Consider the following 115,343-nt stretch of genomic DNA (forward strand, 5'->3'; position numbering starts at 1 on the left):
CTGGGTTGCTAATACGATCTGACAGTGTGATAGGGGGAATGTGGTCTCTATCAGCATCAGTTAAAAAGTAATTACAACCACCCGCTTCTTCATAGGTGACATCTAAAACAGCATCACCGTCGGCAACCTCAACGACATTACCTATACCGTCTACATAACCACCAACACCATCAGGATAAACAACAGTTCCAGTCGATGTCAGTACATAACGGGTAAACGTTGTAAAGCTGGTATCGACAGCAGGGGTAAAATCAAGCGGGGTTAAACCTGTGTTAGTGGCATCCTCTCCCACTACGCCAATGCGGCCCATGATGTCAGAAGAGCCACCCTGGTCATACGCCCCTTCTTTCCAGAAAACCATCAACTTGGTACCACTTTGATTAATGGTTTCATCCATGCCTGCAACTTGATTGTAAAAGAAGCGTACGCGTCGAGCATTTTCTGCAGGATTACTCAGCACACATCCTATACGTGCAGGGTCTTCCCAATCGGGAGACTGATAAACATCACTGACCACGCCTTCAGTATCTGGATAGGATACTTGTACATCTTCACCATTGTAAACGGTATCATCATCGGTAAAGTTGCCTTTAGCGCCAGGTTGATTCTGATTTTTAGAATTCCCCGTTGAGCTGCCGCCTTTTTGTAAACCGGAACTGAATGCGACATTAATATAACTTGCGGGTGGCTGGTCAAAGGTAAAACGGTGATAACGCACAACCTTACCAAAATCGACACCTTCACCGCCGCCCTTGGTTTCTTCATAGGCAATAATCGTCACAGGTTTTTGTCCAGGTACTTGGATCATACCTAAATTGGCTCGTGATGCACCTTCTTTACCGGTTTCGACAAGTAATGGCTGAGTATCTAAACAATCTGATGAGGCCGCACAGATTGGGTCAAGGTAGCCGGTTAGCTCTGTAACAACGTCATCCCCTTCACGCTTTTTGAATGTTTTAAAGTTGTTGGTCACACGAGACACATTGGCCGCAAATGAAATATCAGCAAGCGCGGGCGCTTTCATGTCCTCAATATAGGTGTACCAAATATCGGTACCTTTATTGACATTTGCCCCACTGGCACCATCGCCAGGATCATCGGCATCTCCTGTTTTTAAGCCTTCAGGATCTTCTTGCCATGCAACGTTCCACGCCACTTTAGTACCGTCACTATAGCTAGTCGCTCGGGGGGTATTTTGCTTAGCATCACGCTCACCAAAACTTAACTGCTCGCGCTTCCACGTACCACCAGTAGGATTACTGTCAGCATCTACAGCACTAGGGTTTTTAGTATAAGCAATGTAAGTACAACTAAAGGGTAGCTGTCTTCCCTCACGGTCAAGGTAGGTTGCAGCTCCCTGATGATAATTATAATCAGGGATGTCATCATCAAGATTTGTTTCATCAATATCAATTGCAGGGCAATATTTATCAGCCCATGTCACAGCGACATAACCGCTCGCAGCAAAAATATTGGGTTTACCTGAGTCACCGTAAAAATCAGCGAGTGACACATCGCCATTGACATCTGTTACCCAGTAACTTTGTTTAGATGTTTTGCGTGCCGTATCAGAAATGTTGACCGCTTGCCCCCAGGTCGCACCGTCATCTTTTGATACGCGTATAAAAATATCCTGTGCAGGACGCTCTTTTTGCGCTTTCAAGTCATAAACAGTCTGGCTTTGGCTATTGCCATAAGCATAGGCACTGATTAAATCACCATTGGGCAACCGGATTATTTTACCTTTTGACGCTAAATCTTCTGTGAGTACCCCATCGTCATCATGAGGAGATATAGCGGTTACCTCACTTGCTAAGGCAATCGAACACACTGCGCTTGAAAGGTAGGCAGCGGCCATACAATAGAGTAGTTTTTTAAATTTCATAATAAAATTTCCTTATTGTCATTATTCAATGAAAAATCTTATTGTTAATTTCCTATCACCAAATTCCTATCATCAAATCCCAAATGAATTGGATAATTTATATACAGCAATGACCGCGCCATAATGATAGCCGCACAAAAAATTTTCGATAAACACTGATAAATATCAAGTTTATGTGTTTGATTGATATACATAGTTTTTGTTTTTGTTAACATAATTGTCATAAGTGACAATTTTGTTGACAAAAATGGAGTCAGTTATGCAGATTAGCCAAAACCAAGGCAATGAAGATTTTGCCATTATGCTAAATGCTTATGATTGCCCAGCAATATTGGTCACACCGCAATACCAAATATTGGCAACGAATAAACACTATCTTGAAAGTTACGGGGCAATCGATCAAAGCCAAGCAGCTTATTGTTTCAAGGTGTCTCATTCTAATGATGCCCCTTGTGAGCAAGCAGGAGAGGCCTGTCCTTTATTTGCCGCGTGTGCTTCTGGCAAAAAAGAACGTGCACTGCATATTCATCATTCTCCCCATGGCAAACAACATATCGACATTGAAATTCTGCCTATTTTAGACCACAACGGAGAGGTCAAATATTGTGTTGAGTTGTTAAAATCAGTCACCCAGACCAACCCAAAAATTGGCAATAATGAAATGGTGGGTGCCAGTCCTGCATTTAATCAATTAGTCGAAAACATTACCCGCGTGGCACCGACAGATGCATCGGTGTTATTAGTAGGAGAAACCGGAAGCGGTAAAGAAATCGCGGCTGCAGCTGTGCATCTCGCCAGTAATAGAAAAGAGCATCCTATGGTGATACTAGAATGCTCAGGGCTAACTGAACCATTATTTGAAAGTGAGTTATTTGGCCACATAAAAGGGGCTTTTACTGGCGCACTGTACAATAAACAAGGCCTAGTTGAAGTGGCACACGGCGGAACATTGTTTTTAGATGAAATTGGCGACGTGCCTTATGAATTACAAATCAAATTACTGCGTCTAATTGAAACCGGCACATATCGCCCTGTAGGTAGTAGAGAAACCAAGCGGTCAGACTTCAGACTCATTTGCGCAACAAACCAAGATATTATTAGCATGGTAGAACGGGGCGAATTTAGGCGAGACTTATACTATCGTATCAATGTGTTTCCGATTCATATCCCCTCTTTAAATGAGCGAAAACAAGATATTCCACTGTTAACAAAAACCCTTCTTCAACGAATTGATCAAAGCGGTCAATATAGCGTGACAGATTGCGCCATCAACTTGCTCAAAAAACATGATTTTATGGGTAATATTAGGGAACTACGTAATATTTTGTCACGGGCATTAGTGCTATCAAACACCCTAATAATTGATCTGCATGTGATTAAAACCTGCCTTGAGATAGATCGTGAAATTAGTGGGGATTCAGGTTCGGCAACAGACTTGAAAAACAATGAGCTTAACTACCTAAGGCGACTTATTGACAGTGTCGATGGCGATAAAGATAAAGCCGCTGCACTGGCCGGTATTAGCACTCGCTCATTATACCGGAAGTTACAATAAACTCATGCAAAAAGCACAAAACAGGCCTCTTAGGCCTGTTTTGATTAAGCATCCACTTAGTAAGCAACACTTATACGTTGGTTAATATGCTTGGCATTTTCGGCTTCATCAACCATGGCTTTAGCAAAGTCCACAACGGAAACGCGGCTTTGACCCGCGGCATCGGTAAAGAATTCATCACCGCCTAAACGATATGGAGCTTCAGACTCACCCGGGAAAATCATTGCTGCTGGGCTAACAAAGGTCCAGTTTATCGCAGACTTGGTTGCACGAAATGCTGCTAATGCTTCACCTTGCGCAATGGCTTCAGCCTTGTATTCCTCAGGAAACTCAGGTGTTGATACCAACGTCACCCCTGGTGCCACTTCTAGGCTACCTGCTCCACCAACCCACAATAAACGTGGCGAGCCTGCTTGCGGTAAATATTGCAATAACTGCGCTGCAGTTTGAGCTACAACGTCATGATTTTGCGCTGCACGGCCACTGACCGAGGCGATGACCACATCAACATCAGCAAAAGCAGTTGCAACGTTTTGTGCTGTCATTTGAGTAATATCAAGGGTTCGCACGTTAATATCTTGGGTCACTTTGCTGGCGTCACGAACAACGGCAACCACGTCATGACCACGACCAATCGCTTCTTGGGTAATAGTGCCACCAATCCAACCTGTTGCGCCTAATACTGCTAGTTTCATGTTTTGTCTCGCTCTATTAATTAACAATGGAGCCAGTTTACAAGTAAGCATTAACGAGATAAATAACACCTATTGCGCATAATTGTTTCAAATAGAGACACAAACGAAGCTATATTTTCCCCCCTAAAAAGCAATCTAAACCCCGAGTTAACACGTATCTCATTACTCATTCAGCATGAGATTTTTGCCACCATGGCCGACACGACCAAACAAGCTATTAATATCGTCTGGTTTAAACGCGACTTGCGTTTGTCTGATCATCAGCCGCTTGTCGATGCGTTTAATCATGATTTGCCCTGTTTGCTGATTTATACCTTTGAGCCATTTATGTTAGCCGACGCCCATTACAACGAACGTCATTGGCGCTTTGTGTGGCAGTCATTGCAGGATATGAATCAACAGCTAAATCGATTTAAAGGCCAGATCTACATCTTTGACCTGCCGATCATTGACCTGCTGCAAGCGTTACATCAACAGTTTGAAATAAAAAATATTTATAGTCATCAAGAGATAGGTTTGCACAACAGTTTTGAGCGCGATAAAGCCGTAGCACACTGGTGTAATCAACAACATATTCATTGGCAACAATCACCCACTGGCGCCGTGGTTCGGGGGCGTAAACATCGCATTGCCTGGGATCAACATTGGAAACAAGTCATGAACAGCCCTATTGCGATCCCTCAATGGCAGCAATGCCAGATACAAACACTCAATCACTATCAAGTTCCGACGTTTGATGATGCTATCATAACCGCCAATGACCAGTTTCAATCTGGAGGATATAAGGCGGCCAGAGCAATACTGAGTAGTTTTTTGACTCACAGAGGTAAAAACTACCAGCGCAGCATTTCTAGCCCGAGCTTAAGTCGTACTCATTGCTCACGCTTATCGCCGTATTTAGCTTGGGGAAACATCAGTTTAAAGCAGGTATATCAAGCCACATTAACACGCTACAACGAGGCTAAAAATACAAACAAGGCGTGGAGAAAACCCTTACTCGCCATGATGTCGCGCCTGCACTGGCATTGTCATTTTATGCAAAAATTTGAAAGCCAATGCAGTATGGAATTCACCCCAGTGAATCCTGGATATCTTGATTACCCCTACCGCACAGATAGCCAAGTACAACAGGATCTTCAGCGCTGGGCAGAAGGCCAAACCGACATTCCGATTATTGATGCCTGCATGCGTTGTTTACGCCAAACTGGCTACATTAACTTTAGAATGCGCGCCATGTTGGTTAGTTTTGTGACCCACCATCTTAATATTGCTTGGCAACATGCAAGCTTACCTTTAGCTAATTATTTTCTCGATTTTGAGCCAGGTATTCACTACCCACAACTGCAAATGCAGGCTTCTGTCACAGGCATTAACACCATCAGGCTGTATAACCCCATTAAACAGTCACAGGATCAGGAATCCCTAACGGTGAGTTTATTCGTCAGTGGTGCCCCGAGCTTAACAACTTACCCAATGACTATATCCACCAGCCATGGCTACAGCCGCCCATGGAGGCGATTTTTAACGACATCGTTTTAGGCCGTGACTACCCCGAACCTATGATTGATTTAACTGTGGCATCACAAGCTGCCCGCGATCGCTTATGGTCATATCGCGAACAGCCACAAGTTAAACAACATATTACGGCAGTGTTAAATCGCCATGTGCGCCCAAAAGCCAAACGTACGAGCCATCGCCATGACACATAAAAAACCTCATCTGCCACACAAAGTCTGTGTTGTGTGCCAACGACCTTTTGCCTGGCGTAAAAAATGGGCTAAAGACTGGAAAAACGTTAAATATTGTTCTGAACGCTGTCGCCGGCACCAATAATTAAAGGTAATAACTATGACGATGCTTTACACACAGGCTTCACCAACATTGCTGCCGCAAACCACCACATTAAGACTCATTTTGGGCGACCAACTTGATGCATCTCACAGTTGGTTTAAGCAAGTTAGTCCAAATACAGTGTATTTGATTGCCGAACTAGGCCAGGAAGCCACCTACACCACTCACCATGTGCAAAAAGTTTGTGCCTTTTTTAGCGCCATGGCCGAATTCGCCAACGCCCTAGCTAATTGCGGCCACCAAGTGATTTACCTTACGCTAGATGAGACACAACATTACTCAGACTTGCCCACATTGCTTGAGCACATCATTACCAGCAAACAGCTCACGGCATTTGAGTACCAACAGCCAGATGAATATCGCCTAGCACAACAGTTAGCTGAGTTGGCCTGGCCAAATGTGACCAAAAACAAGTATGACAGCGAGCATTTTTTATTGCCGTTTGACGATATCAAGGCGCAATTTGCAGCTAACAAACATGTTAAAATGGAATTTTTTTATCGGCGTATGCGCAAACGCTTTAATGTGCTGATGCAAGACGATGAGCCTTTAGGCGGACAATGGAATTTTGACTCGCAAAACCGCGAATATTTTAAACAACAAGACCTCGCCGACATTCCCTCGCCGTTATTATTTGCTAACGATGTCAGCGCTATTTTAGCCAGGCTACAACGGCACAATATCAACACGATTGGTAAAGCACAAAGCCAATTATTGTGGCCGGTTAATCGCCGTCAATCTCGGCAGTTACTTGATTATTTTTGCCAGCACTTACTCATTCGTTTTGGGCGTTTTCAAGATGCGATGACCGAAAACAGCCGTGCCGATTGGAGCCTATATCATTCACGCCTTTCATTTGCCATTAATGCAAAAATGATTTCTCCCAGTGAAGTAATCAATAAAGTGATTCAATACTGGCAAGCCAATCAACAAGAAATATCACTCACCCAAGTTGAAGGGTTTGTGAGGCAAATACTGGGCTGGCGTGAATATGTACGCGGTATTTATTGGGGCAACATGCCCAAATATGCCACTAAAAATGCCTTACAAGCCCAAAGGCCATTGCCAAATTATTTTTGGATCGCCAACACCAAAATGAATTGCATGCACCAAGCCATCAAGCAGTCACTCGACTATGCCTACGCTCACCACATTCAACGGTTAATGGTCACGGGTTGTTTTAGTTTGCTTGCGGGGCTACACCCAGATGAGGTAGACCAATGGTATCTAGGTATTTACATTGATGCCATTGAATGGGTCGAAATGCCCAACACCCGTGGTATGACTCAATTTGCCGACGGCGGTATTGTCGCCACGAAACCTTACGCCGCCAGTGGCAACTACCTGAATAAAATGAGCGACTATTGCAAAAGCTGTCATTACAATGTCAAACTCAAAACAGAAGACAACGCTTGCCCATTCAACAGTTTATATTGGCACTTTATTCAGCGTCATCAGCAACACTTTAACCGTAATCCACGCATGACGATGGTGTATAAAAACTGGCAAAAAATGGATGAACACACCCAACAAGCCATTATTAATAAAGCCAATAACCTGTTGGAAAACATAGAAAGCTTATAACCATTGGCTGTCGAGATAGGACGATGTGATGGACAAAATATCTGCAATACGCAGCTTTGTTGAAGTAGCAAGCTGTGGCAGTTTTACCCAAGCGGCGGAGCAACTGGGTTTAAGCCGATTACAGGTTTCTCGGCACATAAAAGAAGTTGAGCAATGGCTGGCATTACGCTTACTGCACCGCACTACACGCCGAGTGAGCCTTACCTTGCAAGGTGAAGAGGCGCTTAATTACTGCCAACGTATTTTAAGCGAAGTCACCGCCATGGAAGCGCGCGCCCACAGCCACAATACTGAACTGGTTGGTACAATTAGAATCGCCTCCCCTATCGGCCTTGGACAGCAAAATCTGTACGATGTAGTCGAGGCTTTTTGCCGTCTTCATCCTCAGGTCAATATTCAATTATTACTGTCAGATAATGTCTCGCAATTAGTCAACGACAGGGTTGATATCGCTCTGCGTTACACCCACCAACCAGATGAAAGCTTAATTGCTAGACGTTTAATGCACATCGACAACGTCATCTGCGCCTCGCCAGACTACTTGGCGCAACATGCCGCCATTTGGGCGCCAAATGATTTGCTACAACACAATTGCTTACGGCACTCGAGCCAGCAACGTTGGGAGGTTATTGCGGATTCGCAATCTCACAAGCTTGATGTAAAAGGCAATTTACAGGCTAACGATATGGGCGTATTAATCAATGCTGCTCTGCGTGGAAATGGCATAGTGTGCTTGCCTACCGATTTGGCAAACCATTATCTAAGCCGCGCTGAACTAATCGAAGTTCTGCCCAATACCACGGCGCCGGGTAAAACCTTATGGGCGGTATACCTGTCACGCAGTTACCAACAAACCGTTGTTAGAGCCTTTATCGACTTTACCGCCAATGCCTGGCAGCAAGATATAAAAAAATGGCAAGGCGCATCACGTTAAACAAGCGTATCAATTAACAGCTGTTGTAATTGCTGTGCTTTATCTAGGCTTGCATCATGACCACAGTCTTCCAGTTTGTGTAACTGAGTGCGATAAAACAGTGCTAATTGCTCACTGCATTTAGGATGAGCGAGTTTGTCTTGATTACTCACCACCACCACAACCCGTACCCCAGTTAATTTAGGACACTGAAAACGCGCCGAGGCATAGAGTTGGCGTAAGCCATTACCAAAAGAGGTGTGACATTGCTGGCGCAGTTTGCTCCAGGCTGTAATCACTTGAGGATGTATTGCTAACTGTTGACTGGTAAACCTTAACACTGTGGCCTCTAACCAGTGATACGGTTTTGGGGGTTGACTGCCCGATACACGGTTTTGTATCGCATTGGTCAATACCTTTACTACCGCGGCCAGTAATCCCACCACTTGAAAACGGTGATACCAAGGCGATAAGTTTGCCGCGCTACTGTTAATCAGTACAACCTGCTTAATTCGCTCAGGACATTGAGCCGCCAAGGTTAAAACTAACATGCCGCCCATCGACAACCCCACCAGTAGCAATGGCGAATGCTCTAAAGGCTTATGTTGGGCGATTAAGGCGGCGTCTATTTGTTGCCAAACTGCCGCGCAGTAATCTTGCAGCGCCATCGGGCTCTTTTGTCCGGCCAAAGTGCCATTGCCGGGTAAATCAACACATATCACATTAAACAAGGGTGGGACTGTTCGCTGGCTCAATCGCTCATCAAATCCATACCAATGGCGACTGTCACGCATAAGCCCTCTTAATAACACGATGGTAGTCATGATTTAGCCTTTTTTAGACCAAAAACGATTAGCTTGTTGCGTCAAGTGTATCAACTGTGCGGGCGTTGTCTGCTCAATAATTTGAGCGTAAGCGGCATCAATCAAAAACTGCATTAATACAACATGGCGACGTAAAATACGCTGATGGCGATGGGATTGCTGTGGATTAAAATAACCTGGAAAGTTAAACAGTTGACGCGGATTTTTACGAACCCATGCCCAAGAGCCCATTTCTAAAGTGAGCGGAATTAACGGTTTTTCACTCGAGTTAGTGGCCACTAAATAGTCCCAAATATCACCATGAGTGCGATAAAATTGGCTTTGCGGCGCTAAACGATAATGCCCATGATGAGGATAGCCTGACTCAAACAACTGCATTAATCGATATATGTAGCCCATGCCCTCAAATGGTTGGCGTGTATGCGCATGGGGAAACCACACATGGTCTAACAAGCCAAAACCAGAATGGGCATCAAGTGCAATCACGCTGCTACTTTGATGCTGTAGTTGTTTGACGTAGTTAACAAGTACTTCGGTTTCAAGTTCCATCCCTGCTTTGCCTCGATACCAGGGCAATTTTGGCGATATGCGTTGCCCACCGACTAAAAATGTCACGTCCTCGTCAGAGTCAATCGGCGCATTACGCATTAAATCAACATTATTACCGTTGCCACGGCTGCCACGTAAAAAACCCACCGGATTCGCCACTGGCACAAACGCTAAGCGCACATGTTGCAACAATTGCTGTAAATGCGTGTCCCAAGGGAGTCGATTTAATAAGCTGGTTAAAAATGCCAACACCACTTGAGCACCAATACGCTCTACACCGTGAACGCCCCCCACAAATAACACTGTAGGACACATTTGTTGTTGCTGGCCAAGCTCAATGGCTGTTACCGATAACTTTTCACCTCGATAATATAAATCGGCTAAAGATTGATGCCTAAACAGGTGCTGATGCTGGGCGATTAACCGCTTTAACGTATCTATTTCGAAACAATGTTCAAATGAAAACTGGCCCATTCACTCTCATTCGTTGGCGACATAATCTTGATAAGTTAACTCGCCAATAAGACAGCTTAATGACATTAGCATAAGCTTGTTTTGCCCCAGCTAAACAACTGAGTTACATCATTTACAAAAATAGAACAAAACAATATAGATCAAATAATTACAAAACAGCAGGTCTTTATCGATCGAGCTCACATCACTCATCACACTCACTATTTATCATATATCGAGTTCCAATCATCTACAGGATTGTTTACATGAGCACAATAGAATCGATCACCTTAATGCTGGCACTGGTTTATAGCACTAGCTTGCTTTATTGGAGCGGCAAAAAATGGGGCGCTCTGGTCAGCGGAACACTATTAGTTGGCGCTACCCTTGCGAGTTTTTTTGGCCTTTATTATTAATCTTATTAGTTTCAGTTTTGGTTGTCACCGCTGTGGGGCAATACCGACCAGCCTTTGCAACAGCCGAAGGTAGGCCCAATACTATTAGAGAGTTCAGCCAACATTTTTTTGCGCTTTCAATGTTGTTAGTGGGTGTACAGTACGCAATTAATGCCGGACTATTGTACGCAGGTGAAACACCCTGGTTAATGCGACCCGATGTGGGTGATGCCTTTTTACCTATTGCAGGCGGCATTGAACTAAAAGCCATTTTAACCTTAGGATTGTGGGATCAAAACCACCCTGCTGCCGTGGTGATGTTGTGTGTGGTATTACTTACTGGTGTGCTGTGTAAGCGTGCATTTTGCGGTTGGGCATGCCCATTAGGATTAGCAGGAGAGTATCTTTATAAACTCAGAAAACGCTTTATTAAGGCAGAGCTATTACCACCAGCATGGTTAGATTGGCCATTAAGAATGCTTAAATACCTGTTATTAGTCGCGTTGTTTGCTTTGGTTATTTCAATGCCTTCAAACAGTATTCCACATTATTTATCAGGTAATTATCACAAAGTCGCCGACCTCAAAATGGCTGCATTTTTCCTTATGCCATCAATGGTGGCATTAATCTGCTTTGGGATGATTTTTATGTTAGCCGCCTGGCGCCGTCAGGGATTTTGTCGTTATATTTGCCCATATGGTGCACTACTTGGTTTAGTGAGCTTTTTAAGCCCGTTTAAAATTCGTCGTGACAGCCAACATTGTTTAATTGAAACAAAAGGCATGAAATGCGACAAATGCACTCGAGCCTGTCCGGCTAATATTTCGGTGCATACTCAAAAAGATATTCGCTCAGATGAATGCCAGGCTTGTATGCGTTGCGTATCAGCTTGCCCTAAAAAAGAGGCATTACAACTTAGTACTCGCAACGGTATCAACCTGTCTACTAGAGGGGTATTAATTATATTACTGACGGTGATGTTTATGGTGCCGTTATTTGCTTACGTGGGTGGATACTGGCACAGCCAAACACCTGATAACATCAAAATGGAGCTTATTCAAAAACTCGACCGTATCGGGCATTAGCATCCAAGGCATTTTCAACAACGCTCACTAAAGAGACAACAAAAAGGGCTGCAAATTGCAGCCCTTTTATATCAATCGTTTAAACGATTATGCAGCGGGTGCCACTTTACGTTTGTTATGTGCAATCAACAAACCAATAAAGGCGATCACACCAACAGCGATACCAACAGGCTGACTTAACTCTTGTGGTAAGCCAAAACCAATACCGGCGGTCATAATGTACGACACGGTTACACAGGTACCAATAATCGCTGGAATACTCACAATCCAATGAATGGTGCCACGGTCAAACAGGTACTTAGTCGCTAACCACAATACGCTGGTAGACAACAACATGTTTGAGAACGCGAAGTAACGCCAGATAAGCGTAAAGTCAATTTTCGTCATAAAGTATGCAATGATCAATACTGGCACTGCCACTAATAAACGGTTAGAGATACTTTGTGGGATCTTAAACGCATCAATGATGGTAAGACGAAGCGATCTAAACGCTGTATCACCCGAGGTAATTGGGAATACGGCTACAGCAATAATCGCCATAATACCACCCGCAACACCTAAGTACGTGGTTGCCACTTGGTTTACAACCATACCAGAGCCGCCCTGCGCAAGAATTTCCTTCAGCTCAACATAACCACCAGGGAACGCAGCAATACCCGCTGTTGCCCATACACATGCCACAATACCTTCAGCAACCATTGCGCCGTAATATACAGGGCGTACGTATTTTTCGTTGGTTAAACAACGCGCCATAATCGGGGCTTGTGTTGAATGGAAACCACTAATCGCACCACAGGTAATGGTCACAAATAATAATGGCCATACTGGTAATCCATCAGGATTAGGCTCTAACAAGTCATTGTTGTAATGGCTATGGTCAAAGTAAGCAAAAATATCGCCAAATTCTGGTAACTGAGGGGCGTTAATCAATAATGCCACGGCAATTGAAGTAGTCATCACGATCATTAAAGCACCAAAGAATGGGTAAAGCTTAGTGATGATTTTGTCAATTGGCAGTAATGTCGCGAAGAAGTAATAACATAAAATCGCGACTACCCAGAAGGTGTTGTTAGCAAAAATAGTGTCTTTAAAATAATCTAGGTTACTTAAAAGGCCTGCTGGACTCATAATGAATACGACACCAACAAAAAACAGCAGCATTGCGGTAAACAACAACATGGCGGCTTTGAAGTAGATGTTAAAATAATGGCCTGCGATTTCAGGTAAGCTTTTACCGTCTTCTTTGATACTCATCACCCCAGAGAAGTAATCGTGTACCGCACCACCTAAAATGTTACCCAATACAATCCACACTAATGCGATTGGGTAGTATAATGCACCTAAAATAGGACTAAAAATGGGTCTACACCTGCCACGTTTAAAAATTGGATTAAAAACGCTTTTACAGGATGAACAGGTACATAATCCACACCGTCATCAAAACGCTTTTGTGGCGTGGGTAAGTTAGGATCAATACCAGCTTGTTTCTCAACAAACGGACTGTAGAGCTTGTATGCGAGCACTAAAAGCGCGATACAAATGAGGAAAATTAACATTATTTTGTCATCCCATTAACGATTGAATATATTCAATGCTGAGTTTGTTGCAGTTACTGGTGTAGGTCAAGCCGCAGAGCATTATACTAAAGTAGGGGTTGCTAACTAAAAAGTCTTATCATTCTTAATGCTTTTTATATTTTTATACATTTTAATTAATGACTTAGTTCGTTATTGCTAAAAAAGCCAACTCGTTGTTTACAAGTTGGCTTTTTTTCATTGGGGCGATTAATCTCGTTGATAACTCAGCTCGGTGGTCGATTCAAGCGATGCTTGAATGTCTGCTTCGGTAAACAACAATGGCCGAAGTTGTTTTTGAGTCGAGTAAAACTCACTTTGATCGTTAAAGCTTGGACTTAATGCATTACTTGATTGCGAGTAAGTCAATATGCCCTTCGCAACCGATTGCACCATCGGTAAAGCTCACCGTCATCATCCAACTTGAACCATAGCGAATTTGATAACCTTGCGCGGTTAACCCCGACGAAGCCGCCTTACCTGATAATACATCCATAACAGCGGCATAACTATGCTGAGGAATTAATGTATCGTCGCCCGACAAGCTGGTCGAAAACACATTAAAGCCGCCTTCGGCATTATGGCTGCCCGGCCAAGGTAATTTAACCCCTGATGCGCTGCCATCTGGTAGCGACTTTTCAACAAACTGAACTTCACCAAGGCTTGCATCAACACTAAAACCTGCGGTTTCTAGGTTAAGGGCTGCATGAGCTAATGCAACGAGCGCACTACCATCGCTGGCAAGTGTGTTGGGTGTAGAGGCTGCATTAGTGTAATCAAATACTTGAGTCAACATGGTGTCTTGATTAAATTGATGCGCAAACTCGCGAATTAACGCCCCGCCGACACTGTCGTTATCTTGTTTACCATTCCACGCAGTTAGCGCAGCACAAGATGCACTAAGATCTTTAGACAAGGTTGCACTTACGACCACGGGAGTATCACCTTGTTCTGCACATTGCGTCAGTAAATCAGTTAATACTAACTCGGCTAAATAGGCACGATTAGACAATAAAGCGCTCTCTAACTCGTCGACAGAAAACTTGCCGTCATCGCCTGCCGCATCTTCCATTAAGGTTAACCCCATACGAGTACGCAACGACAATTGGCCCCGTTCTGGTCCATACATGGGTGAGTAGTTCTCTAATGGCTGGGCTAAGTTAGTAGACCAAAAAGAGTTGTTGGAGTTTTGCACAAAGTCAGTTCGCTCAAGCTTTGGTGCGCGCTCGTATGGCATAGGTTCGCTAAAACTGAACGTTGAAGTGTTACCCGGCAATATAGTAAATCCAGCTTGGGCTTTCGCCGCGATAATATCTGGGGTGGTTTTAAGGATACCAATAACAAAATCAGAAAAACCCGGTACCGTTGAATCATCAATATAAAATGCATTACCTTCTTTGTCGGCATACATGGTGTTATTAAAAATCACTCCATCGTAATTTTTAAAGGCTTGCTGAAACTCATCAAGATTGCTGGCACGGTTCATGGCTAACCAATGGTCAAGCGGATCTTTATTGGCCATATTGGCATCTTGGATCATAAAGGCTTGGCCGTCATCCCAGCCAAAAGGAGCTAAGATTGGTGGCGCTTCAACCATTGAGCCTTTGGCGGTGGTGTATATGTCTTTCTCAGCAACCAGCATTCCCGCGGAGCCAGCATTCACTAATACCGAAACGGTTTCTTTAGTGATTGGCATGGCTTCGCCGTCGAACATATATTGCAATCTGTCGCCAGCCATCAGCTCAAGGTTGTACATCACAAAATGTTCAGCGGTTGAAAAGGTATGTGTCCAGGCGACATCGTTATTAAAACCAATATTGACTAGACCAGGCATACCCACTAGCGATCCGCCCATTACATCAATTTGCCCTGGGATCGTTAAGTGCGACTGCCAAAAACGTAAATTACCAGTATGCGGAAAATGTGGATTACCCAATACCATACCTTTACCATTCTCGGTTTTATCTTTGCCTAGGCCCCAGCCATTTGAACCTAAGTCACGTGGGTTGGTATCTGGTGTAGTGATATTTGCCGCTCGAGCAATGAGTTTGCGGTTCATGTCGCTAACAAAGGCCGTTTGCACCGATGAACCCGCGGTCGACAATCCGCGGTAAGTATTCTTCGCCATCGCCAGGATTTGCATAAAAGATTAAATCTAAAAAGTTAGCAGCGCCCGGTAGCAGCGCGACCGAAAATAAATAGTTAGCTACATCAACCCCAGTGATGGGTTTAACCCAAGGTTGGCCGGCGCAAAAAGGCTCAGCGGTTTGTTCGCCAGCTTCAACGTCGGCTAAAAATTGATTGTAGCCGGCACTGAAACCTTCCATTAACGCGCGTGAATTATAACTAAACTGGGTGTATTGCGTTTCAGCAAGCTCTCTGATTTTTAATGCTTTGTAGGCAAAGTCAGAAATTAAATTGCCGTTATCTTCACTGGTGGGCAACCCCGTTGAAAAGTCGATTGAGGCATGAGGTCAAAATACATTGAACGCTCTGAGTTGGCTTTGATAAAACCATCGGCTATCACACATAAGTTATCTTGCGCTTGAGCGTAACCGCTTCCAAAGCCCAGGCTTTCTAAGTTGTCCGCGGTAATATGTGGTACACCATATTCGGTGCGGCGGATCTGTGCCTTAAGCGCGCCATTTGGGGCAAAAGCTTGAAGAAGAGGTATGACTTCTGGTTCAGGTGTAGGTTGAGTGGTTTTACTAAAGTCGGTGTCATCGCCACAGCCGACAATAAAAGTCGTCGACACCACGCCCACCGCGAGCAGGAGTTTATTGAAATCCATTATTATTATCCTTGTTGTTACCCAAAATCTGGGTGAGGTATTTAATCCTTTATGCCTCAATCTATGTAATCTATACCGATAACCCCAGCCATCGCAAAATGTGTAACATAAATACAACAAAGACATAGTTGATATTTAATCAATCAATCAAATGTCTGTCTACCTTTAATCATTTTAATATGTTAGAAAGCTTTATTTAGACGTAAATAATCCCAAAAACACATTACATCTGCAGGCTCACAGGGTAGATTACTTGCTAAGTAAAAAGTATGATCAATATTGACTAAAGTTATTAACATTGCGCCACAGTTTACGCTCATCCATCCAGAGGTATTACATTGAAGATTGACACAAAGCTGCTATTAATGATGCTCGTTTCACCTATTGCAATAGCAGAAGAGCCTCTTAGCGATTTAGACCTTGATCTAGACTCACTGATGGCAATGGATGTGCAAGTCACCTCAGCAATGAAACGTGCTCAATCAGCATTTGACACCGCCTCTTCAATCTATGTGTTAACTAAAGAGCAAATTACCCGCTCTGGTGCAACCTCAATCCCTGAAGCACTCAAAATGGTGCCAGGCCTCGCGGTTAGGCAGCTTGATAACAACCAATGGTGCCATTACATCACGCGGTGTCGCCTCTCGTTTTTCTGCCAAATTATTGGTGATGATTGATGGCCAGAGCTTTTATACCCCTAAATTTGCTGCTGTATATTGGGAAACCTTAGATGTACCGCTTTACGACATTGAGCGAATTGAAGTGATACGCGGTCAAGGCGGTTTATTGTGGGGCAGCAACGCTAGCAATGGGGTAATTAACATCATCACCAAAAACAGTATCGATACCCGTGGTATCTATGCAGACTTAAGCAGTGGATCGCAAATTAATCACGATGCTAACTTACGCTATGGTGGTGATATTGGTAATCAAGGTAGCTTTCGAGTTTATGGCCATGTTAAAGATGGTGACGAGTCAGACAAAGGGATTTCGCTCGAACCCGCCGATTATACTGAACAATATTCTCTAGGGGCACGATTTGACTTTACCCCTAACGATGAATGGTCAGGGCTAATCCAAGGTAATATTACTGAGTCGACTTTAGGACAAAACTTTCGTGGCGTGATTGACGAAACCAATCGCAATGTGTCTTTTTCTGGCCATTTAGACCGCACTGACTCACGTATTATGGCGCGAATAGAAAACCGAATTTCAGACGATGCTAACCAAATGCTACAAACCTCATGGTTAAAGCAGTCTGGCAGCCAAACCTTTCTACAAGAAGATTTTTCATCATTTGATATCGATTATCAAATGAACTTTTTGTATGGCGATCTTAAATTCGATTGGGGATTAAATTACCGCTATAACGATATTTCATTTGCCGAAAGCTCCTTTGTGCGCAGCGATGGTGGTTACAACACTTTAGAGCAATACGGCGCGTTAGTGCAGGCGCAATATACTATCATTGACAATGAATTAGACATTATTCTTGGCGCCAAAGTTGAACATAACGATTTAACTGGCTGGGAAAACCAACCCCTAGCAAGGTTAGTCTGGAAGTTACAGCCAAACCACGTGCTTTGGACATCAATATCTAAAAGCGTCCGCGTGCCATCGTTAATTGAATTTAACGACGACTTTACCATTGACGGCCAACGTGTAGAAGAAGTGTCGCCCATTACCACTGGCATTAACATGATAGACACTTATTACATCAGAACATACCTAAACGGTAATAACGATGTAAAGTCTGAAGAATCAATATCATACGAACTAGGCTATCGTTTGTCTCAAGGCAACTGGGGCGTAGATTTATCGGTTTATCACACTGAGGTGAGCGATGTATTAGCGGTTGAAGTAGATGCAAACTCAGAGCAGTTTTTGCCTATTTTCGCCTTATTACAACAAGGCGAAATAGAGCTGGCGATGCAAAGCCTAACCAGCACATCAATAAACTTTGACTTAGTCTCAAGTGCCGAGTTAGACACTAATGGTGGCGATATTGTTATCTCGTGGCAGCCCACCGATACCTTTAGCGCAGAATTAGGTTATAGCTACAACACGTTCGACTATGACCTCGCCGACAACACCTTTGAAGCCATTGGGTATGATTCCACCAGCCGACAATTGTTTGCCAAGACAGATATTCAGTTATTTGAAGACCACCGTGTATTCGCCTCACTTAGAGTCGAAAACAGTGATGCATATGACACTGATAACTACACGGTATTAGACTTAACATGGCAATGGGCTTTTCACCCAAATTGGTCTGTAGCAATGATGGGGAAAAACTTATTTGCCGGTTCTCATATCGAATACCGTAATACTGGAGAAACTTTTACGATACCAAACTACATCGATGAAAGTGTAACCTTTAAATTAACAGCTAAGTTTTAATAGAGCTGATACCCATGATTAAAAAATGGCTTTTAGGTTTACTGATTTCACTTTGGCTTATTCCAAGCCAAAGCGTGCAGGCTATTGAAACCGAAAACGCATTAAAGGCAGGTTTTTTATTTAACTTTGCCCGTTATAGTGAATGGAGCCGCGCTCAAGACACCCAAACCGAGTTTGTACTTTGCAGTCCAGATAAGCATTTTATCGATGTTGCTTCAGCGGTTTTAGCCAAAAGAATGGTTAATCATTTACCTATTCACAGTATAATCGTGAGCCTAACAGAAACTGATTTAAGCCAATGCCAAGTCTTGTTTATCACCTCTGACACCCTCTCATTGTGGCAATCAGCAGAGTTAACACAACTAAACAACATCATGGTGGTAGGAGAAACAGAAGACTTTATCGAACAAGGCGGCCATATTCGGTTCTTTTTATCGAGTGGTAAAATTCGTTTTGAAGTGTCACCCACTAAACTCACTCAAGCCAACATCAATATGAGCTCAAAAGTATTACGCCTTGGTAGAGTGGTAGATAATTAATCCTATGAAAAACATATTTAGCTTAGACACCATCAGTAAAAAATTACTCTTTATTTTGATGAGTGTTGCGCTTGTTTCAACGGTGACCGTCACCTTAGTGTTTAGTGCTTATGAGCTGACCTCTGCCAAACGCGAACAAGTGCAAAGCTTGCAAAGCCTGTCAGACATGCTTTCGCCTAACATTACCGCCGCAGTGTTATTTGATGACCAAGAAACAATTAAAGAACTCATTAAACCTGTGCTGCTTCGCGCTGATATTTTATCTGTCAGTGTCACCAACATAGAAAACCAAGTTTTAGTACAATTGTTTGCCAAAAATGTCAGCCAAGACAATCTAAACAACAATACAGATCTCAATAACATATCCACCCTATTGTCTTTAGATAATCAAGGTTATGGTTACTTAACCATCATTGCCGACAACAGTTATATTGAAGATAGGATCGCGTTTTACATCAAGTTTTTGCTGTTTCTATTGCTCTCAACCTTTGCGGTCAGTTTGTTTTTATCACTATTTTTACAAAGAAAGTTTTTAAGCCCCATTTTATACCTAGCTGACACCGCAGATAAAATCACCACATCACATGATTATAGTTTACGCGCAAAGCAACACTCCAAAGATGAAATCGGCCAATTAGCAACGTGTTTTAACAGTATGTTAGACACCATCGAGCAGCGTGAAAGCGTGCTTGAAAGCCAAGTAAAATCTCGCACTGAAGCACTTGAAAATGCCAATATTCAATTACACGAGTTTGCATACCAGGACGGTTTAACCGATCTACCTAACCGGCGCTATTTTTATAAAAAGCTACAGTCTATGCTTGATGTCGACGACATGCATTTTGCGTTGATTTTTATCGATCTTGACGGTTTTAAAGAAATTAATGACACATTAGGTCACGACCACGGCGACTTATTGCTACACCAAGTAGCAAAGCGCTTACGTAATTGTGTTCGAGGTAACGATACCGTCGCGAGACTCGGCGGCGATGAGTTTACCTTAATCATTGAGGGCATTAACGATGTTGAGCGAGCCAGTGAAATCGCAGAAAAAATCAAACAAAGCCTCATGCAATGCATCAGCATCAATGGTGCACAAGTCTATGTTACTGGCAGTATTGGCTTAACATTTTACCCCGCTGACGGGCGCAGTGTTGAAGACTTAGTTAGACATGCTGACCAAGCCATGTATTTATCAAAGAGTAAAGGTCGCAATCGCTATGAGTTTTTCTCTTATATCATTGAAGAACAAGCCATTGAGAAACGCAAAATCATTGAAGAAATCCGCGTAGCACTGAGAGAAGATCAGTTTGTTTTATATTACCAACCCATTTTTGACTTAGACGGCATTAATGTCAGCAAGGCAGAAGCACTGATCCGTTGGCTGCATCCTCAACGTGGATTAATAGGCTACTAATGAGTTTATCCCCATCGCGGAACAAAACGGCCTGATTGAAGAGATTGGTAACTGGGTTAGAGAGCAAGCAATTCATGATGCTGCGCAATGGTATTATATGTCGGGTCAAATAATGCAAGTCAGTGTTAACTGTTCACCTCTGCAATTTGATCGAGTCCGGACAATGGGTAGACGATTGGATTTTAGCCTGTAATAAACAAGGTTTGCCAAGAGACACTATGGTGATTGAAGTCACTGAAAATACCTTAATGGATCCCGACTCCCCTATCCAACAACAAATGCATCGATTGAGCCATAACGGTATCGATATTGCTATTGACGATTTTGGCGTAGGTTACTCATCTTTAGCCTACTTACAAAGGCTAGACATCGATATTTTAAAAATCGATCGCTCGTTTATTCAACACATGGAAACCAATGAAAGTAGCATTGCCTTAGTCAGAGCGATTATTACGATGGCCAGTCACTTAAAAGTAAAAGTGGTTGCTGAAGGGGTTGAAACCACAGGGCAACACCAAATATTACAACAGTTGTCGTGTGACTATTTACAAGGGTATTTGTTCGCTAAAACCATGACAGCTAAAGACTTTATTAAAAACTATATAGAGCCTTTAGCTGTTCAAGTTGCACAGCAGTAATCAATTACTTATCGATTAACATCGACCACAACACGGCCACGCACTTTACCGTCCATCAAGTCACTCGCCACAGCTTGCGCTTCAGCTAAACTCACTTCTTGAACAATATCGTCAAATACTGATGGTTCAATAATGTCAGCTAAACGTTGCCATGCTTCTACTCTATCAGCAATAGGGCGCATTACGCTGTCTACACCGGCAAGAGTGATGCCACGTAAAATAAACGGTGCTACACTCGCAGGTAAATCCATGCCTTGAGCCAAACCACAAGCAGCAACTGTACCGCCATATTTGGTACTGGCACATACGTTAGCTAACGTGTGACTGCCAACCGAATCGACCGCACCAGCCCAGCGTTCTTTAGCTAAAGGACGACCTGGTTCTGATAGTGTTGATCTATCGATAATCTCGCTGGCACCCAGTTTTTTCAGATAATCGCTTTCATCTACACGACCCGTTGACGCAACAACGGTATAACCTAGTTTAGCTAAAATAGCGATGGCAAAACTACCAACCCCACCATTAGCGCCAGTCACTAAAATTTCACCTTTATCTGGCGTGACACCATTTTTTTCAAGGGCGATAACACACAGCATTGCAGTATAGCCTGCCGTACCAATAGCCATAGCCTGGCGAGGAGTGAACGCGCCTGGCAATGCAATTAACCAATCACTTTTTAAACGAGCTTTAGTGGCTAAACCACCACAATGGGTTTCGCCCACACCAAAGCCATTTAATAAAACAGTATCACCAACACTAAATTTATCGCTGTCGCTTTGTTCAACAATACCCACTAAATCGATACCAGGCACCATCGGAAAACTGCGAACCACAGGTGCTTTACCCGTAATAGCCAGTGCATCTTTGTAGTTTAATGTACTGTAAAGTACATTCACGGTCACGTCGCCTTCAGGCAATACTGACTCGTCAACATTTTTAACGGTAGTGCGATAACCTTGGTCATCTTTTTCAATTAGCATGGCGTTAAACATGATTCACTCCTAATTTAGACTGATCGTCTATTAATAGTTAAAAAATTTTACGTTTACATTTTTTTTGGTAAAGCTGCGATAAATAAATCGCAAAAATTATCCAATGGTGTGCCGCTCTCAACCAGCTTAGCTCGGCTGACAGCACCTTCCCAACCCACCCAAAAGTTCTCAGCTAATAACTGACAATCTGCATCAGCAGCGATTTGCCCCTGCGCTACGGCATCCTCAAGACATTTTGCTAAGCAATTTTGCCAGCTGGCAAATATAGCAATTAATTGCGGCCTAAAACTTTTAGGTAATACCCCAACTTCTTGCCCTAAATTACCGACTAGGCAACCACGCTTAAAATCATAGCGAGCCATACCCGCTTTTGCATCGGCCACAAAATGACAGATCCGAGTTAACGGAGGGTGAGTGTCATCGTAAAGGTGCCGGGTCAATTTAGTTAAAAAGTATTCGGCATAGTTTTTCAATACAGCCTGACCAAACGCTTCTTTGCTGGCAAAGTAATGATAGAAAGAGCCTTTAGGTACCCCAACCTTTTTTAAAATAGGCTCAATGCCTGACGAGGCAAAGCCTTGTTCGGTAAGCTGTTCAAGGCCGCTACGAATAAGCGCAGCCCGAGTATCTGGATTTTCTCGAGATACTTTTGGTGGTCGACCTCTGCGAGGTTTGGCGTTATCTACATTCATTAAACACATATTAGACCGAACGTCTATTAAATAGCAACGTTCGATATTAAAAAATCATGCAATGGTGCAATAAAATTCACGTATTCGTGATTTATCAGCAACCAAAAACATTGTCAATACTCATATCACAACCTAATTAGTTTGTACTGAAATCATTTTAGATATAATAATTCGAGGTATAACAAACACACTTATATCTGCTTAAAGTGATTAACTTAAATATCCGGTTGCACTGCTTTAAAAATGCTCAGGCACGGTGAAGGTGTCAGGCGAATCCCTTTGATAAAAAATGAATTTGATCAAACAACTTGGCCTTTAAGAGTCGGTTTTATCATCAAAAAAGCGCCAAACGTTCCAAAATATTCATAGATTAGAAAAAATCATTTATAAAAATAATGTGGCGCTTGCCCCTATAGGCTATGGGGTGTGAGCCAGTACAATGAATGTAATTTACTCAAAAACCTTTTTTTAGGGTGCATCCGATTGGAATCAGGGCGGCAAATAGTGTTAATATAATTAGACCACTAACTAATTTAGTGGTTTTTTTATTGCTATTTTTTAACTATTTATTGCTAACCCAATATTTATTCGCTCAGGAGGGCACAATGTCGACTGACATTCAGACGGAAGAAAATCTCATCACAAAACTTTGGCATAAATCAGTTTCAAAGCTCACATATGCAACACAACTATTGTGCTTATTTGCCATCTTAAGTACCTATCTCTTTGTCATGTTGAAACCTAATGGGATTCAAAATAACAAAGCGTTAGGAGGCCAGTAGTTCATGCATTATTTAACGTATGTCTCGTTAGCCATTTATTTCATCGTTATGCTTTGCATTGGTCTGTTTGCTTTTAAGAAGTCAACCAGCGACGTGTCTGGTTATATTCTTGGCGGCCGTAAAGTGAGCCCACAAGTTACTGCATTATCTGCAGGCGCATCTGACATGAGTGGTTGGATGTTAATGGGTTTACCTGGTGCGATGTTTTTAGTGGGTTTTGAAACCCTTTATATTGCGATTGGCTTATTAATTGGTGCCATGGTTAATTACCTTTTAGTTGCACCAAAACTCAGGGTATATACCGAAGTGGCGAACGACGCCCTAACGATCCCAGAGTTTTTTGCTAAACGCTTCCATGCTCCAAACAGTAATATTCGTATTATTGCAGCGGTCATCATTGTCATCTTCTTTACGCTATATACCTCTGCTGGCTTAGTGGCTGGCGGTAAATTATTTGTGTCAGCATTTGACCTCAATTATGAACTAGGCCTAATCGTAACCTTAGCCGTCGTGGTGTCATATACCTTACTCGGTGGCTTTTTAGCCGTCAGCCTCACTGACTTTGTTCAGGGCTGTATTATGTTTGTCGCTTTAGTCTTGGTGCCTGTTGTGGCATATCAAGAGTTCTCTAACGCAGACAAAATGATGAGCTTTGCTTATGAGTCAATTCCACAATTTTCTGAAGGCATGCAAAACGTCACCATGTTGGGGTTAATCTCTAGCTTGTCTTGGGGTTTAGGCTACTTTGGCCAACCACACATTATTGTGCGTTTTATGGCGATTCGATCAGTATCAGACATTAAAGCCGCTCGCCGAATTGGTATGAGTTGGATGACGGTGACTATTATCGGTGCTCTTGCTACCGGGCTTGTCGGTATTGCATACGCAAACAAATTCGACATGAAATTAACTGACCCTGAAACCATCTTCATTGTGTTCTCAGAATTGTTATTCCACCCTTTGATCAGCGGCTTTTTATTAGCAGCGATTTTAGCAGCAATCATGAGCACAATTTCATCACAACTTTTAGTGTCTTCTAGCTCTTTAACTGAAGATATCTACCGTGTTGTTTCAAAGAAAGAAGCAACCGAGCAAGAAATGGTGAAAATGGAGCCGTTTCGGTGTTGCAGGCGTTGCGATTGTGGCCAGTTTATTAGCGCTTGATCGCTCAAACAGCATTTTATCGTTAGTGAGTAATGCTTGGGCTGGTTTTGGCGCTGCATTTGGCTCTCTTGTATTGTTTAGCCTTTATAAACACAACCTAACCCACAAAGCTGCCATTGCAGGTATTGTCTCAGGTGCGGCTACCGTCCTATTTTGGATATATGCCCCTGTGCTGGCCGATGGCAAAGCGCTCTCTAGCTTAATGTACGAAATGATCCCAGGCTTCATTGTAAGCAGTGTTGTTATTTGGGTAACAAGTGCATTAGATACTGACCCTTGTAAGAAAACAGTTGATACCTTCCATGAAGCCGGCCGCGTATTAGCTGAGCAGAAATAATTAAGAGGATATGATGTCAACTTCACATTGGAAACGCATTGTCGTTAAAGTGGGCAGTGCACTTATTGCGCCTCATGAACAGGGCTGTAGTAGCCATTATTTATTAGGTATAGCCCAATTTATCGCAACGTGTCGCGCCCAGGGCTGCCAGGTAGTATTAGTATCATCGGGTTCAGTTGCTGCAGGCAAACACCGTTTTTCTGATATTGCAGAACCAAGTGTTTCACTCAAAAAAGCCATGGCTGCAGCAGGTCAGGCAGACATGATGGCCACATGGGACAAGCTATTTGATTTTGCTTCTGCACAGTTATTAGTGACTCACGGAGACTTACGTGATCGTGAGCGCTACGTCAGTATCAAAGACACCATCTTTACGCTGTTAGATCATGGTTTGTTACCCATCATCAATGAGAACGATGCCGTAACAACCGATAAGCTACGTGTTGGCGACAACGATAACTTATCGGCCATGGTCGCGGCAGCTGCAGATGCTGATGCACTGATTATTTGTTCAGACGTCAAAGGCTTGTATACCAAAAACCCTAACTTGCATGATGATGCCAAACTCATCAAACAAGTCAGTGAAATCAGCCCAGACATTTATGCTATGGCCGGCGGCGCAACTAGCAGCGTAGGTACAGGCGGAATGCGCACCAAAATCCAGGCGGCTGAAAAAGCCATTTCACACGGTATTGAAACCATGATTGTTGATGGGTTTGATGCTGATACGTTTAACCAACTTCTGAAAGGTCAAAATCCAGGGACTTTATTTACCCCGTATGATGAACCGATGCAGGAACATTTGCATTGGATGACTCATACCTCTCAAGTGCAGGGTGAATTAATTGTCGAAAATGACTTTGACAGTGACCTAGAAGAACAACATTCGCAACTGACCAGTGACGATGTAGTTGCCGTAAAAGGTAACTTTTCCGTCGGTGATACCATTTTAGTGCGTAAAGGCGATGGCACTAGATTGGCAAAAGCCAAATCAAATTACAGCAGTTGCTTACTTCATTTTATTTCTGATCAAGAAGACCAAGAGTTTGCTAATAATGCTCAGCAGAAAACCGACCTTTAATTTCAGACAAGAACATCGCCATTTTGGAGAAAACATGAGCTTAATAAAGACCTTATCTCAAAATGCCGCTATTGCAGCACAATCACTTGCCATTTTAGACGAGCAAGTAAAAAACACCATTTTACTCGACATGGCGCGTGCACTACGTGCGCACAGTGATGAAATTATTAAGGCTAACCAATTGGATTTAGCCAATGCAGAAAGCGCCAACATGGGCTCGGCAATGTTAGACCGTTTAACATTGAATAACGACCGTATTGAATCAATGGCTTCAGGGATCGAAACCGTAGCATCACTGCCCGACCCTGTCGGTATTGAACGCGATTTAGGCCAACGCCCAAACGGATTAAGCATTCGTAAAATGCGCGTACCATTAGGTGTGGTGTGTATGATTTACGAAGCACGCCCAAATGTAACAGCCGATGCCGGTGCCTTATGCTTTAAATCAGGTAATGCGGTGATTTTACGTGGAGGTAAAGAAGCACTGCACTCAAGTAAAATGATTGCTTCTATTTTGCAAAAAGTGCTCGAAGTGTATCAGTTGCCTCCAGCGCTCATTACAGTAGTGCCAGATCCTGATCGCGGCTTAATGATGGAACTGATGCAGCAACGTGATTATATTGATGTGATTATTCCACGTGGTGGTGAAGGCTTAATTAACTTTGTTACCGACAACAGTAAGGTGCCAGTTATTCAGCACTTTAAAGGTGTTTGCCATTTATATGTTGATAAGGATGCCGATCTTGAGATTGCCATGGCGTTATTACTCAATGGTAAAACCCAGCGTACCGGCGTATGTAACGCGCTAGAAGGTTTAGTGGTTCATCAAGATGTGGCTGCTGCGTTTTTACCCAAAGTGGCTCAAGCACTGGCTGAACACAAGGTAACGATTAACGCTTGTCAGCAAGCAAAGTCATACTTTGACGCTTGTAACGTCATGAATGATGATGACTTTGGTCAAGAGTACTTAGACCTTGAAATTGCCATTAAGCAAGTGGATGACTTTGACGGTGCGATTAATCATATCCGTCGTTTTGGTAGCCATCACACTGAAGTGATTTGTACTCAAAATGAATTAACTGCAGCACGCTTTCAACGCACCGTTGATGCCTCTGTAGTGATGGTGAATGCATCATCTCGCTTCTCTGATGGCAGTGAGCTGGGTCTTGGCGCAGAAATTGGTATTGCTACCAGTAAGCTTCATGCTTACGGCTCTATGGGACTAGAGTCACTCACCACTGAAAAGTACCTTGTAAGTGGTGTCGGCCAAGTGCGCGCATAATCTTATTTAGCCAATGAACAAAAGCTGATTAATGCGAGCCGGTGAAAAGGTGATAACCCTATAACAACTCTTGTTTAATCAGCTTTAATAAAAAGGTCTCTCGTTCTATCGAGAGACCTTTTTTGTTGCTATTTGCCATAGTGTCGAGGTTATGTTGAATCGCGGCATCAATATCCATCCATACCGGTGTCATTCCATTGCTAATTTCATGCGCTTCAAGCTGCGGCTCAGCGAGCTCATCAGCAATTGTGCACACATAACAGTAAGACAGCATGTTTACCGACTCAAAGCCATCTCTGCGCCATGGACGATATTCTTGATATAAGCCAAACGGAATGACATCGCCCACCACTTGCGCGCCGGTTTCTTCTTGTAACTCGCGAATTAAGCCCTGCTCAATATGCTCACCATCATCAACACCGCCACCGGGTAACGAGTAGTCATGATAGCGTTTTGTGTACAACATCAAAATCTGATTATCTCGCAGCACAATCGCGCGGGCAGCTAAACGCGTTAGCATGGTCGCTTGATTATTTTCGATAAAATCGACAGGCGTTTCTGGATGATAACTCGTGGTTAAATAGCGCATAGTATTGGAATTGGGACTTGGAGGTTAAATCAAAAAACGCATCATACGTTGCCAGGCACTGCGATTCAACAATCAGGCTCCCTCCCGAAGACGAAGCCGCCAACAATATAAACATTGGCGGCTATTTTTATGGGTTATTCAATGGCACTGTTTTGATAATGCTTGCCGTTAATCCGCTCAATAATTTGTGTTGCGGTTAAGTCATGTACCACATTTATCACTGTTGATGCGGCATCAGTAATCGCCCCAATCACCACTAAAATCGGGATCACCTCCATAGGTAGTCCTAATGTCGTCACAATAAAAATTTCACCTAAAAACGCCCCACCCGGTACGCCACCAATCACAAAGGCCGACAACACAGAAATCAAAATGGTCAGCATAAATACGTCGGTAGTAAAATCGAGTCCCAATAGCGAATAGATAAACACAATCTTTAATGCGGTAATTGCAGCGGCGCCGCCTTTGTTTAAATTAACCAGTAACGGCAAGCTGATTTCAGCAATTTGCTCATTTAAACCCATTTTAGTCGCGCTGCGGATAGTCACAGGTAAGGTGGCTAAAGATGAACTAGTACCTAAAGCGGTTACGGCAGGCTCAAGCATGTGTTGCCAAAACTGTTTAACGCCTTTTACTCCGCCGCCTATCCACGCATATAGCGTTGAACCCACAGTTAAATACAGCACCATGGCAACAAAAAATAACCCTACAGCACGAGCAAAAGTGCCCATTAACTCAGTGTCTTGGCTGGCCATGGTTGCAGCAAAGTAAGCCCCTAAGCCAATAGGTGCTACGTACATTAATATTGAAATAACTTTCATAATAACCGTATTCACACTATCCAAAATACGGTTGACCACTAGGCCATCTTCACCAGATTGGCCAATGGCAACACCGCCAATCACCGACATGATGATTAACGCTAAAATATTCGACTTAGACAATAACCCCACAAAGTCATTGGTGGTTAACAAGCTCACAAAATCCATACTGCCTGATGCGGCATCTACCGTATTAGCCAAATCTAAGGTCACGCCTTGAGCCGGATCGTAAGCGAGCGCTAATAGCACCACCCCAACGGATGGCACAATCGCCATCACAATCGACACCGCCATAATCGACACTAATATGGCTCCTAACTTTTTTAAGTCGGTCATATGAGCAATCGACGACATCACGCTCACCGCGACCAATGGCACGATGATCATAAACAGCAAATTTAAAAATATTTGCCCAATGGGTTTGAGTTTAATCGCCCACTCAGGAAACAAGCCACCAAAAAGGCCACCTATGAGTAACGCACTTAATAAAATAATGGACGAGCGGTAAGCGCGTAGGCTACTCAACATATCAATTCCTAAAAATGAAAGCTAACCCCGCTTGATAGAGAAAGCCAAAACAAAAATTAAACCCTTTAAATTACGAGAAAATATGACACAAAATAGAAATGAGACCAATCCCAAAAATTTCACCTGTAATACAAGCCATAGGTTATCAAGCTTTTACAAGCGCATCGATAACCTCATGATTATAGTTGCTCTTAATCATAGTGACATGAGGATGTAGCAATCAAACCAATAAACGCTTTCATCGCTACAGAAACACTGTATTTACGGGTCATGAATACCGTGTCGCCGGATTCAACATCTAACAAGGTTTGAGCCTGCAGGTTGTGCAATTGCTTAGCTGACATGGCAATACCACCACTGACAATGCCATAACCTAAGCCCTGCTTTATTGCACTGACGAGATGAAACAGCGAATCCGTTTCTAAGACGATATTAAAACTACCACCTGCTTTTTCCATAGCGTTATCAATATACTGCCTAAATTGCATGTTTTGACTGAGTAATATTAACGGTAATGATTGCAACTCAGAGAATCGCATAGCTTGTTGAAATACTTCGGGATTGAGCGTTAATGCTTGGGGTGACAAAACCGCCAAAGGATGGCTAGGCTGAGGATAAAAATCAAACTGTCTGCGGCTTGATTCAGTGATGTTTTCGTCAAACCCTAAGCCAATATCGACTTGATGTAATGTCAGTTGCTCAATGAGCTTTTCATTTGTGGTAACCAGTAACTTAATCGAAATATCCGGGTGCAACTCGGTAAAGTGCTTAATGATTGGCATGATATCAACACTGGATTGCGGCACAATGCCAATATTAAGCGACCCCTTTAATGGCTACCAGTAAAAGCACTGATCTCCTGTTTTAATGCCGCCTCATCTAGCAACATCTTTTCTGCATACAGCTGTACAATACTGCCCGCTTCAGTTAGCGCCACAAATTGGCTACCACGAACCACCAGCTCTGTGCCAAAGCGTTTTTCGAGCGCATTAATACTGGCTGATAATGTTGGCTGGGTAATATGACAAGCCTTAGCCGCTTTAGCAAAATGCTTATGTTTAGCCAACTCATGAAAGTAATGTAACTGCCGCAAATTCATCTAACAACGCAACCTCTAATATAAAACCAAACTATCAATTTAACCTTATTAATAGATAAAAACTATCAATCTATAAAATAGTTTGATTGGAATTGTATTTTAGCCCTCCATAAAATGTGACCCACTTCAAATTTTAAGGCTAAAAGTATGAATGCGTCATATAAATGGTCACCGTCAATTGAACATTTAGTAGAAGAAGCTGCCGCGGCAATTAATCTCAATGGCATCAATTATGCTGTCATGATGATCACCCCAGACAACATTGAAGACTTTGCCATTGGTTTCTTGTTTTCAGAAGCCATTATTCAACATGACCATGATGTTCACGACATACAAGTCAGTAAATCAGAACATGGGTTTAATATTGATGTCACCATTGCAAATCGCTGTTTATACGCATTAAACAACAAAAAGCGTCGATTAATCGAGCCACAGGTTGCGGTATTTGTGGGGTTGAAGCTATCAGCCATGCACTGCCAGAATTAACCATATTACCTGCCACTCGCCCAATTGAATTATTGGATGTCGACACCCTCAAACTGCAAATTGAAGAGCATCAACTCAAAGCTCAACAAAGTGGTGCCATTCATGCTGCTTTAGCCTTAAATGCCCAGGGCAACATCATTGCTTGCCGTGAAGACATCGGCCGTCACAATGCCTTAGATAAATTAATCGGTATGTTAGTTAGACAGCCAAGCTCATTGTCTGAGAGCAACGCATTATTAATGACCAGCCGTTGCAGCAGTGAGCTCATTCATAAAGCGGTGTTACTGGGCGTAAATAACTTAATTAGTTTAGCGTCACCCAGCCAGTTGGCGGTAAAACTGGCGTTAAAGTACAACCTCAATATTATTCATATCCCCAAGTATTCTGCGCCTATTTATTACTCTAATTTCCAACCTAACGTTAATTTAAGCAGTCTGCCTGTTAGTCCATTCGGAGCCATTAATGTCTAACCATATCGAAAAACCTAGCAAAGCCGGTGGCTTTCCCTCAATACAAGCCACATTAAGCCATGTATTACGTAGCCAACGCACCAAGCAAAATCTCAAAAATTTATTACGCGTTAATCAAACCGATGGGTTTGACTGCCCAGGATGTGCATGGGGTGACAACAAGCACGGCGCATTTCAATTTTGTGAAAATGGTGCCAAGGCCGTTGCATGGGAATCAACAGGAAAAGGGGTTGGCAGTAAGTTTTTTGCTGAGCATTCGGTACGCCAACTAGCTAAGCAAACCGATTACTGGCTAGAGTACCAAGGCCGCTTAACCGAGCCGATGCGTTACAACGCAGCAACCGATCACTATGAGCCAGTGAGTTGGAACGACGCTTTTAGCATTATTGCCGATAAGCTCAACAGCTTGTCTAACCCTAATCAAGTAGAGTTTTATACCTCTGGCCGCGCCAGTAATGAAGCGTCATACCTTTATCAATTATTTGGTCGTTTATATGGCACTAATAATTTCCCAGACTGTTCCAATATGTGTCACGAAGCCAGTGGCGTCGCACTGACAAAAGCCATAGGTATTGGTAAAGGCACTGTGGTATTAAATGACTTTGATGCCGCTGAAGCCATTTTTGTGTTTGGCCAAAATCCAGGGACAAATCACCCACGGATGATGAATGCGTTACGTAAAGCTGCTAAACATGGCTGTAAAATTGTCACCTTTAATAATCTTAAAGAAGTCGCCCTAGAAAAGTTTGCCAGTCCACAAAGCCCAATCGAACTATTAACCCCTGCTGCCACCACCATTAGCCATCAATATTTAACCCCTAAACTTGGCGGTGATATGGCCGCAGTGCGCGGTATGGCAAAGTACATTATTGAACAGCGACAGGACAAAATTGCTCATGGGTTTATTGAGCAACACAGCGCCTTTTTTAATGATTATCAGCAGAGTGTTAAACGCACCAGTTGGCAGCAGATTGAACAACAATCAGGGCTAACTAGAGCAGATATTATTAAAGCGGCAATCTTATTTAGCGGCAGTAAATCCGTGATCAGCTGTTGGGCAATGGGATTAACCCAGCACAAGCACTCTGTCGACATCATTCGTGAAGTGATTAACCTCCATTTGTTGTGCGGGCAAATAGGCAAACCAGGTGCGGGCTTATGTCCAGTCAGGGCCACAGTAATGTGCAAGGTAATCGCACCATGGGGATTAACGAAAAACCATCGAATGAGTTTATTGCTCACTTTGATAACTTTTTTGAAACTCACCTTCCACGCCAGGCTGGTCACAACGTAATAGAAGCGCTTAAAGCGCTACAAACAAAAGACAGCAAAGTGCTTATCTGCCTTGGGGGCAACCTTGCTGCAGCCGCACCCGATACCGACTTTACCTATCAAGCCATCCGCAACGCTGAGCTTAACGTGCAAATCAGCACCAAACTTAATCGCAGCCATTTACAAGTGACACAAGATGCACTTATTTTGCCTTGCTTAGGCAGAACCGAGTTAGATATTCAACGCAGTGGTATACAAAAAATTACCGTAGAAGACACCTTTAGCATGGTACATGCCTCAACGGGCATGACCGAGCCAGTGTCAGAGCTATGCTTGTCTGAAATCGACATCGTCGCCCAAATGGCCAACGCCACATTCCATCATCGTGATTTTAGTCAACGCGCTGGCAGTCACCAAATAAACAATCAAAACGCGGCCATAAAAATCGATTGGTTAGCATTACGTGATGACTACGGACTGATCCGCCAATTAATTCAAAACACCATAAATGGCTTTGAATACTACAATCAACGTATTGAACAACCAGCCGGATTCTACCTTGGCAACAGCGCCGCCAGATTTGTATGGCACACTCAAACCAAACGCGCAGAGTTTAATCCGAGCAACTTGCCAGAGTCAGTGATTGCCGACTGTTCAAGCGATGCACAATTACAGGGCTCACAAGGCACACAACAGCCCATATTATTGCTGCAAAGCTTGCGCTCACACGACCAATACAACACCACAATTTACGGCATGGACGACAGGTATCGAGGCATTAAAGGTAAACGAAATGTACTGTTTATCAACCCACAAGATGCACAAAACCTCAACTTAGTTGAAGAGCAGTTAGTCGATTTGCAATCGATTACCAATGACAATGTCGTGCGTAAAGTGCCTGGGTTTAGCGTGGTACTTTACGATATTCCACAAGGTAATATTGCCGCCTATTACCCCGAGACTAACCCTTTGGTATCAATCAACAGTGTCGGCGTTGACTCTTACACCCCGACTTCTAAATCTATCCCGGTGGTCATCACACCCTCCACCAAACCGGTGATTAATGTGGCGCAAGGATAAAATGAACCAAGTCACTTTTTATTAATAACGCGCAGCGCGGTTAGCTGTATGCGTTATCAGTTAACAGTAGCGAATAAAAATACCAATGCCATGTGCGATAACGCTGACATTGGTATTTATTCTATCTATTCACAATAATTGATGATTTGCCGGTAAGCGTTATTTCCACGCAAACGGTTTAAATACGTCATCAGTTGGAGTATGGGCAACATGGTTTGTGTAGTTACTGATCACTTTTTGTGACAAACCTAAAATGATTTCTAACACTTGTTGCTGGCCGTAACCTGCAGCATAAAAGGCTTCAAGTTCAGCCGCCGAAATATTACCGCGGTTACGCACAATGCTTAATGTGGCATCGTGTAGCGCTTGTAATTTAGCAGTAGGCATAGCGGTTTTGTTACGTAATGCTTCTGTGATCGCAGGGTCAACATTCATTGAATTGGCAATAGCAGTATGTGCAGGAACACAATAAGTACATTCATGTTCAACATTAATGGTTTGCCAAACTACAGTGAGTTCCTCTGCGTCTAATGACGAGTCTAAAAAGAACTGATGTAACTGTTGATAAGCTTTAAGTGTGTTTGGTGATTCGGCTAATACGCCAAACAAATTAGGTACCATGCCCATTTGTTTTTTAGCACCCTCTAGGATTGCTTTACTTTCTTGTGGGGCGCTTTCTGCTGTATGGATAGTAAATGAAGTCATAATGTTCTCTCGTGTCGATAAATAAATGCTAGTGCTGTTAAATACTGCTAAATGCCAGTGCAGCGTTTCAAATTGGGTTCACTATAGAACAACATGAACGATCGCTCAAGCTATTTTGAGCAATCATTCAAAATATATAACTACAATGTTAGCGAATCCAATAATTAAGCATAAAAAATTAATTAGTTAATAAAAATTGTTTGATATTTTATGTTGACCCACAAGCATAAACCTCAATGTGCCACTTAAGTTCTGTTGTCGTTTAAGCTATTTTGCTGTTATCCAGCGATCTTTACACTTCTTTAATTGAACATTTAATTGAGATTAATTATCATTGCCGTCATTTCTATTTACCACAATCACAATATAAAAACGCAATAAAATCAGCTTTTTGTAATGTAATTTGAGCAAACAACATGAATATGGTTTCGGCATTAAAATGGATACATAACTGGGTCGGCTTTACTATTAGCATCACAATGTTAATTGTACTGACAACAGGGGTTTATTTGGGCAGCGTAGATTTATTAAAACGCACTGACAGTTTAGGGCAAACCTTTGTCCCGCTAACCCTAGAGAAAAAAGCCGAGACGGTAGCAAGCGTATTTGAGCGATACCCAGAAATGAGCACGGTACGTTTTCCCACAGAGCATACCCCTTATATTCAAGCCACTGCGCGCGGTAAAGCCATCGCATTAGACAACGAGTTAAACGAGCTTGCTAGCCGCGCTTCATTCGACCTGCCTTTTTATGAAACCGCCTTTTGGTTACATCGTAATTTTTTAATCGACAACGGTGGTAAATACATCAATGCATGGGCCTCTTTGGCTGGCGCGATTGTCACATTAATTGGGATTTATTTATGGTGGCGAGTGCGTAACGGCTTTCGCTTAAAACAAACATTGCCTAAAAACACTCGCTCAAGCAGTTTGCTTAAAAGCCACATTCAATTAGGGCTGTTTATCTCAATACCGTTATTTATATTATGTGTTAGCGGCTTTTTAATTACTTACAACAGTTTATGGACTGGGGCGTTAAATCAAAAACCTGTTACTCAGTCGTTTGCGGTTAGCCAGGGCAATGATTGGTTAAGTCAGCTCACTAACGCCCAACAGGTGTGGCCAAACTCAGAATTAGTTTCAGTAAGCAAACCACGCTCAAAACGAGGTAAAAAACCAAACGCGGCCCCTCAAGGCGAAAACCAAAAACCAAAGGCACAAATGTTTACGATTCAATTTGATGAACATCCAGGCGTTTGGTTAAGAGAAGCAGACCGCATTAGCATCAACCATACTACTGGTGTTATCGAGTCGGCATTAAAACACAGCGACAGACCATTATCGGGCAGGGTTGCTAGTTTTGTACGCCCACTTCATGATGGGCTGAACATGCCAGCCAGCTATGTGGCATTGATTACATTAGTCTCATTGACTGGCACCGGCATTTTATCGTTTAGTCTGGTAACTTTTTGTCGCCGAACTTTTGGTGGTAAAACGAAGAAAGCTGCTTAACAGCAGTATCGCATCAAATATATAGTACCCAATGCAGTGTGAAATATGTCGCACTGTATTGAGTATCGCTACGGCAGATCATCTTCGTCTAGATCCCGTATAAGGTCACCACAACAGCGCCGCCCAACCCAACATTATGCTGTAATGCGAGTTTGGCGTTATTAACCTGCCTATTACCTGCCTGGCCACGCAAATGCCAGGTTAACTCAGTACATTGTGCAAGCCCCGTTGCCCCAATGGGATGGCCTTTTGACATTAACCCGCCCGATGGCTACAATCACATACCGGCCGCCATAAGTATTGTCTCCATCGGCAATAAATTGCGCTGCACCACCTTCAGGACACAGCCCTAAGGCCTCATAAGTAATCACTTCATTTGGGGTAAAGCAATCATGCAACTCAATCACATCAATATCGCGAGTACTATACCGGCATCGCAATACACTTGCTCAACCGCTTGTTGCGTCATGGCCTTACCAACTGCATTAATAGGGTCTTGCCACGATATTTCGGTGTCGGTTGCCATGGATTGTGCAAGTATTTTGACCTGAGAAGCAATACCATGCTGGCGGGCAAACTCCTCACTGCATACGATAACCGCAGCGGCGCCACAAGTTGGCGGACACGCCATTAAGCGCGTGAGGTAATTGCCGTATATCACCTTATCGTCGATCACTTGCTGGTAAGTTAATGGCCTTGAAAACATTGAGTACGGGTTATTAATGGCATGTCTACGTGACTTTTCGGCCACCTTAGCAAAAAGGTCGGCGCCCACTTGATATTTATCCATATAATGGCGCCCTGCCGCGCCAAAAGCACGTAATGCAATCTGCGCCTTGTGGTGCATTAAATTGTTGTAATACTGGATCGAGTCGCTCAAATGGACTTTCTCTGTCTTGCCAGTTTGACCCTAACGCACCGGGCTGCATTTCTTCAAAACCAAACGCTAATGCACATTCAACTTGACCCGATAACACCGCCTGACGAGCCAAAAACAATGCGGTTGAACCACTCGAACAATTATTATTAACATTAATAATTGGAATACCGCTTTGAATCACATCGTAAAATGCATGCTGGGCGCAGGTACTGTCACCATATATATAAGCGCCATATGCCTGGCCAATTGTCTTAGCATGTAAACCCGCATCAGCCAATGCCAACGTTATGGCCTCGGCTGCCATCACCCGATATGGCGGTTGCTGGCTCGGTTTACAAAATGGGATCATGCCCACCCCAGCGACTCTCACTTTGTTCATATCACTCCCGTTAAGACAGCTAGTCTTTCATGCTAAGTTCAGAATACTCGATACGCCCTCAAAAGTTAATGCAATGTTAAAATATCAACCGTATCGCACCACAATGACGCGACAGCGCACCAAAACGTAACATCAAACGCAAATTCATTAGCTTACAACCGTGTTTTTGCCGCCTGAAACGCTCATTAAACGCACTGTCATTGAGCGTTGTTACGATCGTTTCAGCAACGCATTCAGGCATTTGCACCATTCAAGGTCAACAAGCGTTCAATGTCTCCGCATTTTAGGAATGACTTTTGCTATATAAAATCATGAATTTCAACAGAGAAATGTTTTTTGGGAACTGAAATGAACAACATTAGTGATGCAATTGGGGTTATTGCACAAAGTGCGGACACGGTATTTATCTTACTTGGTGCAATCATGGTGTTAGCCATGCACGCTGGCTTTGCATTTTTAGAAGTCGGTACCGTCAGACACAAAAACCAGGTGAATGCTCTGGTTAAAATTCTTACGGACTTTGCCTTTTCAGCCATAGCTTACTTTGTCATTGGTTATCAAATCGCATACGGCAGCCACTTTTTTGTGAGTGCTGAAACATTAGGGGCTGATAATGGCTATCAGTTAGTTAAATTCTTCTTCTTACTCACTTTTGCAGCCGCTATCCCAGCCATTGTTTCAGGCGGCATTGCCGAACGTGGCAGTTTTAGGCTCTTCTTATTTGCCTCGGCTATGATAGTGGCTTTTGTTTACCCATTATTTGAAGGCATTATCTGGAATGGTAATTATGGCTTTCAAGCGTGGTTAGAGAGTCAGTTTGGCGCTCAATTTCACGATTTTGCAGGCTCAGTTGTGGTTCATGCTATGGGTGGCTGGCTAGCCTTGGTAGCAATCTATATATTAGGTGCTCGCCGCGGCCGTAAGCCGGGGATTGCGTTTGCGCCCTCTAATATTCCTTTTTTAGCATTAGGCTCATGGATACTCGTTGTGGGTTGGTTTGGCTTTAATGTGATGTCAGCACAAACACTCGATGGCATTAGCGGTTTAGTCGCAGTAAACAGTTTAATGGCCATGGTGGGCGGCACGATCATCGCGCTGATAGTCGGTAAAAACGACCCTGGGTTTATCCATAACGAGCCACTTGCTGGGTTAGTGGCGGTGTGCGCCGGTTCTGATTTAATGCATCCTGTCGGTGCATTTATAGTCGGCGGTGTCGCTGGCGGCTTATTTGTGTGGGTATACACAAAATTACAACGTAGCAGTAAAATAGATGACGTTTTAGGTGTGTGGCCATTGCACGGTTTATGTGGTGTGTGGGGCGGCATTGCCGCAGGCATTTTTGGCCAACAAGCATTAGGTGGCCTTGGCGGGGTAAGCTTAATGTCTCAATTAGTCGGTAGTGTTGCAGGTGTTGTCGTCGCATTAATGGGCGGTCTCATCGTTTACGGCATTGTAAATAAAATCTCAAGCTTACGTTTAAGCCAAGAACATGAGTTTATTGGCGCTGACTTAGCCATTCATAAAATTGGCTCAACTAACTCAGACAAGTAACTCAAATCAGCGAGTAAAAAAGGCAGAATCAGTATTCTGCCTTTTTTACGTCTCACCTTAAGCAATTCGAACCCTCCACAATCACCGACATAAAACCCTCGGCTAAAAGATAATAAATCAATAACATTAAGCCTTTGTCACAGCAGCTAAATACCCCAAAAACCATCCGTTATTGAACCAGACGCCAGCACCTTTAACCGCAATAAAAATATCTGGCTTAAAGCGCAAATTTTCATTGCAAAGAATTTGGCCAAACCCTAGTATACACAACAAAAATCATACAATTAATTTACATTCTAAGAATGTATTTTCACAACATTGTGCAAGGATGAAAAATGTTAACGAAAACCCGCTCCTCGCTCGCATTTGCGATTTTATTTTCTCTTTCGGCTTGTGGTGGTGGCGGAGACTCTTCTGACACATCCAGTGAAACACCCGATAATCCAGCAGGCACCAGCTCACAGTCTGATATTATTAAAAACGCCAATAACTATAATGCTATTGAGTTAGAGAACGCGGCATCGCAATTAGTCAGCGCGCGCTACACTGGCAGCAAATCATTGACGACATTAACCCTCGCAAATACCCAACATGTGTTTAAAAAAGTGGTTATTGGAGAAGGCGTTTTACTGCCTAACTTACATTTAGAAGAACTTGATTATAATGTAACCAATTCTGGAAAAGTGGATTTTACTGCCCAATGTTCGACCTCTGGCAGTATCAAATTTAAAGGCCAATTAAGCAGTCAATTTACCGGAAACCTTGCCGTAAGTTACAATAATTGTAGCGACGGCTATAGCAATAATGTCAACGGTAATATGGCCTTTTCGCTAAAAACTAACACAGACAGCCAATATAATTTTAGCTTTAACTTTGATAATTTATCTTGGAAAGAAGGTAGTCTCACAACATCGCTCACTGGCAGCTATGGAATTAATAGCCAAGAAACCCCCAATACAGATCAATTCAGCAACAGCATCAAAACCAATCTTCTTTATACTTACTCAGGCCAAACACAAGCACTTTTTCAGGTAACTCAAACTCAATCCTATCAAAACAACCAATTTAATTGGATCATTTCAGGCGCTTATTTTCATAGCACCTTAGGTCAATTCAACATATCGACCAATGCTTTAGATGGAAATTTAGAACAAGGAAAGATCATCGTTAAGGGCACCAATTCGTCTACGCTAGCGTTTTTAAATGGCTCTGTAAAATATACCCAAGATACAGACAATAATGGCATTGATGATGTAGGTACTTACTTTGCATCTGTTAATGACTTAATCACCAATAATTTATCAAATAAACCGCTTGTTGATGTGGCTAAGATGTCATTACCGCCAGAAGTTTATGCGCCAAGCGGTAATAATTATCAGTTATATACAACAACACCACTGACAGTGTCACCAGGGCATTATTTCGATCCAGATAACAGTCTTGATCAACTCACTGTCAGTTACCGCTGGTATATTAATGGCCAGCTAGTCAGCGGGCAAACCAATTACATTCTGCCAGCTCACATTGCAGTTTATGGGGATGAAGTTAAAGTGGCAATGGTGGTTTCCGACGGTATTAATACAGTTGAGAGTGATTACTTTTTCTTTACCATTAACGACTCACCCGCACAATTTAATGCCGTTAACCTACCTAACCACATACAATCTGGCCAAACTGTGCAATTTAGTGCATTGCTCACTGACCCAGACAATATTGATCCGGCTAAAATTGGCTCGTTAATTTCAGGTGCCTAGTGGCGCGACCATTGACAGCCAGGGACTTGTTACTTGGTCAGTCGGAAATGACTATCTTTTCCCCTTACAAAGTGTCGACTTTGTTTTTGCTCTTACCGATTCCAATGGCAATATCCTCGAATCGGCATCGGTTTCACTCGATGTAAACGCAGATAAACCTTTACCATTAACTCGCTCAGGAATTGAAGTCCCTCGTAACGAAAAATCAATGTGGGTGGGAGATTTTGATGGTGACGGTAGCAATGAATTGGTGTCGACTGATAATAATAACAGGGTGTTTATGTTAACCGAACAAAATGGCAGTTACGTACAAACCTGGTTTTATCCATTTAAATTAGCCACTAAAGGTACCATACAACAAGTGTTGGTTTTTGATACCAACAAAGATAATCGTGATGATATTGTGCTGATTACAACACACGGTATCAGCGTGATTAACGATCTCAATACGTTGTCATACAAACTATTCTCGACTGAGGATACGATTTTCAGCGCAGCAATCGATGATATTGATAGTGACGGAATCCCAGAAATCGCTTATTTGCATGCGCGAGGGGTGAATGATTATGAGACGGAATCTCTACTCAGTGTTATCAGCATGTCTGCGCCATCTGATGTATTATTTTCGGTCAACATTGATGCTCAGAAAGTTATTTTTGCAAATGTTGATCTGCAACCTGGTCTTGAACTTATTACCAATAGCGGTTTGGTTTATGATACTCAAACTTGGCAAAACAAGTGGGCTAACAGTACACCATTCGGAGATCGAGTCCTGACTACCGGTGATTACAACGGCGATGGCGTTAATGAGATTGCCGGGGGAAATTACTGGTCAACGGTCAGTATTTACTCTGCTATCAATAAATCGCAATTAGCTACCGTTGAAGTATCTAATACTTGTTCAATCAATACCATGAATTTAGATAATGACGCCGCCGACGAATTAGTGGTGGGAGAATGTCAGTCTGGAGAAGTGCATGCTTATAAGTTAACAAGTAATGAGCTATCACAAATATGGTCTCAATATACTCCACACTCTAGCGTAAGCTCGTTAACTGTCGGCGACTCTGATAATGATGGTGAAGACGAACTTCATTGGGGCGTTGATACAATGACCACTGCCGAAGATCGTTTGCTTGTGGCTGATATTGGTATCAATACCATCGACATTAAACAAAACCCTTCTACCGTTCAATTAGATTCTTTTAGCAGTGCAGGTTGGTCAACTATCACTGATAATGATGAAAAAGCCGTATTCTTTGTACCGCAAACCGCAAACGGCTATCAAGGCAGTCGAATCCTGACAATGGCAGCTGATGGATCTTACCAATTAAGTGAGCAAATATCCTCAAACTGGGATAGGAGCTTCCATGCTGTCACCACTGATTATAACCACGACGGCTTTGGCGATTTACTACTGCCAACAACAGAGTATTACGACGGAGGGATGGGTATCATGCAGTTATTTGACTATAGTTTCCACTGGCAATCTTCCACCAGCAGTCAATCTGATATTGGCGCGATTAAGGCATTTGATATTAACCAAGATGGTATTGAAGATGCCATTTATGCCGACGGCAAGACACTCAAAATCGTTAATATTGACGACCAAAGCCTAATTGCCCAATACAGTTTTGAAAGCAATATTACCGACTTTGTCATCAATGAAAAAACCGTGATTGTGCACTGAAATAATACCGTAAGCCTACTAACACTAAACACGAGTTCACTGTCAGAACAATCGTTTATAAATCAAAACTGCCAGTATTTGACGTTAATAAACCTAGATAGCGACACACAACAAGAACTGATGTGTATTAACACTGATCATTATGAAAATAACAGCAATATCTATACATACGAAATAGCCAACTTAACCCTGGTTGAAAAAGACACTAGAGCCATCAAGCGTTCAATTTTTGGCATTGCTATCGATGAAACCACCAGCAGTAACCAAGGCTATTTTGTCGCAGTTCAAGTCGGGCAAGCATACTACAGCGAAGAAGACACAGATTATCATATTGAAAAACACGATGTTAACAGCAATGTTATTTGGAGAAGTCCAAGTTTAATTGGTGAACCATCTGAACAAGGGCTTAAAGCACGTTACTCTACTGCGAAGGGATTACAGCTGATGTTGTCGACAAACAAAGCAATGTATCTTATTCATTAATCCTAGGACAATGCAGCATCAAAACCATTAAAAAGGCAGAATCGTTATTCTGCCTTTTTTGTTTAAACGGTATTCGTCTTGATTAAACCCGGGGAGATCAGTGCTTAGACTTAACGCCATTCTTAACCATCTCTTGACCGCTTTCAAAGATTTCCGGCGTTACCCAGCGGCCAAGTAAAAGCTTATGGTTATCACCAAATACCGCAACAAAATGACGACCATCAGCATTACTGGTTGCCATACCCACGCCAGCAACACCTTCTAAACCTAAACCGCCCTTTTCAACTAACACTAAAAAGCGTTCTAAATCGGCTAAATTATCAATCACATCATTTTCAATATTCATATACTTCCCAAAAACTTTATAACTTGGGCGCTACTTTAGCGCATTGAACGGTAATAATCTTCATTTTATCCGTGGCAATTTCACTATTAACACTACGTTAACTGTCGCGATTGGCTAAATTAAAACTGTAAAGTGAGATCAATTAACTGTGCATCATCATCGTATGAATCAAAATTAATCGACAACATCACAGTCCCTTTTGTCAGCATAATATTATCAAAATTATCTTCTGCGTTGGGGTATCGCTCCAACAATTGAGATTTGATAGCGGGCAAGTTGTAACTGGCAAGCACTGCGTTAAATTCACTCATCGTTTGTGCGCCAAACATCGACTCGGTAATTTTGATTGAATTGACAACCCCCTGGCGATCAAATCCCAATAACACATTGCTATTCACCAGTACTTTGGAAGCCGTTATCTGTCAATTGGATTTGGTTGATGAGCTGTTGTGGTTGCAAGGTATAAGCTTGCTTAAATGCTAATGTCAGCAATGTTGTGATGTCGATATTATCAAAATTACCAAAGTTAACTTTATACTTATCGGTTGCTGTTAACGGTAAAACCGCAAAGCTGTTCAGGCGAGAAACCGCCTCTTGAGACACGTTTTCTTTGTAGTCTTCAAAGGTTAATAACAAGCGACTATTTTTACCCGCAACACTATAGCCATCCCCGTGCTTTTTAAGGGGTAAATGCGCCTTAACACGATTAAGCTCATCACCTTGATGCACTTGTTCAGCAATCACCCAATTATCACTATCATAATTTTCACTTAAGGCAATTTGGTTTTGACCATGACCATTTAATAACCCTAAATCCTGAGTAATCATTAATACACGACTGCCTTTAACCACAAACCATAAGCTACGTCCGTAACCATAAACAGTTGCGCCATTATCCAGTTGCAACTGAATACTGTGAGAGCCTAATGCTTGTTGTAAATCATCAACTGAGTCACCAATGTAAACGCCATAGGCACTGTCGGTCGTAATAAGCGCATCGGGTGCTGGATGCCTTTGCGCTTGCTTTAACAGATTGCCTTCATTTGGCATCGTCAACTGAACAGTGGTTTGGGTGTACGACACCGCTTTACCTTGACTGTTATACGGGGTGGGATCGCTGCTAAGTTGCGTATCGTCACATAGGTTAACGTATTGCGCTGAAGTTATTACATGAATTTGTTTGGTATTAGATTTAACCCGGTTACTGTCGTCTTGCAGATCAAGACTTCGGTCAATGCCGCCAACCGTTAATCTATCAATAATTACCGCACCTGCGCCTGCTACAGCGGCTTTACGCTGTATTTCAACTAAAGCTTGCTTTACATATGCATCACGATGGGACAATACATCACCATGAGAGGATTCCAATAAGTCAGGGTCAATATCGTAAACCATTTTATTATTGGCGGTATCGATAGTTTGCGGACTACAAAGAGGGTAAAAATCTAAAATCGGCGGTAATTTGGCGGCAAAAGAAGCAGGGCTAAAAGCCACTAAACAAACAATATAATGTGAAAATTTCATAAACCTTCCCTGAGTTAAATCCCTGTTTTTTTATTGCTATAGCACTTATAAGTGACTCTACTTTTTATAAGTAACTTAAGACCCCTAGCCTTTATAAGTCACTTAAGTCAGTTTACCCTAATCTGAAATACTATTGCTGTAAACTAATCTGTGTTACTGAATCTTAGTGGGTTAGGTAAAGCCAATAAATAAAACCCGCTTTATCATTTCTATCAATTTGCTCTATATATCCTTTTTCTCTGCACAATTTTTACACTTTTGAGTAATAACATCTTATTAACTATTTTATTTCAGTGAATCAACCGAAACCTCACTACGTAAAAGATAAGACTTAGGAGAATTTGATGCTTACTATCAATAAGCTAATTAACAAAAATCGATTATCAAATCAGTCGATGATGTTATTGCTAATTATCATGCTTGCTAGCATGTTAGTACTTACCGGTTGTGACAGTGGCGCGAGCGATAGCACAACTGACACAACTGAAGTTTCCAGTTCAACAGACACTGATACCGACACTGACACAGACACAGACACAGACACTGATACCGACACTGATACAGATACTGATACTGATACTGAAGTTGATGATGCTGATTTTGAAGCCACAGACTGGACAGATGAAACGCACAGTAAAGATGTCGATCCCAATTTTGATGAAGTGTTTAGCGACACCGAAGTTAAACGCTTTGACATTGTCGTCACCGAAGAACGTTGGGAAAGTATGTTAGATAACATGACTGAACTTTATGGCGAGTTCGGTCGAGGTTCATCAAGTAGCTTAAGCGATACTGAAGATCCTATTTTTGTGCCTGCTGAAGTCTTTTATAACGACACTCAATGGTATCGCGTTGGTATCCGCTTTAAAGGTAACTCTTCACTGCAAACCAGCTGGCAGCAGGGTATTTTAAAGCTCGCCTTTAAACTCGATTTTGATGAATATGAGGATGATTATCCGCAAATTAAAAACCAGCGTTTTTATGGTTTTAAAAAGTTTAGTTTAAAAAATAACTATAACGACGAGTCAATGCTTCGTGAAAAAGTTGCTGCTGATGTATTTAAAGATGCGGGACTCGCCGTATCACACACCGGCTTTTATACTTTATACGTCGACCATGGCGACGAGCCAGAATACTTTGGTTTATATACGCTAGTAGAAGAAGTGGATGACACCGTAATCGACACGCAATTCTCAAGCGACGATGGCAATTTATATAAGCCTGAAGATGATGGTGCCATGTTTGTTGAAGGTTCGTTTAACCAAGACGATTTTGAGAAAAAAACTAACGAAGACGATGAAGACTGGTCTGACATTGAAGCGCTGTTTAGTGCACTGCATGACGACACCTATACTAGCGATCCTGCCACATGGCGCACCAATCTAGAAGCGGTATTTGATGTTGATGTATTTTTAAAATACTTAGCAGTCAATGGCATTATTCAAAACTGGGATACTTATGGCATCATGCCACACAACTATTACTTGTATAACGACCCTGACACCTCAAAGTTAACCTGGATCCCATGGGACAACAACGAAGCGTTACAAGACGGTAATCAAGGTGGTGCATTGGCGTTAGACTTCTCAGATCTTAATTCAAGCAGCTGGCCGCTTATCTCAAAACTGTACGCAGATGATGTATACCGTGAGCAATATAACGAATATATACTTGAGGTGATTAGCGATGCATTTGAAACCAATAAAATGCAAGCCAACTATAATGCCTATTCAGCACTGGTTGCCCCTTATGCCACAACAGAAATATCTGGCTACACCTTCTTAGAAAGTACCAGTGATTTTTATAACGCAGTCGATGAGTTGTTAGAACACGCAGAAGACCGCGCCACAGCAGTTGATAAATACTTAGATACGCAGTAATTAAATATTGCCTGATAAAAAAAGCGAGCCGAGCAGAATAAACTCTGCCAGGTTCGCTTTCTCATTTTAGCCTGTAAATATAAGGTGTTTGGCTTAAGATTCAACTGAAGCGTTATATTCATGTACCTTTCGGTAAAGTGTTGCTATGCCTATTTGTAAAGCTTCAGCGGCTTTGTGTTTATCGTTATCACACAACTCAATCGCCGACAAAATATAATCGCGCTCGACATCTTTCATTGGCTGAATTTGATCTTTAAACTTAACTGCAACCGAGGCGGTCGAGACTTCGTAAGGCAAATCAATCGGCTCAATCCATTCTCCCTGGCACAGTGCGACTGCGCGCTCCATTGCATTTTGTAATTCACGCACATTACCTGGCCAAGCATAATTCAGTAATTTTTGTACTGATGCCCGCGATAATCCGGTAATCGTGCGATCCATTTGTTCGCAAAATTTATACAAAAACTGATTAGCTAACGGCAGTATATCTTCGCCACGATTAGACAAGGGTGGGATATCAAGCTCAATCACCTTAATGCGATACAGCAAATCAAGCCTAAAGCGACCAGCCTCGACCTCTTCCTCTAAATTGCGGTTGGTTGCGGCAATAATTCGGATATCAAATGGCCGAGAGATATTTTCACCTACACGCTTCACCTCACGCTCTTGGATTGCCCGAAGCAGCTTAACTTGCATGTTTAGGCTGGTCTCACCTATTTCGTCTAAAAATAATGTGCCGCCTTCCGCCTCTTCAAATAACCCTGCCCGCGCGCGATCGGCACCAGTAAATGCTCCTTTTACATGGCCAAATAATTCAGACTCGAGTAAGGTTTCACTTAATGCGCCACAATTAACAGTAATAAATGGTTTGTGTTTACGCTTTGAGCACAAATGAACATATCGACTCACATACTCTTTGCCCACACCGCTGTCACCAGTCACCAAAATAGACGAGTCAACTTTAGCGACTCGACGCGCCATATCCATCAGTTTTAACATTGATGGACTTCGCACCACAAAACCAGGTGTGGGGTCAATATCGCCATTAATAAAGGCTAACTGCTGTTTTTTACGGTTAAGTCTTTCTTCTAACTTTTGAAAATCCTCAGTCAATTTAACCAATATCTGATTACTGTCCGCGATTTCAAAATAAGGTAAATGAGGGGTTAGTTTATCGCCCCAATTTTCTTTAAATCGACCAACAACATGACAGGTCTTTGAGCCACTAGCACAACAACTGTCTTCGATAAAATACACCTCACGGCCAGTGCGATAGGTCTCATAACCACTGGCAAATCCAACGAGTGTCCAACAGACTCCTGTTTCAGACTCACCAATGAGGTCTAGGTGCTGTTCGGCCTCATAAGAGTTAACAATGGTGGATTCAATGATTGGTATATCACCCTCGCCATCGCTGATCTTGATGTCGATGGTATTCACTAAACCAAACAACCGGTGCAGATGCTCGCCGCCAAAACCTTCGGCAACCACTTCCGGAAATTCTTTATGTAACATCTCCGCCGTTCGCCATCCATGAGCATAACCAAAGCGGGTTAAAATCTTTCTTGCACCACGTTGACCTAGGGTTTCAATAATTTCTTTTCTTAATAAACCTAATGCTAAAGCATCAAAAATCAATACCCTACGTTGCATAAAACGAACAAGTGAGTCAGTTGGCGAAATCGTCAGTAACTCTTTTAACGTTAATTCCTTTGCCTTCATCAAGCAGTACCAAATTTATTATCACTTTGATAACACTACTACCAAAGTGATAATTACGGCTTCATAAAATTGTCTTATTTGAGACGGGGTTCAAAAATAATCGCCTGTTTTTTTTGGCACGCTCTTTGCGATATTGGGTTAAGGCCACTTAATTCGGCCGCCAACAAAAATGGAGAATGTTGCAATGAAATTTGAAGACAAAACTGAACTGACCAATGAATCTCGCCGTGGTTTTTTAAAAGGCACAGCAGTAGCAAGTGCGGTAGCCGTTGTCGGTTCCACAGTTCCTGGCGCAGCAATGGCAAGTAGCATGTCGATTGGGAAAAATGTGAAAGATGAGCATAAATGGAGCTGGGAAGAACCAGCAGAACCCATTGCTAAACGTCATATCAAAAATGTTGTTGATACAGACATCGTTGTTATTGGTGCTGGTCTTTCAGGTCTTTCAGCTGCACTTTCTGCCGCTCAATTAGGTGCGAAAGTCGAAATCATTGAAAAAAACAAAGTGCCAGCTTTCCGCGGTGGTCATATCACAGCCGTAAACAGTAAAGTTCAACAGGCCATGGGGATCAATAATGATGCTCGTCAAATCCTCCGAGAAATTGTTGCATGGAACCTTGGCCGTGTTGATGAGACATTAATCAAAGAGTTTTTCAGTCGTAGTGGTTCAGCAATGGATTGGGCGACTGACATTGGAAGAAAGCATGGTTTAGAAGTCACCATGTGGGAAGGCTATTATAAAGGTCCTGATTATACAGAATACCCAGTAACTCATTTCTTCCACGAAAAAGATGCCGATTTATCTTATGTTTACGGCCAATCAAACGGTATCGGTAACGCTACAATTGTACCTGTTTTAGCAAAAGAAGCAGTTGCTAATGGCGTCAATATTAATTACAAAACACCGTCGGTTCAAATTCTTCGTGATGCTGAAGGCAATGCGATGGGCGTCATTGCAGGTAAGCGAGGTAATTACACCCAGTTCAATGCCAAAAATGTGATTATCGCGACAGGCGATTACGCTTCAAACACTGAAATGTTACAGCGTTACTCTCCATTTTCTTTAAAAGCGGATGCACAAATCTATTTCCCCAATAAGTGTAATACTGGCGAGGGCATCACCCAAGCATTACAAGCTGGCGCAGTGATGCAACAACATGAACCACATGGGGCTGTCATCCACCTTGAAGCGGGGGCTGCCAGTTACGGTTTCCTACACGTAAATACCAACGGTAAGCGTTTTAAAAATGAAGACGTGAACACTCAATCTAAGAGTTGTACAAAAGAGCTACAACCTGATGGCGTAGCATGGATCGTTTACGATAAAGATTGGGCTGATCAAGTTAAAGCGCAGGTTGATGGCAATCTAGCTGGTGGTCTATTTTACGGCCAAATGTGGCAACCATGGGGCAAAGGATGGAACAAAGAAATTGAGCAAATGACTCAAGAAGCACACATCAAAGATGGTAAGGTTGTGGTAGCCAACTCTGTTGCTGAACTTGCCCAAAAAATGGAAGTTCCCGTCGCAGAGCTTGAGAAAACCATTGCCCGTTACAATGAACTTTATCAGCAACAAAATGACACGGATTTTGGCAAGCGTAAAGAGTTGCTCACCCCAATTCTTAAAGCGCCATTCTATGCCGGTAAACTTTACAGTACACTCCTCACTGTGTGTGGTGGTTTGGGCACCGACTCTAGCCTGCTCGTTAAAGACAAAAACAACAACTCCATCCCTGGTCTGTATGTTGTAGGTGCCGCTCAAGGCGACTTCTTCTCTAATGACTATCCAACCTTGTGTCCTGGCATTGGCCATGGTCGCTGCCTTACCTACGGTCGTATGGCGGGTATTTTAGCCGCTGGCGGTGACGTAGATAAACTTTTACCTGCTATCGAAATCTAAGTCTAACTCACCTATACGTTACTCAGCAGTCCAACAGTGCTGGGTAACGTATTGAGTTTAAGGTTGTATTCGTGAAAAAACTCACTCTACTCACCAAAGTGGTACTGCCTTTTTGGTTACTACTGTCTATGTCGGCACACGCCGATGAATCCTGTGCGCAAGGTTGCCACATTATCAAGCCTTACGAGGATGGGATCAGCAACGCTAACTTACTTTCATCAAAACATATCGCCAATGGCGTCACTTGTACTGATTGTCATGAACAAGATGACGAAACGCGCAAAATGGAAGCCGACGCTTACGCAAACGGCGAATATGATGACCCAATGTATACCAGAGAGTTTGAAAATGATTTCTGCTTACGTTGCCACGAAGATTATGAAGCACTTGCTGAAAGAACCAAAAATCTAGAAGAAGAGTGGGGAATTAACCCTCATGAATCTCATCTAGATCCTGAATGTTATCAATGCCATAAATCTCACCAACCTTCTACCGTTGTTTGTGCCGAATGTCATATGGGCGAATGGGACAAACGTATGCCTGAGGGGTGGGAGCTAAAAAATAATGGATAAAAATACAAAAGCTTAATCACCAAAAAATGAGTTGGTATTTAACTAACCTTTATGCGCTGTAATCACTTAAGCCGTGCCTACTGCGTAGGAGAACAATATTATGAACACAAAATTAACTCGAACAGCATCAACAATCGCTTTAGCTTGCGCATTAACATTCAGTGGTAGTGCATTGTCTGCAATTTCTGGATCTCACTATTCAATCGGTACAGAAGGTGTTGAAGCAGGTACGCCTCCACCGCCTGGCACACATTATCGTCTGTACAACACATTTTATGAAGCCGATACCTTAAAAGATAACAAGGGTAATGATGTACCTGTAGATTTTGATCTTAGCGTTTTTGCTCAAGCACACCGGTTTGTCAAAGTAACCGACTATAAATTACTAGGCGCTAATCTGACTTACAATATTATTGTACCAGTGGTAAAAAAAGACATTTCAATTACCGGATCATTTGATAATGCATCTGACTTTGAAGTCGGCGACATGATCCTCGAACCATTAGCCCTGTTCTGGTATAACAAGCAATTTGATGGTTTACTTGCCATTGCAGCGGTGGCACCGACGGGAGATTATTCTTCCGATAAACCAGAGTCTGTCGGGCTGGGGTACTGGTCTGGTTTGATTACCGCTGGCGGAACATACTATTTTGATGAAGACCGCAGCTGGAGCTTTAGCGCATTAACCCGTACCTTATGGCACGGTCATCAAGATGACACAGGCATCCGCCCTGGTTCAGAATTTATGGTGGAAGGCGGTATTGGTAAAAACATGATGTTCGATGGCCAATGGATCGTGCGGCTCGGCATCAACTATGCCGCGTCTTGGCAAATCAGTGACGATAGCAAAGACGGAGTAGGTACTTTAGCCAGCGAACGTAAGCAAGTTTATGGTATTGGTGCTGAAATCAACGTCATGTATCTGCCTTGGTTATTACAAGCAGATTTACGTTACTTAAGTGAGTTCGATGCTGAAAATACCGCTGAAGGCGACAGTATTACATTGACCGTCACCAAATCGTTTTAACTGATTAACCTCAAATTTGATGAAGATATGAATAAATGACATTGAGACTACCTACATTCAATATCTCATTTTCAAACTTGAACGTGACCTTGTTGTGGGTGCAAAGCGCGGTTTGATATGCATTTATATCCAAAGCCGTTACTGAATCAACAAGGTTAAAAGAATCAAACCCATCATCACTATGGTGGGTTTGATTTTAACTGACACCAACTAACCCCTTTCACTATCCAGCGTTAATTTTACGCGTTAGGTGCCGCTTTTATACTCTGGTAATAAAACACATACACCTCAATAGCCTCTAGTTAATCCCCATAAAGCTTATTGGGGAAACATACCCAGCAATTGGCTTCTTATACCATTTCCATTAATTATGTGACCAATCAGAGTCGCTCAGACTGTTCAGTTTGAGGCGCATTGTTGAAATAATGGTTATTCCCTTCTAAGGCAATGCAACAAAGAAATGGACTGTCTGAGCGTCTCCTGCAAGGCGGGTTTCTGTGCCTTCTATGCTGCTTAATAGTATTTTGACGTACGACTGCATGGATGCAGGAGGTAGAGCAACGCAGGAGCAGTTGCCGAGAGCAACTATGCCTACAATCCTATTACTTGCCTAGAAGGCACAGAATTCCCGCTGAATGACCAGATAATTAGTGGAATTGGTATTAAAGCGATAAAAGTCAAAGTAGCATTCAATAACCATCACAGTAATAAACAAGACTGACTCTCACTTCATACATCAACCAAAGCCCGTTTCAACCTCAAGCAAATTCAGCCAAAACAAAGCTAGGTTAGCCATAAAAACACAATTCGCATCGTGCAAAAAATAACCAGCTACACTTACCGGTTACATCTATACTGTTTTAAATAACTAAAATGTTATCTCTATCGGATTGTTTTTTTATACGTTAAAAGGAATTGCTAAGTTTTCATGATGATACTCAATGATAAAAAATTGGTTAACCTCATAAAATACACCCCAAGTATTGTCGTCGGATTTTTCGCTATTACAGTCAATGTCATTATCATTAAAGACAATCAAGACAAAGCCAATGCAAGTATCCAATCCCTTCGTGACGACATTATCGAAAATAATAAAAACACCATAAAACAGTCTACCGACAAGGCATACGACTATATTTTGTATAAAAAAAGAGGGGTTATCGATGAGCTAAAAACCTTGTCTCAACAACGCGTGAATGAAGCACACGCAATAGCAATGAATATCTATAACAACAACCAAAACAAACCCCAAACAACGGTCACAAAGTTAATCACAGATGCACTGCGACCCATTAGGTTTTATCAAGGACGAGGTTACTTTTTTATCTTTCAAATGGATGGGGTTAACATACTGCATGGGCTCAAACCCTATCTTGAAGGCGACTCAGCCTGGGATGCTCAAGATCTTCGCGGAGCATACATCCTAAGAGAGCACATAGCCTTAATAAAACAACAAAATGGAGAAGCGTTCTACGATTGGTGGTACCAAAAACCGGGAGAACCTATACAAAAAGAATATCAAAAAATTGGATTCGGCAAGCATTTCGCCCCCTATGACTGGTTTATTGGCACGGGAGAATATATTGCCGATATTGAAAACGATCTAAAAGAATCATTGCTAAAATCGGTTATTGATTTTGAACACACTGAAAACCAAAGCTTATTTATCATCGACACTCAAGGCAACATACTCGCCAATGGGAACAAACAACATAATCTGGCATTGTTAACCCAATCCAACGCTGCGTTAACGCAAAAAATCGCCTCAGAAGCTATCACACAAGGCAGCTTCATGGCATTAAACAAACAAACGGCTAACACAACCAATAACAGCAAAACAGAAATAGGCTATCTCAGAAAAATTGAAGGTTGGGATTGGGTCATTGGATCGTATTTTAATGCTAGCCATGTCAATAGATACATCGAAATAAAACAACAAGAAGCGCAAGCACTTAATCAAAAAAAACTATTCAACATCATATCATTAAGTGTGTTTTCAACTCTTTTTATGGTGGGTGTGTCGCTTATAGTCAGTAGCTTAATTACCCGTCGCTTTAATCGCTTTCAGCAACGTATTGAACAGAACATTAATGCACTGGAAAACTCAAAGAAAAAACTGCACTACAGTGCATTGCACGACGCATTAACAGGCTTGGCAAATCGCTCTTTATTGATGGAAAAAATAAATGAAGGCATTAAATCTGCAAAACTACACAATCAACTCCTTGCCGTTGTGTTTATTGATCTTGATGACTTTAAAAGAGTGAATGACTGTAATGGTCATAGCGCAGGCGACGAATTATTAAAATCTATTGCCCAAAGGTTTAAGCATGCGTTTGACTTAAACGACACAGTGTCACGCTTTGGAGGTGACGAATTTGTATTTTGCTTCCCACAACTTAACCATATTAATGAAGCTTATTTAAAAATCGAAAAAATACAGCAATTATTTGAAGATAAATTTATCATCCATGGGCACGAAATAAAGACCCAATGTAGCATTGGCGCCAGCATGTACCCAGCTGATGACCATCATGCTGAAGGCCTTATTCATAAAGCAGATATAGTGCTCTATAAGTCTAAAACTGAACTAAAAGGGAGTACGACTTTTTATCATCATCAGTTAAATGAAGAGCTGCAATACAAATATTTACTCGAAAACAAGTTAAAAGACGCGCTCAGCAATCAGCAAATATTTGTGCTTTACCAGCCACAAATAGATGCCACAACTGAGAAAATAGTCGCAGTTGAAGCACTCGCCAGGTGGGGACATCCAACCCTGGGCACCATTTCGCCGACTGACTTTATCGGTATCGCTGAAGAAATAGGGCTCATTAAACCAATAGGCTTATTTGTATTTACTCAGGCCTGCAAAGACATACTAAGCATTTCTCCTAATGGGCCAAATGCAATTAAGGTGTCAATTAACATTTCGCCCAATCAGCTTATGTCAGCTGATTTTATCGAATCAATGACTCAGATTACCGATGAAATAGGCATACAACGTTGCAGAATCACCTTAGAAATAACCGAAAATGTCATGCTAAATGAATTAGGGAAAACATATAACATTTTAACTGAGCTGAAAAAACGCAATTTTTGTATCTCACTCGATGACTTTGGCACCGGATTTTCATCATTAAGCTATTTAAATATGTTGCCCTTCGATGAATTAAAAATAGACAGCTGTTTTATCAATAACATTACCGTGAATGAGCAAAGTAAAACTCTAGTTAAGTCTATTTTAGCAATAAGCGATGCATACAAAATGATCACTGTTGCAGAAGGTGTAGAAAGAAAAGAGCAACTCATTTTGCTGCAATCTCTTGGTTGTCATTTAATCCAAGGCTTCTACTTTGATAAACCTTTAACCTTAGCTCAACTGCAAAAAAAATTGCCTAAAACTCAATCTTAATCAGTTAAAACCACAGTGAATAACGCCACCTACCACGCTTTTTCCTGCTAATTGGCTATCAACAAGGTCATTAAATAACCCGAAGGCCAATCTAAGCGCAATAAAAAAGCCCTAAAAATTAGGGCTTAAATTTGTGACTCAATTAGCGCTACTTAGCCGCGTTAATTTTGCGCGCCTGGTGCAGCTTTTTATAACTTTCAATCAAGCGTAAGTGAGGCTCAATACCTTCAAGCTTAATGCTGGTTTTAGTCAGACCATAAAAACGTACCGTACCGTTAACCGAGCCCACTACGTTGTCCATGACCTCTTTTCCAAACATGCGAGTAAAGTTACCGATAAAATGCTCAAGTTCTAACTCTTCATCGAGGGTCACTTCAAGCACAGCATTGACAGCTTGATAAAACAAACGGCGTTGTACCGTATTGTCGTTAAACTGCAAAAACTCTTCAACCAATTCAAGCGCGTCTTCGTGCTCACCTAGTGCCAAATAAATCAAAATCTTTAACTCGATAATGGTTAACTGGCTCTCAAACGGTGTTTTCATCAAACACAATGCCAATCAAAGTTGGGATATCGGTTTGATTATCTAATTGGCTTTCTTCTAAACGGTTTACCAACTTAGACAGGGCTTTTGTGCTTAACGAATGCAGATTTAAAATATCTTCACGGTAGTTGAGTGATTTGTTGGTGTTATCCCAAATCAAATCGTCCACTGGGTACACTTCAGAGTAATCAGGTACTAAAATACGACATGCTGATGCACCTAAATCAGTAAACTCAGCAATGTACACTTCGCGGCTCATGTCTTCTAAAATACCAAACAGCGCCTTAGCTTCTTGCTCGTTAGTGCCACTAAAATCCCATTCACAGAATTCATAATCAAATTTGCTACTAAAGAAACGCCAGGAGATAACCCCAGTTGAATCAATAAAGTGCTCTACAAAGTTTTCAGGCTCAGTCACCGCCATGCTATTAAACGTCGGCTTTGGCACATCATTTAAGCCTTCGAAACTGCGGCCTTGTAACAGCTCAGTTAAGCTACGCTCTAATGCCACTTCAAAGCTTGGGTGTGCACCAAAAGAGGCAAATACACCACCAGTACGCGGGTTCATTAAGGTAACGCACATCACCGGGAACTGCCCGCCTAATGAAGCGTCTTTAACCACAACAGGGAAGCCCTGTTCTTCTAAGCCTTTAATACCAGCCAAAATACTGGGGTACTTCTCTAACACTGCCATTGGCACGTCTGGCAGCACAATTTCTTGCTCAATAATTTGACGTTTTACTGCACGTTCAAAAATCTCAGACAAACACTGAACATGAGCTTCTTGTAAGTTGTTACCCGCACTCATGCCATTACTTAAAAACAAGTTTTCAATCAAGTTAGACGGGAAGTAAACCGTTTCACCATCTGACTGGCGAGTGTATGGAATCGCACAAATGCCGCGTGCTTTATTGCCAGAGTTAGTGTCAATTAAGTGCGAGCCGCATAACTCTTCATCTGGGTTATAAATATCTAGGCAATATTCATCAAGTAAGCCTGTTGGCAGCGCGTCATCGTCTTCAAGCGCAAACCATTTCTCATTTGGGTAATGCACAAATTCGCTATTAGCGATTTCTTCACCAAAGAATTGATCATTATAAAAGAAGTTATTGTTTAAACGCTCAATAAACTCGCCTAAAGCAGAACATAAAGCGCTTTCTTTAGTGGCACCTTTGCCGTTAGTGAAACACATAGGCGATGCGGCGTCACGAATATGTAAAGACCATACGTTAGGCACAATATTGCGCCACGATGAAATCTCAATCTTCATCCCAAGATCGGCTAATAACCCAGTCATGTTTTGAATGGTTTGTTCAAGCGGTAAGTCTTTACCTAAAATAAAGGTATTGCTGTCACCATCGGGTTGCCCCATCAACATCGCATTGGCGTCAGAGTCTAGGTTTTCAACGGTTTCGATTTTAAATTCTGGGCCAGTTTGCACCACTTTTTTAACGGTACAACGGTCAATAGAGCGTAAAATACCTTCACGGTCTTTATCCGAAATATCATCTGGCAACTCAACCTGAATTTGAAAAATTTGGTTATAGCGATCTTCAGGATCAACAATATTGTTTTGTGACAGCCTGATGTGCTCAGTTGAGATATCACGGGCCTTACAGTACACCTTGATAAAGTAAGCCGCACACAATGCAGACGAGGCTAAAAAATAATCAAAAGGACTTGGGGCAGAACCATCACCTTTGTATCGAATAGGTTGGTCTGCCGTAACGGTAAAGTCGTCAAATTTGGCTTCGAGTCTCAAATTGTCGAGAAAATTTACTTTGATTTCCATTGAATATGTCCACAGTCGTGCACAGCCAAACGGCCAGCTTGTCTAAATTAGGGGGAATTATCGGTGTTTTTGCCGCAATAGTCTTGGGTTAATTGCCTAAAAGTGCGCAATTAGCTTAATTGTAAATAATCTGTAGGTAGATCTGTTTAGAGAATGCCTGTTCACGAAACATCTCAACGGCCTAGGTTGTCATCACATGATGGGACATATTGAGATGAAAAATAAAAAGGCCACTTATCGTGACCCTTTGTTATGACTCGCGGCAAATCATGACTCTTCAGGGAGCCCGACATGCATATGACCAGACTTGTAGTCTATGGTTAACACAAAGTGTTTAAGGATATCATAACCCACTAGACCTTTAATATTTTTACCCTTAATGCGCGACAAGCCACTTCTATCCTGTACTCGATATAAACTCACTTTGGCCATCGGCAGGCACGCTAGATTGGACATTTTCAATAGTAAATGGACCAAACTTCACTTCAGGTAAGCGAAAGTTATCGATGCTGGCAATGTTATTAACACCGTAGCCTGTACTCGATTGTGAACCATATAAACTTAACCAATTAGAACCTGTAGCCAATGTCCGCTTTAAAAACAAACCACTGTTATTACCCGTATCAAGAATAAGCCAGGCGTTCTTTTCACCATTTAATTCTACTTTAACAATTGGTTGACCAGTTCCTCGGTCGATCTGCATCTCAATATTCTTAAGCTTTGCTAAATCGATTGAGTCTCGCTCAAATAATCTCAAACGATTGTTAGGATAATCAATTTGAAAAATAAATTTTTCAAGTAAACCCGCCCCCAATAATAACTGCACCTCATGATGACCTAAACGTAGACCAACGAGCTCATCTAGCTCAAGTTCGGCTCCAAATAATTTAACATTCACATTGTTATAAAGTTGGCGAGTTTCAGTGCCATAAACACCTTTAATATCAACCTTGCTTCCCTTGGCAAATTCAAACTTATTTTTATTAATGAAGCTGATATTGATTGCATTAACCTGAGACCCACTGTCGAGTATCGCCTTTCCTTCAACGCCATTAATCGTCACAGGAAGGTTGATGTGACCATTGATCACTTCAAAATTAACCCAATTAGTAACGGCAAAAGAGTTAAAAGAAGCAATGGTAACGACCACGAATGTCAGTAATTGCAGTATTGTTGAACGCATCGATTTTCCTTAATCTTGCACAAAAAACAGCTCAACAATTTATTAACAAAATAAACAAAAGTCAATAACTTAGATAAATGAAGATCATCATTGATATCTTTATTATTAAGATAAAGATAGATTTTGATAGGGTGTTTTCACCCAGGACAATCAGGGGGATGACTCCCCCAATTTGTAGGTAAAGTAAATCTCTTTCTAACGAATGGTAATATTTCTGCCGAAGTATTCTTCAGCCTCATATTTTTCAATCACTTTTTCTAGCGTATCGTTGTTGTTATCCATCACCAATTTATGCGAAATCGCACTCAAGGCAATCAAAATATCCTTACACTCGATTCGCGCTTTCATTACCGAACCTGACGCTGTTCTGAGTACTTGAGAAAGCAATTCATGGTTTTTACCAATCAATGCCAAAATAAAGTGAATCATCACTTCAGAGCACAAATCTTTATCTTCAATTGTACTCGGCCTAACGACTTTTTCTAAGTAGTCTTCTTCTTTGCCTGCTGGGACAAATCGTTGCACCCAGTAAAAATAATCTTCATCATAAATGATCGACTGAATAGGTTTCATGAATTTTTCGTCACTCGAAATCTTCTGAAACAGCGCTTTCTTATCGTCATCAGAGATATCAATTAGCTCATCACCAAATTCATTGTTAAGTAGGGTGACAACCGCTTGTAACTCTTTAAGTAGTGACACATTACCTGATGTCATTTGATTGTAAGCATCGCCCACTTCATCAATGTTACGCTGGAACACACCAATGTACTTATCGCCCTCTTCAATCGCATCAAGCAACGGAATTAAGCTATACCGTCTAACCTGAATGAGCTCATAAAATTGACCTAGTTCTAAACGAATGGCTTGTAAACGGTCGATGGCTTTTACTAAAAAGTTCTCGTCTCGCTTAAGTGCCGCATTTAAACGGGTAAAGTCTAATTGGTCATTAACTTTACGCACTCGGTTATCAATCATATTTTCATATGCTTGAGTTTCATTAATCAACACAGAAAACTTATCTTCCATCTCAAACAGTACATCTTGCACTTTTTTTAGACTGGTCGAACGTACTTGTTGGTTAATTCCACGTGCTTTTTCTGCTTCTGCTTGCTTCTTTTCACGTATCACCCAAGTAATTGCCGCGCCAACAATCGTAAGACTTGTCGCCATATCAAAACCAAGCTGAACATTAGTAAACCATGGACTCATGTTTTTCCCTTAAATGTCATTTGTTTATAAGTGCAAAAATAGTAATAACGGATCCAAAATAGAATGTCACCCGTAAATCGATAAAAACACGGTAAAACTCACATAAAAATGTGACATAAAGCATATATAGCTCGATTGATAATTTTTACAAATGAACATTTAACAAGATAAGAATCAATAGAATAAGCCACTATGTTAAATAAAATAGTTGTTATAGTATTAATTTGAGAACATTGGCGGATTCAGTTCAACAACCGGCTCAAAAACTCAAATCGGCACCTTTCACAAACCAATATAAAAATAAATCTATATATTACAGTTATACCAATTCCAGCAATTATCTGGTCATTCAGCGGGAGTTCTGTGTCTTCTAGGCAAGTAATAGGATTGTAGGCATAGTTGCTCTCGGCAACTGCTCCTGCGTTGCTCTACCTCCTGCATCCATGCAGTCGTACGTCAAAATACTATTAAGCAGCATAGAAGGCACAGAAACCCGCCTTGCAGGAGACGCTCAGACTGTCCATTTCTTTGTTGCATTGCCTTAAAAGGGAATAACCATTCTTTCAACAATGCGCCTCAAACTGAACAGTCTGAGTGACTCTGATTGGTCACATAATTAATGGAAATGGTATTAGTTAAAAACAAAAGCGTGATACCAATCAGGATAAATAAGTGATCAGAAATTGCAGCTAGCGAGTTGTTCTAACTTCAAAATTTCTAACGAAGTTATAAGCGATGTTAACCAGTAAGAATGATCACATTCTTGTGCTGATGAGTATGATATTCACAGAGTAAAAAGAAGATAAAACAGTCGTACGGATAAGTGCGAAAATGAGGTGGGGTAAGCAATAACACAAAACAGCTAAGATTAAACGCAGTAAAGGATAAACAAACGAGAGGTAATAGGTAAATGAAAGGCAAAAAAAAGCGCAAACAGTCGCTAGACTATTTGCGCTATCTTACAAAGTAAGAGTTACTCAGCTACTACGTTAGCAGCTTGAGTGCCTTTTTGGCCTTGCTCAACTTCGAAAGATACTTTTTGGCCTTCAGCTAAAGTCTTGAAACCTTCTGAAGCGATTGAACGGAAGTGAACGAACACGTCAGCGCCGCCGTTATCAGGAGTGATAAAACCAAAACCTTTATCTTCGTTGAACCATTTTACTAAACCAGTAGTTTTAGACATGTTATGTCCCTTATATAATTAAATTAATCAATCTGTCGCGAAAATGCGATGCGCTCAATCTTGAATTATTGAATGGCACGATGAAGCTAAGGGAAACACAGAGGATAACAACGATAACGAAGATTCTAAGGCTTTTCTTTTACTTGATGTTCATTAATAACTCTGAATGTCAGAGCGAGGCTGATGTTACATGAGTTTTGAATATTGTAAAGGTTTTCTTTTAAACCAAGCCAATGTATTAAATTATTATGTGCTTATGCCAGATTTAACGGCCGCAACAGATTATCGACAAGACCTTATAAATCAGCATTAAAGCGTGCCAATCTCGCCTCGACAAGCGTACATTCGGTTAACTGCATTAATTCAGCTAATGTCACTCCAGGGTTTTGAATGATTAATCGATGTAGCTTAGCGTCTAACGACTCTAATTTATCAGCATGTGCTAACAATGTAGTAGAGACTTTACTCACCAGATAACGAAAGCCCTCATCACCCAGAGCTTGTAAACCTGCCACAAACGCTTGAACACGTAGCGCGTTGCCAACAAGTACCCAATGACGGGAGCGACGCACTCGCTTAAGCTCACAGTCATATTGCACCGCTATTGCTTTAGCTTGTTTGGTTTTTTCGCCACCGATACGATGAATTAACGAGGGTAAATTAATTGTAATCTCATTGGCTATGTCACTCAATTACTCCCCTCCTGCTGTCGCAAACACCTGACACCATAAAAAAACAAACGTCTTGTTACCATCAAGCTTGCCACAGGCCGAGCGTTATATATACCCATACCCATATCATTGCCAATGTAAGCCTATTTATGCGTTATAATGCCGCTCAACATAATGCACAGCCTAAGTGTGATTGAACAAATACAACGAGTTACGCCATGAGCCCAGAACGTTTTGCCCGCATAAACCAAATGCTTGATAACCGCCAAGTCGATCTGACTGTATGTCTCGATAAAGTGCATATGACCAATAATATTGCCGCGGTGATTCGTTCGGCTGATTGTGTCGGTATTCATCAAATTCATGCAGTGTGGCCTGACATTGAAATGCGCGTATCGGGCAATACCGCCTCTGGCAGCCAACAATGGGTTAGCACGGTAAAGCACTATACTTTTGCAGAGGCGCATCAAGCTTTTAAAGCGCAAAACATGCAAATACTGACGACCACTTTTTCAGACACCGCAGTTGATTTTCGTGACATAGACTACACTCGCCCCACTGTAATTGTCATGGGTAATGAGCGTGATGGCGTGAGTGATGAAGCCATTGCAGCTGCTGATCAACACATTATTATCCCTATGCGCGGTATGGTGCAATCACTCAATGTCTCTGTGGCTTCGGCCTTAGTGATGTATGAAGCCCAGCGCCAACGCGAACAAGCCAATATGTACGGTACCCGCAAACTAGACTACGCCTACTGCCAAAAAATGCTGTTTGAACAAGGCCATCCGGTTTATGCCAAAGCTTGCCGTCGTAAGCAAATTCCCTACCCAGCGATTGATGAGCAAGGCCAAATTGTTGCCGACAAAGATTGGTGGGACAGAATGCGCGCCCCTGATCCACTTGCTCTCACAGAGCCAATAACCTAAATAGAATACCTACAGTCTGGCAGTGCTCTGCATATCCTCAAGCAATGCCAGGCATCAATCGTTAGAGTACTGTATGCAACGACTTTATTTTTTACCAAACCCCTTCGCCATAAAACGTGCACTGCTTTTAACCACCAATTTGCCAGCAACATATAACTCACCCTCCACTTTGTATAGAGGGTAACGAGAAGAGGTAACCTTACCTTTAATTAAAATACCGCTATTTATCGGCACTTCATGTAAGTAACGGATATTCATATCGGCAGTTACCGCTTCTATGTTTTGCTGAAAAAGTGCCTGACACATACCACTATCGAGTAACGCCGATAAATACCCGCCGTGTAAAATCCCTTGGTAACCCTGTTGATGAATCGACCCTTTGGTGCGCGCCCATACCTGTTGGTCTGCCGTACTAAAAAATTGCAAATGAAGCCCTAATAAATTCTGCGTGCCACACAACATGCAACTCTGATGACTCGATGGTTTGAGGACTTCGCATAAATCATCGGCTGATGTATCAGGAGAAACCAAGCTTAAGCTTTCAATTAATATCGCTTTTTCAGATTGATGCTGCTGACTCATAAAACCCCACAAAATAAAAATACAAAACCGTTATTGGCATATGCTATTAATTATTTTAGAATACCACATCAATATCAATTTGAGTAACTTGATGCGTGCTAAAACGTGATGTTTAAGCCAATCATTGCAACAACAAAGGTAACCAGCATGCAATTTTTAATGACTTTTATGGTGTTTTTAATATTTTTTGCAGTGATGGCATTAGGTGTATTTTTAGGGCGAAAACCCATTCAAGGAAGCTGTGCAGGGCTTGCGAATGTAGGGATAGAAAAAAGCTGTGATTGTGAAGTCACCTGCGATGAGCATAAAACCCTATACCAAATACAAGAGCCCACTCAGAAATAATGATGAACATTAGGGATCACGTATGCTGCAACCAAAAGTAATACCTTTGATTGTGACTTAACAATAATGGCCTCGCATTCAACTAATGTGGCACCAAACAGACCATTAAAACAGCACAGCGACAATGATTGAATATTGCCATTAAACTCATTAGGATCGACCCATCGATCGCTAACAAGAATCAACACCATGACCACTGAGCTTTATTTTATCTTCGACTCGCACTGTCCCTGGAGCTACGCCACCACGCCATTAGTCAACGCATTGCAGCAAGCCTATCCAGACATGACAATACATTTGCTACACAGTGCACATTACATCGGTAAAGACAGCGCCGGCGAAGAGCAAATGCAAGCTGCAGCAAAAGCCAGTGGCGTTAAATTTGGCCGTGAGCATATTCGTTATGCCAATAGCCCTAAAAACTCAATTAAGTCGGCAAACTTAATGGCCTGGATGCAAGACAAACAAGTCAACAAACAATTGCCACTGCTCAATGCGTTGCAAATGGCTCACTTTATTGACGGTAATCCACTGAACACTAAACATGACTTTACTGCCATCGTTGAAAAGTTAAAGCTATCGCCAAGCAATAAAGTGTTTAAAGATGAGCTGAGTGTCGATGCAGAAAACATATTAGAAGCCATTGCCGAAATTCAACAAATGCTTGGCACAACGAGCTTTCCGGTATTAGTGATGACAGTGAACGACAACGCGATCTTTATTGATCACTCTCAATATCTAAACAACCCACAAGGTGTTGTAGCCGCAGTAGAGCAAGAGATAGTCGCAATACAGCAACCTAAAAAGCATTAAGCTCAAAACAAAAAAACCACGGTAATTAGCCGTGGTTTATATGTTTTGCTCGCCTCAACATTTAACTTTGTACTTGCGAGGCCAATATCCAAATCGCTAAGGCAAAAAACACCAACCCCATAAATTTATTTTGATAAGCACGAAATTTTTCGCTGTTTAATAATGGTTTTCCTAAACTGCCAACCAAGGCCACCAGCAATAAGTTAAATGCTAAACCCATCACATTGAGCAATAAGCCTAACGCTAACATTTGCTCGCCAGAACTGGCACTCAATTGAGTTGACACAAATTGCGGTAAAAACAACACGAAGAAAATCAGCGCTTTCGGGTTCAGTAAATTGCTCATTACCGCACGGCGATACAACAGTCTAGCCAGGTTATGTTGCGCAGCAATTTCAGGCGCATCAACCGAATCACTGCGGATACAATCCCACGCCATTTTAAGTAAGTAAGCACCACCTAAAACTCGCAGTAACTCCAATGCCATTGGGCTCATAGCCACCAACGCCGACACGCCCATAGCAGCAAGCAAAGTTAAAATCAGCCCAGATGTGGCATTACCAAAACTGGCATACACTCCCACTTTGCGGCCATAACTCAAACTCGAACTGGCAATCAGCAACATATCAGAGCCAGGAATTAACAGTAACGCCACAACAGTCGTTAAATAAACAGGCAGTAATGCCAAATCAATCATCATACATTCGCAAATAAGTCGCTAAAACACGGCGCGGATTTTACAGCGATTGAACATGAATGAAAGTCATGATGGCAGCCCTTAGGCTTTTAAAGGTGAATAACACTGGCAGGGATTGTTTACGGATAAACCTTATCGAACAAACATCAAGCAAAACCTAAATAAATCAAAACAATAAAAAAGGCTAACCCATCTGGCTAGCCTTGTTTGTTCACACCTAAAGCGCTTACTTATAAAACGCTTCAATCGTACCTTTAACTGTCATAGTCAGCGGTTGGCCACGACGGTCTAATGCTTTACCCGCAGGCACTTTAACCCAACCTTCACTGATGCAATATTCTTCAACATCAAAGCGCTCTTTACCATTTACTTTAATGCCAATATCAAATTCAAAAATCTCGGCAACATGGTGCTTGCTGCGTGGGTTAACGCTTAAGCGATCAGGTAAGGCGGGTTTAGCAGTCGTGTCGTTCATAGTCATATACTGTAATTAATAAAACGTGCGTCATTGTAGGCAATCGCTGCAAGATGCTCAATAGCGGCAATCATAAATGTGAGCCGCTTAAATATGTCATCGATACCGCAGCAAAGATATACCCGTTAACTGTTTGATTTATAGTCACGATAGCTTTAGGTTAGTGTTAATACCTAGTTATTTGGAAACGTTCATGTCGACTTTGTTAAAGTTCATCAAAGGCTCATTCATAGCCCTTATCGCCACCGTCGTCATTGTTGTGGCGTTCAATTGGCAAAGCGCTAACCGCTTATACAGCGTCATTAGCCTATTTGATGATGCATTAATTGTGAATAACTTCTCCCATATGAAGGATGTGTTTTTCAACAAAAAAATCGTTGCGCAAGGCAAGCCATTTAACTTCTCAGAGGCGCCTAAACCATTCCCCGCATCATTTACCTACCGAGACAAAATCATCAATAGCGAGGCGTTTTTAGCTCGCCGAGCCACCACGGCATTATTGGTTATCAAAAACGATCAAATAACCTTTGAGCAATATTATTTAGGCACCCAAAGTGACGACAAACGTATTTCATGGTCAATGGCCAAATCGTTTGTGTCTATCTTGTTTGGCATGCAAGTTGATGCAGGTAACATAGACATTGAAAAAACCGTCGGCTTTTATTTGCCAGAACTTGCTAACTCCGGTTATGGCAATGTCAAAATTAAACACGTGTTACAAATGTCATCAGGAGTTAAGTGGAACGAAGACTACCACGACTTTTTTTCTGACATTAATAAAATGAGCCGTGTCCTCGCCATTGGTGGCTCGTTAGACCAAATGACCAGTGAACTGATCAATGAATCAGCCCCAGGCGAAGCCTTTCATTATGTCAGCATGGACACCCATGTGATTAGCATGATCCTCAGGCGTGTAAGCGGACAATCATTAGTTGAACTCATTCAACAAAATCTGTGGAATACCATCGGCATGGAAAGCGATGCATTTTGGCTCACCGATTCCCAAGGTGCTGAGTTTGCCTTAGGTGGCTTAAATGTTACCACTCGCGACTATGCCCGCTTTGGCCGTTTATTGCTTAACAATGGTGAGTTTAACGGCAAGCAAATCGTCTCTGCACAATGGATAAAAGCCGCCACCACGCCAGAAGCAGAATACCTTAAACCACAAGCCGATAAGTTAGGTTACGGCTACCAAATTTGGTTACCGCCACAAGCACAGCAAGGCGAGTTCTTTTGTGTTGGCGTTTACGGGCAATACATTTATGTGAACCAACAACACAATGTGGTGATTGTAAAAAACAGCGCCGATTTAGGCTTTCTTGATGCGTTAAATTCAAAACACGAAACCATCGCGTTTTTCCGCGAAATCGTCGCGTCATTGGAGTAGAAGACAAACAACTTAATGAGATAAATTGGGCATCAATTTGTCAGAGACTCATTTATCCCAAGCTAATCATTACATTACCCATATTAATGAATAAACGCCTCTTGATTGGCAATAGCGCTTATCGCTTGTTTCATCATCAGAGGGTTATTAATTATAACGGCTGCAATTAATTTATTATCTTTTCGGTACAGCACCGATAATTGACCATAATCCTGAGGATTAATAACTTCTACATTATCGTACCCATCAATTAACCCACACATTTGCAATTTAATATCATATTGGTCTGACCAAAAACGAGGAATGTTATGACTAAAATCTATTTCTTTTCCCATGATGCTGGCGGCCGCAGATTTGGCTTGATCGAGTGCATTTTGAATAGACTCAACTCGAACGTTTCGTTGGTATATGGAATGAAAATAACTGCAACAGTCACCAGCAGCAACAATATTAGGGTCACTGGTAACCGCAAATTGATTAATCAAAATACCATTATCTACATCTAAATTTGCTTTTGTTGCCAGTGTCGTGACTGGAGTAATCCCAATGCCTATAATAATTAAATCTGCTGGAATACTTTCTCCTGACTCACATACAACGGCACTAACATACGAATCACCTGTCAAGCGCTTAGCGATGCAGCAATTTTTTATTTCCACACCATGTTGCTGATGCAATGAACTGATAAATTGCGCGACTTCTGATGTTACAACGCGCTGTAAGATATTCTCCTGAGCTTCTAATATTGTAACGTGAACACCCCTTTGGTTAAATGCCGCTGCGAGCTCTAAGCCAATAAAACCACCGCCAATAATTACGGCGTTTTTAGCATGAGTTAATTGATTTTGAATCTTAGCTGCATCCTCTGCAGTACGCAGATAATGAACACCTAGTAATGGTTTATCCGACAGTGAAATTTTATTAGCGATTGCTCCAGTGCATAAAGCTAATTTGGAATAAGCAAGCACCTCACCATTAGCAAGTTTTATGGTTTTTGTACTACGATCTATTTCCGTCACATTGGTATTAAGCATCAGACGAATGTTGGCATCTTGATAAAATTCGTCTTTTTTTAATAGAATTTCTTCCAATGATTTTTGCTGACTCATAATTGATTTTGATAGTGGTGGTTTCTGGTATGGCATATGCGATTCATTACCGATGATGATAATATCGTGTTGCCAACCTTGTTGTCGTAAATTAAAACTGAGTTGTACCGCGGCATGACTTGCGCCGATGATAATACAAGGCAAAGACATAAGTTGATCCCTTAATTATCTAACTTATATGGAGTTAAAAATGCATCATTCATTATTATTCATTGATAAGTAGCATTTCAAAATCAGACTTATCCATACCACAATCGGGGCAGCACCAATCATCTGGTACATCTAACCATTTCGTGCCTGATGGTATACCCTCCTCTGGTAATCCTTCATTTTCTGAATATATAAAACCGCAAGTAATACACTGCCATACATTGTTACTCATACTAAAATCTCCTTATTTTATTTAGCGTTAAATGCCTTAACGGCTATGGTGATAACAACCCAAAATGCGATTGCTATTCCGATATAAAAAAGAAAAAATGCTAAGTCATTAGTTAAACTAGATGTTGGTGTGTATGCCAACCCTCTAGAAGTTGGTAAAATAGGGTCTAAACATGATGCAACAACGATTGTCCAAGCCACAATAACCATCCCCACACAGAGTCGATATAGTTTGCGAATGTAATTATGTAATGCGGGCAAAATAGCCGCTAAAATCCATAAAGCAAAACCATTCATAATCCCTTCTGTATGAGCCATTCTCCAAGCATCGTATGTGCCGGGCATTTGATATTCAATTGCGCCAAATGGCCACAGCTCAACTCTGCCTATTAAGAAAAATAAAAAACCAAAACCTACAATAAATCCAACAAGTAACACAAGGGCACCATGCCCAATCAACAAACGTTGAGAGCGAGAAATTTCATCAGCCATAATTTTATCTCTTTAAATGATAAACAATTAAAATTCGTTAAGGTTTTCAGTGTTCAATAACGTCAACTTTTTTCCATCCAAGTTGTATTGGTTTATCCATTGGAGACTCCACTCTGGATCGGAAATTTTCGAAGGATGGTGATTAGGTAAGCAAGCTTCTAAAAAGGAAGGGATCATATTTTTATAAAAACGAATAATCATTTTCATTAGTCTCCAACGTGATTCCATATTACGCCAAAGACCATCTTTTTTTAACATCACTTTATATGACTTTTGACTTAATTTAATCACATGTGCTGTGGCATAAATCATCCCAAACACACGATAGAAATAATTCCCGTATAAATGGTTGTAGGCATCTATAGCAACACATTTATGTTCGATCTCTTCTACAAAATGCCACAATATCAACGAAGCGACTTTAGTATCAGAACCACCAAACAAATAGTCTTTATCTTTTATTAACCAATGGCCTATTCCTAATGCCATTGTTTCAAAACCCGCTGCATAGGCTAAATTAAACTTTAATGACCTATTGGTTTCGAAATGCCCAAAGGTTTGCTTCATTTCATTTTCAATATCGACTAACTCTGAGTAGCCATATTCAATTAATCTATCATTAAATTTTCGATGTTGTTGAAAGTGCTGCCCCTCCTGACCGATATATAAACTCACCTCTTGATTAAGTTTTTTTGAGTCAATGAGTTGATTTGCTTTGCGCATTGTTTTAATTAAATAAGGTTCTAAAAAAGGCATTGAAAGTGATGCACCGTTAACCATATGACTCCATTCTGGTCGCTGCTTATGCCAATGCGGATCGATATTTGATGAAAACTCAAAGGGTAATCTTCTAATTTCCATATAATTATTAGTGTTAGTGGTTTGTTTTTTTACTTGTTTCATCCCCTTACTCCCCCATGAGTGTGTGAATAACATTTACCCTACCAAGTTTATTGCGTGGGTTTGGGGTTAATTATTGCCAAGGTGGAGTTATTTATTGCCATATATGGGCTATATTAAATACAAATAAATTAATTGAGAGCAATAATGATGGAAAATAAAGATTTACGATTACCGAGTACTTACTCTCAAATTATTGCCAGAACATTAAACATCCAAGAGCGACAGATGGAGCGACTACTCTCTGGCACTTTGTTATCGAGTAACGTGTTGTTACCAGGAGATTTGACCTACATTACCGTTAAGCAACAAATTCAAATAATTGATAATGCTATTCGCTTTAGTGGTTTTGACCACTTGAGCCTTAAATTGGGGCGACAGTTACTTCCTTCGGTGCACTGATCCTCTGGGTTACTTGGTATTAAGTAGTCCTAATTTACAAACTGCATTGACTGCATTTGCAGACTATCTAAGCGTTAGACTGCCCTTCTCCGAAGTTCAAATCACAAATCACAATAATAATTTAATTTGCCGATTAATCTTAAAAGCGACAGTATCCGTTGATATCGCACGATTATTACAGGAGTGTTTCGCATTAATTATTCAAGCTATTGTTGAAGCCATAATAGGCAGAGCGTTTACAGAAGGAGTAGTCCATTTTGAACATGCACAACCCCACTACGCCCTTCAATATTCACGTTACCTACATTGTGACTATGTTTTTAGCTGTGATGTAACTTCATTTTCGATTCCGCTAAAGCTCATGAACACAGCAAATGTCTCTGGGGATGCTAATTCACATGCATTAGCTTTGTTACAATGCCAACAGCTTGTCCAACAACTACCTGCGATTAAACATTCTACTGCAGACCAAGTTCGCAGTTTTGTGCTTTCAGCACCAATAGGCTCATTGAACGAAGCGGATGTAGCAAAGGCACTTTTTGTGTCGAAAAGAACTCTAGCAAGAAGATTACAACAAGAGCAAACGAGTTACCGGGAAATTACTGAAAAATTGATGTCTCACCTTGCGGCTTGTCATTTAAAAAAACAAGACCTATCCGTCGAAACGATTGCTTTGATGATGGGCTATGGAGATACCGCTGCCTTCCGTAAAGCTTTTAAGCGTTGGTTTCAACAAACGCCTGCTGAGTTTCGTAATAATTTGGAGCTAAACAGTTAATCTGGATGAAAAAGTAGATGCGTTCAAACAAAACCTGAGTACCCAATGAATATAAATTTGGTTACCGCCACAAGCACAGCAAGGCGAGTTCTTTTGTGTTGGCGTGTACGGGCAATACATTTATGTGAACCAACAACACAATGTGGTGATTGTAAAAAACAGCGCCGATTTAGGCTTTCTTGATGCGTTAAATTCAAAACACGAAACCATCGCATTCTTTCGAGAAATTGTGGCGTCATTACAATAAAGAGCATCGACTACACTGCAATCCCCCACACGTTCACGAGCTAACTTGCCCGCCATTGAGGGAAGTTAGCTCAGCATCACCCAACTCAATTGAATGTAGCTGCGATTTACTTACCTTTTGTTAAGTAAACACCTCAGCCTCGATGTTCGGCGCAATCTAAAGCAGCTTCCTTTTTACCTTTTGGCAGTAAAATATTGGCCGCGATAACTAACATCAACATCACTAACACCACAGGCCATAAAGTCCCGTTATAAATTTGGGTTGTCAGCCCTCCCATTAACGCGCCACCGGTAAACTGCCCTGCCCCTAACAATGCTGATGCTGAGCCGGTATTTTCGGTAAACTGACTCATGTACAACGCATTAGCATTGGGCATAATAGCGCCAAGCATACCTACGGCTCCCATAATGCCAAATACAAACAGATACAACGAAGCGTCAAACACAGTAAAGCTGAGTAACAGCAACACAAAAAATGCCTGACACAAAATGGCCACTCGCAACAATGTATGGGTAGGCTTACGGTTAAGTAATGTTGAATTGCTTCTATTTACCAATATGTTCATCACCGTATTAGCGGCAAACACCAATCCGAATATTTGTTCACTCAAACCAAACTGAACCTGGTAAATAAATGAGGCATTAGTGATAAACACCATCATGACACTATAGCCGCACGCCTGTACCAACAAGTAGCGCATGGCTGTGGTGTTTTTCATCACTAACAGATAACGCCGATACGCAGGGATTTTCGCTTGCTGAGTTTTAGTGGGGCATTGAGGTAATGACTTAGCCACAAGGATCGCGACAAACACTGCATAGCCCGCGGTAAAATAGAAAATATTCTGCCACTTGCCCGTTAACAGAATTAGCGCACCAATACTCGGGGCAATGGCCGGAGCGAGCACCATAATAAGTGCGATTAAGCCAAACAGTTTTGCTGCGGCATTTCCGCTCTCTCTCATCCTAACTAACGGCGCAACACACACACCTGCAAATCCCCCACCAACAGCTTGAAAAATTCGCGAAATTTGAATCACATTAAGGTCACTGGCAGAAGCAATAACCCACGAACTCAAGGCATAGAGCAACAAGCCACCCACAATAATGCTGCGTTTTTCAAAGCGATCTGCAAGCGGATCACCAATAAGCTGGCTTCAACGCCATACCCACAAAATAAAAACTGACCGTCGTGGCAACAGAATCAATACCCACACCCAAATACTCTGACATGGAGGGGATTCCTGGCAAATAAGCATCAACCGCAAAAGGCCGCGGCCATCACCAACGCCATCAAAAAGACAAAATGCCCCTTAGACATAACACCTCACCAACATCAATTATTATCTTCCTAGGAAGATATATTACCTTGAGCTTACCTTTCCAGCAAGATACAATGACGATTCAATCGTATATTAATGAAGCGACAGCGATGATAGAGAAGTTTGAAACCTTTCTTTCTTTAATGGAAGAAAACTGGCCAGAAGCCTATAAAGACATGATGCAATCACTACCATTAATTGATAAAATTCAATCTATTAATGAAGAAAAACGCAGTAAGGTAATGGCTGAGTATGGTTTGCAGACCTCTGATTTTGGGCTACTCACTGCGCTAAGAAGAACCCCCGCACCACACCTACTGATGCCCACACAAATTATGGACTACATGCTCATCAGTTCCGGCGGCTTAACCAAAGCACTGTACCGACTGGAACAAAAAGCCTTAATATCCAGAAGCCCCTCTTCAGAAGACGGCCGAGTTAAGCTTGTACAGTTAACCGCAAAAGGTAAACAGGTGATTGAAGATATTGCTGTTAAGGCACAAGAAAGTCACAGGTTAATGAACGCAAGTTTTTCTGAACAAGAAAAAAATCAACTTGATAAGTTATTGAAAAAATTACTCAATACAATAGAAACACCTAGAAATTAATTGATGCAATCAGTCAATAAGGATCCGTAATGACAAAGCGATGCTATAGGTCAAATCACGCGCATCTATTCAATAGTACATACTTGATATTGCCAGTTAAGTGCCCAAATAGCATTGCGAGGAGAATAAAAGTAGGATTATCAACTCATCCCAAACAGTAAAAATGTGGCTAAAAGTCCAAGCTAAAATAGATAAATATTAATGCTATTGAGTATGTCGATATTCTTCTTCAATGCCATCAAGTAAGACTAAAAAGTCTAATAAATGCGCTCTCATTGCTTGCTCTGCACCAGCCTCATCGCCTGCAATCACAGCATCAATAATAGAATGATGCATGCCCGGGGGATGTATTTTATCAGTATCGGGTTGGAAATGACTGGAAATTGAACCCACTAACTGAATCAATGACTTATCAATAGCGGTTAAAAAGCGGTTATTACACATATCTGCCAGCAAATAATGAATTTTGCTTCTTAGCATGACAGTTTCAGGGTATTCCAATGTCAGGCTTTCATTGGCATTCGCCTCGAGTAACAACTTAGCATGCTCAGGAGTACAGTGTTTTGCCGCAAGACCAGCAACAATAGGTTCAATATGTAAACGCGCTTGGCAGATCTCATTAAATGACATTTTACCTAAAAAGAACAAATCATTGCAGTCACTACTTAACCGATCAAATGTCATTTCTTTTACAAAAGCACCGCCAGTAGCCCCTTGCTTAATGACCACAAGTCCGCGGGCTTCTAACGATTTTATCGCTTCTCTAACAACCGTGCGACTCACGGCAAATTTTTCGATCAACTCGCGCTCCGAGGGCAGTTTATCACCCGCGGAAAAACGCCCTGAGAAAATAGCTTCTCTGAGCTGATTAAAAACTTCATCAGATGCCTTTATCTGCTTGATTGGTTTGAAGTTATTCAAAATACGTCCTTACGCTACTTTATCGTCCAATTGTAACACAGCGTCACCACCAAAGAGTACTACTGTTAAACCTAAAGCAGTAAATATAATTCCCCTTTAAAAAACAACAGATTAAATAACCTCGCAACCCTCTTTACCTCATCAAAAACTCCTGCTAGGAGCCCTGCTGTTTCACAAATAGCTTATTTAAGCAGCAAGTCACAAAATAATTAATTTTGCGGATGGCTGCAAAAATTTAACAACCAATGCTTATTGCGAAACGTTATATGTCATACATTTAACGTATCGAAAGTGGAGAGTAAAAATTAGTCATGACTAATAACAAAGGCTTTATCTACTTTTTGAACAAACCTACTTAAGTTAGTAGAAAACAGTCGTTCTAAGCGGTTATGACCGGGTTCTATATCAAAGTCTTGATGACGGATCTGCCTCGAGCCGTGAGGGGTAAAGGAGTTTTAAAATGAGTAAAAATGATTCAAACAAGTCGAATGAAATCGACCAATATACCCGCAATGTCCTGCAAAATGGTCTTTCACGACGCAGTTTTTTAACTCGTGCCGCTATGGGTACTGGCGCCGTCGCTTTTACAGGTCTTACTGGCAGCATGGCCACAGCCTCAACAGATGATTGCGTTAAAACGGCCAAGAGCTCAGATGGTGGTGCAACGCTCGAATTCATGCCAAAACCGAAACCGATTTCTGACAGAGATATTGTTTCAACTCAAACATTTGATGTCGTTGTCGTTGGTGCAGGTGCATCTGGTGTACCCGCTGCGTTATCTGCTGCTGAAAACGGTGCCAAAGTAGCGGTATTGCAAAAGCAAGCCATTGTGGTTTCGCAAGGTAATACAGGATCTGGCATCGATTTAGCCAACAGTGACAAAGCCGCAGTAGAAGCCATGGTAAACCGCTTAATGGGCGACAGTGCCCACCGCTGTCACCCTGAACTCGTGAGAGAATGGGCATACAACTCTGGTGAAGCCGTTTCATGGGTGATCGACCGCGCTAAAAAAGGTGGCGCACAAATCGTTGACCAAGGCACTAAAGTACAACATGGCATTCATGGAGTTACCGAACATAAACTTAACTTTGTTACCTCATATTGTGGATATAAGCCTTACACCACAGGTGACGGCATGCGTGATTTAGCTAAAGTGGCAGAAAAAGCTGGGGTTAAATTCTTCTTCAACATGCCAGCTCAGCAACTTGTTCAAGATGACTCAGGCAAAGTGATTGGGGTTATCGCCCAAGACCGTGACGGTAAATACCACAAATACATGGCCAAAAAAGGCGTGATTTTGTCTTCAGGTGATTACCAAAACAACGAAGCAATGTGTAACTTCTTCATCCCTGATTTGAAAAACTTTGAGCGTAAACAAATGGATCGTACCGGTGACGGTTTCTCAATGGCATATTGGGCAGGCGGCGTTATCGAACCAATTGGCCACACCAAAATGCTCCATGACTTTGATGCAGGCTATGCGTCAATGTGTGATATGCCGTTCCTTGCCGTCAACCGCAAAGGTGAGCGCTTCGTCAATGAAACCGTTGCTATGTCACTGATGAATAACTATCTACGTGATGAAGAAAATGCCGGTCACTACTCGCAAGTCTTCGACGCGAACTACATGGAACAAGCAGCGAACTGGCCAGGCAAACTCTACTCGCCTGAGCAGATGAAAATCTACATGCCAGAAGATCCATCACCAAAGATTGGCGTTTACGAGTCTCAAATTAATACCTACTCAGCCAATACCTTAGAAGAGCTCGCAGTCAAACTAGAATGCGACCCTAAAACCTTCGTTGCCAATGTGAAGCGCTACAACGAGCTATGCAAAACCGGCAAAGATGATGATTTTGGTAAGCCTTCAGCAAAAATGCTGCCAGTGGTAAAAGCACCTTTTTATGGCATTCATCGCCGCATGCGCATCTCAACCTTGTGTTCAGGCATGCTCGTGGACAAAAACCATCAAGCACTGGATGCAGACGGCAACAAAATTGGCGGTTTATTTGTTATCGGTAACCTTGGCGGTGGCTTCTATGGCGGTGTCGACTACCCACTCACCGTATTCGGTTTGTCATTAGGACGTTGCTACACATTTGGCTACTTAGCAGGTAAGTACGTCGCCAAACTGTAACCCAAAAAGACAAGTAAATGGATGCCAGACCTTTGGCACCTTTCACACAGAATTATGGAATAACACAATGAAAAAATTAACACTGCGCAACATCATGCTTTGTCTTGCATTGAGCTTTTTCGCAAGCAGTGCAATGGCTGATAAAACCACCTTACTCGACCAAACTCATGCAGCTAAAGGGCTCAAATGTGCCAGCTGCCATGGTAACGCCGAACAACGCGAAGCGGTCACTATGACCAAATGCATCAAATGTCATAACACCGAAAAGTTGGCTAAAAAAACCAAAGATGTAAAACCAACAAACCCACATGAAAACCGCCACTTTGGCACCGAAACCGACTGTGCAAAATGCCACAACGTACACCAGAAGTCTGAAAACTACTGCGGTAGCTGTCACCTTCGTTTTGACTTTGTGGTCCCTTAAAACAGTAAGGCACGATATCTCGACCATAAAAAGTCAATACGAAACAGGATGAGAATGATGAATATTAAAACTAAATTATTACCGCTAGTCGTAGCATGTCTAGCCGCCAGCCCAGCCTTTGCCGCTGAGCCAATGGCAAACATATTTAATGATGCAACCTTGAAAGGTCAATTCCAACTTTTTGATTTTCAACGTAACTTTGATGCTGATAGCACAGATCGCCACGACACCTCGTTCGGTGGTTTATTCTACCTGCGTTCAGGTGAAGCTAATGGCATCAGTTTTGGGGGCTCATTTGCGTCAGCAAACCCAATATGGGAGTCAAGCAACGACGGGCTTTACGGCCTTGTAGGTGGTGGCGCACCTGGCTCAGTTGTCGAGCGTACCGCTGTTAACCGTTTACAAGAGTACTTTGTCAGCGGCAACTGGTACGACACACAAATCGTGGTCGGTGCACAAGAGTTACGTACCCCAATGATGAACCCGTTCCCATTACGCGCTATTCCGTTCACCTATCGTGGTGCCAGTGTTAAAAATACCTCTATAGAAAATTTAGCGATATCAGCACTATACATCACAGACTACATGGGCTGGACTGACGAAGAGTTTAACAACGTATCAAGCGGGATCCAAAGTGAGTTTGCACGTAAAGGTGTCATTGTCGATGTAGAAGACAACCCAATCTATGCGCTAGGTTTAGACTACAACCTGCCAATCGAAGCGATAAACGCTAAGACCAGTTTGTGGTACTACAGCATGGAAGATGTGTATAACCAGTACCATGTTAAGTTAAACCTTAGCGGCGAAATGGGTGCAGCTAACTGGTATTTCAATCCATCTTACCTAAAGCAAGACTCAACTGGTGCGCTTAGTCAAACCGAAGCTCAATTTGACACATACCAAGCGGGTTTCCACTTAGGGATGAAATGGAACGGATTTGATGCAACAGTAAAATATGTTACCACCGGTGACGGCGACGTTGTGGCACCATTTGGCGATGACAAAGTCATCATCCAACAAGTGGTTCAATCAGCACGCGCTAACGAAGATGGCTACGGCTTACAACTTGCTTATCAATTTGCTCCAGATTCTGCATTAAGTGGCGTTAGCACTTATGTTTACTGGGCAAACTATGAAATTGATGGCGACTCGAGCCAAGACATCGACGAAACCGACTTTTCAGTGGTGTACGATCTCGCCAAATATGTTGACGGTTTAAGCGTACGCGCACGTCATGCCATTGTGAACTACTCAACGGGTGACGACTTAACCGATACGCGTTTCTACGTTTACTACAAGTTCGCAATTTAATCTTCGTAACAAAAGCTTACGCAGCTTTCATTAAGTAAAGAGTCACCGCTCCCGGCCTTTTACTTTTTGATTGACTCTCAATTCGCAAAAAGGATTTCCCGTGAAACTTAATACAATAGCCGCCTCTATTGCCATGACGCTTGCGCTAACAGGCTGTGATAGTGACGACAAAGACACAAGTTTACCCATTTTAACCGCCGCCCAACCTGCCACATTAGTAAACTGTTCATCGCTGGTTGATGCTTTTAACTTTGACGACACCGAAATCACCTCAGCGGTGATGGTTGACGCCGGCGAAATTGACTACGATGGCAGTGGTGTCATATTTAAATCACCCGCTCACTGCGTGCTAACCGGTAAAATGGAACAGCGTTTAGGTAAAGGGTTGCAAGGTAGTGAAACCCAAGAATATGCCATCGGCTTTGAAATGCGCATGCCAACCGATTGGAATGGACGCTTTCTCTACCAAGCAAATGGTGGCTTAGACGGCCGAGTGAACAAAGCCTTAGGTCGTTTTTTAATAACCGATGACTATGACGCTACCGCACTTAACAAAGGCTTTGCAGTAATTAGCTCCGATGCTGGGCACGAAGGCTATGGTCAACAATATTTTGGACTCGATCATCAAGCACGCATTAATTATGGCTACGGTGCTGTTGAAAAGCTCACCCCAATGGCAAAAGCACTCATCTTGGACGCTTATGGCAAACAACCCGACCGTTCTTACTTTGCCGGTTGCTCTAACGGTGGCCGTCACACTATGGTCGCTGCAACCCGCTTTCCTGAAATGTACGACGGATTTTTAGTAGGCGACCCAGGTAATGACTTACCTCAAGCCGCTGTTGCACAATTATATGGCGTACAGCAATTTGCCAATTTAATCCCAGTTAATACGCCTTTAACCACTGCCGATGAAATCAATGCCGCCATAGTCAGCACCGTCACCGCGCAAGAATATACATTATTAGCTAATAGTGTCAGCGAGCAATGTGACGCTTTAGATGGCGCAGCAGACGGGATGATTAACGACCTTGTTGGCTGTCAGCTTGCCTTTGATATTGACCGTGACGTGCCACTTTGTACCACTGAGCGTGATGGAACCTGTTTAACTGCCGAGCAAAAACAAACGCTAGGTAATATTATGACAGGGGCACAAACCTCAGCTGGCGCAGCACTTTACACAAGCTTCCCTTACGATGTGGGCATAGGTGCCAGTGGTTGGGCAAGTTGGGAAATGTCAGCCGCCTTTAGCCGTGATGCAGGCACTGTAGCAACGGTATTTTCAACGCCGCCAGTCGAATTCAATGACTACAACACCTTTGCCGATGCAGGGTTAATTGAAGCCTACAACTACGCTGTGAACTTGAACTTAGATGAAGCCCAAGCCGCAATCAATGCGACCACCAGTGAGTTCCCTGAATCATCAATGTCATTTATGGCCTTAGGTGGTGAAACGGACTATGACGTATTACGTGAACGTGGCGCCAAAATGATCTTAGTGCATGGTACAGCCGACCCAGTATTCTCTGTGCAAAATACCATTGACTGGTACAAAGCTGTTGATGAAGCTAATGCGGGTAATGCTGATGAATTTGCCAAGCTATACCTTATTCCAGGCATGAATCACTGCGGTAATGGCTCCAGCAACCGATCAAGTCAATACGATTTTAGATGACATCGTGGCTTGGGTAGAAACAGGCACCGCACCTGAAGCCATCACCGCCAATGTGCGCGAAGCCAATACTGAGCTGCCAGACAATTGGGCTAAAGACCGCTCTCGCCCATTGTGTCCATTCCCACAAGTAGCCACATACAATGGTTCAGGAGACATAGAACTCGCAGAAAGCTTTAGCTGTGTAGCTTCAGAGTAATTCCCCCAAGAGAATTACCCTCGCTCCACTACACAAAATGGGTTGCCATATTCGGCAACCCATTTTTTATACAATAAACATTATCAAACCAAAGCCTACAGTCATTTATGGTTGTAGCAACACACGCTGGCAAAGTTTGACAAAATCAGACGATGTCACAATTACTAATAACTGCTTTTGCACTTGTGTGCTGATCGCCTCGACAATGGAGCATCTGGTTAACGTTTAAGGGTAATGTTTAAGGGTAATATGGCCAAACACATTGGCGTCGATAAAGCCTCTGTTTTTGTCACCGTTAACTGGGGGGATCTCATGGGAACCCATAAAATGCTCTCTTACTGGGCTGCCATCGTTGTCGCAATAAGCGAGCATAAAACCGATGATTTTATTTGGCGTTAGCAATAAAGGCTTATCTTCCTGGCCTTCTTTAAAGTCATTAGGATACAGCTTAATCGCTACCTCCCAAATCACATTAAAAGGTGCCTCACTACTGCGCTGCCACCGACTATTTACATGCGAGGTATACAGGTGAGCTTGTTTGTCTGAAGCTATAATCTGCCGCCTGATTGTCTAAGCCAATATGGTAGGCAAATGCACTGTGGTTAAACTGATGATTACCGCCTGAGGCATCACTATCAATAAAAATCTCTAAGGTGTCATCATCCCAATAATTCACCGTTGGGTCGGCATGGGTATCAAGCAACACATCATCGGTAATTTCAGCTTGTAGATAAAAATAATGCTCATCCCACAGTAACTTATATTTACCGCTAAAATCACTCGCAGAATCAGGCAATATGCCAGCCATTAAATACGGCATCATTTGCCACTCAGCTTGCTGCTAAGTGTTAACGAATAGTGACTCTAAATAGTGATAGTCTACGTTTTGATTGATTCCTAGTTTGATTCCTAGTTTGATTTAAGTTTAGTGTGAATGGAAAACTCTATATAAAACATTCTGATTATAAAAGTGAGTTACACAACCGGCGTTTTTCAAGACAGTTGTCGCCTAAATTGTTAAGCAGCTTCTTTGTGTTGCTCTGGATTTAACTCCACAGCCCCTATGGGCTGCCAGTTTCGCTCTTCTTTTGACCATCGTTCTGGATGTTCATTTCTTTTTGTCTGATACAACACTTTTCGCTTCGCCAGTATCTCTACATCAAGACCATCATGTCTCTGGTTTGGTGTCACAAACTTAATCCTGCTATGTCGATGCTCATTGTTGTACCAATAAACAAATTCTTTTACCCATTTACGCGCTTCATCTAACGACTTAAAACCTTCGCTAGGCCAACGTGGATGATACTTTACCGTTCTAAACAGTGATTCTGAGTACGGATTATCATTACTCACCCTTGGGCGACTTCGTGAGGTCACAACGCCTAAATCGTACATCTTAGCTCGCATCGTTAGGCTCTTCATGGGCGCGCCATTATCAGAGTGCAACACGACATCTTTCTTCAAGCATTTCTCTGCCCAAACGCTACGCTCTAGCAGTGCTGCTGCTTGCTCACCTGTTTCGCTGTAGTGAACTTCCCAACCGACGATTTTTCGACTGTAAATATCTTCAATCATGTACAGATAATAGTGTATTCCTATCACCGTTGTAGGCAGGTAACTGATATCCCAACTCCACACTTCGTTCGCTTTTTTAGCCGTATAACTGGTTGGCTTTTTATGAACATTTCTCGGCTTAGCTTTGCCTCGGTGGTGCAGCATGTTTTTAGTATGTAATACACGGTAAAAACTCGACTCCGAAGCAATATACTCACCTCTATCGGCGAGTATCGGGACAATTTGGCTTGGTGGTAATGAGGCAAACTCTTCACTATTACACACATCAATCACGGCTTGTCTTTCAGCATGACTCAGTTTATTTCCAGGCTCTGGCCTCATTGCGGTTGGCCTTTTATCTGCGCTAATCTCACCGCCTATTCGCCAACGCTGTAAGGTTCTACTTGATAATCCAATCACGTCACAGGCCTTATCTTGTCTCGCGCCTGATGCTACTGCTGTACTGACCCACTGCGCGTGCTTCTGCCTATCGGTCAGCGAAATCAGTCTTCCTCTTTTTCCTTCCAATAGGCATCGAACTTTTTTCCGAGTACGAGTAAAGCAGCCGCTTCCGCTAACGCTTTATCCTTTCTACGTAACTCACGTTCTAGCTCGTTAATGCGTTTTTTGTCAGTCTTTTGTCCAGGTGTTGTCTTGGCTTTACTTGTCAGTGTTGTGCTTGTATTACCGGCAATGCAAGCTTGCTTCCATCCGTTGACTTGCTCAGGATATAACCCCTTAGCTCGGCAATATTCACTTAACTCAACTGCCGACAGAGAGGCTGTTTCCAATACCACTGAAAACTTTTCTTCACTTGACCACTTATCCGATGAACTGACTTTTGACACGTTTAACCCTGAGGTATTAAATTGCTTTTGCCAACTATACAGGGTTGAGAGATTAATGCCTTCTTGCTCTGCAAACTTACGAACCGACAAACCACTTTGACTAAACTTGTTTAATATAGCTTCTTTAAATTGACCTGAATGCCTTTGATAATTCACTTGCTGTAACTTACCGCTCCCTGTTTATTTGTAAATTAATTGAGGCGACAACTATCCTGACACAGGGGGCAACTATACAGTGCTATTGAAATTAGCCTTTGCTGACCTTTCACTAAACCCCAACGATTACCAAATATGGTAATCGTCACCATATAACACAACCATATAGCACAACATCCCCCGCCCTCATTTAAATGAAAAAACAAAACCTATAATATCAACAGCTTAATAACTGGCACATCGTTTGCTTTATAGATATATAGCCATATTACTTGGCTAAAAAGTGATGTTTACTTTAAAGCAGAAAATAGGAATAAAGATGAAAAATAGGTTTGTATTATTTATATCGGTACTAGCTTTGAGTTTTGCTGGTGCTGGAACAGTGTTTGCAAATCAAGAGGGCTTTCTAAGTGATATACATATTAAAAATGGTCTAGATTGTAACAGCTGCCATGAAGGAAAGCCTAAGAAAGAGGCTGGAATTCAAGCCTGTTTAGATTGTCATGGCGGATATGATGGGATGTATGAAAAAACTAAAGCATTACATATTAATCCACATGATGCTCATGAAGGTGATATTGAGTGCAATGAATGCCATAAGTCACATAGCACCTCAATAGATTATTGCGCATCCTGCCATAGCTTTGATTTTAAAGTCCCCTAATTAACAACTTAACATTTATTTCTAAACGAAATAAAAATAATTAAATTTAAAATAAGAAGTTAAAAACATTTAAAACAAGTGAAAGTGTTAATTTTATTAATTTCACTATTCACATTACATATTAAACATAAGTTCCCAATACTTTTATATTATTAAAGGCTACTAAAAATGAAAAATGAAAATCAAATTTCACGTCGTAAATTCCTTAAAGGGGCAACAGCTGTAGGAGCTGCAGTTTCAACAACATTGTTACCTATTTCGTCAATAGCAGCTACAGCTCCAAAAAAATGGGATCAAGAAACTGACATTATTGTTATCGGATTTGGTAGTGCAGGCTCTGCCGCTGCTATCGCCGCTTCAGAAGAAAATCTTAATGTCACTTTGTTAGAAAAAATGCCCGAAGAAACTGCAGGCGGTGCGACATCATGTTATGGCGGAATTTTTATGAGTTTTGCAGGCCGTAAAGGTAAAAACTTCATCGAAAGATCAATGGGGTCGATGACACCAGAAACCGCTCGAAAAATATCTGATGAAATTAATGTTCAAATAAAATGGGCAAAAGATAAAGGTCTTAAAATGCAAAAAGAAAATCCTTTCCTTGTTGAGGGAGAAGGTAAAGCATTTTACAAACTATTGAAAACATGGGTTATGGAAACCCCTAGGATTACGATTAAATATAGCACACCAGCGACGTCTCTAATTCAAGACCCAGAAACAAAAGAGATACTTGGTGTAATTGCCCAAGATGATGGTAAAGAAATTAAAATAAAAGCAAGAAAAGGCGTCATTATCACATCTGGTGATTATAACGCGAACAAAGATATGATTCGCCAATTCAACTTCCCTGGACTAGATGTTGCAACGATAAACTCACCAGCTAGTACTGGCGATGGCATGAAAATGGGAATGGCCGCGGGTGGAGCTTTAGACAACATGGGTAAAGGCTTTGACTGGATGGAATTTGCTTTTAGAGAACCAACCGAGAAGTTTGGCACCGCAATTACTCATAGAACTTGGGATACTGCCGATCTTGTTAGAGGAACAGATAATTCACCTCTTAACAACTCTAGAATTTTCGTCAACATGGATGGCGAAAGGTTCATGAACGAAAAGACTTTATTAACTCATGAAAAGTTCTATCCAATGCCTTGGTTAAACTTTACTGATAACACTCATAAAGGCAAACCTGTTGGTTGGGATAATCTACCAATGTTTCTTGTTTGTGATCAAAAAGAGTTAGATTCAGCTACTTTAGGTAAGGTTATTGGCGATAATAACTGGGGTTGGGCTAGTGTACAGAATATTTACGAATGGAGTGATGATAATCGTGCAGAAATAGAATCTGGATGGCTTATTAAAGCTGATACGTTAGAAGAGCTGGCCGCTAAAATGAAAGCGAAACCATATTTGTCAACTGAGACACCGAGAATAATTAAACCAGATGCATTAAAAGCAACAGTAACAAAGTATAACGAAGGGTGCAAAAGTGGGAATGATGAATTTGACCGACCTAAAGAAACGTTGAAACCTCTATCTCAAAATGGCTCATATTATGCGATTGAATTGATGGCTTGTGGTGTCTATAACACAAGTGGCTTGAGATACAACATTCATGCTCAAACTTTAGATTACAACAATGAACCCATCCCTAGACTTTATAGTGCAGGTAATGTCGGACAAGGCTTAGCTCTTTGGCCATATGGTGTTCCAGGATGTATGGCAACTGGCAAAATTGCAGCTAAACATGCTGCAAAACTTAAATCTATATAAAACTTTCATTTTATCCCCTTTAAAATTTGCGGTAGTCATCAATAACTACCGCATTTTTTAAATTAAATCTATAACTTATTTAGAGAACTAACAAAATGAAAAAAAACACTAATCTCTTAAGTGGTGGCACTTATAGTACCGCAGTCGGCTTAATATTAATTAACCTCATGGCAGCCCAATATGCCAACGCCGGCTATGTACCATTAGCATTTATTGGCCTCCATGATTATGACCTGCCTGTTAACTTCGAACCTTTTAATGCCATCGTTGAATATGCTTACGTACAAAATACCAATGAAAGATTTGATAGTAATGGAGATAAAGTTGACACATCAAGCCTTACTGAAGTAGCAAGTTTTACGAAGTACGCACACTTTTTTACAGTTGACGCACTTCCGGATGTAGGTTTAGGTTTTGAATTTGTTCCTACTTTTGTCAGTGTTGAAGGTGATGAGATACGTGTATCTGGTATCGGCGACCCACTTGTAGGTATTGCTGGTTGGATGAAACCAAATGAAAACAGTACATTAGGGATTCAAAGTTACATATCTATCCCTGTTGGCGATAATGATGTGTCAGCGAACAACTGGGGAAGCTTTACCCAACTATTCGCTGCTTATAAAATAGATAAGATTTCCTTAGATGCACATTTAGGCGCAATGTTCAGAACAACTACTCGCGTGACAGGAGAGCCGAATATTGATGCAGGTAACACATACCATGCAAGCGTGAGGGTGGCATATCGGGTGAATGATATTTTTGAACCATTTATAGGCGCAAACTACCAAAATACTAAAAAATCGACTTATGAAAATTCAGGAACAACAGTAGATATACTTAACTCAAATAGTAACGAGGTAACTCTGGGGGCTGGAACTATGGCATACTTATCTAGCAATATGCATGCTTCTTTATGGTATGACGTCGGGCTAGATGGGGAGAACACATCTGTTACTAATGCGATATTTGCAAGGTTTTCATACGTTTGGTAAATAGGACCTTTTTAATCATATTATTTTTTTCATAGAGTCACTTTAAATAGTGACTCTAACTAATAATCATAAATGAATATCGCGCATATAAATCACTTTGCACACAGAATGTAATTGTTAACAATTACATTTCTAATCAATAACAAGTAGAACAAAAAATCATTTTGTATAATTAAGAATGAATAAAACGATCTAAAATGTTAATGTATACATATTTAAATATCGCATATCAGCAGCTTAACACTTATACTTTATTATTACTACACTAGAGATAGGCGTTAGAGTATCCCTAACTTTTTCATTCTTGCTCTCAATGTGTTTGGATTGATATTTAATAGCTCTGCAGCTCCTCCTGCACCATGAATCTTACCACCAGTAATATCTAACACTTTATTAATATGCAATGACATAACCTTTTCAAGATTCATTGTATTTTTATTTTCTACCTCAGCACTATCGATATTATAATCAATACTTGTACTGGTAAGTTTTTCTTTGATAAAACTTTTAAAATTTAACGTATTCTCACTGTATTGTATTAATTCTCTTTCAACGACATTCTCTAGTTCTCTGACATTACCTGGCCAAGAGTAAAGCTTTAGTTTATCCAATGCCCCCTGTGTCAGGATAGTTGTCGCCTCAATTAATTTACAAATAAACAGGGAGCGGTAAGTTACAGCAAGTGAATTATCAAAGGCATTCAGGTCAATTTAAAGAAGCTATATTAAACAAGTTTAGTCAAAGTGGTTTGTCGGTTCGTAAGTTTGCAGAGCAAGAAGGCATTAATCTCTCAACCCTGTATAGTTGGCAAAAGCAATTTAATACCTCAGGGTTAAACGTGTCAAAAGTCAGTTCATCGGATAAGTGGTCAAGTGAAGAAAAGTTTTCAGTGGTATTGGAAACAGCCTCTCTGTCGGCAGTTGAGTTAAGTGAATATTGCCGAGCTAAGGGGTTATATCCTGAGCAAGTCAACGGATGGAAGCAAGCTTGCATTGCCGGTAATACAAGCACAACACTGACAAGTAAAGCCAAGACAACACCTGGACAAAAGACTGACAAAAAACGCATTAACGAGCTAGAACGTGAGTTACGTAGAAAGGATAAAGCGTTAGCGGAAGCGGCTGCTTTACTCGTACTCGGAAAAAAGTTCGATGCCTATTGGAAGGAAAAAGAGGAAGACTGATTTCGCTGACCGATAGGCAGAAGCACGCGCAGTGGGTCAGTACAGCAGTAGCATCAGGCGCGAGACAAGATAAGGCCTGTGACGTGATTGGATTATCAAGTAGAACCTTACAGCGTTGGCGAATAGGCGGTGAGATTAGCGCAGATAAAAGGCCAACCGCAATGAGGCCAGAGCCTGGAAATAAACTGAGTCATGCTGAAAGACAAGCCGTGATTGATGTGTGTAATAGTGAAGAGTTTGCCTCATTACCACCAAGCCAAATTGTCCCGATACTCGCCGATAGAGGTGAGTATATTGCTTCGGAGTCGAGTTTTTACCGTGTATTACATACTAAAAACATGCTGCACCACCGAGGCAAAGCTAAGCCGAGAAATGTTCATAAAAAGCCAACCAGTTATACGGCTAAAAAAGCGAACGAAGTGTGGAGTTGGGATATCAGTTACCTGCCTACAACGGTGATAGGAATACACTATTATCTGTACATGATTGAAGATATTTACAGTCGAAAAATCGTCGGTTGGGAAGTTCACTACAGCGAAACAGGTGAGCAAGCAGCAGCACTGCTAGAGCGTAGCGTTTGGGCAGAGAAATGCTTGAAGAAAGATGTCGTGTTGCACTCTGATAATGGCGCGCCCATGAAGAGCCTAACGATGCGAGCTAAGATGTACGATTTAGGCGTTGTGACCTCACGAAGTCGCCCAAGGGTGAGTAATGATAATCCGTACTCAGAATCACTGTTTAGAACGGTAAAGTATCATCCACGTTGGCCTAGCGAAGGTTTTAAGTCGTTAGATGAAGCGCGTAAATGGGTAAAAGAATTTGTTTATTGGTACAACAATGAGCATCGACATAGCAGGATTAAGTTTGTGACACCAAACCAGAGACATGATGGTCTTGATGTAGAGATACTGGCGAAGCGAAAAGTGTTGTATCAGACAAAAAGAAATGAACATCCAGAACGATGGTCAAAAGAAGAGCGAAACTGGCAGCCCATAGGGGCTGTGGAGTTAAATCCAGAGCAACACAAAGAAGCTGCTTAACAATTTAGGCGACAACTGTCTTGAAAAACGCCGAATGCTACTTTTAATATAGGAGGTGCAGCCATTTCCATTTCATTACTGATTTTATTTACAAAAAAATGAACCAATTCTGGAATATCTTCAACTCTTTCCTTTAATGGAGGAATATTAATTAAATACACATTTAACCTATACCAAAGGTCTTCACGAAACTCACCACGCTTTACCATTTCCTCTAAATTTCTATTGGTCGCTGCGACTATTCTGGTATTAATTTCAAAGCTTTTTTCGCCCCCCACTCTATAAGCTTCTTTGTTTTGTAAAACCCTCAATAATTTAACTTGGCAACAATGAGGCATTTCCCCTATTTCGTCTAGAAATAAAGTACCTCCATTAGCTCTTTCGAAATAACCTTTCTTAGAACAAGACGCACCAGTAAATGCCCCTTTCTCATGACCAAACAATTCACTTTCGATTAAATTCTCAGGAATCGCTCCGCAGTTCAGTTTGATGAATGGCTGCATTCGGAGTTGATGACATATGATGAATAGCACTAACGATAACCTCTTTTCCTGTTCCGGTTTCTCCTTGTAATAAAACAGTAGTCTTTTTCTGCGCGACTTTTCTTACCATTTCTAACACATTTTTCAAACCAGAATTCTCACCAACTATCTCTATTTTTGGGTTTACACTCAGAGCATTGTGAACAGATTGTTTATCACTAACAAATAGATTTCGATGCTGCTTAATCAAGTTATCAGCAATACCATTGGCTAGAATAATAGAGAAAGGTTTAGTGGCTACAGCCATTAAAGATATTATTGAGGAAGGAAACTCATTTTCACCTTCGACTCTTATTAAAATATATCCTATCGGCTTATCTTCGATTAAAAGTGGGCTTATTAACGTACTGAATCCTTTTAACTCAATAATGGTAGTAAGTTCATCTACAAACCGATTTTTATCCGTATCTCTTAACAGGAAAGGTGTTCGTTGTTGTTTTAACCAGTTCCAATAGTTTTGTGGCAGCCATGAAGTCCCATCAGATGAGTGACCTGATGAGTAATATATAATTTTTCGAAACTGTCCCGAAACTTCCATTGGAATATACAGTTCAAAGTCAATGACCTTCATATATTTTCTAAGATATTCTGATAAGCTAAAAATTGCTTTATTTATATTTAAACTAGAAGTCAATCTGACAACAACTTCTTTAAAGAACTCTTTCTCATCAACTTTAATCACTTGTAATCCGGTCGCTTCGCCATAACTTAATTGATATTAAATACTAAATTTTAAACTAGTCAAGATTCGTCCCTCATAACACTAGTGTTCCTCACAGTATTTAAACTCCCCAGCTAAACTCCGTTTAGTAAATGATTAATGGTTCTTCTAACTCAAGGTTTTGCACTTGTGTGCTGTTCGCCTCGGCAATGGAGCATCTGGTTAACGTTTAAGGGTAATGTTTAGGGGTAATGTTTAAGGGTAATACTGCCAAACACATTGGCGTCGATAAAGCCTCTGTTTTTGTCTCCGTTAATTGGGGTGATCTCATGAGACCCCATAAAGTGCTCTCTTACTGGGCTGCCATCGTTGTCGCAATAGGCGAGCATAAAACCGATGATTTTATTTGGCGTTAGCAATAAAGGGTTATCTTCTTGGCCTTCTTTAAAGTCATCAGGATACAGCTTAATCGCTACCTCCCAAATCACATTAAAAGGCGCTTCACTACTGCGCTGCCAACGACTTTTTAAATGTGAGGTATACAGGTGAGCTTGTTTATCTGAGTCATAATCTGCCGCCTGATTGTCTAGGCCTATATGGTAAGCAAATGCACTGTGATTAAACTGATGATTGCCGCCTGAGGCATCACTATCAATAAAAATCTCTAAGGTGTCATCATCCCAATAATTCACCGTTGGGTCGGCATGGGTGTCAATCAATACATCGTCGGTAATTTCAGCTTGCAGATACAAATAATGCTCATCCCACAATAACTTATATTTACCGCTAAAATCACTCGCAGAATCAGGCAATATGCCAGCCATTAAATACGGCATCGTTTGCCACTTAGCTTGCTGCCATGCAGGGTCAACAACACCATCAATCTTGATAGGCGTCGCAGTATAGTTAACGTCCATAGCGAACAGCGCCTGGCTACTAAACAGTAATCCCAAAGCAAGTAACGAATATTTCATAAGGCTCTCTATTGATCGATTTGAGACAGGTTGGCTTAAACAGATATAGAACGCAATCATAAATCAGACCCACGCTTAAAAGCTCTGCATCTAGAGCGCAGAATTACATTGGCTCAACAATCTGGCTCAACAACCTAGTCGATACATCGCAGGCTAACTTTACTCTAATACCACTGATACGTGACCACAAAAAAGCCCTAACCTTTGCCAGATCAGGGCTTATTGATTGAGTGACTACATCAACTCAGAGCAAGTGTTAACACTAGACACTAGGGTCTGTTGATCTTTGCTGTTTGAATTTTGTTCGAGTTAAAAACGTTTTAATCGAGGCGAATTGATTGATGCCTAGTCATCTAAGCAAAATCCATTCAACAAAGAGTAAAACGTTTTTAGCCGAACCTTTCAGGCAGCGTTTGTTGGCCATTTTTACTGCGTTATCGACTTTTTATGTAGAATAACTACACCTCAAAGTCTCTGCCTTGTATAAAAGACCAACAATTCGCTGCAAAAACAACCTTGAAAGATCAACAGACCCTAGATACTAACCTGCTTTAGCTTGAATTCGATAAGCATGTAGCAAAGGTTCTGTGTAACCAGAAGGCTGAGATTTGCCTTTAAAAATCAGATCGCATGCCGCTTTAAAGGCGATGCCGTCAAAATTAGGCGCCATATTAGTGTACAGCGGATCACCTGCATTTTGAGTATCGACCACCGCGGCCATTTTTTTCAACGCCGCCATCACTTGTGCTTCACTGCATAGGTCATGCTCAAGCCAATTAGCTAAATATTGCGATGAAATTCGTAAGGTCGCTCTGTCTTCCATCAAGCCGACATTATTAATATCAGGCACTTTTGAACACCCCACACCTTGATCAATCCAGCGCACTACATACCCTAAAATACCCTGGGCATTATTTTCGAGTTCAAAAGTAATTTGCTCATTGGTGAGTGCTACCCCATCAGCAAGTAAAGGTATGGTCAACAAACTGTCAATGCTAGCACGTGGGCGTTGTTTAATTTGTTGCTGAACATCTGCCACATTAATTTGGTGATAATGAATAGAATGCAGCACGGCACCATTTGGCGAAGGCACCCACGCTGTGTTTGCGCCCGCTTTAGGATGAGCCGATTTTTGTTCAAGCATCGCTGCCATTTCATCTGGCATTGGCCACATGCCTTTACCGATTTGAGCACGACCTTGTAAGCCACATTCAAGCCCAATATCGACATTCCAGTCTTCGTAAGCACTAATCCATTTTTGCTGTTTCATCACCGATTTAGGCACAAACGCACCCGCTAGCATTGAGGTATGCAGCTCATCACCCGTACGGTCAAGAAAGCCAGTATTAATAAACACGACGCGATCTTTGGCTGCCCTAATGCACTCTTTTAAATTCAGTGTCGTTCTGCGCTCTTCATCCATAATGCCTACCTTAATAGTATTACGCGGCAGCTTGAGCGCATCTTCTATCTTAGCAAACAGGTCACAGGTAAATTGCACCTCTTCAGAGTCATGCATTTTGGGTTTTACAATATTCACCGAACCTTTGCGGCTATTGCTACGACCATTATTGTTACCTTTAAGGTCATGCATGGCAGCAAGCACAGTGATCATGCCATCAAGTATCCCTTCAGGTATTTCGTTGCCATTTTTATCCAGCACAGCATCAATGGTCATCAAGTGGCCTACATTACGCACAAATAGCAAACTTCTACCGGGTAACGTCACTGTTTTTACATCTGCATTCTGGTTGGCATTAGCAGCGGTATAGACGCGATCATCGTTGAGCTCTCTTACAATCTCTTTACCATTTTTAGTCAACGAGGCAACTAAGTTACCTTGCATCAAACCTAACCAATTGCGATAAACTTCAACCTTATCTTCAGCATCCACTGCAGCGACAGAATCCTCACAGTCCATAATGGTGGTCACAGCGGCTTCGACCAGTAAGTCTTTAACGCCAGCGCGATCGCTGCCACCGATGACACTGCTTGGATCTATTTGAATTTCGATATGCAGACCATTGTTAACTAACAAAATAGCACTTGGTGCATCGGCACTACCTTGGTAACCCACACACTTATCGGTTTGGGCTAAGCTTGTAGTCGAGCCGTCAGTTAATTGCATCCGCAACACACCCGCGTCGAGGTAATAACGAGTCACATCAGCATGGCTACCTTGTGCTAAGGGCGCAGCGGTATCTAGGTGTTGTTTGGCAAAAGCGATAACTTTATTACCGCGTACAGGGTTGTACTGTTTAGTGATCTCCGCGCCATCTTCTTCAGATATTGCGTCAGTGCCATATAGCGCATCATACAGGCTGCCCCAACGTGCATTGGCAGCGTTAAGCGCAAAGCGAGCATTTTTAACCGGCACCACCAATTGCGGTGCTGCTTGCGCGGCAATTTCATGGTCGACATTTTCAGTGCTAATTTGAAAAGCCTCACCCTCAGGTACTAGGTAACCTATTTCAAATAAAAAAGCTTTATATTTTGCTGGGTCAAAATCTTGGGTGGGATGGTCAATATGCCATTGATCTATTTGCTGTTGTAGTAGTTGTCTTTTTTCTAACAGCTGCGCATTAACGGGAGAAAATTCATTAATAATGTCCTCAAATTTTGTCCAGAAGGTTGCTGAATCAATGCCAGTACCTGGGCAAATTTCACTATCAACCAATTGCCACAACTCTTGTGCTATGTGTAATCCACCTACTTGAATACGTGCTGTCATGTTATATCCCTACCTTATTTTCTGTGCGTTGACCGTAAACTCAGTCCTAAATCATATGCCTTAAATCATTGGCCATAAATCAGTAGTCCCAAATCACTAGCTCAAACTCATTCCACTGTTAACAGCTTACTCTTCATACGCGGTAATTCTTTACTCTATATCAAAGTTATCTTATTTATCCAATTTATGCTTATTATCATCACTATTCACCAAAGATATGGCAAAATGACGTTTTTTAGTTAATTTACAACATATACGTAACTAAAAATCACAATTACAGTAAGATTACACATCGCCTCTATTTATCTCTTCTGCGGTTTTAGTGATAAGTTGCCGCATCCATTGATGCGCGGGATTATGTTGAAGCAAAGGGCTCCAAGCCATAGTCAAGGCAATGGGGTGAATAACAAAAGGCGGCGGAATAATGCTCACCCGTTCATTATTGATATGATGACGCGCCATCTTACTTGGTATGGTTGCGATCAAATCTTGTTGCTCAGCCAACAAACAGGCGGCTTGATAATGGCGGGTAAAAACGGTGATCTGGCGTTTCACACCCATTCGCGTTAACGCTTCATCTACCCAACCCAAACGCTGAACATCATCAGGGTTCATCCCTACCCCAACACCCATACCAGTTTTACTCACCCATACATGCTTAGCTTTTAAATAACTGTCTAAAGAAAACTTCTTTAAAACAGGATTACCCTTACTAATCAGGCAACTAAAATCGTCACTCCACAATACTTTTTGATGAAATGATTGCGGAATACTGTCAAAACGGTTGATCACCATATCGACTCTTCCTTGTTCTACATCAGGGAAACTGACATCACTTGGGGTCATGATATCTAAAATAATGTTAGGTGCTTGAGTACGAAGCTTGGCAATAAGCGGTGGAATTAACGTCGCTTCAGCATAATCACTTGCCATAACACGGAAGACTTTATCGCTTTCTAGTGGATCAAAATGGGCACGCGGTTGCACGGCTTTTTCCAGCCCAATAATCAACTCACTAATAATGGGTTGTAATTCATTTGCGCGTTCGGTCGGCGTCATACCCTGACTAGTGCGAATAAGTAAGGGATCGTCAAACAAGTTTCGTAAGCGTTTTAGGCCATTACTCATTGCAGGCTGGCTGATCCCAAGTTGGTCAGCAGCTTTAGTCACGTTTCTTTCACGCAGTAAAACATCTAAATAAACAAGGAGGTTCAAATCGATACGAGATACATTCATATGGTGAATACCGAAGATAGTAAGCATAAATTAGGTTTATTTAACCAAATCTGACTATTATTTTCAACGTAATCAATTGCCGCTAATCTATTTGTTAAGGAATAAACACATGACTCACTACAAAAATAATATCGATGAAGCTGCCACCTTGATTAATTCAGAAGGTAGTAAATGGAATGCCATCAACCCAGAGTCAGTCGCTCGTATGCGTCTACAAAATCGCTTTAAAACTGGGTTAGACATAGCAAAATACACTGCCAAGATCATGCGTGAAGACATGGACAACTACGACAAGGACTCATCGCAGTACACTCAGTCTTTAGGTTGCTGGCATGGTTTTATCGCCCAACAAAAAATGATCTCGATTAAAAAACATCTTTTAACCACCAAGCGTCGTTACTTATACCTTTCAGGTTGGATGGTAGCTGCACTGCGAAGTGAGTTTGGTCCATTACCTGACCAATCTATGCATGAAAAAACTTCTGTTGCTGCATTGATTAAAGAGCTATACACCTTCCTACGTCAAGCTGATGCTCGTGAACTAGATGGTCTTTTCCGCCAATTAGATAATGCTAAAGAGTCTGATAAAGCCGCGATTCAACAAAAAATTGAAAACTTCGAAACCCATGTTGTACCTATTATTGCCGACATTGATGCCGGTTTTGGTAACGAAGAAGCCACTTACTTAATGGCAAAACAGATGATTGAAGCCGGTGCTTGTTGTATTCAATTAGAAAACCAAGTATCAGACGTAAAACAATGTGGCCACCAAGACGGTAAAGTCACCGTGCCACATGTTGAGTTTTTAGCAAAAATTAATGCGGTTCGTTATGCATTTTTAGAGTTAGGTATCGATGACGGCGTGATTGTTGCGCGTACCGATTCATTAGGTGCAGGCTTAACTCAAAAAATTGCTGTCACTAATGAAGCAGGCGATCTAGGCGATTTATACAATAGTTTCCTTGAAGTTGAAGCCGTTGATGCAGCAAAACTTGAAAACGGTGACGTGGTATTCAAGCAAGGTGGCGAATTAGTAAAACCGGCTCGTCTACCAAATGGCTTATTTAAGTTCCGTGCTGGTACGGGTGAAGAGCGTTGTGTACTTGATTGTATTACTTCATTGCAAAATGGCGCTGATTTATTGTGGATTGAAACTGAAAAGCCTCATGTATCGCAAATTGGTGGCATGGTTAACGAAATCCGTAAAGTTATTCCTAATGCCAAGCTTGTGTATAACAACTCGCCATCGTTTAACTGGACGCTTAACTTCCGTCAGCAAGTATTTGATGCGATGCAAGCAGCAGGACAAGACGTATCAGCTTACGACCGTGCGCAATTAATGAGCGTTGACTACGATGGCACTGAGCTTGCTATCCAAGCTGATGAAAAAATTCGTACCTTCCAAGCTGACTCGTCACGTGAAGCAGGTATTTTCCATCACCTTATTACACTACCGACTTACCATACAGCAGCATTGTCTACCGACAACTTGGCTAAAGAATACTTCGGTGACCAAGGTATGTTGGGTTATGTTGCCAATGTTCAACGTAAGGAAATCCGTGAAGGAATCGCCTGTGTTAAACATCAAAACATGGCTGGTTCAGATATGGGTGATACACATAAAGAGTACTTCTCTGGTGACCAAGCGCTTAAAGCGTCTGGTAAAGACAACACAATGAACCAGTTCTAAGACTGATTTTATAACTGCTTGTGTAGAAAGTAGAAAACGACTTACCCAAATAGTGACTAGCTTATGTGATGTTTTTGAAGTGAACATCGCTAACAGTGAAAACTAAACCCAAAAGGCCTGCTTAACATAAGCAGGCCTTTTTATGTGTTATTTTCGGGTCAAATGGTCACTGTGACGCTAACTCATTAAGATACACACTGATACAAGCCATTATTATGCAATGATATTTTTGACTAGTGTAACCGCCCATTTCGCTCAATTTTGACGCTTAACTATTGATGAAAATTTCCACTTACATTATTGTGAAACTGCGAGTATATTAATCAAGCAGATTCATGGATTTGAATTTGCAATTAATAACATCGTTCGCGCAACAATCAAGGATGACAATGACAAGCTTCACTTCCAGTTTATTATCAGTAGGCATTCTTCTTTCGAGCATGTTTGTCACCATTGGGGTGATGTTTGTTTTACTGAAACATCGCGACAGTACGGTAAAACTCCCCGTCGATCGCGACCAACTTCAGCGTATCCCCGCTTTTGGTTTACAACAAGAAATACAAGACCTTCAAATCAATTTGATTGCCAGTATGCTAATGGGCGTATTGGTTGTGTGTCTGCCATTTGCCGTTAACAGCATTCAAGCACACATTACCGTCGGCAAATTCCCTTGGATGTTTGCTATAACCTCAATGCTCGGATTATCTTATTGTGGTTATAAAACGTGGAAAAACTTTTCCAAACTCACCAAATTACGCCTAGGCCACACAGCAGAAATCGCCACTGCCAATGAGCTAATCGGCCTACAAGCTTTGGGCTATCAAGTATTTCACGACATACAAGCCGACGGCTTTAACATCGACCATTTAGCCATAGGTAAAAACGGCGTATTCGCCATTGAAACCAAAGGCCGCCATAAGCAACATAAAGACAACAAAAATGGCGGAAAAGATTTTCAACTAGCCTACAAAGACGGTCGTTTACACTTCCCATCGTGGACTGAAACCAAGCCAATAGAACAAGCAACCCGACAAGCCACTTGGGTCAGCCAATGGTTAACTAAAGCCACCGGACAGCCAATATTTGCCAGCCCAGTACTCGCATTCCCCGGCTGGTTTGTAACAAGCCAAACAAAGCCACCGTTCCCCATCTTAAATCATAAGCAGTTGGTCAAAACCATACCAGCTGTCCGCACTCAAACACTCACCCAACAACAAGTCGACGCTATTGTGTATCAAGTGGCGCAGAGATGTTTGAGTAAGAGTGAGGTAGGGAAATGATTAAATTATCTGATATAAGATATACAATTAAATTAAAAGATTTGTTGTTGTAGTTACAATAAAACTTAATAAATAAGAAAGGTATACTTAAATTTTAAAGGAGTTAAGATTGCGAGCTAAAAAAACAACAAAGAAATACTACTAAATCTGAAGTAGCTAAGATTATCGGAAATTCTAAAAATGAATTTACTGCGCAACTTAATTTTTTTGCTAAATTAGGCCACAAAAAAATATATCAATATCTTCCATTTCTAGCAAATAACCCGTTATTCAATAAATCAATTTTTTTGACATTAAAAATGAATGACCAAGATATCTATAAGAAGAGAGTCAGCTCCATTCCACTAGATAAAAATATTGCTTGGTGTCTTTCTATAATCGAATATCATTCAGATAAACTCAAAGAATATCAAAATTTAAAGTTAAATTTAGAAGTAATGATATTAAAAGGAGAATGCAATAAATCTCTAAATATACTTGACGAAATTGATGATTTATGTGGTGTCTCAATTTGGTCTCATAGTGTTAGATCAGCAGTTCAAAGCTTTTTACTCCACGATAAATCCTTGAAACCAATAAAAACATTTGAACTAATTAAAAATAATTATTTTCTTCAGTATGTAACTTATTATGCTGGCTCATACTTTAACGACCCTGAAATATATTTCACCTCAAGAAATACACACTTCAATGATATTATAAGATCTGCCGATTCAAGTGTTACAGACTTTTTCTTATATAGATTTTTTAGATTGGAAAATACGTTCGTTGTAGATTTTGAAAAAATCTATGAAATAGAAAAGAACTCATCATTAATTGATATATTTGAACTGGTTGTGTTCTCAGTAGAATATGTAAAAGTTAGAAGATTGGATTTTGAATCAACATTAAAATACAATAAAAATCATTTCCTTAGCACTTTATTAAAGACAGGATACACAAATTATAACGATTTAGATTTAACCACGGAAAACAATTTAAACCTCCAAAACCTTAACGAAGAATTCATTACAATAGATCTTTATACCGAAGGAAAGTATGAAGATGTTATCATTCGATGTCAAAAATATCATTTAATAATTATGGATTTTAGCTTTGCTGAATTATGCGCTAAATCATTATCTAGAGTAGAGGTGAAAATGGATGAAAATTTCACATCTAAAATTTTAGAAGCAATGAAAGAAGTTTTAATTAGAAGTGATAAGTACGATAATGCGCTTTCATATTTAGCTTGCCTAGCTAATTCGTTTAGCAAATTTGAATGGTTTAAACAACTGGGTTATTTTGTAGAGAGAGAGTCTAGGAATAAATCAATTGAAGAAATATCACGTTCAGAAGTAGGTTTATACCTTTTTTCTCGGTTTAATAGCCCCAAAAAATCGTGTATTTTTGATGAAAGAAAAAAATATCTAAAAATTCTATCTACCATATATAACAATTCATCATCCTTAGCCTTAATTTCAGGAGTTAACTTTTCAGAATTAAAATTAAAAAATTTAAAAATCAATCCTGAAAGATTAAATAAATATAATGCATTAAACTTAATCAATGAAGGTGAATATCTAGGAGCAGAGAGTTTACTAGCTAAACTTATAAACTCACAAGATAGAATAATAAAAATAGAAAGCTTAAAGATATTTACAAGTTTGCTTATAATACAGAGAAAATTCGATGAAGTATTAAACCTTATTATTGAAAATTCTATATATGGCGATAGTGTATTCTCAATATTTGACACTGATTTGTTAATAAATTCAATAGAAAATAGCAAGTTTAAAACAAATGCTATTGAACTTCCTATTTTATATTCGCTCCATTCGCAATTTGTAAACTCAAAGTTCGATCCGGTGTTGAAATTTTCATTTGAAAACTTTCTTTACCAAAACAACTTAAGACTTCCAACAGAGTTATTCGGTAAAGAGGATATTTTTGGAGAAGAAAAACTTTCATTTTTCCTCAAATGGATATGCACAACGGAAATAATGAAACTTTATTTGGAATTTGAGACATCTAGAGATATAGAAGAATGTAGGCTTGAAATTTGTAATTATTTATTAAGTAAAAGAATAAACATAGATGACTTACAGTTTGAAATCAAAAATATCAGTAAAAACCTTATTGTTAGAAAAGCAGTTCAACAAGTTGAAAACAGCAGAATATATGTTGATCAAGCTATTTATAAGGGTAGAAACTCAACTCCATACAGATCATTATTTGAAAGATATTTAGAATTACTTGCTAAAAAACGAGAACTTATGGAGGACGACGTCACATTCGAAAATCTATTAACTGTATTAAACATCAAAAATTTAGGAGAGAAATCGTTTTGGAAGTCAATGTCAATTGTGTTTATTCCAGATGTTAATCTCTCCCCCAAAAATGCTACATTTTTAAGTCTAGCAAAGTTAATGAGACAAGAGTTCACATATGGTGAGAAAGGGATAAATAACTATCTAAGTACACGTATTAGGCATGGGGTATTACCCACTGCAATTAGAAAATCTTCAATGAAAGAAAGTATTTACTTCCCTATAACTATGAATTTAAATAGCTTCAAGGAATCTCTGAATAGAGAGATCATTGTTCAAATTAAAGATGAAGAATTGGAGCGATTTTTAAATATAGCAAGAAAGTTCACAATAAGTTTAGAAAATCAGATTTCGTTGTTTAACGATAAAAAGCTTCAGATCTATACTCTAGAAAGTCCTTTAAATAAAGATGATGAATCACATGGCATGTTTAATTATTCAATATCACCTTTAGAAACCTATGCTTTGCAATCAGAATTACCACCATCGCCGTCTTATGAAGATCTCGTTAGAATAATAACTGCCTGGTTGTGGAATCGTACTGACTTTATATTAGATGAAGTAAAGGAGTATATTGAAACAACTTTTCATAGTGAACTTAATAGCATATTCGATAACTTCATAAGCGAAATACAAAGCTTAAATATGTCACAGTTTGGGAAAAGACATTTTGCAAATGCTGTAAGTAGAGCAAAAGCGGCAATTTCCACTGATTTAAAGACTGTAAAATCATGGTTTGAACATGTGGATTCTGAAGGTGATGGCGAATTTGAATTAAGCACAGCGATTGAAATAGCAAAAAGATCATTAAGTATAAATTTAAATTCATCAGAAGAATATATCCATAAAATGCCACAGAGAGAAGTATCTTATTGGGTTGATGTTTTTTTTATACTTTTTGAAAATGCGTTATCAAAATCTAAATTGGACAGAGATGAAGTAATAATCAACTTAAAAATATCGAATCCACAAAAAAACCTCTTAATGATTGAGTGCATGAATAATATCCGCACGATCGACAGTGTCGAAAACTCAAATGAACACCTTGAATTTTATAGACAAGCATATGGTAATGAAGAGTTAACTAGTGATGCTATTCAAAGTGAAGGTGGTACCGGATTTTTTAAAGTTTGGAAGATCATCGCACGTGATTTAGGAATAAAACATAACATTGAATTTGGTTTTAAAGATAATCAGGTATTTTATGTTCGTATAACTTTAAATTTAGGAGCGTCTAATGACTAATATTCTAATAGTTGAAGACCAAGAAGAAAAAAGCAATAAATTATACAGTTTCTGCACATCAAAGTTTATCCACAAAAATCGAATAGATATTGAGCAATCGTTAAGGGGAGGACTTAAGAAAGTTTTACTAAATAAAGATTACGATCTTATATTTTTAGATATGAGCATGCCAAACTTTGACCCGAGTTCAGATGACCCATTAGGAGGTAGCCCTGAAAGTTTCGCAGGTCTTGAGTTTGTATCACAGTTAAAGTTAAGAGGTATATTTATACCTGTAGTTGTTGTAACACAATATAGAACATTTGAAGAAGGTAAAATCGATCTCGGTAGTATAGATAATCACCTAACCTCTGAATATGGAAGTTACTATTTAGGCTCTGTATATTATAGCTCAGCAGATAGAGATTGGGAAAAGCCTTTATTAAATACTCTAAAAAAGGCAAAAGTATTATGAATATATTTTCTATCTTAATAATTGATGACAATTATGACAAGGTAAAATCAGTTGGAGAAATAGCAAATAAACTTAAAAATTGTGAAGTAGACAGTGTAAACAATACTAGAGAAGCATTGATTAAATTAAAAAACACTCAATATGACCTTTTAGTCGTCGATATGAACCTCCCAGAATCTATTGGAGAGGAGCCTTCAATTAAATCTGGAAGTACACTTATACACACTCTTTTTACTAATGAAAGATTAAATAAACCACTCTTCATAATTGCAGCAACCAGCCATACTGATGCATTCAAAGAGAATAATGAATTTTTAACTACTAATGGTATACCTTTTGTACTAACAGACAATTCTACCCAAGATTTGCCAGATTTAATATCAAAAAAAATTAAATATTATCATTCATTAAAAGAACAAATTGAGATTAAATTTAACGAAAATAAAAGTACTTCACTCAACGCATCGGAGAAAGTCACTTTAAAGTGGCTATTTGAACATGTGGATTTGAAGCATTGGGTAGCAGCAATATCGTTATTATTAGCTTCCTTTGGTGCAGGATACCAAGCTAGCAAGCTAACATTAGTCCAAGAAATGATTGGCTCCCCTACCCATTTGGACTCTAATAATATTAGTGAAGCTAATATTGAAAAATCACAATGAATAAGTGGGATATTAAAAGCGACCTTTCGGTCGCTTTTAATGATAAATGGGGTCAGAACCTGACGAATCCCCACAAAATAATGAATAAAAATAATGAGATAGGTTAAAAAATGAGGAACATTCATGGCATTTGGTGATCAAATTTATCGCCAAACAAAAAAATTACCACGAGTCAATGCCATGGATGCAAAACACGTTTTATCAAAATGCCTCTCACTTGCCCCCCTATGTTAACGCACAAAACACACAAAACTCGCCGCTTTAGTTTGTTTGCTGCCATTGAAAGTGTCCAGTTTGGCTTGACCATTACTGTAGCCGCAGATCTAAAGACATAGCAAAGAATAAAGGAATATCAATGTAACGAATATAGTTTATCTTATCCGAAAGAGATAACCACAAAGCAACGCGTAACATATTGATAACATTGTATTATACGATATGAAAATATTACAATTTAATCAGAAAAATATACCGTTTTACGTTATCACGACCTCATTAAGCGGGTAAAAAACAAGCAGTGTCATTGGATATATATACTACTCTCCCACAGCTACTCACAAAAAATATAACGTAACCAATTGATATTAAATTATAAATATCAAACTCAGATAAATAGCTCTCTGTTATTTTTATAAAGTTGGCATCCGTTTTGTAACTAGTTAGATGTATTTACGTAATTAACTAAGAGTACCTTATGAAAAATACGATTATTACTTTAGCTGGACTTATTTCGTTAGCCTCTTTTAGTACTTTTTCTCACGCTGATGATTTGAAGAGAGACGTAGCAGAAAATGGCGTTTATGTCGGCGCGAATTATGGTTACCTAAAAGTTGATGGCGAAGATGACTTTGACGACGACAATGATGTTCTCCAGAGCATAGTCGGTTATCGCTTCAACAACTACATAGCTCTAGAAGGTAGCTATATTGATTTTGGTAGTTACGGCAACAACTTATCTAGCGCTGAAACAGATGGTTATACCGCAGGTCTAAAAGTGACATTGCCAATTGCTGATCGAGTAGAGCTGTATGCTAAAGGTGGTCAGTTATGGTATTCAACAGATTATGACGTGGTTGGCTTTTCTGGCAATAAAGATGATGAAGGTGTATTTGCTGGTGCAGGTGCAGCGTTTAAAGTAACAGATCGTTTTTTAATTAATGCCGAGTACACTTGGTATGATGCAGAAATTAATTTAGATAATGTATCTAACGGTTCCGACACAGAAACAGATTTTAAGCAGGCTAGTATCGGTGTTGAATATCGTTTCTAGTGATAAGTAGAGTGCTTAAATTAACGACTTAAAAGTATAACCCAAAGGGTGTAATGCAAATTGTGTTACACCCTTATTTTAAAATAAATGGGGCCAGACTCTAGCCCCATTTATCCTATCCTAACAAAAAGCCCAAGAGATACTGGCTCTCTTGGGCTTTTGTGCGTAGATGTACTCGCGATGTTAAGTGCAAACGGGGTTACTGACTACTTACCACCAGGTTCTGCAAAACGAGTCATCCAATCCTTCACTTGGCCGTACCAATAAATCGAGTTATTTGGCTTCAGCACCCAGTGATTCTCATCAGGGAAGTAAATCATTCGCGACTCAACACCTTTGGTTTGCAAAGTACGGAATAACTCAAACCCTTGCCCTACTGGCACTCGTTGGTCTAACTGACCGTGGATAACCAATGTTGGCGTATCAAAATTGGCTGCGCCATAGTGAGGTGATATAGATTTATAAATTTCAGGTTTTTCCCAAAAACTACCAAAACGCGTACTGTGTACCGCGAAATCAGCCGCCATTTGTGAGTACATGTTATACACCGCTGCATGGATAAATAGCGCGTTAAAAGGATTATCTTTTTGTCCCAAAATAATCGAACTTAAGTAACCACCATAACTGCCACCACCAGCGACTAAACGTTCGCTATCAATCCAGTCTTTGCTCTTAAACCAATCCGTGGCTTTGTAGATATCCTCGAGCGACTTGTTCTTCCAATCAGGGTTAATACTGTCAGTAAATTTCTGGCCGAAACTGCCTGAGCCGTGGAAATTGGGCCATGCGGTCACGTAACCCCAAGACGAGAACGTCTGCGCATTCCAACGGTAATGGAAACTGTCTGAAATCGCGCCATGAGGACCACCGTGGATCAACATCATCAGTGGGTATTTTTTGGTTTTATCAAATCCCGGCGGGTAGTGCACCCACATCTGGATATCATCTCCGTTATAACCTTTATAAGTCACCGACTCATAAGTCCCCATGTCCACATTGGCCAACACATCATCGTTAAAGCTATCTAAACGCGTTATTTTTCCATTGCGGGAGTCAATTTTCACCACCCGTGCGGGATGTAAAAAACTTTGATTGGCTGCAACCAAAGTACCGTCTTTGGCGATAGAGGGTTTGCCAAAATCGGTATTGTTGGTGACTTGTCTCACTTTGCCATTTTTAGCATTGATGTAATAAATGCGGTTTGTGGCTGCATCGGCTATTGAGGCATAAAACCCCTTACTATCTGGCGTCCAGAGATATTTAGAAACAGATTCGGTCCCAATCTTTGGTCACTACACGTTCGCTACGTTTGTCCATATCGAACAACACCAAGCTCGAAGTGTCACCGTAGAAGCCATGAATTAATTGGCGGGTAAAGGCAAGTGTTTTACCATCGGGACTAAATTTAGGTTCACGATCAGGAGCTTGATTGTTCGGGGTTAAATTTTCATATTTTCCGCTACCGATTTCAGCCAGAAATACATCAACTTTAGGGTCAACTTGGTTAGCGGAGCCGTTTGAGTTAAAAGCAATCCAACGTTCGCTTGGGTCGATATCGTAGCTGCCAGCATTTTGTGAAGAACGTGGCAATTGCTTTTTCAGTGGCAGGGTAACGGCTTCAACGTCTCCGCCTTTGGCCGAAATACGAAAAACATGTGCGTCTCTTTCTTCATCAATCCAATGGTCAAAGTGTGAATAAGGCAACGCGTTCCACTGGTGGGCGGTGACCTTGTCGTCTTTATCTGCTTTGAGCTGTTCGGTCATTTGCTCCCAGTCTTTGCCTGGGAAAATACGGCTAATGAAGTAAATGTGCTCACCAACCCACTTGATGCCATGAACGCCACCGGGAACCTCAGTTAAGCGTTGCGCTTCGCCCGGTCCATTCATTGGTAGTAAGTAGATTTGCCCTGCTTCATCTTTGTCACGTTTACTGATAAAAGCTAAGGTTTTTCCGTCTGGAGAAAACACAGGCTCGCTAGCGCGTAACCCTTTTGCTGTAAGAGCACGCTGACCTGAGCCATCTTTTGCAAACGACCATAGCTGAGTCGTGCCTTTATCTTCTGGTATGTCGTACTCAGTGACGGCAGCAATAATATGATCGCCTTGGGGTGAAACAATCGGACTACCGATACGCTTGAGTTGCCAAAGCACCTCTGCCGATAATGTTTTGGTTTGCTCTGCAAAAGCTGACGCCATTGGCATCAACAAACACAGTATTAGAATCCCTACTTTTTTCACGAGAGCTTCTCCTTCATTCAGAATGAGTTCGTAGTCAATTTATGAGTTGATGTGCAACAGCGTTTGGCAGGGTGACAACCGTTCGTTCCCATTCAAAAACCAACACATACTGGCGCTTCAGTATAGCGACCAAAGCCCGCTAAAAGATAGGAATAACAACGGACTGTAGCAGCTGTTTACAAATTAATTGTTTTGAATAATAAAGCCGGCAATAAAGGCAGCAGGACTTGGGCGTGATATTAAAAGTAAAAAATAACAATGTTTGCTTCAAATGGTATTGGCTCGTGGTAATTTTTGTTTGGCGATAAACTTGATCACCCAATGCATGAATGCTACCCGCGCCAAGCTAATCTATTGTGTTAATTGATTTTTTCAAGAAGCCCACGCCTCCCCGACTTATCATAACCAAAAGGGCTAAATGAGACGCTACAAAAATAATACGAATCGGTGATAACTCTATTCGATATTTTTAGACTAACTTTAATAATAAGGTTTCTCTCAACAACACAACACCAATCTATTCACATAAAAATAGGGATATAGTTATGCGTAAAATACTGTTTATAATGATTATTTATTTAATACAAGGATGTGGTTCACTCGCAAATACTTATCTCCCTGATGCTGTTATGGCCGATAACGATGAGGATATTCCCTATTTTAATGATAATAGCGAAATAATCTTAAGCGTTAACGACATAGCAACTCTCAACAGTAATAGTGCTAAACGTAAAGCATTTATAGCTCAAGCAATATTAAGTTCCGACAAAAAGTGTATCCAACATCAGGCAAACATTATCAGCAATGCCAATTCTTGGAATGTAGGTATGGGGAGTTTATCTATGCTATTAACAGGCACTGCTGCCGTTATTAGCCATGCCCAAACTGCTGCAGAGTTAGCCGCGGCTGCAACCGCTGTTACCGGTATTCAATCAATGGCAAATGAAGAAATTTATGCCAATGCAATGGGAACCGCCATCATCAGAGCGATAGATGTAAGCAGAGCTAAATCATTAGCGATTATTGATCAGAAAATATTAACTGAAAGCACAGACAGTGCAAAAGTTTATACGACTGAAAATGCTTTAGTCGATATTCAAAGATATCATTCGCAATGCTCATTGATGGCTGGGTTAGTTGAAATAACAAAGGCTTTGGAACAGAGAAAATTGTCGACTCACGAGGTTTTACTTAAGAAAAAACAACTTGAAGCAAACATAAATGCGTATACGGCTCAATTAGTTGCTCAAAATAACGCTTTCACTCCGACGCAAGCAGATACTGACAAACAGAAGAAAGATCTTTCTGAAATGAATGAACGATTAAAAGCACTTGTACTTCAGAGTGTTGAATCACCTGAATAATACTGACTGTAGTGGTCAGATAAAATTGACCACGCTTTTAGTGCCGCATGTCATCAGTGCAAAAAGCCTAAGCAAACACCTGGATTTCGGCTCAAAAGCATTGCCGGAAAGACAGTTTTTTAGACATTCCTGATGTAGAGAAAACAAAAAAGCGACCTTTCGGTCGCTTTTTAATGCTAAAACTTCAAATGAAGCTAACTATTACATAATTGCGTCGCTGGCGAAGCTACTCTTTACATAAGCAGCTCTGCGGCAGGCGAACCGAAGGCTCTAGCGCGGAGTTGACTGGTGTCAATGAACACTGGAGCCGAGGTTCAACGCCGTAATAGCGAGACTAAGCAGCAATTATTCGTAGTCACTGAGTGGGACGCACGAACACATCAAGTTTCGGTCGCCATAAACATCATCAATACGGTTCACCGTTGGCCAAAACTTATTTGCTTTAACCGCTGCCGTTGGGAACACGGCCACTTCACGACTGTACGGGCGTGAGTCAAACTCGGTGTCCATAATGTCTGCTAGCGTGTGCGGTGCATTGTGCAGTGGGTTGTTGTCTACTGGCCACTCACCGGCTTCTACCTTGGCGATTTCGCCGCGAATCGAAATCATGGCTTCGATGAAGCGGTCTAGCTCAACCTTAGACTCTGATTCGGTTGGCTCAATCATCAAGGTGCCCGCAACAGGGAAGCTCATGGTTGGCGCGTGGAAACCATAGTCGTTTAGACGCTTTGCGATGTCCATTTCAGTCACGCCTGATGCTTCTTTTAGCGGGCGTAAATCGATAATGCATTCATGGGCGACGCGATCATTTCGACCAGTGAATAATACTGGGTAATGGGCTGATAACTTTTTCATGATGTAGTTAGCGTTTAGCAAGGCCGTTTGGGTTGATTGCTTAATGCCTTTAGTGCCTAACAGCTTAATGTACATCCAGCTGATTGGCAGGATGCTCGCACTACCGTAAGGTGCGGCAGATACCGCGCCGTTATGGTCGCTTTCGCGGCCAGGCTTAACCACTACGTGGCCGGCAACAAATGGCGCAAGGTGCTTTTTAATACCAATAGAGCCCATACCTGAACCACCGCCGCCATGCGGAATAGCAAAGGTTTTGTGCAAGTTTAAGTGCGATACGTCGGCGCCAATAAAGCCTGGTGATGTTAAACCAACCTGTGCGTTCATGTTGGCGCCGTCTAGGTACACTTGGCCGCCATATTGATGGACGATTTCGCATACTTCACGGATTGATTCTTCGTACACACCGTGGGTCGATGGGTAGGTGATCATGATGCACGATAAGCTGTCAGCTAACTCTGACGCTTTTGCGCGTAAGTCTTCTAAATCAACGTTACCTTGTTTGTCACAAGCAGTTACCACCACTTTCATGCCGGCAAGTTGTGCCGATGCTGGGTTGGTGCCGTGAGCAGATTGCGGGATTAAGCAAATGTTACGATGTGCATCGCCGCGAGACTCGTGGTATTTCTTAATGGCGAGCAAGCCTGCGTATTCGCCTTGTGCACCTGAGTTTGGTTGAATACACACGGCATCGTAACCAGTAATTTTTACTAAAAACTCAGATAACTCATTAATTAACTTCGTGTAACCTTGTGCCTGTTCGAGCGGGCAGAATGGGTGCATGTTGGCAAATTCTGGCCAGCTCACAGGTAGCATTTCTACGGCGGCGTTAAGCTTCATGGTGCATGAGCCTAACGAAATCATTGAGTGGTTTAGGGCTAAATCTTTGTTTTCGAGACGCTTAATATAACGCATCATCTCGGTTTCGCTCTGGTAGCGATTAAACGTTGGGTGAGTTAATACTGCATCTTGACGCTCGAGCGCCTGCGGAATTGACTGGCTGCCATTCGCAACGATGTCGGCATCGAGAGCAGCTACGTCTAAACCATGACCTGCACCTAAAATCACCTCAAACAATACCGCGATGTCTTCACGAATGGTGGTTTCATCTAGGCTGATACCTACTAAGCCATCGGCATCGACACGTAAGTTAATTTGTGCGGCTAATGCACGGGCATTAATGGCTGCAACATCAACATCTTTAAGGGTGATAGTGTCAAACCAGGTGTTGTTAACTAGGTTAACGCCTTTAGCTTGTAAGCCCGCCGCTAAAATATCCGTTAAACGGTTAATGCGTGATGCTATGGTTTTTAAGCCTTGTGCATCATGGAATACTGCATAAAACGAGGCCATGTTGGCTAATAAAATCTGCGCGGTACAAATGTTTGAGTTAGCTTTTTCGCGGCGAATATGTTGTTCGCGCGTTTGCATGGCCATACGTAAGGCTTTGTTACCACGGGTGTCTTTAGACACACCAATAATACGACCTGGCATTGAGCGTTTGTGTTCGTCACGGGCAACAAAGAAGGCAGCATGTGATTCGCCGTATCCCATTGGTACACCAAAACGTTGCGCACTACCAAATACCACGTCTGCGCCCATTGCGCCCGGCGACTTAAGTAATAATAGCGACATGATGTCGGCAGCAACGGTGACAACCACTTTGTTGTCACGTAATGTGGCAAACAGTTCTGAGTAATCGGTAATTTGGCCGTAGCGGTTACTGTACTGGAATAACGCGCCAAACAGTTCGTAGTTTACGGCTTCATTGGCTGGTAGCAACAACCACTTCAAACCCAAAGCATTCTGCACGGGTTTTCACTACGTCTAGGGTTTGCGGAAATACGTCGTCTGCCACAAAGAAGATGTTGGCTTTTTTGGCTTTAGACACGCGCTTAGCCAGCGCCATGGCTTCTGCAGCTGCGGTGGCTTCGTCTAGTAATGACGCTGATGCAAGGTCAAGACCGGTTAGAGTCCATCGACACTTGTTGGAAGTTTAAAATGGCTTCAAGACGACCTTGAGCGATTTCAGGCTGGTATGGCGTGTACGCGGTGTACCAACCTGGGTTTTCAAACACGTTACGCAAAATGACATTAGGTACTTGCACGCCGTAATAGCCCATACCGATATAGCTTTTAAACACTTTGTTTTGATCTGCTATGTTACGGATATAAGCGATACCTTCGGCTTCGCCGCATGAATCACCAATAGTGAGGTCTTGCGGAAGAAGAATTTTACCAGGTACCGTTTGAGCGGTGAGATCGTCGAGTGACTCAGCACCAACAAAGTTGAGCATATCTTGCTGTTGCTCTGCATTTGGGCCGATGTGACGAGTCAGGAAAAGTTCGTGCTGTTCTAGTTGTGTCAGGGTTTGCTTGGTCATGATAAACCTTGTTCCAAATTGACCAGTTAAGGCGGTAGGGCACAGAACTGGAAAAGGGTGAAAACGTATAATACGTGTCTAACCCGTTAAGGGTTTATATGCAGCACAATTGCCCTTGGCTTATCGCTGCCAAAGGTGCAATAACGCGGCAATTGCCAGTCTCTTTCGCTAAACGGTAAAGTTACATAGCAAAGAAGCTCCCTAGGGAGCTTCCTGTGGTTGGCGATTATTCTTCGTCAATCACTTCTTGATAACCGTCTGCATCAAGTAATGCATCAACGTCTGATTCATCAGATGGCATTACACGAAAGAACCAACCGTCGCCGTAAGCGTCGCTGTTGACTAACTCTGGAGAGTCTTCTAATGCTTCATTTACGGCAATCACGTCACCAGAAATAGGTGCATAGATGTCTGATGCGGCTTTAACAGATTCAGCCACTGCACAGTCTTCACCAGCAGTTACTGTGTCGCCTACTTCTGGTAATTCGACAAATACCATATCGCCAAGAAGCTCTTGAGCATGCTCAGTGATACCTACTGTGTAGCTACCGTCTGCTTCTTTACGGATCCATTCGTGCGAAGATGCATATTTCAAGTCTGCTGGAATTGTGCTCATTGTTGTTGTTCCTTAATCTGATGTTCTAGTTCTTAATCAATAAATTCTTTTGGGGTAAACGACAACCCGACTTTAGTGAAAAGTGTGCTGCGATGTTTGATCCATTTTGAATGTCAGCGCTGTTGATAATAATCAATATTTGCTGACAAGCAAACGTTGTAAACATGCAATTACTTTACATTAAAAGGCTTGTTTACCGTTACGCACAAAACTCGGGGCGATAACTTTAACCGCAACACGCTTTTTACGCATTTCAACTTCGGCTGTTGCACCCACGCCTGCAGGCACACGAGCCATTGCAATTGAGTAACCTAGGGTTGGCGAAAACGAACCGCTAGTAATAACACCTTGATGCTCTACGCCGTTTGCGTCGGTGAAAAACACCGCCATGTCGTGGCGTAACACACCCTTTTGTTCCATAACTAGGCCAACTAATTTATCTGTGCCAGCAGCTTTGATTGCAGTAAGTGCCTCGCGGCCAATAAAGTTACGATCGCTTGGCTCCCATGCCACGGTCCAACCCATGTTGGCGGCTAATGGATTAATTGACTCATCCATGTCTTGACCGTAAAGGTTCATGCCTGCTTCTAAACGTAAGGTGTCGCGTGCACCTAGGCCACATGGCTTAACACCTGTGTCTAATAATGCTTGCCATAAGGCTTCGGCTTCGGCTTCTGGAACAATGATTTCGTAGCCTGCTTCGCCGGTGTAACCGGTTGTGGCAATAAATAGGCTGCCTGATTGCACACCAAAAAATGGTTTCATGCCGTCTACGGCTGCGTTTTGGTCGGCGCTGAATACCTGTGCGGCTTTGGCTTTAGCGTTAGAGTCTTGAACTGCAATCATGGCAAGCTCTGGGCGCTCGGTAACCACAACATCAAACGCAGCGGCTTGTTTGTTGATCCATGCTAAGTCTTTGTCGCGTGTGGCTGAGTTAACCACAACACGGTAATGGGTGTCGGTGAGGTAATAGGTAATAAGGTCGTCGATGATGCCAGCGCTTTCGTCTAGCATGCCACCGTAAAGGGCTTTGCCTGGTACGGTGAGTTTGGCAACATCGTTAGCAAGTAACTTACGTAAAAAGGCACAAGCCTCGCTGCCGGTTACGTCAACGACGGTCATGTGCGATACGTCGAACATGCCCGCATCTTGACGCACTGCATGGTGTTCTTCGATTTGAGAGCCGTAATTAATTGGCATTTCCCAACCGTGAAAATCAACCATTTTGGCTTTTGATTCTAAATGCTTGTTAAAAAGTACAGTTTTGCTAGCCATTATTATCCCTTTTTTTGAGGCCTTTCATATGTAGGTCTTTGATAAAATGCGCTGAAAATTATACTCCGCAGACTTGTTTTGTATACAAAAAAATTTTCTAATCCGAGCGTAATCGCATTAGTTTAGCTAATCCATTGTTGTTATTTTTGTTACACATGCTTTTTACAATAAAATGACTGATTTAACTGTATTGTCTGATATTAAACAAGTTTCTATATTAGCTAAGGTGAAATTGGCTCACGACAAAGTTTAGGTAATGTCATTTTATTACCTATTGCCTGTCTGATGAACACTGTTTTCAGCCCAGCAACATTATCAACTAGGGTCAGACCGATATCGCGAATGGCTTTTTTAAGTGGATTGCTGCCGGCAAACAGTCTTTTGAAGCCTTCCATGGTGGCAATCATCTCCATGGCGTCGGCTTTACGCCAACGTTCAAGTGCCCGTAAATGGCTATATTCGCCTAAATCTTTGCCTTGTTCGTGCAGTTCACTAAAGGTGTCGACAATGCAGGCAGCGTCTAAAAAACCAAGGTTTACGCCTTGGCCGGCAAGCGGATGAATGGTATGTGCAGCATCACCTGCTAAGACCAAACGATGGCGAGCAAAGTGACGCGCATAACGCATGCGCAGTGGGAATGATTGGCGCTCGCTTTCAACCTGACACACTCCTAAACGGCCATCGAGTGCCGCAGTTAATGCCTTGCCAAATTCAACATCATCTAGGGCTTGCAGGTGTTCAGCTTGTTCCGGTGACACTGACCATACGATTGAGCATAAGTTATCTTCATACAGCGGTAACATGGCTAATGGGCCGCCGGGTAAAAAGGCTTGTCTGGCGGTAGCATCATGAGCGAGTTCAGTGCGCACGGTTGCCACTATGGCGTGGTGGCCGTAGTCCCAAAATGTTAATGGAATACTACATTGTTGGCGTACCCACGAATTGGCACCGTCTGCGGCGACCACAACGGCGGCACTGACGTTATCGCCATTAGCAAGTGTGAGCCAGGCTTCGCGCTCGCCAAAGGCGACACGCTCGAGACGCTGGCCTTCAAGGTGGGTTAGATTGCTGATTTCGCTGGCGCGTTTGGCCAGCGCGAAGCTAATGGCGTCGTTCTCAATAATCGAACCCAAATAGGTTTCACTAATGCTGTGAGCATCAAATTCAATTTTGCCTAAGCCATCTTTGTCCCACACTGACATTTTTTGATATGGGCTAATGCGGCTGTCGTCGAGGTATTGCCATGCACCAAGGTTTTCCAGCAGTTGCTGGCTAGCTTTGTTAATGGCGCTAACGCGTAATTTAGGCTCACCACTGACGGCTTGGGTTGTGCCTGCGTCGATCACCACCACTTTAAGGTCTGCATTAGCTAAACCAATGGCGGTTGCAAGCCCGACCATACCCCCGCCAACAATGGCTACATCATATGTTTGGGTTGAAAACATGGACAATCCTTAGCATAAAAAGAGTTAGCGCCAACCCATTGCGGTTTGGGCAACGGGACGCTTTAATGGCGGCAGCCACGACAATAACCGGAGGCCAATACTACGCCCGGCAACTAACGGCCAATATTGATTAGAAAAACCGCGGACTAAAAATTCGATGTTACCCAAGGTGCTGTCGCGATCTTGTTGGCGAGCAGCCAAATACTGATGTACTAACGCACTACTACCCACATCAACTGCACCTTGTTGTGTAAACGCTTGCTCTATCACATCTAACAAGCCCACCACATCACGCAGGCCAAGGTTAAAACCTTGTCCTGCAATAGGGTGCAAGGTTTGTGCAGCATTACCAACAAACACACAACGGTGATATATCGGCCTTGCCATGTAAGACAAGGTAAGCGGATAACTGACACGTTGGCCAACATCAACAAACCGGCCGACTCTATGGCCAAAGGCGAGTTGTAATGCGGCTAAAAATTCGCTTTTATCGGCATTTTTTAAATCATCCGCTTGCGCTGGCGGCAATGCCCACACTAGCGAATAACGCGACAGCCCTTTGATAGATTCTTTTAATTGCGCTGACGGCTCTTTTAATTGGGTTAAGGACTCTTTGGCTTGCATCGTTGATGTTGCCATGTTTTGCATAGGCAGTAATGCAAGTGGCTCGTTTGGGTAAAGCGCTCATACGCCCAATGTTGATGAGGTTGATTGGTGGTAACATTAGCAACGATGGCCGTTTGTTGAAAATCGACTTGCTCTGTGGTTTGGCCTAAATGCTGACGTACCACTGAGTGTGCACCGTCTGCGGCCACCAGCAATTGACAATGCAGCTGACTGCCGTCATCTAACGACAACATATGGCCATCTTGTTGTGCCTGTAAATCGGTGACTTTAGCGGGGCAATATACTTGTACTGACGACTTAGCCAGTTCATCAAACAATACGCTTCCGACTTTAGCCAGTTCAACCACCTGACCTAGCGCGTCTAAGCCTAATGGCTTAGCATTTAGCTCGGTCATACCAAAGTGGCCGCGATCAGACACATGGATATTTTCAATTGGCGTGCCTAAATGTTTGAGCTTTGGCCAAATACCTAGACGGCTTAACTCAAAAATAGAGCCATGCGCAATCGCAATGGAGCGAGCATCGAACCCAGGATGTTTATTGTCAGCAACATGGGCTTCAATTAAGGCAATACGAAGCGGACGAGCCAAAGTGGTAGATAACTTGGCTAACCCTAAGGCTAATGTTGCTCCCGCCATCGCACCACCGACAATAGCAATGTCGACGGCTTGAGCTTGAGTTGAATTGTGTACTGTGGTCATACGCTGCGCCGCGGCTAATACCGATAAAAATTAATGAATAGTTGATGATTTGTCGGTGTCATTTAATGGCATGTCTAGGCCAAACTCTGAGTAGCATAAAATGGCCGACATTCTGACAAACTCTTGCAGTTCAATATATGCAGTTTCTGACTCATCATCATCACCAACATCAAACTCAACCTGGGCGATTTCAGCTAAGTCTTTAATCACTTCACGTACATCAGGTGATGCTTTTGCCAGTTCTGGCTGAATAATAGCGATGCCAGTTAAAAAGCTTTGGATCCATAGTGCTAACGCTTCAACACGTTGACTCAGTGAAACTTCTTCTTCTGGCAATAATAAGGTAAAGCCAAATTCAAAATCAGCCAAACGGGCTACAGTGTCTTGATAAAGCTCAGTAATTAAATGCTGTAAATTATGTTCTAAGGCTTGGCCGTCGTTCATTAGCTCAACCAATGGTTTTAGCCACGCCATATGGTCTTGTTTTACGCCACCACAAATTAGCCCAACAAGTGCGCCGTGCACTTCTACGGGGTGCTGACCAATTTCGGCCGCATCTAAGGCTTGTTTAAGTTTTTCGATACATAACGAAGGTGGGGTTGCCATGGTTTTTTCCTAATAGCGCGATATCAGTCTCAATGCTAGCAGAGTTACTATGATGCTCCAAATACTAGCGCGAGTTGTGCTCAAATTTGTGAATAGT

87 protein-coding genes and 15 pseudogenes (1 of these 102 running past the window's edge) are annotated in these 115,343 nt (G+C 41.6%); 50 read left to right on the plus strand and 52 right to left on the minus strand.

Annotated features, from left to right (window positions below; genetic code table 11):
- Positions 1 to 1,885 carry the 5' portion of a choice-of-anchor O protein gene (locus tag N4T56_RS15225; protein ID WP_261733819.1) on the minus strand. Its footprint begins 1,205 nt before the window's first position, so the window shows 1,885 of its 3,090 coding nt (coding positions 1-1,885); it begins with the start codon at positions 1,883 to 1,885; its stop codon lies off the left edge, out of view.
- A gap of 259 nt (positions 1,886 to 2,144) precedes the next feature.
- Between N4T56_RS15225 and N4T56_RS15230 the strand changes: the two genes are divergently transcribed.
- Positions 2,145 to 3,440 carry a sigma-54 interaction domain-containing protein gene (locus N4T56_RS15230; RefSeq protein WP_261733820.1) on the plus strand — a complete coding sequence of 432 codons (1,296 nt, stop codon included), beginning with the start codon at positions 2,145 to 2,147 and terminating at the stop codon, positions 3,438 to 3,440.
- A gap of 56 nt (positions 3,441 to 3,496) precedes the next feature.
- Here the strand turns inward: N4T56_RS15230 and N4T56_RS15235 are convergent, their stop codons facing one another.
- Positions 3,497 to 4,135: an NAD(P)-dependent oxidoreductase gene (locus tag N4T56_RS15235; RefSeq protein ID WP_223419329.1), complete on the minus strand. Its 639-nt coding sequence runs from the start codon at positions 4,133 to 4,135 to the stop codon at positions 3,497 to 3,499.
- Positions 4,136 to 4,327: 192 nt separating this feature from the next.
- Between N4T56_RS15235 and N4T56_RS15240 the strand changes: the two are divergent.
- The 4 genes and pseudogenes from N4T56_RS15240 to N4T56_RS15255 all read left to right on the plus strand — a co-directional run bounded on the left by N4T56_RS15240 (position 4,328) and on the right by N4T56_RS15255 (position 8,504).
- Positions 4,328 to 5,844: pseudogene (locus tag N4T56_RS15240) on the plus strand (FAD-binding domain-containing protein).
- Positions 5,834 to 5,968 carry a DUF2256 domain-containing protein gene (locus N4T56_RS15245; RefSeq protein WP_261733821.1) on the plus strand — a complete coding sequence of 45 codons (135 nt, stop codon included), beginning with the start codon at positions 5,834 to 5,836 and terminating at the stop codon, positions 5,966 to 5,968. Before N4T56_RS15240 ends, N4T56_RS15245 begins: the two are co-directional and overlap by 11 nt.
- A 21-nt stretch (positions 5,969 to 5,989) precedes the next feature.
- On the plus strand, positions 5,990 to 7,570 hold the full coding sequence (locus tag N4T56_RS15250; protein WP_390904126.1) for a cryptochrome/photolyase family protein: 1,581 nt from the start codon (positions 5,990 to 5,992) through the stop codon (positions 7,568 to 7,570).
- 28 nt (positions 7,571 to 7,598) lie between these two features.
- Positions 7,599 to 8,504 (plus strand): LysR family transcriptional regulator, encoded by a 906-nt coding sequence (locus N4T56_RS15255; protein ID WP_261733823.1) that lies wholly within the window; start codon positions 7,599 to 7,601, stop codon positions 8,502 to 8,504.
- Here N4T56_RS15255 and N4T56_RS15260 read toward each other — a convergent pair.
- Positions 8,501 to 9,307 (minus strand): alpha/beta hydrolase, encoded by an 807-nt coding sequence (locus N4T56_RS15260; protein ID WP_261733824.1) that lies wholly within the window; start codon positions 9,305 to 9,307, stop codon positions 8,501 to 8,503. The genes N4T56_RS15255 and N4T56_RS15260 overlap by 4 nt on opposite strands.
- A gap of 3 nt (positions 9,308 to 9,310) precedes the next feature.
- Complete coding sequence (locus N4T56_RS15265) at positions 9,311 to 10,330, minus strand: DUF2817 domain-containing protein (protein ID WP_261733825.1); 1,020 nt, start codon at positions 10,328 to 10,330, stop codon at positions 9,311 to 9,313.
- 245 nt (positions 10,331 to 10,575) lie between these two features.
- Here N4T56_RS15265 and N4T56_RS15270 point away from each other — a divergent pair.
- Positions 10,576 to 11,789 (plus strand): annotated as a pseudogene (locus N4T56_RS15270) (4Fe-4S binding protein).
- Positions 11,790 to 11,876: 87 nt separating this feature from the next.
- Here N4T56_RS15270 and N4T56_RS15275 read toward each other — a convergent pair.
- Positions 11,877 to 13,345: pseudogene (locus N4T56_RS15275) on the minus strand (carbon starvation CstA family protein).
- Between the two features lie 228 nt (positions 13,346 to 13,573).
- Positions 13,574 to 16,154, minus strand: a pseudogene (locus N4T56_RS15285) (acylase).
- 365 nt (positions 16,155 to 16,519) lie between these two features.
- Between N4T56_RS15285 and N4T56_RS15300 the strand changes: the two are divergent.
- From N4T56_RS15300 to N4T56_RS15315, 4 genes and pseudogenes are all read left to right on the plus strand, one after another.
- A complete protein-coding gene (locus N4T56_RS15300) occupies positions 16,520 to 16,831 on the plus strand; it encodes a Plug domain-containing protein (RefSeq protein WP_261733830.1) in 312 nt (103 codons plus the stop codon).
- Complete coding sequence (locus tag N4T56_RS15305) at positions 16,755 to 18,554, plus strand: TonB-dependent receptor plug domain-containing protein (protein ID WP_261733831.1); 1,800 nt, start codon at positions 16,755 to 16,757, stop codon at positions 18,552 to 18,554. Before N4T56_RS15300 ends, N4T56_RS15305 begins: the two co-directional genes overlap by 77 nt.
- A 14-nt stretch (positions 18,555 to 18,568) precedes the next feature.
- The gene (locus tag N4T56_RS15310; protein WP_261733832.1) at positions 18,569 to 19,093 is read left to right on the plus strand and encodes a YfiR family protein; all 525 of its coding nucleotides are present in this window, start codon (positions 18,569 to 18,571) and stop codon (positions 19,091 to 19,093) included.
- A 4-nt stretch (positions 19,094 to 19,097) separates the two neighbouring features.
- Positions 19,098 to 21,148 (plus strand): annotated as a pseudogene (locus N4T56_RS15315) (EAL domain-containing protein).
- An 8-nt stretch (positions 21,149 to 21,156) separates the two neighbouring features.
- Here N4T56_RS15315 and acuI read toward each other — a convergent pair.
- Entirely contained in the window at positions 21,157 to 22,140 is a 984-nt protein-coding gene (gene acuI / locus N4T56_RS15320) for an acrylyl-CoA reductase (NADPH) (RefSeq protein WP_261733833.1), read from the minus strand.
- Positions 22,141 to 22,193: 53 nt separating this feature from the next.
- A complete protein-coding gene (gene acuR, locus N4T56_RS15325) occupies positions 22,194 to 22,832 on the minus strand; it encodes an acrylate utilization transcriptional regulator AcuR (protein WP_261733834.1) in 639 nt (212 codons plus the stop codon).
- 785 nt (positions 22,833 to 23,617) lie between these two features.
- Between acuR and putP the strand changes: the two are divergent.
- The 3 genes and pseudogenes from putP to N4T56_RS15340 all read left to right on the plus strand — a co-directional run bounded on the left by putP (position 23,618) and on the right by N4T56_RS15340 (position 27,478).
- Positions 23,618 to 25,115, plus strand: a pseudogene (gene putP, locus N4T56_RS15330) (sodium/proline symporter PutP).
- Between the two features lie 13 nt (positions 25,116 to 25,128).
- Positions 25,129 to 26,234 (plus strand): annotated as a pseudogene (proB, locus tag N4T56_RS15335) (glutamate 5-kinase).
- Positions 26,231 to 27,478, plus strand: a complete 1,248-nt coding sequence (locus N4T56_RS15340) for a glutamate-5-semialdehyde dehydrogenase (RefSeq protein ID WP_261733835.1) — start codon at positions 26,231 to 26,233, stop codon at positions 27,476 to 27,478. The pseudogene proB and the gene N4T56_RS15340 overlap by 4 nt, the downstream one beginning before the upstream one ends.
- A gap of 58 nt (positions 27,479 to 27,536) precedes the next feature.
- On the opposite strand, the gene N4T56_RS15345 is transcribed toward N4T56_RS15340, so the two are convergent.
- The 4 genes from N4T56_RS15345 to N4T56_RS15360 all read right to left on the minus strand — a co-directional run bounded on the left by N4T56_RS15345 (position 27,537) and on the right by N4T56_RS15360 (position 30,515).
- A complete protein-coding gene (locus N4T56_RS15345) occupies positions 27,537 to 28,067 on the minus strand; it encodes an NUDIX hydrolase (RefSeq protein ID WP_261733836.1) in 531 nt (176 codons plus the stop codon).
- Between the two features lie 134 nt (positions 28,068 to 28,201).
- Positions 28,202 to 29,416: a dicarboxylate/amino acid:cation symporter gene (locus N4T56_RS15350; protein WP_261733837.1), complete on the minus strand. Its 1,215-nt coding sequence runs from the start codon at positions 29,414 to 29,416 to the stop codon at positions 28,202 to 28,204.
- Positions 29,417 to 29,607: 191 nt separating this feature from the next.
- Positions 29,608 to 30,222, minus strand: a complete 615-nt coding sequence (locus N4T56_RS15355) for a substrate-binding domain-containing protein (RefSeq protein ID WP_261733838.1) — start codon at positions 30,220 to 30,222, stop codon at positions 29,608 to 29,610.
- A gap of 23 nt (positions 30,223 to 30,245) precedes the next feature.
- On the minus strand, positions 30,246 to 30,515 hold the full coding sequence (locus N4T56_RS15360) for a LysR family transcriptional regulator (RefSeq protein ID WP_261733839.1): 270 nt from the start codon (positions 30,513 to 30,515) through the stop codon (positions 30,246 to 30,248).
- A 243-nt stretch (positions 30,516 to 30,758) separates the two neighbouring features.
- Here N4T56_RS15360 and N4T56_RS15365 point away from each other — a divergent pair.
- Positions 30,759 to 31,471: pseudogene (locus tag N4T56_RS15365) on the plus strand (formate dehydrogenase accessory sulfurtransferase FdhD).
- Positions 31,464 to 33,823, plus strand: a pseudogene (locus tag N4T56_RS15370) (FdhF/YdeP family oxidoreductase). The pseudogenes N4T56_RS15365 and N4T56_RS15370 overlap by 8 nt, the downstream one beginning before the upstream one ends.
- A 159-nt stretch (positions 33,824 to 33,982) precedes the next feature.
- On the opposite strand, the gene N4T56_RS15375 reads toward N4T56_RS15370, so the two are convergent.
- Complete coding sequence (locus N4T56_RS15375) at positions 33,983 to 34,528, minus strand: carboxymuconolactone decarboxylase family protein (RefSeq protein ID WP_261733840.1); 546 nt, start codon at positions 34,526 to 34,528, stop codon at positions 33,983 to 33,985.
- A gap of 416 nt (positions 34,529 to 34,944) precedes the next feature.
- On the opposite strand from N4T56_RS15375, the gene N4T56_RS15380 reads away from it, so the two are divergent.
- Positions 34,945 to 36,039, plus strand: coding sequence for a PepSY-associated TM helix domain-containing protein (locus N4T56_RS15380; RefSeq protein ID WP_261733841.1), 1,095 nt, complete (start codon positions 34,945 to 34,947; stop codon positions 36,037 to 36,039).
- 88 nt (positions 36,040 to 36,127) lie between these two features.
- Here N4T56_RS15380 and N4T56_RS15385 read toward each other — a convergent pair whose 3' ends face one another.
- From N4T56_RS15385 to N4T56_RS15395, 4 genes are read right to left on the minus strand one after another with little or no spacing between them, the layout of a single operon-like run.
- The gene (locus tag N4T56_RS15385) at positions 36,128 to 36,295 is read right to left on the minus strand and encodes a thiolase C-terminal domain-containing protein (RefSeq protein ID WP_261733842.1); all 168 of its coding nucleotides are present in this window, start codon (positions 36,293 to 36,295) and stop codon (positions 36,128 to 36,130) included.
- Entirely contained in the window at positions 36,246 to 36,446 is a 201-nt protein-coding gene (locus N4T56_RS22860; RefSeq protein WP_390904071.1) for a thiolase C-terminal domain-containing protein, read from the minus strand. Before N4T56_RS22860 ends, N4T56_RS15385 begins: the two co-directional genes overlap by 50 nt.
- Positions 36,443 to 36,829, minus strand: a complete 387-nt coding sequence (locus N4T56_RS15390) for a hypothetical protein (RefSeq protein WP_261733843.1) — start codon at positions 36,827 to 36,829, stop codon at positions 36,443 to 36,445. The genes N4T56_RS22860 and N4T56_RS15390 overlap by 4 nt, the downstream gene beginning before the upstream one ends.
- A complete protein-coding gene (locus tag N4T56_RS15395; protein WP_261733844.1) occupies positions 36,822 to 37,298 on the minus strand; it encodes a thiolase family protein in 477 nt (158 codons plus the stop codon). The genes N4T56_RS15390 and N4T56_RS15395 overlap by 8 nt, the downstream gene beginning before the upstream one ends.
- Before the next feature lie 348 nt (positions 37,299 to 37,646).
- On the opposite strand from N4T56_RS15395, the gene N4T56_RS15400 reads away from it, so the two are divergent.
- The 4 genes from N4T56_RS15400 to N4T56_RS15415 all read left to right on the plus strand — a co-directional run bounded on the left by N4T56_RS15400 (position 37,647) and on the right by N4T56_RS15415 (position 42,776).
- Positions 37,647 to 38,849 carry an ammonium transporter gene (locus tag N4T56_RS15400; protein ID WP_261733845.1) on the plus strand — a complete coding sequence of 401 codons (1,203 nt, stop codon included), beginning with the start codon at positions 37,647 to 37,649 and terminating at the stop codon, positions 38,847 to 38,849.
- 335 nt (positions 38,850 to 39,184) lie between these two features.
- Entirely contained in the window at positions 39,185 to 40,603 is a 1,419-nt protein-coding gene (locus tag N4T56_RS15405) for a hypothetical protein (RefSeq protein ID WP_261733846.1), read from the plus strand.
- Entirely contained in the window at positions 40,596 to 42,293 is a 1,698-nt protein-coding gene (locus N4T56_RS15410; RefSeq protein ID WP_261733847.1) for an FG-GAP repeat domain-containing protein, read from the plus strand. Before N4T56_RS15405 ends, N4T56_RS15410 begins: the two co-directional genes overlap by 8 nt.
- Positions 42,294 to 42,371: 78 nt before the next feature.
- A complete protein-coding gene (locus N4T56_RS15415; protein ID WP_261733848.1) occupies positions 42,372 to 42,776 on the plus strand; it encodes a hypothetical protein in 405 nt (134 codons plus the stop codon).
- Positions 42,777 to 42,873: 97 nt separating this feature from the next.
- Here N4T56_RS15415 and N4T56_RS15420 read toward each other — a convergent pair whose 3' ends face one another.
- The 3 genes from N4T56_RS15420 to N4T56_RS15430 form a co-directional block, all read right to left on the minus strand.
- Positions 42,874 to 43,122: a hypothetical protein gene (locus N4T56_RS15420; protein ID WP_261733849.1), complete on the minus strand. Its 249-nt coding sequence runs from the start codon at positions 43,120 to 43,122 to the stop codon at positions 42,874 to 42,876.
- A gap of 119 nt (positions 43,123 to 43,241) precedes the next feature.
- On the minus strand, positions 43,242 to 43,508 hold the full coding sequence (locus tag N4T56_RS15425; protein ID WP_261733850.1) for a hypothetical protein: 267 nt from the start codon (positions 43,506 to 43,508) through the stop codon (positions 43,242 to 43,244).
- A gap of 4 nt (positions 43,509 to 43,512) precedes the next feature.
- On the minus strand, positions 43,513 to 44,646 hold the full coding sequence (locus tag N4T56_RS15430; RefSeq protein ID WP_261733851.1) for a hypothetical protein: 1,134 nt from the start codon (positions 44,644 to 44,646) through the stop codon (positions 43,513 to 43,515).
- A 344-nt stretch (positions 44,647 to 44,990) separates the two neighbouring features.
- Here N4T56_RS15430 and N4T56_RS15435 point away from each other — a divergent pair, with 344 nt between their 5' ends.
- A complete protein-coding gene (locus tag N4T56_RS15435) occupies positions 44,991 to 46,526 on the plus strand; it encodes a CotH kinase family protein (protein WP_261733852.1) in 1,536 nt (511 codons plus the stop codon).
- Between the two features lie 93 nt (positions 46,527 to 46,619).
- On the opposite strand, the gene N4T56_RS15440 is transcribed toward N4T56_RS15435, so the two are convergent.
- Positions 46,620 to 48,248 carry a sigma-54-dependent Fis family transcriptional regulator gene (locus N4T56_RS15440; RefSeq protein ID WP_261733853.1) on the minus strand — a complete coding sequence of 543 codons (1,629 nt, stop codon included), beginning with the start codon at positions 48,246 to 48,248 and terminating at the stop codon, positions 46,620 to 46,622.
- Positions 48,249 to 48,432: 184 nt separating this feature from the next.
- On the opposite strand from N4T56_RS15440, the gene N4T56_RS15445 reads away from it, so the two are divergent.
- The 4 genes from N4T56_RS15445 to N4T56_RS15460 all read left to right on the plus strand — a co-directional run bounded on the left by N4T56_RS15445 (position 48,433) and on the right by N4T56_RS15460 (position 55,162).
- Positions 48,433 to 50,148 carry an FAD-dependent oxidoreductase gene (locus N4T56_RS15445; RefSeq protein ID WP_261733854.1) on the plus strand — a complete coding sequence of 572 codons (1,716 nt, stop codon included), beginning with the start codon at positions 48,433 to 48,435 and terminating at the stop codon, positions 50,146 to 50,148.
- Positions 50,149 to 50,219: 71 nt separating this feature from the next.
- A complete protein-coding gene (locus N4T56_RS15450; protein WP_261733855.1) occupies positions 50,220 to 50,720 on the plus strand; it encodes a cytochrome c3 family protein in 501 nt (166 codons plus the stop codon).
- Between the two features lie 100 nt (positions 50,721 to 50,820).
- Positions 50,821 to 51,747: a SphA family protein gene (locus tag N4T56_RS15455; RefSeq protein ID WP_261733856.1), complete on the plus strand. Its 927-nt coding sequence runs from the start codon at positions 50,821 to 50,823 to the stop codon at positions 51,745 to 51,747.
- 928 nt (positions 51,748 to 52,675) lie between these two features.
- Positions 52,676 to 55,162 (plus strand): bifunctional diguanylate cyclase/phosphodiesterase, encoded by a 2,487-nt coding sequence (locus N4T56_RS15460; protein WP_261733857.1) that lies wholly within the window; start codon positions 52,676 to 52,678, stop codon positions 55,160 to 55,162.
- A 148-nt stretch (positions 55,163 to 55,310) separates the two neighbouring features.
- Here the strand turns inward: N4T56_RS15460 and N4T56_RS15465 are convergent.
- The 6 genes and pseudogenes from N4T56_RS15465 to N4T56_RS15490 form a co-directional block, all read right to left on the minus strand.
- Positions 55,311 to 57,498 (minus strand): annotated as a pseudogene (locus N4T56_RS15465) (OsmC domain/YcaO domain-containing protein).
- A 267-nt stretch (positions 57,499 to 57,765) separates the two neighbouring features.
- The gene (locus N4T56_RS15470; protein ID WP_261733858.1) at positions 57,766 to 57,888 is read right to left on the minus strand and encodes a hypothetical protein; all 123 of its coding nucleotides are present in this window, start codon (positions 57,886 to 57,888) and stop codon (positions 57,766 to 57,768) included.
- A 7-nt stretch (positions 57,889 to 57,895) separates the two neighbouring features.
- Positions 57,896 to 58,681 (minus strand): pepsin/retropepsin-like aspartic protease family protein, encoded by a 786-nt coding sequence (locus N4T56_RS15475; RefSeq protein WP_261733859.1) that lies wholly within the window; start codon positions 58,679 to 58,681, stop codon positions 57,896 to 57,898.
- A 195-nt stretch (positions 58,682 to 58,876) separates the two neighbouring features.
- Positions 58,877 to 59,893 (minus strand): hypothetical protein, encoded by a 1,017-nt coding sequence (locus N4T56_RS15480; protein ID WP_261733860.1) that lies wholly within the window; start codon positions 59,891 to 59,893, stop codon positions 58,877 to 58,879.
- Positions 59,894 to 60,866: 973 nt separating this feature from the next.
- A complete protein-coding gene (gene cspE, locus N4T56_RS15485) occupies positions 60,867 to 61,076 on the minus strand; it encodes a transcription antiterminator/RNA stability regulator CspE (protein ID WP_261733861.1) in 210 nt (69 codons plus the stop codon).
- 296 nt (positions 61,077 to 61,372) lie between these two features.
- A complete protein-coding gene (locus tag N4T56_RS15490) occupies positions 61,373 to 61,759 on the minus strand; it encodes a ribosome recycling factor family protein (RefSeq protein ID WP_261734846.1) in 387 nt (128 codons plus the stop codon).
- A 206-nt stretch (positions 61,760 to 61,965) separates the two neighbouring features.
- Here N4T56_RS15490 and trmH point away from each other — a divergent pair, with 206 nt between their 5' ends.
- Positions 61,966 to 62,676, plus strand: a complete 711-nt coding sequence (trmH, locus tag N4T56_RS15495; protein WP_261733862.1) for a tRNA (guanosine(18)-2'-O)-methyltransferase TrmH — start codon at positions 61,966 to 61,968, stop codon at positions 62,674 to 62,676.
- Positions 62,677 to 62,760: 84 nt separating this feature from the next.
- Here trmH and N4T56_RS15500 read toward each other — a convergent pair whose 3' ends face one another.
- The gene (locus tag N4T56_RS15500) at positions 62,761 to 63,258 is read right to left on the minus strand and encodes a PaaI family thioesterase (RefSeq protein WP_261733863.1); all 498 of its coding nucleotides are present in this window, start codon (positions 63,256 to 63,258) and stop codon (positions 62,761 to 62,763) included.
- Between the two features lie 147 nt (positions 63,259 to 63,405).
- On the opposite strand from N4T56_RS15500, the gene nqrM reads away from it, so the two are divergent.
- On the plus strand, positions 63,406 to 63,603 hold the full coding sequence (nqrM, locus tag N4T56_RS15505) for a (Na+)-NQR maturation NqrM (protein WP_261733864.1): 198 nt from the start codon (positions 63,406 to 63,408) through the stop codon (positions 63,601 to 63,603).
- Here nqrM and N4T56_RS15510 read toward each other — a convergent pair.
- Complete coding sequence (locus N4T56_RS15510; protein ID WP_261733865.1) at positions 63,594 to 63,794, minus strand: hypothetical protein; 201 nt, start codon at positions 63,792 to 63,794, stop codon at positions 63,594 to 63,596. The genes nqrM and N4T56_RS15510 overlap by 10 nt on opposite strands.
- Here N4T56_RS15510 and N4T56_RS15515 point away from each other — a divergent pair.
- Positions 63,793 to 64,416 carry a protein-disulfide isomerase gene (locus N4T56_RS15515; RefSeq protein WP_261733866.1) on the plus strand — a complete coding sequence of 208 codons (624 nt, stop codon included), beginning with the start codon at positions 63,793 to 63,795 and terminating at the stop codon, positions 64,414 to 64,416. The genes N4T56_RS15510 and N4T56_RS15515 overlap by 2 nt on opposite strands.
- Before the next feature lie 61 nt (positions 64,417 to 64,477).
- On the opposite strand, the gene N4T56_RS15520 is transcribed toward N4T56_RS15515, so the two are convergent.
- Together N4T56_RS15520 and N4T56_RS15525 are read right to left on the minus strand one after the other, a co-directional pair.
- Positions 64,478 to 65,113: a LysE family translocator gene (locus N4T56_RS15520; protein WP_261734847.1), complete on the minus strand. Its 636-nt coding sequence runs from the start codon at positions 65,111 to 65,113 to the stop codon at positions 64,478 to 64,480.
- Positions 65,114 to 65,339: 226 nt separating this feature from the next.
- Positions 65,340 to 65,588 carry a DUF3297 family protein gene (locus N4T56_RS15525; protein ID WP_261733867.1) on the minus strand — a complete coding sequence of 83 codons (249 nt, stop codon included), beginning with the start codon at positions 65,586 to 65,588 and terminating at the stop codon, positions 65,340 to 65,342.
- A 193-nt stretch (positions 65,589 to 65,781) separates the two neighbouring features.
- On the opposite strand from N4T56_RS15525, the gene N4T56_RS15530 reads away from it, so the two are divergent.
- The gene (locus N4T56_RS15530) at positions 65,782 to 66,975 is read left to right on the plus strand and encodes a serine hydrolase domain-containing protein (RefSeq protein WP_261733868.1); all 1,194 of its coding nucleotides are present in this window, start codon (positions 65,782 to 65,784) and stop codon (positions 66,973 to 66,975) included.
- An 83-nt stretch (positions 66,976 to 67,058) separates the two neighbouring features.
- Here the strand turns inward: N4T56_RS15530 and N4T56_RS15535 are convergent, their stop codons facing one another.
- The 4 genes from N4T56_RS15535 to N4T56_RS15550 are packed head-to-tail and all read right to left on the minus strand — an operon-like array spanning position 67,059 to position 69,860.
- On the minus strand, positions 67,059 to 68,234 hold the full coding sequence (locus N4T56_RS15535) for an NAD(P)/FAD-dependent oxidoreductase (RefSeq protein ID WP_261733869.1): 1,176 nt from the start codon (positions 68,232 to 68,234) through the stop codon (positions 67,059 to 67,061).
- Positions 68,235 to 68,289: 55 nt separating this feature from the next.
- On the minus strand, positions 68,290 to 68,466 hold the full coding sequence (locus N4T56_RS15540; RefSeq protein ID WP_261733870.1) for a rubredoxin: 177 nt from the start codon (positions 68,464 to 68,466) through the stop codon (positions 68,290 to 68,292).
- 17 nt (positions 68,467 to 68,483) lie between these two features.
- A complete protein-coding gene (locus N4T56_RS15545; protein WP_261733871.1) occupies positions 68,484 to 68,957 on the minus strand; it encodes a hypothetical protein in 474 nt (157 codons plus the stop codon).
- Between the two features lie 27 nt (positions 68,958 to 68,984).
- Complete coding sequence (locus N4T56_RS15550; protein ID WP_261733872.1) at positions 68,985 to 69,860, minus strand: metal-dependent hydrolase; 876 nt, start codon at positions 69,858 to 69,860, stop codon at positions 68,985 to 68,987.
- A gap of 144 nt (positions 69,861 to 70,004) precedes the next feature.
- On the opposite strand from N4T56_RS15550, the gene N4T56_RS15555 reads away from it, so the two are divergent.
- From N4T56_RS15555 to N4T56_RS15565, 3 genes are all read left to right on the plus strand, one after another.
- A complete protein-coding gene (locus N4T56_RS15555) occupies positions 70,005 to 70,259 on the plus strand; it encodes a hypothetical protein (protein WP_261733873.1) in 255 nt (84 codons plus the stop codon).
- Positions 70,260 to 70,272: 13 nt separating this feature from the next.
- A complete protein-coding gene (locus N4T56_RS15560; RefSeq protein WP_261733874.1) occupies positions 70,273 to 71,037 on the plus strand; it encodes a helix-turn-helix transcriptional regulator in 765 nt (254 codons plus the stop codon).
- A 124-nt stretch (positions 71,038 to 71,161) separates the two neighbouring features.
- Entirely contained in the window at positions 71,162 to 71,284 is a 123-nt protein-coding gene (locus N4T56_RS15565; protein ID WP_261733875.1) for a hypothetical protein, read from the plus strand.
- Positions 71,285 to 71,417: 133 nt separating this feature from the next.
- On the opposite strand, the gene N4T56_RS15570 is transcribed toward N4T56_RS15565, so the two are convergent.
- Positions 71,418 to 72,386 (minus strand): MFS transporter, encoded by a 969-nt coding sequence (locus N4T56_RS15570; protein ID WP_261733876.1) that lies wholly within the window; start codon positions 72,384 to 72,386, stop codon positions 71,418 to 71,420.
- A gap of 266 nt (positions 72,387 to 72,652) precedes the next feature.
- Between N4T56_RS15570 and N4T56_RS15575 the strand changes: the two genes are divergently transcribed.
- Positions 72,653 to 73,213, plus strand: coding sequence for a MarR family winged helix-turn-helix transcriptional regulator (locus N4T56_RS15575; RefSeq protein ID WP_261733877.1), 561 nt, complete (start codon positions 72,653 to 72,655; stop codon positions 73,211 to 73,213).
- Between the two features lie 204 nt (positions 73,214 to 73,417).
- Here N4T56_RS15575 and N4T56_RS15580 read toward each other — a convergent pair whose 3' ends face one another.
- Complete coding sequence (locus N4T56_RS15580) at positions 73,418 to 74,134, minus strand: FadR/GntR family transcriptional regulator (RefSeq protein WP_261733878.1); 717 nt, start codon at positions 74,132 to 74,134, stop codon at positions 73,418 to 73,420.
- A 460-nt stretch (positions 74,135 to 74,594) separates the two neighbouring features.
- Between N4T56_RS15580 and N4T56_RS15585 the strand changes: the two genes are divergently transcribed.
- The 5 genes from N4T56_RS15585 to N4T56_RS15605 all read left to right on the plus strand — a co-directional run bounded on the left by N4T56_RS15585 (position 74,595) and on the right by N4T56_RS15605 (position 79,877).
- The gene (locus N4T56_RS15585; RefSeq protein ID WP_261733879.1) at positions 74,595 to 76,271 is read left to right on the plus strand and encodes an FAD-binding protein; all 1,677 of its coding nucleotides are present in this window, start codon (positions 74,595 to 74,597) and stop codon (positions 76,269 to 76,271) included.
- Positions 76,272 to 76,338: 67 nt separating this feature from the next.
- Positions 76,339 to 76,695 (plus strand): cytochrome c3 family protein, encoded by a 357-nt coding sequence (locus tag N4T56_RS15590; RefSeq protein ID WP_238106653.1) that lies wholly within the window; start codon positions 76,339 to 76,341, stop codon positions 76,693 to 76,695.
- A gap of 54 nt (positions 76,696 to 76,749) precedes the next feature.
- The gene (locus N4T56_RS15595) at positions 76,750 to 78,006 is read left to right on the plus strand and encodes an OprD family outer membrane porin (RefSeq protein ID WP_315903061.1); all 1,257 of its coding nucleotides are present in this window, start codon (positions 76,750 to 76,752) and stop codon (positions 78,004 to 78,006) included.
- A 100-nt stretch (positions 78,007 to 78,106) separates the two neighbouring features.
- Positions 78,107 to 79,681 carry a tannase/feruloyl esterase family alpha/beta hydrolase gene (locus tag N4T56_RS15600; RefSeq protein WP_261733880.1) on the plus strand — a complete coding sequence of 525 codons (1,575 nt, stop codon included), beginning with the start codon at positions 78,107 to 78,109 and terminating at the stop codon, positions 79,679 to 79,681.
- Positions 79,641 to 79,877: a tannase/feruloyl esterase family alpha/beta hydrolase gene (locus N4T56_RS15605; RefSeq protein WP_261733881.1), complete on the plus strand. Its 237-nt coding sequence runs from the start codon at positions 79,641 to 79,643 to the stop codon at positions 79,875 to 79,877. The genes N4T56_RS15600 and N4T56_RS15605 overlap by 41 nt, the downstream gene beginning before the upstream one ends.
- Positions 79,878 to 80,102: 225 nt before the next feature.
- Here the strand turns inward: N4T56_RS15605 and N4T56_RS15610 are convergent.
- A pseudogene (locus N4T56_RS15610) lies at positions 80,103 to 80,715 on the minus strand (CBM9 family sugar-binding protein); the annotation flags it as partial.
- A 179-nt stretch (positions 80,716 to 80,894) separates the two neighbouring features.
- Positions 80,895 to 82,435, minus strand: a protein-coding gene (locus tag N4T56_RS15615) for an IS3 family transposase (protein ID WP_261732418.1) whose coding sequence is annotated in 2 segments (ribosomal slippage) — positions 80,895 to 81,970 and positions 81,970 to 82,435 — 1,542 coding nt in all. Because the reading frame shifts where the segments join, the coding sequence is not laid out codon by codon here.
- Positions 82,436 to 82,754: 319 nt separating this feature from the next.
- On the opposite strand from N4T56_RS15615, the gene N4T56_RS15620 reads away from it, so the two are divergent.
- The 3 genes from N4T56_RS15620 (at position 82,755) to N4T56_RS15630 (ending at position 85,861) form a co-directional block, all read left to right on the plus strand.
- Entirely contained in the window at positions 82,755 to 83,099 is a 345-nt protein-coding gene (locus N4T56_RS15620) for a cytochrome c3 family protein (protein ID WP_261733882.1), read from the plus strand.
- A gap of 168 nt (positions 83,100 to 83,267) precedes the next feature.
- Positions 83,268 to 84,869, plus strand: coding sequence for an FAD-dependent oxidoreductase (locus N4T56_RS15625; protein ID WP_261733883.1), 1,602 nt, complete (start codon positions 83,268 to 83,270; stop codon positions 84,867 to 84,869).
- A gap of 95 nt (positions 84,870 to 84,964) precedes the next feature.
- Positions 84,965 to 85,861 carry a transporter gene (locus N4T56_RS15630; protein WP_261733884.1) on the plus strand — a complete coding sequence of 299 codons (897 nt, stop codon included), beginning with the start codon at positions 84,965 to 84,967 and terminating at the stop codon, positions 85,859 to 85,861.
- Positions 85,862 to 86,139: 278 nt separating this feature from the next.
- Here the strand turns inward: N4T56_RS15630 and N4T56_RS15635 are convergent, their stop codons facing one another.
- A complete protein-coding gene (locus N4T56_RS15635; protein WP_449329056.1) occupies positions 86,140 to 86,571 on the minus strand; it encodes a hypothetical protein in 432 nt (143 codons plus the stop codon).
- On the opposite strand from N4T56_RS15635, the gene N4T56_RS15640 reads away from it, so the two are divergent.
- A protein-coding gene (locus N4T56_RS15640) for an IS3 family transposase (protein ID WP_261732418.1) occupies positions 86,544 to 88,084 on the plus strand; the annotation gives its coding sequence in 2 pieces (ribosomal slippage) (positions 86,544 to 87,009 and positions 87,009 to 88,084; 1,542 coding nt in all). The genes N4T56_RS15635 and N4T56_RS15640 overlap by 28 nt on opposite strands.
- Here the strand turns inward: N4T56_RS15640 and N4T56_RS15645 are convergent.
- The 3 genes from N4T56_RS15645 to N4T56_RS15655 all read right to left on the minus strand — a co-directional run bounded on the left by N4T56_RS15645 (position 88,081) and on the right by N4T56_RS15655 (position 90,261).
- The gene (locus N4T56_RS15645; RefSeq protein WP_261733886.1) at positions 88,081 to 88,587 is read right to left on the minus strand and encodes a sigma 54-interacting transcriptional regulator; all 507 of its coding nucleotides are present in this window, start codon (positions 88,585 to 88,587) and stop codon (positions 88,081 to 88,083) included. The two genes, N4T56_RS15640 and N4T56_RS15645, sit on opposite strands and share 4 nt — an antisense overlap.
- Positions 88,547 to 89,308 carry a sigma 54-interacting transcriptional regulator gene (locus tag N4T56_RS15650; protein WP_261733887.1) on the minus strand — a complete coding sequence of 254 codons (762 nt, stop codon included), beginning with the start codon at positions 89,306 to 89,308 and terminating at the stop codon, positions 88,547 to 88,549. The genes N4T56_RS15645 and N4T56_RS15650 overlap by 41 nt, the downstream gene beginning before the upstream one ends.
- Positions 89,309 to 89,529: 221 nt before the next feature.
- Complete coding sequence (locus N4T56_RS15655; RefSeq protein ID WP_261733888.1) at positions 89,530 to 90,261, minus strand: CBM9 family sugar-binding protein; 732 nt, start codon at positions 90,259 to 90,261, stop codon at positions 89,530 to 89,532.
- Positions 90,262 to 90,602: 341 nt separating this feature from the next.
- Between N4T56_RS15655 and N4T56_RS15660 the strand changes: the two are divergent.
- A pseudogene (locus N4T56_RS15660) lies at positions 90,603 to 90,806 on the plus strand (hypothetical protein).
- Here N4T56_RS15660 and N4T56_RS15665 read toward each other — a convergent pair.
- A complete protein-coding gene (locus N4T56_RS15665; protein WP_261733889.1) occupies positions 90,803 to 92,992 on the minus strand; it encodes a malate synthase G in 2,190 nt (729 codons plus the stop codon). The pseudogene N4T56_RS15660 and the gene N4T56_RS15665 overlap by 4 nt on opposite strands.
- Positions 92,993 to 93,277: 285 nt before the next feature.
- A complete protein-coding gene (locus N4T56_RS15670) occupies positions 93,278 to 94,228 on the minus strand; it encodes a LysR family transcriptional regulator (protein WP_261733890.1) in 951 nt (316 codons plus the stop codon).
- A 109-nt stretch (positions 94,229 to 94,337) separates the two neighbouring features.
- Here N4T56_RS15670 and N4T56_RS15675 point away from each other — a divergent pair, with 109 nt between their 5' ends.
- From N4T56_RS15675 to N4T56_RS15700, 6 genes are all read left to right on the plus strand, one after another.
- Positions 94,338 to 95,918, plus strand: a complete 1,581-nt coding sequence (locus N4T56_RS15675; protein WP_261733891.1) for an isocitrate lyase — start codon at positions 94,338 to 94,340, stop codon at positions 95,916 to 95,918.
- 389 nt (positions 95,919 to 96,307) lie between these two features.
- Entirely contained in the window at positions 96,308 to 97,198 is an 891-nt protein-coding gene (locus N4T56_RS15680; RefSeq protein WP_261733892.1) for a nuclease-related domain-containing protein, read from the plus strand.
- A 299-nt stretch (positions 97,199 to 97,497) separates the two neighbouring features.
- Complete coding sequence (locus N4T56_RS15685) at positions 97,498 to 100,752, plus strand: hypothetical protein (protein ID WP_261733893.1); 3,255 nt, start codon at positions 97,498 to 97,500, stop codon at positions 100,750 to 100,752.
- Complete coding sequence (locus tag N4T56_RS15690; protein WP_261733894.1) at positions 100,745 to 101,206, plus strand: response regulator; 462 nt, start codon at positions 100,745 to 100,747, stop codon at positions 101,204 to 101,206. The genes N4T56_RS15685 and N4T56_RS15690 overlap by 8 nt, the downstream gene beginning before the upstream one ends.
- Positions 101,203 to 101,868, plus strand: a complete 666-nt coding sequence (locus tag N4T56_RS15695) for a response regulator (protein WP_261733895.1) — start codon at positions 101,203 to 101,205, stop codon at positions 101,866 to 101,868. Before N4T56_RS15690 ends, N4T56_RS15695 begins: the two co-directional genes overlap by 4 nt.
- Positions 101,869 to 102,562: 694 nt before the next feature.
- Positions 102,563 to 103,138, plus strand: coding sequence for a porin family protein (locus N4T56_RS15700; RefSeq protein WP_261733896.1), 576 nt, complete (start codon positions 102,563 to 102,565; stop codon positions 103,136 to 103,138).
- Between the two features lie 206 nt (positions 103,139 to 103,344).
- Here the strand turns inward: N4T56_RS15700 and N4T56_RS15705 are convergent.
- Positions 103,345 to 105,376 (minus strand): annotated as a pseudogene (locus N4T56_RS15705) (prolyl oligopeptidase family serine peptidase).
- Positions 105,377 to 105,921: 545 nt separating this feature from the next.
- Between N4T56_RS15705 and N4T56_RS15710 the strand changes: the two are divergent.
- Positions 105,922 to 106,740: a hypothetical protein gene (locus N4T56_RS15710; RefSeq protein WP_261733897.1), complete on the plus strand. Its 819-nt coding sequence runs from the start codon at positions 105,922 to 105,924 to the stop codon at positions 106,738 to 106,740.
- A 345-nt stretch (positions 106,741 to 107,085) separates the two neighbouring features.
- On the opposite strand, the pseudogene gcvP reads toward N4T56_RS15710, so the two are convergent.
- The 6 genes and pseudogenes from gcvP to N4T56_RS15740 all read right to left on the minus strand — a co-directional run bounded on the left by gcvP (position 107,086) and on the right by N4T56_RS15740 (position 115,246).
- Positions 107,086 to 109,976 (minus strand): annotated as a pseudogene (gene gcvP / locus N4T56_RS15715) (aminomethyl-transferring glycine dehydrogenase).
- A 226-nt stretch (positions 109,977 to 110,202) separates the two neighbouring features.
- Entirely contained in the window at positions 110,203 to 110,592 is a 390-nt protein-coding gene (gcvH, locus tag N4T56_RS15720) for a glycine cleavage system protein GcvH (RefSeq protein WP_188922482.1), read from the minus strand.
- Between the two features lie 180 nt (positions 110,593 to 110,772).
- On the minus strand, positions 110,773 to 111,867 hold the full coding sequence (gcvT, locus tag N4T56_RS15725; protein ID WP_261733898.1) for a glycine cleavage system aminomethyltransferase GcvT: 1,095 nt from the start codon (positions 111,865 to 111,867) through the stop codon (positions 110,773 to 110,775).
- 221 nt (positions 111,868 to 112,088) lie between these two features.
- The gene (locus N4T56_RS15730; protein WP_261733899.1) at positions 112,089 to 113,312 is read right to left on the minus strand and encodes an FAD-dependent oxidoreductase; all 1,224 of its coding nucleotides are present in this window, start codon (positions 113,310 to 113,312) and stop codon (positions 112,089 to 112,091) included.
- A gap of 24 nt (positions 113,313 to 113,336) precedes the next feature.
- Positions 113,337 to 114,640 (minus strand): annotated as a pseudogene (gene ubiH / locus N4T56_RS15735) (2-octaprenyl-6-methoxyphenyl hydroxylase).
- A gap of 30 nt (positions 114,641 to 114,670) precedes the next feature.
- On the minus strand, positions 114,671 to 115,246 hold the full coding sequence (locus tag N4T56_RS15740; RefSeq protein WP_261733900.1) for a UPF0149 family protein: 576 nt from the start codon (positions 115,244 to 115,246) through the stop codon (positions 114,671 to 114,673).
- Between the last annotated feature and the right edge of the window lie 97 nt (positions 115,247 to 115,343).

Origin of the sequence: Shewanella phaeophyticola, assembly GCF_025398315.1 — a bacterium.
GTDB lineage: Bacteria > Pseudomonadota > Gammaproteobacteria > Enterobacterales > Shewanellaceae > Shewanella > Shewanella phaeophyticola.

Bases quoted from the DNA above. Each gene is read 5' to 3' on its own strand.
- N4T56_RS15230 (WP_261733820.1), top strand. From the start codon at position 2,145: ATGCAGATTAGCCAAAACCAAGGCAATGAAGATTTTGCCATTATGCTA.
- N4T56_RS15235 (WP_223419329.1), bottom strand. From the start codon at position 4,135: ATGAAACTAGCAGTATTAGGCGCAACAGGTTGGATTGGTGGCACTATT.
- N4T56_RS15245 (WP_261733821.1), top strand. From the start codon at position 5,834: ATGACACATAAAAAACCTCATCTGCCACACAAAGTCTGTGTTGTGTGC.
- N4T56_RS15250 (WP_390904126.1), top strand. From the start codon at position 5,990: ATGCTTTACACACAGGCTTCACCAACATTGCTGCCGCAAACCACCACA.
- N4T56_RS15255 (WP_261733823.1), top strand. From the start codon at position 7,599: ATGGACAAAATATCTGCAATACGCAGCTTTGTTGAAGTAGCAAGCTGT.
- N4T56_RS15260 (WP_261733824.1), bottom strand. From the start codon at position 9,307: ATGACTACCATCGTGTTATTAAGAGGGCTTATGCGTGACAGTCGCCAT.
- N4T56_RS15265 (WP_261733825.1), bottom strand. From the start codon at position 10,330: ATGGGCCAGTTTTCATTTGAACATTGTTTCGAAATAGATACGTTAAAG.
- N4T56_RS15300 (WP_261733830.1), top strand. From the start codon at position 16,520: ATGATGCTCGTTTCACCTATTGCAATAGCAGAAGAGCCTCTTAGCGAT.
- N4T56_RS15310 (WP_261733832.1), top strand. From the start codon at position 18,569: ATGATTAAAAAATGGCTTTTAGGTTTACTGATTTCACTTTGGCTTATT.
- acuI (WP_261733833.1), bottom strand. From the start codon at position 22,140: ATGTTTAACGCCATGCTAATTGAAAAAGATGACCAAGGTTATCGCACT.
- acuR (WP_261733834.1), bottom strand. From the start codon at position 22,832: ATGAATGTAGATAACGCCAAACCTCGCAGAGGTCGACCACCAAAAGTA.
- N4T56_RS15340 (WP_261733835.1), top strand. From the start codon at position 26,231: ATGAGCTTAATAAAGACCTTATCTCAAAATGCCGCTATTGCAGCACAA.
- N4T56_RS15345 (WP_261733836.1), bottom strand. From the start codon at position 28,067: ATGCGCTATTTAACCACGAGTTATCATCCAGAAACGCCTGTCGATTTT.
- N4T56_RS15350 (WP_261733837.1), bottom strand. From the start codon at position 29,416: ATGTTGAGTAGCCTACGCGCTTACCGCTCGTCCATTATTTTATTAAGT.
- N4T56_RS15360 (WP_261733839.1), bottom strand. From the start codon at position 30,515: ATGAATTTGCGGCAGTTACATTACTTTCATGAGTTGGCTAAACATAAG.
- N4T56_RS15375 (WP_261733840.1), bottom strand. From the start codon at position 34,528: ATGACTTCATTTACTATCCATACAGCAGAAAGCGCCCCACAAGAAAGT.
- N4T56_RS15380 (WP_261733841.1), top strand. From the start codon at position 34,945: ATGAATATGGTTTCGGCATTAAAATGGATACATAACTGGGTCGGCTTT.
- N4T56_RS15385 (WP_261733842.1), bottom strand. From the start codon at position 36,295: ATGTCAAAAGGCCATCCCATTGGGGCAACGGGGCTTGCACAATGTACT.
- N4T56_RS15390 (WP_261733843.1), bottom strand. From the start codon at position 36,829: ATGGATAAATATCAAGTGGGCGCCGACCTTTTTGCTAAGGTGGCCGAA.
- N4T56_RS15395 (WP_261733844.1), bottom strand. From the start codon at position 37,298: ATGAACAAAGTGAGAGTCGCTGGGGTGGGCATGATCCCATTTTGTAAA.
- N4T56_RS15400 (WP_261733845.1), top strand. From the start codon at position 37,647: ATGAACAACATTAGTGATGCAATTGGGGTTATTGCACAAAGTGCGGAC.
- N4T56_RS15405 (WP_261733846.1), top strand. From the start codon at position 39,185: ATGTTAACGAAAACCCGCTCCTCGCTCGCATTTGCGATTTTATTTTCT.
- N4T56_RS15420 (WP_261733849.1), bottom strand. From the start codon at position 43,122: ATGAATATTGAAAATGATGTGATTGATAATTTAGCCGATTTAGAACGC.
- N4T56_RS15430 (WP_261733851.1), bottom strand. From the start codon at position 44,646: ATGAAATTTTCACATTATATTGTTTGTTTAGTGGCTTTTAGCCCTGCT.
- N4T56_RS15435 (WP_261733852.1), top strand. From the start codon at position 44,991: ATGCTTACTATCAATAAGCTAATTAACAAAAATCGATTATCAAATCAG.
- N4T56_RS15440 (WP_261733853.1), bottom strand. From the start codon at position 48,248: ATGAAGGCAAAGGAATTAACGTTAAAAGAGTTACTGACGATTTCGCCA.
- N4T56_RS15445 (WP_261733854.1), top strand. From the start codon at position 48,433: ATGAAATTTGAAGACAAAACTGAACTGACCAATGAATCTCGCCGTGGT.
- N4T56_RS15455 (WP_261733856.1), top strand. From the start codon at position 50,821: ATGAACACAAAATTAACTCGAACAGCATCAACAATCGCTTTAGCTTGC.
- N4T56_RS15460 (WP_261733857.1), top strand. From the start codon at position 52,676: ATGATGATACTCAATGATAAAAAATTGGTTAACCTCATAAAATACACC.
- N4T56_RS15475 (WP_261733859.1), bottom strand. From the start codon at position 58,681: ATGCGTTCAACAATACTGCAATTACTGACATTCGTGGTCGTTACCATT.
- N4T56_RS15480 (WP_261733860.1), bottom strand. From the start codon at position 59,893: ATGAGTCCATGGTTTACTAATGTTCAGCTTGGTTTTGATATGGCGACA.
- cspE (WP_261733861.1), bottom strand. From the start codon at position 61,076: ATGTCTAAAACTACTGGTTTAGTAAAATGGTTCAACGAAGATAAAGGT.
- trmH (WP_261733862.1), top strand. From the start codon at position 61,966: ATGAGCCCAGAACGTTTTGCCCGCATAAACCAAATGCTTGATAACCGC.
- N4T56_RS15500 (WP_261733863.1), bottom strand. From the start codon at position 63,258: ATGAGTCAGCAGCATCAATCTGAAAAAGCGATATTAATTGAAAGCTTA.
- nqrM (WP_261733864.1), top strand. From the start codon at position 63,406: ATGCAATTTTTAATGACTTTTATGGTGTTTTTAATATTTTTTGCAGTG.
- N4T56_RS15515 (WP_261733866.1), top strand. From the start codon at position 63,793: ATGACCACTGAGCTTTATTTTATCTTCGACTCGCACTGTCCCTGGAGC.
- N4T56_RS15510 (WP_261733865.1), bottom strand. From the start codon at position 63,794: ATGGTGTTGATTCTTGTTAGCGATCGATGGGTCGATCCTAATGAGTTT.
- N4T56_RS15520 (WP_261734847.1), bottom strand. From the start codon at position 65,113: ATGATTGATTTGGCATTACTGCCTGTTTATTTAACGACTGTTGTGGCG.
- N4T56_RS15525 (WP_261733867.1), bottom strand. From the start codon at position 65,588: ATGAACGACACGACTGCTAAACCCGCCTTACCTGATCGCTTAAGCGTT.
- N4T56_RS15530 (WP_261733868.1), top strand. From the start codon at position 65,782: ATGTCGACTTTGTTAAAGTTCATCAAAGGCTCATTCATAGCCCTTATC.
- N4T56_RS15535 (WP_261733869.1), bottom strand. From the start codon at position 68,234: ATGTCTTTGCCTTGTATTATCATCGGCGCAAGTCATGCCGCGGTACAA.
- N4T56_RS15540 (WP_261733870.1), bottom strand. From the start codon at position 68,466: ATGAGTAACAATGTATGGCAGTGTATTACTTGCGGTTTTATATATTCA.
- N4T56_RS15545 (WP_261733871.1), bottom strand. From the start codon at position 68,957: ATGGCTGATGAAATTTCTCGCTCTCAACGTTTGTTGATTGGGCATGGT.
- N4T56_RS15550 (WP_261733872.1), bottom strand. From the start codon at position 69,860: ATGAAACAAGTAAAAAAACAAACCACTAACACTAATAATTATATGGAA.
- N4T56_RS15555 (WP_261733873.1), top strand. From the start codon at position 70,005: ATGATGGAAAATAAAGATTTACGATTACCGAGTACTTACTCTCAAATT.
- N4T56_RS15585 (WP_261733879.1), top strand. From the start codon at position 74,595: ATGAGTAAAAATGATTCAAACAAGTCGAATGAAATCGACCAATATACC.
- N4T56_RS15590 (WP_238106653.1), top strand. From the start codon at position 76,339: ATGAAAAAATTAACACTGCGCAACATCATGCTTTGTCTTGCATTGAGC.
- N4T56_RS15595 (WP_315903061.1), top strand. From the start codon at position 76,750: ATGATGAATATTAAAACTAAATTATTACCGCTAGTCGTAGCATGTCTA.
- N4T56_RS15605 (WP_261733881.1), top strand. From the start codon at position 79,641: ATGGCTCCAGCAACCGATCAAGTCAATACGATTTTAGATGACATCGTG.
- N4T56_RS15620 (WP_261733882.1), top strand. From the start codon at position 82,755: ATGAAAAATAGGTTTGTATTATTTATATCGGTACTAGCTTTGAGTTTT.
- N4T56_RS15625 (WP_261733883.1), top strand. From the start codon at position 83,268: ATGAAAAATGAAAATCAAATTTCACGTCGTAAATTCCTTAAAGGGGCA.
- N4T56_RS15630 (WP_261733884.1), top strand. From the start codon at position 84,965: ATGAAAAAAAACACTAATCTCTTAAGTGGTGGCACTTATAGTACCGCA.
- N4T56_RS15645 (WP_261733886.1), bottom strand. From the start codon at position 88,587: ATGCAGCCATTCATCAAACTGAACTGCGGAGCGATTCCTGAGAATTTA.
- N4T56_RS15655 (WP_261733888.1), bottom strand. From the start codon at position 90,261: ATGAAATATTCGTTACTTGCTTTGGGATTACTGTTTAGTAGCCAGGCG.
- N4T56_RS15665 (WP_261733889.1), bottom strand. From the start codon at position 92,992: ATGACAGCACGTATTCAAGTAGGTGGATTACACATAGCACAAGAGTTG.
- N4T56_RS15670 (WP_261733890.1), bottom strand. From the start codon at position 94,228: ATGAATGTATCTCGTATCGATTTGAACCTCCTTGTTTATTTAGATGTT.
- N4T56_RS15675 (WP_261733891.1), top strand. From the start codon at position 94,338: ATGACTCACTACAAAAATAATATCGATGAAGCTGCCACCTTGATTAAT.
- N4T56_RS15680 (WP_261733892.1), top strand. From the start codon at position 96,308: ATGACAAGCTTCACTTCCAGTTTATTATCAGTAGGCATTCTTCTTTCG.
- N4T56_RS15685 (WP_261733893.1), top strand. From the start codon at position 97,498: ATGAATGACCAAGATATCTATAAGAAGAGAGTCAGCTCCATTCCACTA.
- N4T56_RS15690 (WP_261733894.1), top strand. From the start codon at position 100,745: ATGACTAATATTCTAATAGTTGAAGACCAAGAAGAAAAAAGCAATAAA.
- N4T56_RS15695 (WP_261733895.1), top strand. From the start codon at position 101,203: ATGAATATATTTTCTATCTTAATAATTGATGACAATTATGACAAGGTA.
- N4T56_RS15700 (WP_261733896.1), top strand. From the start codon at position 102,563: ATGAAAAATACGATTATTACTTTAGCTGGACTTATTTCGTTAGCCTCT.
- N4T56_RS15710 (WP_261733897.1), top strand. From the start codon at position 105,922: ATGCGTAAAATACTGTTTATAATGATTATTTATTTAATACAAGGATGT.
- gcvH (WP_188922482.1), bottom strand. From the start codon at position 110,592: ATGAGCACAATTCCAGCAGACTTGAAATATGCATCTTCGCACGAATGG.
- gcvT (WP_261733898.1), bottom strand. From the start codon at position 111,867: ATGGCTAGCAAAACTGTACTTTTTAACAAGCATTTAGAATCAAAAGCC.
- N4T56_RS15730 (WP_261733899.1), bottom strand. From the start codon at position 113,312: ATGTTTTCAACCCAAACATATGATGTAGCCATTGTTGGCGGGGGTATG.
- N4T56_RS15740 (WP_261733900.1), bottom strand. From the start codon at position 115,246: ATGGCAACCCCACCTTCGTTATGTATCGAAAAACTTAAACAAGCCTTA.